This is a genomic window from Paenibacillus sedimenti (assembly GCF_014534655.1).
Taxonomy (GTDB): domain Bacteria; phylum Bacillota; class Bacilli; order Paenibacillales; family NBRC-103111; genus Paenibacillus_E; species Paenibacillus_E sedimenti.
On sequence record NZ_JACVVD010000002.1, the window covers coordinates 1 to 115343 of the forward strand.

A 115343-nucleotide genomic window follows, 5' to 3' on the forward strand; every position below is an offset into this window, starting at 1 on the left:
CCGCTGGTGTACCAGTTGTCTCGCCAGAGGCATCGCTGGGTAGCTATGTACGGAGGGGATAAGCGCTGAAAGCATCTAAGCGTGAAGCCCCCCTCAAGATGAGATTTCCCAATTAGTAAGACCCCTTGTAGACGACGAGGTTGATAGGTTCGAGGTGGAAGTGCAGCAATGCATGCAGCTGACGAATACTAATCGGTCGAGGGCTTAACCAAAGTACCCAAGAAAGTGAAGAGAAGCTCTGTAGCTGATTCCGAATACTTTCTTGGGGCCCGGAACAAAACCGGTTAACAAATATTCACACTTTACGCAAGTTTCGTATCTAGTTTTCAAGGAATAAATCCTTGATCGTTTGGTGATGATGGCGGAGGGGACCCACGCGTTCCCATCTCGAACACGACCGTTAAGCCCTCCAGCGTCGATGGTACTTGAACCGAAGGGTTCTGGGAGAGTAGAACGTTGCCAAGCGAACGCCCACTCGGTGGGTATTTTTTTCGAGTTTCGGGGCCATAGCTCAGCTGGGAGAGCGCCTGCCTTGCAAGCAGGAGGTCAGCGGTTCGATCCCGCTTGGCTCCATCACGTTCCCTGATAGCTCAGTTGGTAGAGCACTCGACTGTTAATCGAGTTGTCACAGGTTCGAGTCCTGTTCGGGGAGCCACTTTCATAATAGGTCAGGCTATATTTGGAGAGGTGTCCGAGCTGGCCGAAGGAGCACGATTGGAAATCGTGTAGGCGTCACAAGCGTCTCGAGGGTTCGAATCCCTCTCTCTCCGCCACTTTACCCCAAAAAGTGAAGTGATGCGTTGTAGTGTATTCCCAATTACTTTCCGGGGACTCACAACAAAATATCAAGGCCCGTTGGTCAAGGGGTTAAGACACCTCCCTTTCACGGAGGTAACAGGGGTTCGAATCCCCTACGGGTCATTTACACATGGAGGCTTAGCTCAGCTGGGAGAGCATCTGCCTTACAAGCAGAGGGTCGGCGGTTCGATCCCGTCAGCCTCCACCATAGATCCCAAAAAAGTGAAGCAAAGCTTTGTAGCAACGCCGATTACTTTTTCGGGGGCCCATAGAACAATTTTTCAATGACGCGGGGTGGAGCAGCCCGGTAGCTCGTCGGGCTCATAACCCGAAGGCCGCAGGTTCAAATCCTGCCCCCGCAACCAACCTCCTAAAGAGGAAGATGTAATTCTAGTGTGGAGCCGTGGTGTAGAGGCCTAACATGCCTGCCTGTCACGCAGGAGACCGCGGGTTCGAATCCCGTCGGCTCCGCCATTATACCCCCAAAAGTGAAGCTAAGCTTTGCAGTCATTTCCGATTACTTTTCGGGGAACCCGTATTTAGCAATTTTTTAAGGCTCGGTAGCTCAGTCGGTAGAGCAGAGGACTGAAAATCCTCGTGTCGGCGGTTCGATTCCGTCCCGAGCCATCACTTCACACTAAAAAGTGAAGAAGATTAACCAAATACGCCGTTGTAGCTCAACTGGTAGAGCAACTGACTTGTAATCAGTAGGTTGGGGGTTCAAGTCCTCTCGACGGCACCACTTCCCAAATCGGGGATTCCGGTAAGGGTTCATTTGGAGGCTTAGTGAAGTGGCTAAACACGGCAGACTGTAAATCTGCTCTCTCAGAGTTCGGTGGTTCGAATCCATCAGCCTCCACCACTTTCCAAAACGATGTTCATGAATTATGGCGGTCGTGGCGAAGGGGTTAACGCACTGGTCTGTGGCTCCAGCATTCGTGGGTTCAAGTCCCATCGATCGCCCCACTATTTTCTCAGATGTTGGGGATTAGCCAAGCGGTAAGGCAACGGACTTTGACTCCGTCATGCCAAGGTTCGAATCCTTGATCCCCAGTTTTATAACCCCACAAAGTGAAGATAAGCTCTGAAGCGAATTCCTATTACTTTGCGGGGACCCCATCATAATAGCATGAGCCATTAGCTCAGTTGGTAGAGCACCTGACTTTTAATCAGGGTGTCGTAGGTTCGAGTCCTACATGGCTCACCATTTGCCTTATTTACAGTGTGCGCGTATGGCGGAATTGGCAGACGCACTAGACTTAGGATCTAGCGGGAGACCGTGGGGGTTCAAGTCCCTCTACGCGCATCACACCCCCATAAAGTAATTCGTTGATTTATGGGGACCCTATTATGCGGAAGTGGCTCAGGGGTAGAGCATCGCCTTGCCAAGGCGAGGGTCGCGGGTTCGAATCCCGTCTTCCGCTTTGCTTTTTTTTGGCGCTATAGCCAAGTGGTAAGGCAGAGCTCTGCAAAAGCTTTATCCCCAGTTCGAATCTGGGTAGTGCCTTAGTACCCTAAGCAAGCCGGAGTGGCGGAATCGGCAGACGCACAGGACTTAAAATCCTGCGGTAGGTGACTACCGTACCGGTTCAAGTCCGGTCTTCGGCATCAACCAACTTTATAATGTGTGCCCTTAGCTCAGCCGGATAGAGCGTTTGACTACGAATCAAAAGGTCGGGAGTTCGAATCTCTCAGGGCACGCCACCTAAGCCGGCGTGGCGGAATGGCAGACGCGCTCGACTCAAAATCGAGTGGGAAACCGTGGAGGTTCGAGTCCTCTCGCCGGTATTAACGGGACGTAGCTCAGCTTGGTAGAGCACCTGCTTTGGGAGCAGGGGGTCGCATGTTCAAATCGTGTCGTCCCGATCCAATGAAGATCGTTTTTGAAACAAGTATCATCCATACAGCGAATAGCTGTTTGGATAATACTTGTTTTTTAGTTTTTACGGATAATACTTGACGCTCGTAAAAAAGACCCCGGAAAATGCAAAAAAGATCGCCAACCACCTAGCCGATTTGGCTTGAGGGGGCAATCTTTTGTAATTAAGAACTAGTTTGCACGCACATCTTGTCCGCTTTGCGCAACGCTGCGTGAAACGGATCCGGTAAGTCTTTGTGGCGGGAACACTTGGCGAACCGGAGCGATGATAAGAGCCGCAACGGCTGCTTTAATCGCATCGCCTGGGAGGTATGGATAGCAGCCGGCGATCATGGCTTTGGAGAAAGTAAGGGTAGGTACTTTGTACATGAGCCAAGGTACTCCTGATACATAAAGAAGTAGAGAGCCAAAAATTTCGAGAACGACGAATGCTGCGATATAACCCATAATGCCATTCATGCGAATACGGGGTAGAATAAGTCCGATAAGCAGCGCTGAAAAAGGAAACATCAGAATAAACCCGCCTGTTGGCCCTAAAACGACGGTTAGTCCTCCTGTCCCGTGAAGCAGCGGGAAGCCGATCGCTGTCAAGATAACGACAAGGGCCATACTAAGGAATCCGTATCGAGCGCCAAGTAAGCCCCCCGCGAGCATGACAGCAAGCGTTTGTAAGGTGATTGGAACATGACCCATAGGTATACTAACAAAGCTGAATAAAACTAAAATGGCTGCAAATAAGGCACTAAATACAATCCCCCGAAGAGTTAGTTTCATGTTGTTCATCTCTCCTGTTTCTGTTATTGTTAATTTATTGTCAACTTAATAACGAGCTTCAGGTTGACAATTGAGATCATAGCATATCTTTTGAGAAAGTGAAAGGAAATTTTACATATGCACCAAAAAACATTATTGGCAGCTTTGCGGCAAGCGTCAGTTGTTTATAGAACGGATGCGGAGCAAGGAAGGCAAGTTTGGTCCGACATTACAATCGACATATTTGAAGGGGAATGGATCGTCGTTACCGGTCCTAATGGCAGTGGTAAAAGCACGCTGGCCAGCGTGTTGCTGGGCTTATGTCCGCTGTCCGGAGGGCAGCTTGTCCGTGAGCAAAGAAAGCGTATGCTAACCCGCGGCGTTCTGCAAATACCGGAGGCTCAGTTCGTCGGGGATACGGTGGAGGAAGAGCTGCAACATGTGCCGGGTACACAGTATCTAACACATGACGAGCGAGCTGCGTTTTATCAAGAGGCGCTTCAGAGTGTGGGTCTGTCGATCCCGCTGAACCGTACACTAAATACGTTGTCGGGGGGGCAAAAGCAGCTGGTGAATATTGCCGCTGCGCTTGCAGCCAAACCAGCCATGCTCGTATTGGACGAGCCAACGGCGATGCTGGATCCCGCCGCAAGGCAAGAGGTGATTCGTACGGTGCGCCAGGCACATAAGCAGGGGATGACGATTGTATGGATCACGCACCGATTGGAGGAAGCGGCTGAAGCGAGCCGCGTTATTGCTTTTGGTGGCGGACGGATTGCTTTTGACGGGGCGCCGGTGACGTTTTTTTACGGGGAAGGGGATGATAGGGCAGAAGGTTCAACACCTTGTTCAAGGTTAGGACTAGAACCACCGTTTGTTGTACAGACCGCTTGGGCCCTGATGGCAAAAGGTCTCCAGCTTCACCGTCTGCCGTTAAATGCAGATGAATTGGCAGAGGCGGTGTCTAGCTTATGACGATCGAACTGGAACATTTAAGCGTATGCGCCTCTGATGACCAACATCATGAATTACTTAAGGACATTAATCTTAAATTGCATAATGGAACGGTAACACTATTAATTGGACATACAGGTTCGGGGAAATCTACGCTGCTGCAGGTGTTGGCGGGTATTTTGCAGCCCTCGTCGGGTAAAATAATGTTAGATGAGCAGCCACTGTGGCTGAAGGGGAAAGTGGACCGAGCCCACTTGCTACGCCTAGGGCTGACCTTCCAATTCCCCGAGCAGCAGCTATTCGCAGGTAGCATCCGCCGCGAATTCGCCTATTCGCTACGCCCCTATGGGCTAGGGGCGCAGGAGCGCGAGCGGCGCATACAGGCCGCTCGCGAAGACTTCGATCCACATGGCGTTTTCGCCATGGATCGATCGCCTTTTGCGCTTAGCGGCGGCGAGCAGCGCCGCCTCGCGCTTGCAACAACGTTCGCCGCTGCGCCGGATTGGCTCCTCATGGATGAGCCGACTGCCGGCTTAGAGGCGGCAGCCGTCCGCGAATTGCTGCGCCTCATTCGCGGGCGCGAGCGTGGCGGCTTCGTGATCGCCACGCATGATTTGGACACGTTCTTCCCGCTGGCGGACCGTGTCATCGTGATGGACCACGGCGCGATTGTCGCCGACGGCGCGCCGGCAGATCTTTGCCGCGAGCCGGAGCTGCTCGCGCGCGCGGGCGTCGGGCTCCCGAGCTGCGCTGAGGTTGCGCAGTCGCTCGCCGGGCGCGGTATCGCTATCGCGCCTGACCGGCTCACGCCGCAGCTCGCCGCGGAAGCGATCGAGGAAGCGCTGCTCGTACGCGCGGCAAGCGCCGGACGTGGCTTAGAGCGGTCCGCACCGCCGCTTGCGGGCGCGGGCTCGCACGTCGGCGGGCGCGCAGCTGAGCCGGCACCGGCGCCCGCGGCTGTAGAGGCCTCCGCCCAGCAGGCACAGCGCAAGCAGGCCGCTTGGCTGCGGCTGGACCCGCGGGCGAAGTGGCTGCTCTACCTGCTGCTCGTCATCGGGACGATGCTGCAGCAGCAGTGGGTCGGCCTCGCCGCGGCGGCCGTGCCCGTCGCGCTTGGCTTTATCGGGATCCCGCGATCCGTCCTGCGCGGTGGGGTGAAGATCGTGTGGCCATTTCTCATTTTCATGGCCATGTCAGTCTTTCTAGCCGGTATTCAATATACAGCGACAAGTGCCCATCTCCCGATTGGCTTTTCGGTAGAGCGAGCTTGGAGTACGATGTTAAATGTGACGCGCCTTTTTGTAGTCGTCATAGCCGGCTATTGGCTGGCTGCAACCACGCCTTATGGCCAATTGGTCCAGGGACTCAACTGGGCGCTGCAATATTTCAAAAAAGCTAAGTTGCCTGTCGATTCCTTCGCCCTGGCTGTCTCTTTGATTTTTCGGTTTATTCCGCTCATTTTAAGTGAATGGCAGCGGTTCTCCACGATTGTAAGGGCACGCGGCAAAGCTGCGCTGCGCCCCGGCACGGTACGCGCTCGCGATATACCGGCCTTGGTCGTTCCGCTTTTGCTCTCTATGTTTTATAAGGCTGAAGAAATGACAGTAGCGATGGAGATGAAGAAGGTAGACGGAAAGCTGCTCTCGCTTAAGAGCAATTTGTTAAGATGGCAGCGCGCGGATACGGTCCTCGTTATCGGGGGCGTTGTTTGTTTTGTCCTATTAGTAGTTATTCGAAAATAACGGGAGTAATGGGTGGGAGTCCTCCTGAGTAATATATTTGCTACTTTTTGAGAGCAGTCCTTAACCGGACTGCTCTTTCATTTCACCTGCCCAATCGACAAGCTGACCCTGTAATTGCCATACTGCAGGACTTGATCAAGAAGGCTGCTGAGCTCCAGCGAAGAATCGACGCGGACACGCATCCAATAGCAGCCTTCGCCGCTAACGCGGTGCGTCTCAACGATCTGCCGGTTCTGCAGAACAAAAGTTTGAAACGGCTGGAAAGCCGTGTTCGATTTCATGAAAACGGTCACGAACGCCTGCACGGTTAGTCCGATTTTATCGGGATTCCAGCGCAGTGTGTAACCTTCAATGAGTCCAATATCCTGCATTTTTCTAATGCGTGCTCCGACCGCCTGTCCTGTTAGATGGACGAGTTCCCCGATCTGTTTGTGGGGACGGGTGGCATCCTCCAGCAAGTTCTCCAAAATACGCAGGTCGATCTCGTCGATTGCCGTAGTGCTCATAGTTGTTAATTTCCTTTCATGATGAAAATGAAAGCCAATATTTCGTTTCAGCAAGTTGTATACGTGCCGGTCAGCTTTTTTTACAATTGTAGCAGATCGATAACTTACCGTTAAGAGGTGCTTTGAATATGAAAATTCAACTCATTCGTCACGCTACTCTTTGGCTGGAATACGCAGGTACAACTTTCTTGATTGACCCTATGTTTAGCGAAGCTGGGGCAAATCCACCGATTCCAGGCTCGTCAAATGAACGGCGTAATCCGCTTGTTCCTATGCCGGGATCCATGCATGGTTGGCTGCAGCCTGACGCCATAGTGGTGACCCACCTGCATCGCGATCATTGGGATGATGCGGCGGCAGCTGCATTGCCTAAAGCGACCCCGATCTTTTGCCAGCCCGGAGATGAGAACACTTTCTCCTCACAAGGATTTACGAGTGTATCGGCAATCACAACGATGATCCAAACAAAAAATATTCGAATCAGCCGCACAAGCGGACAGCATGGGACAGGGGACATCGGCGAGAAGATGGGGCGCGTATCCGGCTTCGTGTTTCAAGCGGATGGCGAGCCGACTCTTTATCTCGCGGGAGATACGATTTGGTGCAACGATGTAGAGCAGGCGCTTGACATCTATCGCCCTGACGTAAGTATCGTAAACGCTGGCGGCGCACGATTTGCGGTCGGCGATCCGATCACGATGGAGGCGGATGATATCATTCAGGTGTGTAAATACGCGCCTTATACGCAAATCGTGGCAGTCCACATGGACTCGATCAATCATTGTCTTTTGACCAGAGAAGATTTAAAAATCCGATTAGCCGAAGCAGGACTTCTGGATCAAGTCGCTATTCCAAAGGATGGCGAACGGGTTTAAGGATTCGTTTGTACTAGCAACATTTTGAGAACAAGCTCCGCGTATACTATACTGTTGTTAAGACCAATGTTGGCGGTGGTGAACCGATGGAACCTGAGTATACGGTGTATGAGCAGCAAACGATAAAGCAGTTGAAGCGATGGGAGATCAAGCTTCATAAAGCGCCAGGGATGATTGAGAAAGCGTCAAAATCCGTTCAAACGCGCATCAATAACCTCATTCCGGACAAAGTCCACAAGACGATAACGGCAACGGTCAAAGGCATCGTGCAGACCACTCTGTTCGGGATGGATTACATGCCGAAGAATGAGCCGCTTCGAGATGCAACACTTGCTGAAAGTGATACAAGAGCAGAGGAACTACTCTCTCTATATAAAAAAATTGCGGCAGCCGAAGGCGCAGGCACTGGTGCGGGCGGTATTTTGCTCGGCTTGGCGGACTTTCCGATTTTAATTGGTATCAAGATGAAATTTCTGTTTGAATTGGCGCACGCGTACGGCTATTCCACCAGAGATTACCGCGAGCGCCTGTTCATACTCTATGTTTTTCAGCTTGCCTTCTCCAGCCCGAACAAAAAGCCAAGTCTCTTTGACACGATTCGCAATTGGAACAAAGTTGCTAGCGCCCTACCTCCTGCGGCGTCCTACATGGATCAGGTCGATTGGCAGCAGCTTCAGCAGGAATACCGCGATACGATCGATTTTCGTAAAATGCTCCAGCTCATTCCCGGCATCGGGGCGGTAGTAGGCGCTTGGGCGAACTACGGCCTGCTGGAGGAGCTTGGCGCAACTGGCATGAACTGCTTCCGCATGCGCAGGCTAAGCGATAAGTCGGATCAACGTTTGAAAGAGCTTTAATTGAAAATTCCGCTTTTTTTTCATCATTTGGACATGAATTCGTCATATTTATAGTGATTTCTTGTGAAAAAAAGAATATGATAGAAGTGAGTCGTTGTCGATCAACAACTCGTTTCACCCTAGTAAGTGATTTTTTTCACAATCATGTTAGAAAGAGAAAAAATCGGAGGAGAGGATTTTCATGAGTAAACCGAAAGTGGTTATTCTAGGCGCAGGTTATGGCGGGCTTGTCACTACGATCAGGCTTCAGAAGCAAATCAGGTCCGGCGAGCTGGATGTGATACTTGTGAACAAGCATGATTATCATTACATCACCACGCATCTGCATATGCCGGCGGCGGGTACCGACCATCATGATAATGCCCGCGTCGAGATTTCAGAGCTGATCGACGAGCGCAAAGTGCGCTTCGTGAAATCGACTGTAAAGCAGATTTTACCTCAAGAAAAGAAGGTTGTTTTGAGTGATGAAATCCTCTCCTACGATTACTTGGTTGTAGGGTTGGGAAGCGAGACCGAGACGTTCGGTATCCCGGGTATGAAAGAATATGCAATGTCGATTAAGAGCATTAATAGCGTCCGATTCATCCGTCAACACATTGAATATATGTTTGCGAAATATAAAATGCAGCCGCACCGCAAGGATTATCTTACGTTCGTGGTCGGAGGCGCAGGATTCACAGGCACGGAGTTTGTCGGAGAACTGGCGGACCGCATTCCTGTACTGAGCAGAACCTATGATGTCGATCCGGCGATGGTCAAAATCTTTAATGTCGAAGCATCCCCATCGGCACTGCCTCCAGGTTTACCGAGCGACCTCGTCGAATATGGGATGGACGTAATGCGCCGCAAAGGCGTACAGTACAAATTAGCGGCACCCATTAAGGAATGCACATCGGAGGGCGTAATTCTAGGCAACGGAGAGTTCATTCGTTCGGCGACGGTTATTTGGTCGGGCGGCATACGCGGCAACTCGCTTTTGGAACAAGCCGGGTTTGATGTACAGCGCGGACGTGTGAAAGTCGACACTTACCTGCGCTCGTTCCAGTATCCCGAAGTATTCATCACAGGGGACTGTTCCATCGTCATGGACCGGGACGGCTCTCCATATCCGGCTAATGCCCAGATTGCTGTGCAGCAAGGCTACAATGCCGCAAGGAACCTCATTTCTGCAGTTCGTAACAAGCCACTCAAGCCATTTGTATATGATTACAAAGGGACAGTAGCCTCTTTAGGAAGAGGGGAAGCGGTCGGCTTGCTAAAGGTGAAAAAAGTCAAAGGCAAGTTCGCTGCGTTATTGAAAAAAGTGATCGATGCCCGTTATCTGTTCCTGATCGGCGGCATACCGCTTGTTTGGAAAAAGATGATTTTCAAACAAAAAGCAACGACGCGGAATCATCACGTTTCGGGTTGAATTAACAAAGGCTGCCGATCTGGCAGCCTTTACCTTTTACCTTAACTTTCGCAGGCACTTCACCATACGGGACGAAGCCGGGGAGGGAGTTCTCCCTCGTTCGTGCTGCGAATCATTTGATCCAAATCCGATTTCAACTGCACTAAACGCTCAGCGCCGATGAGAGCTGCCCATCGTTGTTCGATTACCGCGTAGATGGCTTCTCTGGCTCGAATGAGCGCCCACCCTCGTTCTGTAAGCACGACGATCTTTCCTCTGCCGTCTTGCGGATGGGGGTGGCGGGCGACGTAACCGTGTTTTTCCAAGTAGTCGATCATTTGGCTGACGGCTTGTTTGGTGATGCCCATATGCTCAACGATTTCCATGCCGGTAGCGCCATCGGGATTGATACGTTGGAATAGGAAGCCGTGCGCAGGGCGAATATCTTCGAACCCAAGCTTGTCCAATTGTTCATGAAGCTCTTGAATAATACCGCTGAAAGCAAGCGATAGAAGGGCAGGCAGATCATGGTTATATGGAGATGATTTAGACATTAAACATGCTCCTTCCGGAGATGAAAGTAGCTTCATTATACGATTGATGAATGAATAAAATCAATAAATATAGTCAATTGAATTGACTACAACCGGAAAATTGCTTATCATTAAATGGTCAATTGAATTGACTATAATAATATTTGGGAGGCAACGAGGAGATGAAGTCTATAGAAACCAATGTTGGAATTGTACATTCTTTTATTGAGAGCTTTTGGAATGCGGGAAATATGGAGATGGTTGAGCACATGCTCACCGAAGACTATGTGGATCATGCTTACATCCCTGGCAATCGAGAAGGCCTTTTGAATACGGCACAAGTTTTACATACCGCATTCCCTGACCAACGTTCCGACGTGAAGCAAATGATCGCACAAGATGACCGAGTCGTCGTCAGATTGACGATGCGTGGGACTCACCAGGGGACTTTCCGTGGAACGGAAGCGACGCATAATCCCATTGAGGTGAATCTATACCGTGAATATCGGCTCGTCGATGGGAAAATTGCGGAACATTGGGCGCTATTCGATACGGCTGCGCTGTTACGACAAATAGGTGCTGAGTTGAATGAGCACAATGCTTGTAAGATCAAAAAGGATTAATGAGAAGGCCAATCGGACAAAGATAGCGTCGTCGCAAAAGCCGCAGGTTGACTTTTTATATAACCTCTTTAATAATGTGGGGAGAAACCGAGGTGATTAGTGATGGCAAAGAAAAAATGGTCGGCCGCAGCTCCGGAAGCCAACGCTCAAGATAAACCGGCAACACTTAAAGATCTGCTGAGCCCGGAAGTCTTGAATAAGCTCAAATCACAGTCCGATGCGATGAAAGCCGAGGAGCAAGCGCGTAAGGAAGCCGCCAGAGAGCAGGCGGAGGCCGCGCGCAAAGCGGAAGAGAAGCGGTTGGAAAATGATTTCGGACATTTGCTGAGCAAGAGCAACCTTGATTGGCGCAAGCATAAATAAAAGAACGAACAGGATGGAGCGTCCTGTTCGTTCTTTTATTTTCGCTGAGCGGCTGCATTGGATTTCGTCCAACCATTCGATCGTGATCTTATTAGCGCTTTTTCATTTCAAAAAACTCACACGCGCTGCGATCATAATAGGTCAGATCACTGACATGGGTCTGGACGACAACAGTCGTCTCGCTAAAGCGTAATATGACGGCATTCGAATCCACGATATGATCGTCCTTAAAGATACGGACGCTTGCGTGCCGGTCAATTGCTTCCTGAAAATCAACGTCGGTTATTAATCGGTGGTTTCGAGCCATGATTCCAATCCCCTTACTTGTATGAAATGCTCCTCTCATTGTACCACACGTTGCGTTTAGGGATTAACAAGCTGCTTTTCGAATCCGGATAGACCTTCTTTGGTAAGCCGATATAGACGAATCATGGATATATCGCCTAGTTGGAATGTGGCTTCTACTAAGCCTGCTTTCGTGATGTTAACCGAAGGGGCATTAAGTAAATGATTTAAATCTATGGACTCAGCGCGATCCTCGGCCCATCTGTATAAAGTGGTCTGGGGTACGGTGCCTACGCTGTTCACGATTTCATTCAATCCATCGTGATCCACATCCTGCTCGTAAGGATAGCCTGATTCAACATGCAGAAGAGGCTGTGGAATGTCGTTCTCCATGTCGATATACATGGTCATGTATCCTGCGGATGCGCCGATAGCCCCTGATATTTTAATCGTCTGTTTCTGAAAAATCATCATGCTCTGAACTTGAAGGGCGTCATTCCCTTGATAATTGTAGCCAGCGACGGGACCAAGGTCGTAAGAGATCTTTTTCCAAACCAGTGCGCCATGTAAAAATTCCGTATCTTTCTTTTGTTTGTAGACAATGACTTTCGTATCTATTGCGCCAAGAATGGCCGGTAGAGCTGCTTCTTTGATAATTTGATCCAGATCAGGCAACCCATTAATGAGAACTTGGAAAGGTCTTACATCAGGGACTGTTTGCCAATAAAGAGGCAATAAGCCTTCATGAATAGGAGGTGCGGTAGGCCCGGAGGTCGATAGATGTTCGGCAAGTGCAACTGTTTGGGGACTTGAGCTTGGTTTCGAACTGATATCGGAAGTTGGGGGTATTGATTCAGTACGTTGGCATCCTGCTGTCAGGAGCAAGATTCCTATAGCCAAACGTATATTATTGGGTTTCATGGCGTTCACTCCGCGTCTTGTTTGATCTACTTTTATTGACGTAAATGGATTGGAATCCGTTTAAAATAATCAGAATATTTACGCGAACCGGCGCCCAGACCTCCGCATACACTGTAGCACAATCGCTGTATGTGTAGAGAGGATGAGTGATTCCCGATGGACATTCAATTATTGCCGATTCATTGGGTATATCTGGTGTTTATTGGCTTTATTCTCGCGCTGCTGATCAAAAGGCGCGATACGACGATGATCTGTGTTGTCGGTATATTCGCGCTCGGTCTGCTTGCAACGGAGACGCTTAGCGGCTCGGTATCCGGTATTTTTAACAGCTTTATTTATGCAACCAAAGAACTGATGGGCACGATCATGATTATTTCGATAATCGTAGCCATGAGTCGCGTCTTAATTCGAACAGGTATTAACGAAACGATGGTTGCGCCCCTGACCCGCTTTCTGAGAACGCCTTCATTGGCGTTTTGGGGTATCGGTATCATTATGTTGGTAACGTCGTTCTTCTTCTGGCCGTCTCCAGGTGTGGCGCTGATCGGCGCCGTGCTGCTGCCCGTTGCGGTTCGTGTCGGTTTGCCTGCGCTTGGCGCTGCGATGGCCATGAACCTGTTCGGACACGGCATCGCGCTCTCAGGTGACTACATTATTCAAGGGGCGCCAAAGCTCACTGCAGACGCGGCCGGCTTACCAGTCACCGCTGTGATGGAGGCTAGCGTTCCTCTCGTTATTGTGATGGGGCTTGTAACGACAATTACGGCCTTCTGGATGATGCGGAGGGACATGAAGAACGGGAAGTGGCGGGATGGTCTCGTTACAAGCGGCTCAGGCGGGACACTGACATCAGGTATCAACGACAAAGATACAAAAGTCATGCTGGCTCCAAATGTTAGGAAATGGCTCGCCGTAATCATTCCGCTGCTATTCGCTGCCGACGTCATCGCGATGTTCGTTCTTGACCTGCAGGGCGGTGACGCGACTGCACTGGTCGGAGGAACAGCGGTTTTCATTCTGATCGCCGTTACCTTGCTGGCTCACCGTAATAAGGGTCTGGAGCAAACGACATCCTATCTCATCGAAGGCTTCGTATTCGGCTTCAAAGTATTCGGTCCCGTCATTCCGATCGCAGCGTTCTTCTATCTAGGCGACTCCGCCTTTGTGGAGCTGTTCGGCAAAGTGCTGCCGCAAGGTTCGCACGGGATCGTCAACGACCTCGGCGTCGCGCTGGCCGATATCGTGCCGCTGAACGGCGCGGTCGGAGCGGTGACGTTAACCGTCACCGGCGCGATTACGGGGCTCGATGGCTCCGGCTTCTCCGGCATCTCCCTCGCGGGCTCAGTTGCGCAATTATTCGCAACCGCGATCGGTTCCGGCGCGGCCACATTGACCGCGCTCGGGCAAGTTGCCGCCATCTGGGTCGGCGGCGGCACATTGATCCCGTGGGCGCTCATTCCCGCAGCGGCCATTTGCGGCGTGAGTCCGTTCGAGTTGGCGAGACGGAATCTCAAGCCGGTGCTCATCGGCCTCGCCGTCACGACGATCGTGGCGATGTTCTTGGTGTAGTTCGTACGCGAATAACCCGTTACTGCCTGGAAGTTCAGGGCGGTGATGGGCTTTTGCTTTTTATGGAAAACTTTTACAAGGAAATCGCGTCTATTGTATATAGACTTATGCCATAACGAAAGGAGCGAAATCGTTGAAAAAGTATTTCATCGGCGCTTTGTTTTTACGTTAAGTTTGGCCACGGTTGCATTCGAACGCATTCAAGCATTTATTTTCCCCGCTAAAAAGGAGATGCTTCTCTAATGAAATCTCTGCTTCGAATACTGCTTACAACCGTTCTGCTCTCGGTTATAGCTGTTCCATTAGGAGCGGCTGCATCGGTGCAGCCTTTTGTCGACCCGACCAATCCGGACGGGAACCTGATTTTCGACCAAAACGTGACATCCGCCGTTTATCAAGGAGAAGATGGATTCTATTTCCGTACGGCCTATACGTTTGCCGACGGCTCGGTCGGTGTATTTGCGACAAATACACTGGAGCGGCCTCTTCCGCCTGATGATAACGAGGTTGTAACTCCTGAAAAGTTGTGGAAGACGCTTCCTAACGATCAATTATATCGTTTCGATCAAGAGGGGAGATTGCTTGAGCGGATCATGATCCCAGCAGGCATTGAGCATCCTTATCAGCTCAAAGGTCCAAGAAATATCGCCAGAAGCAGCAACGGTACATACTGGGCCATTCGACAAGGGACGTTCTCTGATAAGATTTGCAGCAATAGAGCCGGATGCGGTATAAGAGATTTGCTTTCTCATGAAATCTTTAGTTTTGATGCCAAGGGTACGACGCGAACTATCGATGTTAATGACTTTTTACCTGAAGTAACGACACCGATAATCTCCAATATCACATTAAATAACGATAAGCTCTTGGTCTTTATTGGTGATAAAGTTCTTATCTTCGATGCTCTAAACGGAACCCTCCTTGGTAAGGTTGTTAACGGAATGCCATATGAAAGTCCCGTTCCGCTTCGCGATGGAGGAATTGGTTTCTTTAACGGACAAGAAGGCAAGCTGTATAAGTTTTCCGGGTCTTTTCCAGATACATTGACACCGGAGAAGGCAAACAGCATTTTGGACATTTCTGACATAAATCCGGTGTTAAAGCCCATGAATCATTCAATTCTTTCGATTGTTGGTACAGATCAACTTGCGTATGACAACCAAGGTATTACCACAGTCTTGCAACCGGATAAGGCAGAGCCTGTCATCACTCAAGTCGTGCAGCCTTTCTTGTTCGCCTCTTACTGCGTCAATTGTCCGAAACAGCTATTTTCCAAACTTTTAAGCGGAACGAAGCAGTTGTTAATCAGTGAATCTTCGATTCAAGCGCAGGATTTGCATCCAATTCGTGCTACAATGAATGGAGAGCTTATTGTACTGAATTCCCCCGTTTACTATGATCAAAACGACGGGCATGTATGGCTTCCTCTTAGGGAAACAGCTGAAGCCATAGGTGCTAAAGTTGATTACGATAGGGAGAATCGATCGATTAGCTTGAAACGGGGCGGTCTTGAGGCTATCATTCATCAGGACCGGCCGGAGATTGAAATGAAAACCATGATCAACTACGGCAAAGCCTATGTCAGTATCCGTGCGTTAGCTGAGCTTCTCGGTATTGAGATCACATGGAATCAAACGACATACACGGTAGAGCTGGCAAAGCGATAGAAGGGTTGGATTACGATGGAAGCCAGATTCTGCATGTCCTGCGGGGCGGCACTAGAGACTCGAGATGTGGATGGAACTTTACGGAGAGCTTGCACCGTGTGCAGCTTTGTGCACTGGGGCAATTATAGCGTCGGTGTGGGCGCCCTTGTCATGCGCGAAGGCAAAATGCTGCTCGTACGCAGGGCGCAGGAGCCGGGCAAAGGCAGATGGACGAATCCCGGCGGGTATATCGAGCAGCACGAGCTGATCCACAATACGATTCAGCGGGAAGTGATGGAGGAAACCGGAGTCGAAGCTGTCGTGAAAAGGGTTGTGGCTTTACGCGATTTGCCAAGGAATATACATAATCTATACGTTGCTTTTGAGATGGATTATGTGAGCGGCGAGCCTGTGCCAGATGGCGTAGAGGTCGATGCGGCCGGATTCTACAGCCTTGAAGAGATACAGTCGATGAATGTCGCCGATTTCACGCGTTGGCTCATTGATGTAGCCATGCACGCGGATGACGCTGGATTGGTCACGGACGAAAACCCCATCGTTCCGATGGAAGGGTACGGATTATACCGTGTGCCTGACTCCCGGGCCGTTGCGAAATGAGATGAAGTCCCCTAGCGCCTCATGAAGAGGCTAGGGGACTTTCATTCTCCTATTGCTTCATATTCTTTATAAAATCCCACCCGCCGGTAATGGAAGTTCCTTTCGTTCCTTTGGCGGTGGTCGGCGTGTAGCTCATTTTGATGCCGCCAACACTTAACGTGATCGTTTCGTAGGCATCACTAAATTCATAGGAGGAGATTTGAACCGAACTTAGATCAATGGTCAGTAAAGCTGTCGGCTGCTGCGTGCCGCTTACGAAGACAATCTGGCCTTTGCTAATATTTTTCCCAGCCGCCGTATTTAAAAATAAAGGAATGGATGCTGAGTCTAACGACTTGGTAACCGTAAAGCTCTCCAGAATGGCTTTGCCGGCGCCTGCCCCGCTGCCAGAAGATGAGCTCCCCTTATTAGCTGCGTTGAATTGAACACTGGAAAGCTGTATCCATTTTTCGTAGTTTTTAACTGTAGAATCGCCTTGAATCCCATCCAAATTCAAATAAACATCAAATGTATGCTCTGGTGCGGAGTTCGTTGCTGCAGAAGCGGGAACTATAGAAAACGTAAGCGCTAACAAAAAGGCGGCAAGCGTGATAATGAAACGATTTTTCAATGCTTTCATGGTATTCACTCCTTATCTGAATTGATACAATTCGTATCACGGAATCAGTATAGCTGGAATCCAATGCTTTGTATATATACTCACCTCCGAAATTCAAGAAATTATTATATATTGATTTACTGCGCCATAATCCTCTACAGTAAGTAAATACATAATGACTTTATACAAAAGGGGAAATGACTATGACGATCGGACTTCGCGGCCATCATCTGTTTTGTTTGTTAGGCTATCGGGGGATGGGATATTCCAAAGAATTTTGTGAAAATATGACCTCCGTCTACGAAACACTGCGTAGTAAACCGGATACGATAATCCGAATCGTGTTGGGACCCGATGATCTTTGTGCGGCCTATCCGGCTGATCAGGTGTCGCATTGCGAAGGGAGAACGGTGTATCAGAGGGATGCCGAGATTGTAGAGAAGCTTGGTCTGCAAGTAGGGATGGAGCTTAGCTGGGCTGATATATGCAATCAAGTTGCGGAGCGCGTTGCGCCTGGTGACATCGGCCATCTTTGTGCAACTTGCCGCTGGCAGCCTTACGGCGTTTGCGAGGAAGGGGTTCGTATCATTGTCGACGGAGGGTCGCTGCCGCCGGTTCCAAGTAAACAAAAAGACCCGCGCTTAAACACAAACGCGGATCCTCTTTAATCATATCAGCACACCAACATCCGAACCGGACTCCATCTTTTCTTCCGGCGAAGTCAGCACATTTGCCACCATCAGCCATTCATCCATTGGCTGTAGCAGCGAGCGGAGCGCATAGGGATCTTTCATCTCCGGCTGCAACCAGAGGTCGGCTTGTTCTTGGTCCAGAATTGCCGGCATTCTGCCGTGATAAGGCAAGACGAGCGGGTTCGCTTCCGTCATCAACATCATGCAGGTGCGCAGCTCCTCGTCGCCGGACGGGGAACGCCACACATCATATAGACCGGCAATGCCGAACGTGCCGCTGCGCATTTTGAATTTAATCCACTTCGTTTCTTTGCCCTCTGTGCGGCTAACATAAAACCCGCTGCAAGGAATGATACAGCGCTGCTTGCTCACAATACGCCTAAAGACTTCATTCCTGAAAATCGAATCGCGGTCACCGCATACGGCTTCTTTCGCCCAGAAGGGCATCAGACCCCAACGAAATTCATCAAGGAGCCGTTCTCCCTTTTTATTCACAACTACAGCGGAAAGGGATTCTGTCGGACGAACCTCGTAACGGTTGGAGCTATAGGACAACAGACGATCAATTTGAAATTGTTTGACCAGCTCGGATACATCGGCAAGTATCGAAATCGAAGTACACATGGGCTACCACCTCTTTTGATTTTGGCTATTATTTGCCTAATCCGCCAAAATCATGTATGAGGTGGCAAGGTCGTCTGGCTAGCAGGTCAAATGACCAGCAGCTTGGTCATAGTTTCCATCATTTCTTGCTCGTGAAACGGTTTGGGGATGAAGTCTTTGGCCCCCGCATGGATCGCTTCGATAATCAATGACTGCTGCTCCAAAGCGGAGCACATAACGACTTTGGCTCCAGGATCGAATTCTTTGATTTTTCTCAGCACGTCAATGCCATTCATGTCCGGCATATTTAAATCCATCGTAGTAAGAACAGGTTTGTTATCCCGATATTTATGAATGGCCTCGGCTCCATTGGAAGCTTCAAGCACATCGTAGCCCATTTTGTTAATAATTTGTCGCAAAATCCCTCTAAGACTTTTGACGTGATCCACAACGAGAATCTTCGGTGTCATAGTGCTCCCTCCTGTTCTACTATATGATTTCGGAGAGAAGTGAAGATTTTTTTAGTGTTTTATTCTGGAAGTTCATTCCGCCGTATAAGAATGAATTCTATTTTTGCCATTTCGTTTGGCCATAGAGAATTGCATCAGATTGTCAGATTGACGATAAAGGCTGTCGTCGTTATAATTAAAGACAAAATCAGTCTATGATTGCAGGTGAACAACTTGAAATACACAAAAGCTACCAATTACGCCTTGCATACAATGGTCTATTTGGCTGCAGTACCTACAGGAAAGGTAATCGGAGTTCGATCTCTGGCCGAATTACAAAGCTTATCCCCGACGTTTTTATCCAAGATTTTAACCAAGCTGGTGAAAGCGGGTCTTATTGAATCAGCTCCCGGCGTCAATGGAGGCTACAAGCTCTCCAAAAGCAAATATGAGATATCGTTTCTTGATATCATTGATGCGATTGAAGGGGCGGCCTCTTTGTTCTCCTGTACTTCCGAACATCAAGATTGTTTGATCCAAGGTGTCATGTGCGATGCGGAACATGCTTTGGAGCAATATTTAAAGGGGCGTACAATTGCAGAACTTGCTGAACGGGTTGGTGAACAATTAACTGCATTTATGAAAAAGGAGACGATGTAGCATGATGTTAGATTGCGCCATTATTGGCGGAGGACCGGCCGGTTTAAATGCAGCACTTGTTTTAGGAAGAGCTAGACGTAACGTGATTTTGTTCGATGATAATAAGCCCAGGAATGCAGTGACGCAGGAGTCACATGGGTTTATTACGAGAGATGGCGTGAAACCAAGCGAATTCCGGGCCATTGCCCATCAAGATATTGCCAAATATCCTTCGGTGCAGTTTCGTGGCGGGAGAGTCGCTCAAGTGATCAAGCAAGGTGAGGATGGGAGGGCGTTTCAACTTGTAACGGATTCCGGAGAGATTTATCATGCCAAGAACCTCCTTCTCGCAACAGGCTTGAAAGAGATTTTACCTGAAGTGCCAGGGATACGAGACTATTACGGCAAAAGTGTATTCAACTGTCCGTATTGCGACGGTTGGGAATTGAGAGACAAGCCGCTGGTTATTTTCTCTGAGAATCAACATACCATTCATTTGGCTAAAACCTTGTATAACTGGACTAAGGACGTTGTCATTTGCACGAATGGCAAGAGTGATGTCCTGACGCCGGAGCACAAAGCAGTTCTTGCTGCCAAGCAGTTCCGTTTCTATGAACAGAAAATCGCCTCCTTGCATGGAACGAACGGAATGTTAGAGAAGGTGGTCTTCGAGGATGGTTCCGAAGTGTTAAGGGAAGGCGGTTTTACTACGGTCGGATGGACCCAGGCAACTGCATTTGCCGAGACATTGGGGCTTGAGCTTAACCCTCTTCAAGGCATAGTGATAGACGTACTAGGCAGAACGAATGTTAAGGGCGTATACGCTGCAGGCGATATGTCCGTTAGCGGACCGGCACAGCTTATTAACGCTGCAGCGGAAGGAAGCCGGGCTGCCGCAGGCGTCAACACGGATTTGACCGAAGCGGACTTTAGTTAACCTTGTCGTATAAATATGAAAGAGCTGGTTCTCAGGTATAACTGGATCCAGCTCTTTTTTAACCACATAAGAAAGTATAAGTTTTCGGTTCCCGAAAACCGCTTTCTTATTGGCGATAAAAACTTCCACTAAACGCTGTCGCACATCTTTGAATGTACGTCGATAGACGTTTTTCTCACATTGTAGAATTCATGTTGCGCAAAAAGAGAACAAGGCCAACTATTCGTTAACAACGCCACGCTGGACGCCATATCGAGGGGGTAACGCGTAAATGAGGCCATAGCGCAGGATCGGTACAGCGCTGTGAGTGGGGTAGGTCATCATCATCAAACTCAAACCGCCAAAACCTTTGAAAAATTGCTTGTCCTTAAAATTATCTAAATATTTTTTCTGAACAAATGTCGGATTGCGTAAGATTTCCTAGTTAGGTAGGGATATTTAAAACATCAAGTGTTAGTTTATATAACAAGTAATTCACATTTTTTTAAATGGTTAAAGATCCAAAGAAGAGGGGGGTTCCATTGATCTCGTTTCAACAAGTAGAGAAGCATTACGGCGACTTTCATGTGCTCAAAGGAATCAATCTTCAAATCAAACAAGGTGAGGTCGTCGTCGTTGTCGGACCGTCCGGATCTGGGAAAAGCACGATGTTAAGGTGCATTAATCGATTGGAAGCGATTACAAGTGGAGAGCTTATCGTGGGGGATTATAAAGTACATGATAAGAAAACTGACATTAACGAGATGCGCCGGGATATCGGGATGGTGTTCCAGCATTTCAACCTGTATCCCCACAAAAAAGTCATCGACAACATTACGCTGGCACCGATCAAGGTGCGCGGTATGGCGAAGAAAGAAGCCGAAGAGATCGCGATGTACTACCTTGAGAAAGTTGGCATCCAGGATAAGGCACAGAGCTTTCCATCCCAATTGTCGGGGGGACAGCAGCAGCGTGTGGCGATTGCAAGGGGACTTGCGATGAAGCCGAAAATTATGCTGTTTGACGAGCCTACCTCCGCACTGGATCCGGAAATGGTAGGTGAAGTGCTCGATGTCATGAAGACGCTGGCACACGAAGGCATGACGATGGTCGTCGTCACGCACGAGATGGGTTTCGCCAGAGAAGTGGCCGATCGCGTCGTGTTTATGGACAAAGGCCAAATCGTAGAAGAGGCGCCTCCAGGCGAATTCTTCTCTAACCCTCGCGAGGAAAGAGCGAGACTGTTTTTGAATCGGGTTTTAAATCATTAAACATATAGAGGGGAGCAAGATCAATGATGACAAGAAAATGGATGATGAGCTGTTTCACGTTTATGTTGGCTATGGTTTTCGTAATATCGGGGTGTGGAAACAACGCCAAAACTTCGGGGGGGGCGTCGAGCACGCCAGCGGGCAGTCCAGCTGCAAGCACCGCTCCAAGCACAGCTAAGCCGGCAGGCGGCGCTTCCGTGCTGGATGAAATCAAAAGCAGAGGCAAGTTGGTTGTAGGCGTGAAGTACGATACGAAGCTGTTCGGTTTGAAAAACCCAACCGGCGGTGAAGTGGAAGGCTTCGACGTTGATATTGCTAAAGCGTTAGCGAAAGAAATTCTCGGTGACGAGAAAAAAATCGAGCTGAAAGAAGTAACGTCCAAGACGCGGATTCCGATGCTCGATAACAAAGAGATCGATATGATTGTCGCTACGATGACAATTACCGAAGAGCGTAAGAAACAAGTTGAATTCTCCGATGTTTACTTTAAAGCAGGTCAATCTCTGCTCGTGAAAAAAGGAAGCCCGATTAAGAGCATAGCTGATATCAAAAAAGGCACGAAAGTATTGGCTGTTAAAGGCTCCACTTCCGTTAAGAATATTAAAGAGAAAGCGCCAGATGCAACGGTGCTGGAATTTGATAACTACCAGGATGCATTCAGTGCATTGAAAGCGGGTCAAGGCGAGACGCTGACGACTGACAATGCTATTCTGTACGGCATGATGGCGCAAGATAAGAACTTCGAAGTGGTAGGCGAGCCGTTCACGGATGAGCCATACGGCATCGCGATGAAAAAAGGCGAAACGACATTGCAGACAGCTGTGAACGATGCGCTGAAAAAGCTGCAGTCGAACGGCGAGTACAAAAAGATCTATGAAAAATGGATTGGCCAGGCGCCATCCAAATAAAAGTTCATGATGGGTGGCTGCCGCCACCCATCTTCTGTATATGAGGGGGGAGCACATGCCGGATATCTCGATATTTACCGACTATTTCAATCTCTACATGAAGGGCTTCGGCAACACGATCTTGTCAAGCGTTATCGCGCTGATCGGAAGCTTCGTATTGGGTACCGTCATTGCGGTTTTCCGTATCACATCGGTAAAGCCGCTGAATTGGATCGGTACGGCCTATGTAGAGTTTATACGTAACATTCCGCTGTTGCTTGTTGTGTTTGTATTTTTCTACGGATTGCCCTCGGTAGGCATTACGATGAGCGGGTTCGTCTGTGGTACCGTAGGCCTTACCGTCTATACGGCTTCATTTATCGCCGAAGCCATCCGTGCAGGCATTATGTCGGTACCCAAAGGCCAATCGGAGGCGGCGCAGGCATCGGGCTTGACCTACATCCAAACAATGTGGCACGTCGTGCTGCCGCAAGCGGTCAAAATCGTCATTCCGCCGCTGAGCAACCAGTTTATTAACCTCGTTAAAAATTCATCGGTGCTCGGCGTATTTGCCGGTTTTGATCTGATGTACTTCGGCGACCAGGTCGCAAGTGAGACGTACGTGACGTTCGATACTTACATCTTTGTCGCTTTGCTTTATTTGGTGCTGACGCTTCCGCTCAGCTATGCAGCGCTGCGTTTGGAGCGCAAGCTGGCCCGGACAGGCTGAAACCGTGAATCTGCGCCATACTTGGGGGGGAACGAATGGACTTTATACAAGCTTTTTCGCTGGATAACGTAAGGTTTATTTTGGAAGGCTTTTACATGACGCTGAAGGTAGCTTTTATCTCCATTGTGTTAAGCTTTGTGGTAGGATGTATCGTAGGCACGATTCGTTACACGAAGATGCCTGTCATTTCGCCGATTTTGGGTATACTTGTAGAACTTATCCGAAATTTGCCGCTCTTATTGATTATATTTTTTACGCGATTCGCTTTACCGGACATTGGGTTAAAGCTCGATGCCATGAACTCGGCCATCGTGGCGTTGACGCTGTTCGAAGGGGCGATGATTGCGGAGATTGTGCGAAGCGGACTCAACTCCATCGACAAAGGCCAGATTGAAGCGGCTCGTTCTTCAGGTCTTAGCTATGTGCAAACACTATGGCACATCGTGCTCCCGCAAGGGCTGCGCCGCATGGTGCCGCCGCTTGTGAGCCAATTCATTTCGCTGCTCAAAGATACGTCCCTGGCGGTTGTGATCGCATTGCCGGAGCTGATGAATCATGCGAAAATTGTGATCGGGCAAAGTTTTAGCTATACAATTCCGGTTTTGCTGCTGGTGGCAATACTATACTTCGCAGTCAATTATGCGCTATCCCTGGCAGCACGCAGATTAGAAACAAGACTGGTTTAAATCCAAAAGAGAACTCGGAGGAGATAAGAGTCTTTTGAGACTGCTCGTCCTGAATTTCCTTCGGTTTTGAGGATTTAGTAAAGGAGTCAGAAATGGAGCAGTTAAGTGTAGAAATGATGATCTTCGTCATCGTCGGCGGTTTCCTGGCGGCCTATGTGGATTCTGTCGTTGGGGGAGGGGGGCTGATTGCGGTTCCCGTTCTGCTGGCGACAGGAATGCCTCCGGCGGTTGCGCTTGGTACCAATAAACTGGCGAGCACGATGTCTTCTCTGACGAGCACGATATCTTTCATGCGGTCAGGACACGTGGATGTGAAGGCGGTGCGAGGCTTATTCGTCCTGTCGCTGCTGGGAGCCGTGAGCGGCACCATGGTGCTGCGCCAAATCCCTTCGGACTTTTTGAAGCCGCTTGTCGTCGTCATGCTCGTCGTGATTACCATCTACACGATCATGCGCAAAAGTTGGGGCGAAAGATCGACATTTAACCAATTCTCCACGAAGACGGCTTGGCTCATGGGGATTGCCGCATTCGGACTCGGCTTTTATGACGGATTCTTTGGACCGGGAACCGGTTCTTTTCTTATTTTTACCTTTCTCATGCTTGGATTCGATTTCGTCAAAGCGGCGGGAAACGCCAAGGTGTTGAACTTCGGCAGCAACGTTGCGAGCTTGGCCACCTTCATGGCGCTAGGCTCGATTCATTATGGGATCGGCATTCCGATGGGGCTCGCGATGATTGGCGGCTCTTGGCTCGGATCACGCATGGCGATTCGCAAAGGCGCCGCTTATGTCAGGCCGTTGTTCCTGAGCGTTTGTGTGCTGCTGATCGGTAAGCAAATCTGGGATTTGCTGTAACCTGATGAAATTAGACCCTACTTGATTTACAATAGATGTACAATAAGGGGGTGAGGTGCTGGGACGCTTCAAGCATGAAGGCTTTCAAATGATGCTCGTCGCGATCATAACCGCCATTGCAGGCGAATTCAAATATACTCCTTTTAGCGGCGAAGTATTCCGTATCGCACTGGGCGCCAGTGCCTTCCTCCTCTGTCTGCTTTTGATGAGGCACCTGCCTTATGTGTACACAGGTATTATTACAGGAATTACGGTGCTTCTGTTCCGAACGGCAGAGGATAGCATTTTCTCGGCAGGCATGTTTTCGCTCAGCGGAAGTTTGAAAATCCATTTGTCAGCTGCCTTATATTACATCACTTATGGAATAGCCATGAGTCGGATTCAGGAAAAATGGCACGAGTTTCATCCTTTTCTGCTGGGGGCATGCTTCTCAGCCATAGACATTGCATCAAATGCAGTGGAGCTGTTCGCAAGAACTTTGATTTTCGACACTCCCTTCAAGTATTTGGAGCATTGGATGATCCTAACGGTGTCAGCCGTCGTCCGGAGCTATTTTGTGGTCGGCATCTACAGCAGCGTCACGATCAGTCAGATGCGGGTCCTTCACAGCGAGCAGCAGAAGCGTATTGAGCAGATGCTGAATACGAACAGCGGCTTGTATGGGGAAGTCTTTTACCTGCAAAAATCAATGGACACGATCGAGCAGATCACAGCCAAAAGCCATAATCTGTATGAAAAAGTGAACGGCTCGGGGCTCAAAAGCTACTCACGCACCATCTTGGAAATTACACAGCAAATTCACGAAGTGAAAAAAGATTCTCAGCGCATTCTCGCCGGACTGCTGAAGCTATTCGATCGCGATATCGCCTCCGAGATGAGGCTGGCTGAGGTGATCGAATTCGCCGTCAAATCGAATCGGGGCTACAGCGCCATGCTGGGCAAAGAGATCGAATTTCATTGTGAATTACGAACAGATTATATGACGAATCATTATATTCCGCTTTTAACTGTGCTCAATAATCTTGTAGCCAATGCCGTAGAAGCGATTGAGGTGCAAGGCAAGATTCTTATCCGCGCCTATGAACAGGGCGATATGACCGTTCTGATTGTATCGGACACGGGGACGGGTATCGCCGAGCAGGCCAGGGGGATGATTTTCGAGCCTGGCTTTACGACCAAATTCAATCAGGAGGGCTTCGCCGCCACAGGGATAGGCCTCTCCCATGTTCGTGATATTGTCCACGCTTTGGGCGGAGACATACATTTGCAGTCTGGCGAGCAGACTTCTCAGACTACCTTTATCATTACGTTGCCCACCGATACGTTGAAAAAAGGAGCGTAGAGATCATGCTGTCATTCGGAATTGTCGACGATGACGCGGTGAGCAGACTGATGCTCCAGACGATCATCGAAAAAGCCGGGCTTGGCGAAGTCGTAGGGACGGCCGGAAGCGGAACCGAAGGGGAAAAAGTGCTTTTGGAAACGTCTCCGGATGTCGTGGTTATCGATCTGTTGATGCCGGACCAGGATGGGATCGAAACGATCATCCGTCTGAAAGAACGCGGTTTCCAGGGGAAATATGTGATGATTTCCCAAATCGAGAATAAAGAAATGATCGGCAAGGCATACCAGGCCGGCGTTGAATTTTATATCCAAAAGCCAATCAATAAGATCGAAGTCGAAGCGGTGCTCTCCAAGGTCAACGAGCAGTGGAAAATCAGCCGTTCCTTGAATGAAATCAAGGAATCGTTAACGAAGCTGAGTCTCCTAGGGGGTACAGGGCTTGAAACCGCCCGGAAAAAGCGCACCACCCGTGAGATCATGCAGCCCATTCTCATGGATATGGGGATCGTTGGCGATAGCGGCAGCAGAGATTTGATGGAGATCATCGAGCACTTGATTCGCTATCATAAAGCGGACGGGATCCCGCCGCTCAAGGAGTTGTATGAAATAGCCGCGCGAGCGACAAAGGTTCATGAAGCCGAAGTGGAGAAGGAAGGCAAGGCGGTCGAGCAACGCATTCGCCGTACCGTTATGGTCGCGCTGACGAATATCGCAAGCATCGGGCTGACCGACTACAGCAACCCCAAGTTTGAGCACTATGCGCCGCTTTATTTTGAATTCCAGGATGTAAGGTTGAAAATGAAAGAAATCGATGAGAACGAGAAGCCTGAGAAAGGCAAGGTTAACATTAAAAAGTTCCTTCAGGTGCTCTATCTCGAAGTGATGGATAAAATGCGAAGCGAGCAATAGCGCGTAGGCTAGACTGAACGCCGGTTGCAGAGGCGCAGCTTGCTGTGATATATTGGTAATTAACATTTAATGAGAGTTTAAAAAGTCCGCTTTCAGAACCGAGAAGGTTGGACGATATTCGGAGAAGGAGGAACGGAGCGTAGTGATGTGCTACGTGAGTACCGGACTTCCCGAATTCGTTCAAGATTCGATGTCGAATCATCTTCCTGAGCACCATCGTTATCAAAGTGGGCTTTTTAAACATCATCTAAAGGGAGGTGAAGGTAGGATGAATTTTGAGTTGGTAAACAACCGTGTGAGCCAGTTACCTATTGCGATGGCTGGCATCGTTCATGCTTTTGGCAAATACGCGAGAAGTCTGTCCATTTTTGCTCATACGGTATTACCACTCGAGAAAAGACGCCTACCTTAACCTCAGACGGATGCATCCGAAAGGTCGTAGGGAATTTTCCTGCGGCCTTTTTGCGTTGTTAGTTTCGTTTTCGAATCCGGGTAAAATTAGGGATAGGTTCTTCGATTAATAGGAGGATCCTAAACGATGTTAATTATTAATAGCCAAAACGTTAAAAAATACCACGGTGCCCAGCTTGTCTTAGAAGATGTTACTTTTGAAATTCATCAAGGCGAGCGAGTGGGGCTCGTCGGCCGCAACGGAAGCGGCAAATCGACGCTGCTGCGCTTGATTTCGAAGATGGAGAAGCCTGATGAGGGCCTGCTTACCGTCCGCAAAGATACGCGGATCGGGTATTTGGCCCAAATTCCCGAGGAGTGGGAAGCGGGCACGGTCTACGATGTGCTTGCCGCGAGCTTTCGCGATGTGCGGGAATGCCGCGCCAAAATGGCGGAGCTGGAGCAGCGGATGTCCGATCCCGATGCGGCAAGCCAGCGAACGCAGCTGGATCTGCTGCTGCGGCAGTATGCGCAGCTGCAGGAGCGCTTCGAACGCGAAGGCGGCTACGAGCTGGACGCGAGAATCGACCAGGTGACGACGGGGCTGCGTATCGCCCGGGAGTTCTACGACCGGCCTTTCGCCTCGCTGTCGGGCGGCGAGAAGACGAAGATTGCCCTTGCGTCTCAGCTGATCGGCAAGCCCGATTTACTGCTGCTGGATGAGCCGACGAATCATCTGGATTTGTTCGGGGTCGAATGGCTGGAAGAATTCCTCGGCAAGTATGAGGGAGCTTGTTTGATCGTTTCACATGACCGTTACTTTCTGGATCGTGTCGTTACGAAGGTCGTGGAGCTGGAAGACGGCGAGTCATCAACGTATCATGCCCATTACACCGGCTATATGAAGGAAAAAGAAGAAAGACTGCTTCAACAATTCGCTGATTATCAAGAGCAGCAGAAGAAGATCAAGAAGATGAAAGAAACGATCAAGCAGTTAACCGAATGGGGCCGCATCGGGGGGAATGAGAAGTTCTTTCGCCGGGCGGCATCGATGCAGAAAGCGCTGGATCGGATGGAGAAGCTTAAGCGGCCTGTTCTGGATCCGAAGGCGGCTGATTTTGATCTAAGGCCGGACGACCGCTCCGGCAAGAGAGTGATCCGCTTCGAAGACGTGAGCAAACGTTACGGCTCGAAGACCGTGCTTCACCAAGCGAGCGGTCTGCTGGAATATGGCGAGAAGGTGATGCTCGTCGGACACAACGGCTCCGGGAAAACCACACTGCTGAAGCTCATTCTTGGGGAGGAGCAGGCAGATGCAGGCGCTATGGAGCTGGGCGCTCGGGTAGACGTTGGTTACCTGGCGCAAGAGGAGTATCCGGCCGACCAGAAGCAGACGGTGCTGGATTATTTCCGCGAGGAAGCGCGAATGGAAGAGGGAGAGGCTAGAGGACGTTTGGCATCCTATCTGTTCTATGGCGCCGATGTGTTCAAGCCGGTCAGTCAGCTATCGGGCGGTGAATGGACGCGGCTTCGACTAGCGCTGCTCGTGCTGCGGAAGCCAAATCTGCTCATCCTTGACGAGCCGACGAACCATATGGACATCGTATCCCGGGAGGCGCTGGAGGAAGCGCTCGAAGAGTTTCCCGGCACTATTCTGGCAGTGACGCACGATCGTTATTTCATGAATCGGCTTTCCCGCAAAATATGGGAGCTCGACGGCGGGCGAATCACGGTCTTCTTAGGCAACTTCGACGACTACAAGGAGAAGAGCAAGCAGCTTCGCGGCATGGAGGCGAAGAAACCTGCCGCTGGCGTTCCAACGAAGCGAGTGGCCGAAGCTGCTCCGGAAGTGAAGCGTGCTAAGCCGCAAGCGGAACCGGCGCGCGAGAAGCTGGAGAGGCAAATCGCTAAGGAGGAAGAAAGGTTAGCCGGTTTGGACCGGCAGCTTCAAGCGCTGGGAGATGGCGCAGAAGCTCAAGAGCTAAGCCAACTATGGATTGAGCGCGAAACGGTTCAGGCTCAGCTTAATTCGCTTTATGAGCATTGGATGCAAGTTGAGGAACATTTGGACGAATAGTTACGTTCTGCCTGATGATTCGGAATTGGTAGGGCTGCATATAATGTGAATCGAAATGTAAATAATTACTACAAGACAATAGCCCTCAAATTAGATACCCTAATCTATACTATTCAACAACAAGGAGTGCATCATGAATTCGCAACAAGCCAAGAAACAAGCTCCACCAATCAATGAGCGTTTTAGCAAGTCCGGCTTCATTTTAGCCGCTATCGGCAGTTCCGTAGGTTTAGGGAATATGTGGAAATTTCCTTACATTACAGGAAAGTACGGCGGTGCCGCGTTTTTCTTATTATTCATCATCTGTCTCATCATTGTCGGTTTACCGATTTTATTGGCTGAGATGACTATTGGCAGAGGCGGTCGGGGCAATGCTTCGGTCTCGCTGGTGAATTTGACGGGCAAAAAATATTGGGGTGCCTTCGGTCTGCTTTCGATTCTAACCGCTTTTATGATTATGTCCTATTATGCGGTAGTAGCGGGATGGACACTGCACTATACGCTGGAGTCATTTACAGGAGTCTTATTTCAATCAGGTTCGGATTATAAGGATAAATTTCTGTCCTTCGCTTCCGGATATTGGCCATTATTCTGGCAGGCAGTCGTGATGCTCGTTAGCGGCTGGATCATTGCCAGAGGGGTTTCCGGCGGGATTGAGAAGTTTAATAAAATATTAATTCCCGGCTTTTTGATCATTTTGTTGATATTGATGTTCCGTTCGTTGACACTCCCTGGTGCTGCGGAAGGCGTCTCCTTCTTCTTAAAACCGGATTTTTCTAAGCTGGGCGCGGAGTCAGCGCTTATTGCATTAGGACATGCGTTCTTCTCTTTATCATTGGGTATGGGATGCATGCTGACTTATGGGGCCTATGTGGATAAAAAGCAGTCTTTAGGCGGTGCGACGCTGGCCATCGGATTCGGCGATTTGGTTTATGCCTTTATTGCAGGATTGGTCATTTTCCCGACTGTGTTCTCTTACGGCCTTAAGCCGGGAGAGGGCGTAGGCCTTGCCTTCATGGCCTTGCCGGCTGCGTTCTCTCAGATGCCGTTCGGCGCCTTCTTTGGCGGATTGTTCTTCCTGCTGCTTGCGATTGCGGCGCTGACCTCCGCGATTTCGATCCTAGAAGTTCCTGTCGCCTACGCGATGAGCAAATGGAACTGGAGCCGCCCCAAAGCGGCCATTTACGTCTCCGTACTCTGCTATCTGGTCGGCGTTCCGGCGGCTTTGTCGGTCGGAGGCGTGCTGAGTCCCCTGCAATTGGGAGGCAAAGGGATTTTCGACTGGATGGATTTTATCACCTCGTACATTCTGATGCCGCTTGGCGGACTTATTGTCACTCTATTTACAGGGTATGCTTGGAAGCGCGCAGGAGAAGAGGCGGGTCTTACCGGCTTTTGGTACCGGGCGTGGATGGTTCTGCTGCGTTTCATCGCACCGGTCCTCATCGTTCTTGTGTTCTTATATTCGGTAGGAATCATTAAGGTGTAAGTTTATTTATAGAAAAAATGGAAAACCACTCTCTTTAGGGCGGTTTTTTTCAATTCTTGCGAATCAACTTGCCATAGTTCCGACATAGTACTTGGCAGTGCGCTGTGATAAGCTATAGGTAATTTAGAAGGAGGCGATGTGAGTGATACAAGTATTTCCGGCTGAAACGCGCAGTACGATGGATCTGGGATGGCTGACAAGCCGCCGGAGCTTTTCGTTTGGCGATTATTTTGATCCTGAGAATACGAGTTTCGGGGTTATGCGTGTATGTAATGATGATGACATTACGGCAGGTCGAGGGTTTGGGCCGCATCCGCATAGCGATATGGAAATCGTTAGCATCGTGCTCAGCGGGCAAATCAAGCATGAAGACAGTCTTGGCCATGTTGCCATTACGGCGGCCGACGGCGTACAGCGAATGACTGCAGGCACAGGAGTTGTACACGGGGAGTACAATGCTTCTGACACGGAACCGTTAAGTCTGCTGCAGTTGTGGTTCATGCCGGCCAAGCGGGGATTAGAGCCGTCTTTTGAAAATGTAACCTATATTCCTGAAGCGATGCATAATGCGCTGCTGCCTGTCGTGACACCGGAAGGATCTGAGCATGCAGCCAAAATTCATCAGGATATGAGCATTTACTTGAGCCGTTTGGAAGCTGGAAATGAGCTGACGTTCCGTCAGGGCGAGAACCGTCGAATATTCCTTTTTGTGATTAGCGGCAAATTGTCGGTAAATAATACCGTTCTTGGTGCGAAGGATACGGTCCGGATGGAAGCAGAGGCGAATGTCTCTTTTGCAGCCATAGAGAACGCTCACTTTATGTTAATCGATCTGCCATGAGGAAAGGGGCTTGGAGATGAAAGAAACATTTCTGGTCAAACATGCCGTCGGGGGCCGATCCTTTATTGATACGGCAAAGCAGCCGCTCCCTTATGCGTTTAAGCAGGACGGAGACAACTGGGTTTTCAAGGTTCAAACGGCGAAAAGTGAAATTATTGATGAGTTGTTGAAATGGAAAGATGAGCTGAATGTCTTCGTTTTTCAGGTGTTTGAGAATGAACCTACGCGAAAAGTATGGTTCTATGTTAATGAAGGGCCTGTTTATTACGATGAAGCAAGCAGTCATTTGGTCATTGTAGCACAGTCCCGAATCGAATATATACCGGACCAATTTAGCGATCAAGTTAGCCAACTATAGGGGAGTCGTGAGCTGATGAAGGCGATTCTAGTTACGGCGTTCGGCGGGCCGGAATTCATGGCCTATCGGGATATCGAGATCCCGCAGGTCCAATCGGGCCAGGTGTTGATCCGTGTCGAGAAGACAAGCGTCAATTTTGCCGATATTAAATCCAGATATGGGAAAAAGGGAGCCTCGCTCCCTTTTATTCCAGGGCTCGATGCCGCAGGCGTCATTGAAAAAGTTGGCGCTGAAGTCGGGCATCTGAGCGTGGGGCAGCGGGTCATCGCTTTCCCGAGCAAGGGGACTTATGCGGAATACGTCGTGGCTGATGCCAATCTGACCTTCGCGCTGCCGGAAAGCATCGATTTCGATACAGCCGCGGCTTGCCCTGTGGTGTCTTTTACTTCTTATAAACTGCTGGCCGATGTTGCCAGGCTCGAACCCGGCGAGACCGTACTGATTCATGCTTCTGCTGGCGGCATCGGTACGACGGCGATCCAACTGGCGAAACTATTAGGCGCGGGCAGTGTCATCGGTACCGTAGGCAATGCGAATAAAGCTGCCGCTGCGCTTAAAGCAGGTGCCGATCATGTCATTTGTCTGGATCAGGAGGATTTTGCTGCAAAAGTCAATCAATTGACCCATGGCGCGGGAGCCAATGTCATTCTTGATTCCATCGCAGGGGCGATTTCTGAAAGAAGCCTGCTGTGCCTGGCTCCATACGGCCGACTGGTTCATTTTGGCAATTCCAGCGGCGAAGCGGGCCATTTCAAGACGCAGGATTTGCACGCCAGCTGCCGCTCGGTACTTGGATTCAGTTTCGGTACGACGCGTGCGCAGCGTCCGCACCTCTTGCAGAACACCGCGGAGCGCGTGCTGAACTACATCAGTGATGGCCGGTTGCAAATGAACATTGGCAAGCAGTTCGAACTGAAAGATGCAGCTCGGGCGCATGAATGGGTGGAAAGCAGGCGAAGCACAGGCAAAGTGCTGTTAAATGTCCAATCATAAAGGTATCTATGATGACATTAAGTATCCGCCGTTGACGTGCAGAGTCTGTCCCGTAACATACCGGGAATCATCACTCGCTAGGTAAACGAAGGTCGGAGCAACCTCGAAGGGCTGGCCTGCACGCTTCATCGGCGTATCTATGCCTAATGTGATAAGAAACTCTACGGGGAATGTAGAAGCAACCAATGGTGTCCAGATTGGACCGGGGGCCACGGCGTTAACCCGGATTCCTTGTTCGGTAAGGGATTGGGCTATGGAACGAGTGAATGTAACGACGGCTCCCTTGGTTGACGAATAGTCTATCAAAAACTTTTGACCTTGGTATGCCAGAATGGAAGCGGTGTTGATGATCGAGCTGCCATCCTTCAAATAAGGCAGAGCCGCCTGTACCATAAAGAATATAGAGAAAATATTCGTCCGAAAGGTTTGCTCCAGCTGTTCCTCCGAGATATCGAGAATACTCGATTGCGGGAACTGGATCGAAATATTGTTAACGACAATGTCCAACCTCCCGAACTGCTGCAAGGTTTGTTCAACAACAGCAAGGTTGGCGGCTTTAGAGCGAAGGTCCATAGGCAGAGCCAGGCAGCGGCGACCTAGCTGCTCGATTCTGGCCCGGGTTTCGTCCGCATCCCGGTGCTCATTTAGATAAGCGATCACCACATCCGCGCCTTCTTTGGCAAAGGCTACTGAGACAGCGCGACCTATGCCGCTGTCCCCCCCGGTAACGATGGCGACACGGTCTTGCAACTTTCGGCTTCCTATATAGCCGGGATTCTCAAAGATAGGTCTTGGTGTCATCAGATATTCCAAGCCAGGTTGCTGTGGTTGCTGTTGGGGAGGAAAGGAGAGGGGTTCTTCCTGGCACTTCAATTGCTTGCCGAAATAGGGGTACATAGGATAGTTATCCATTTGCCGCCTCCGAATGGAAATTTATGGTCATTATAACTGTATTCAGCGTGAGCCCAGTTGGTTCGCAGGAGCCAACGATTACATCGATTGGAGTACACATATGAAAGATCCGGATCGACTACTTGAGGAAGCGGTATCCTTCATCGAGGAGTGCTATAGAGAGTTAGGCAAGGGTAGGGGTGAAATAGAGACCCGCCTTGATGAAATTAACCGGCATATACGCGATAAAGGATATTATGAACACACCGTCCAGGAGCTCCAGCATGGCGCGAAAATGGCGTGGCGCAACAGCAACCGCTGCATCGGAAGATTATTTTGGGAAACGCTGAAGATTCACGATGCGAGGCATATTGAAACCGAAGAGCAGATAGCGGAGGCGCTATTTCAACATATTGAAACAGCTACGAATGGCGGAAAAATTCGTCCCGTCGTTACGATTTTCCCGCCTGCTCATGAGCCTGGGCTTGGAGTTCGCATTTGGAACGATCAACTCATTCGCTATGCAGGCTATGAGACGGAAAATGGCAGGATTGGCGACCCTGCGTCACTCCAGGTGACGAAGCTTTGCCAATCGCTTGGCTGGAGAGGAGCGGGCACTCATTTTGATGTGCTGCCGCTTGTCGTGCAGCTAAGGGATCGGGTGCCGCGATTATTCGAAATCCCGGAGCATTTGGTCATGGAAGTTGATATTTCACATCCGGACATGACGGCTTTTGAAGATTTGCACCTGAAGTGGTACGCAGTACCGATCGTGTCGGGCATGCGTCTCGAAATCGGCGGTATCGATTACCCGGCGGCTCCTTTTAACGGGTGGTACATGGGGACGGAGATTGGAGCGAGGAACTTTGCGGATACAGCGCGATACGACATGCTGCCGCGCGTTGCTTCCATCATGGGTCTGGACACCCGGAGAGCAGCATCGCTTTGGAAGGATAAAGCACTTGTGGAGCTGAATGTTGCGGTGCTGCACTCCTATCAAAAGCAGGGAGTGACGATTGTGGATCATCATACTGCGGCCCAGCAATTTATGCGATTTGAGGAGAGGGAACACAAGAGCGGTCGCGCCGTGACGGGCGATTGGTCCTGGTTAATCCCGCCGCTTTCTCCCGCGACGACGCATATTTTTCACAATACTTATCAGAATGAAGTGAAGACGCCGAATTTTTTTTACCACGATTCCTGAGATATGAATGGGGGCATGCCGTTTAATTCCCCTAGCCTTCGATATAGTGGACTTATAAATGCAAAAGAAAGTAGGGAACGGTCATATGTTGCAAGATCATGTACACAAGCGTCATATGGAGCAGCTTAAGCTGTTGAAGGATATTTTGGATGAGACGGGCTTGCCGACGAATCTGCTGGAGAAATCTGAGGCGATTCCGCTTCATGTGCTTATGGCCGGATTTCAAGAGGATAAAAAAGGGCGGGACCGGTTTTTGCATTTCAGCTTCCTGCCCCTGGATGAAGAAGAAACAGCAGCAATCCACCTGCTGCAAATTTACAGCACACTGCCTTTCCATTTGAAAGAGGAGCGGCGTGATGCAGCGGCAGCCGTGCTGCTTGAGATCAACACAAGGCTGCCTATCGGTCACTTCGGCATCAACGAACAAAATGAATTGCATTACCGCTACGTATACAGTGTGTCAGCTGCGAATTTGTTCGACAGTGAAGAAATACTGGATATTCTCAGCCTCTTCGTCTACATGTGCGATATGTTCGCTGAACCTGTTGAGCTTGTTGCCAGCGGGGAAGCGGATGCGGGTGAAGTGCTGCAATCAATCAGATAAAGTGTGAAAAAATCCCGATTTCAGCGGAAAGATGATCGGGATTTTTTGTCACCTGAGATAAGGATTATTTTGGAAAAAATGATTATTATTCACTTTTTGTTTCATCGCAAACGAATGTGATGAAATGATTATTGTTGTTATTAATTCCATATTTTAGAATAAATCAGAGCGCTGCTGATGCGCTTAGAATCCTGCTAGCAAAGAGTCTGCAGCAATGGTCATATTCATTTTCGGAGGAGGTTGAATAATTCGGTTGTTTGCAAACGCAACAAAATTTATTGAAAAGGATGATCATTTTGATGAAAAAACGAGCAGGTTACGTTTTATCCTTGGCATTAGTTTTATCCGTATTCGCTTCTCTTCCTGCACAAGCGGCAACTACTGTAAGCACTACCATCGTAGTGCCGGCTGGTACGGAATACGACGGTAAAGGCCAAACTTTTGTAGCGAATGCAAGCACATTGGGCGACGGCAGTCAAGCTGAAGGGCAAAAACCGGTTTTCAGATTGGAGGCCGGTGCGACATTGAAAAACGTTATACTCGGCGCTCCTGCCGCTGATGGCGTACACTGCTACGGTAACTGCACGATTTCGAACGTAACTTGGCAAGACGTGGGAGAGGATGCATTGACTCTCAAATCTTCTGGAACCGTTAACATTACGGGCGGCGGCGCATATAAGGCATACGACAAAGTGTTCCAAATCAACGCGGCCGGCACGATTAATATTAAGAACTTTAAAGCTAACGATATCGGAAAATTGGTACGCCAAAGCGGCGGTACGACTTATCAAGTAAATATGACTTTGGATAGCTCCGATATTTCTAATGTGAAAGATTCCATCTTCAGAACGGACAGCAGCATCAGTCAAGGCAAAATAACAAACACCAGATACTCCAATGTTCCGACGTTGTTCAAAGGCTTCGCGCCTGGCAAAACCAGCGCATCCGGTAATACGCAATATTAATATAAAATCATTCAAACGAACCTGTTGAGTTTAACCCAACAGGTTCGTTTGTTCGATCGACGAGCGTGCCGGCTCAAGCTTTAATGCTGCGCATCGGCTTCAGGAAGAACCATATCGGTTCTTCCTATATGCTCCATATAATCGATCCCCCAATCTCCGAGCATCTGCAAGACGGGAATCAGTTTTTGACCGATGGGAGTGAGCGAATATTCCACTTTCGGCGGAACCTGACGGTAAATCTCGCGATGGATTAATCCATCGCTTTCGAGATCCCTTAGCGTATTGGTAAGCATGGACTGGGTCACGTCAGGTATCGCTCTATGAATCTCGCTGAATCGCCTTGCGCTGTCATGCAGCAGCCATAAAATAATCACCTTCCATTTTCCCCCGATTAAACTTTGTGCAGTAAACATGGGACATTTTAAAAAATTATCGCCGTACTTCGCCACGAATATTCCTCCAATACTATGGTTTTTGATAGTATCTATTAAAAATAACAGTACTTGTGCATTTTTTGAGTATCAATTATTCTACTATTGTAGCAAATTAACAACCGCAGCGCATAGGGTGGCGCGGAGTAAGTAAGCTTTTTTTTTAATAATCTTGTAATCGATTTGATTACATGATACTTCGAGGAGGGATTCTATGAAAAAACGTATTGCTTCCAGCATGTTAGCCGGATTTCTTGTAACTTCTTCAATTCCCGCATTCGCATCCGATGCAGCGACGGGAATCAACATTGTGATCGACGGGCAAAAGGATATCTATGCAGATACTCCAATTTTGCAAAATAATCAGGTTCTGCTGCCGTTAAGAGCCATTGTAACGAAACTGGGTTTTCAAGATGATAACGAACATATTGTCTGGAATGCAGATGAACAAAGCGTCACCCTCACTAAAGACAAAAAGAAAATTTATATCCGTCTGGGCAGTCAGGAAGCAACTGTAGGCGATAAAGCGGTCCAACTGCCGGCGGCTCCAATTTTATCTGAAAGCGGAAAAACGTATGTTCCTGCGGAGTTTATCAAGCAAATCACGGGCAAGCAGGTAACATGGGACGCTTCAACCCAATCAGTACTCATTGCAACCAGCAATAAGGAAAAGGCGACCGCGGTTTTGAAAAGCTTTGAAACCGGAGATCCGGCAGCCATGGAGCAATGGATCAGCCCAGACAAATACATTCAGCATAATCTTGCCTTTCCAAGCGGAAGAGAAACGGTGATCGGAGCAATCAAACAATTAAAAGGTGCAGGCGTGACGTATGACATCAAAAGAGTAATCGAAGACGGCGATTACGTTGCCGCTCATGCTGAGGTTAACCTTTTCGGTTCCAAAAAAGCGGTGTTCGATATTTTCAGATTTGAAAACGGAAAGATCGTCGAGCATTGGGACAACCTTCAAGATATAGGCGTACCTAATCCTAGCGGTCATACGTTAGTTGACGGAACGACAGAGATTTCGGAAACGGATAAAACAGAAGCGAATAAGGCGCTTGTCGAAAAATTTGCCGAGGATGTTTTCTTAGGCAAGAATCCCGCAGCATTTGCCACCTACTTTGACGGAGATAACTATATCCAGCATAACCCTATGATAGCTGACGGCGTTTCGTCCGTGATGAAGGCATTTCAAGAATTGGCTAAGTCGGATGTTAAGTTCAGTTACGATAAGATTCACAAAGTCATCGGAGAGGGCAATTTTGTTCTGGTTGTTGGGGAAGCAAGTTCAAACGGTACTTCAACTGCAGTTTACGACCTTTTCCGGGTGGAGAACGGAAAGATCGCCGAGCATTGGGATATCATAGAGACGATCCCGCCGAAGGATCAGTGGAAAAATGCAAACGGAAAGTTTTAAATCATGCCTGACAAATCCATATATAAAGCGAAGGGAAGGAATTTATCATGTCTATTGTAATCACAGGTGCAACAGGTCAACTTGGAGGTCTTGTTATTCAAAATCTTTTGGGTAAAAAAGTGCCCGCGAATCAAATCGTTGCGGTTGTTCGCAATGTGGAAAAAGCTTCGGCGCTTGCCGAACTCGGAGTTGAATTGCGTCAAGGAGATTATAATGACCAGGCATCGCTCGAAAAAGCGTTTGCCGGAGCTGCCAAGCTGCTCTTTATCCCGAGCCCGGACGCTCACGACGAAACGCTTCGTATGGCTCAACATACGAATGTAGTCCAAGCAGCCAAATCAGCCAAGGTTGGACATATTTTATATTACGGCTTTGCCTTTGGAGAAGAGTCCAAATTGGTTCTTGCTCCGACGCATGTGTCTACGGAAAATCTTATTCGGAACGTAAATATTCCTTATACGTTCCTGCGCAACTCCCTGTATACGGATGTGTTTGTTAATCCTCAGTCGGTAGGGGCAGCCGTGCAGTTTGGGGCGCTTATCACAAACGCGGGAGACGGAAGAGTCAATACGGCGTCACGCAGCGATCTTGCTTTGGCCGGCGCCGTAGTTCTTACACAGGACGGACATGAGAACAAGTCCTATAACCTGGTTGCCAGTGAAACGTGGAGCTTCGGGGAACTTGCGCGAGTGATCTCGGAGGTATCCGGCAAGCAGGTCGTCTATCAGTCCGTTTCGTTCGACGAGCAAAAGGGAATTCTTCTTCAAGCAGGACTTCCTGAGCCTGTGGCAGCCCTGTTTGCAGGTATTTATCAAGAAATTTCCCAAGGCGAGACATCAAAAACATCGGATGATCTGAAAAATCTCATCGGAACGCTGACTCCTCTTAATGAGATTGTTAAGCAAGCTTTGCAAGGTTAATAAATTTCAAAGGGCTGCCCCTAAAGCAGGTAATACCTGCTAGGGGCAGCCCTATTTTTTTGAGCGCCCCGACTTACGCCTTCCCGGCACCCAAGCCGGATGCTTCTCTCAAAGCGTAGCGCCTGTTCAGCATATAGCCGAACAGTGAGGCGAGAGATTGCTGAAACAGCATGCCCAGCACGACAGGAATGGCAACGGGAGCAGGGAAGTAGGCGATTGCCAGAACGGCGCCGGCACTGATGTTGCGCATGCCTCCGTTAAACGTCAAAGCAATGACGATGTCATCCCGCCAGCGCATCAGCTTGGCGATGAGCCAGCCAAGGATGTAGCCAAGTGAGGCCAAGATAAGCACGAAAAAGGCTAGACCGAGCAGCTTGCCGTTGATGTCGCGCAAAAAAGGGGCGATCACGGAGCCGTTAATGGCGACAACTATGCCCATCGCGATTTTCGAAAAAGGTCCTAAACGTCCACTCCATTGCTCCTTGATTTTGCCGCGCGTCCATTGATTGAGCAGCATGCCGATCAGGGAGGGCAGCACGATCATGAAGAACAAGCCTTTCATCATAGCCAGCGTGTCCATTTGTACTTTGGCACCGACTAGTACGGACATCGTATACGGGACAACGAATGGCGAAAGAACCGTATCCACCAAGATGATTGATAGTGTCAATGCAATGTGTCCGCGATAAATGGCGACCCAGACGAAGCTGCTAATGCCCGTGGGGATAGCAGCAGCCAAAATCAGGCCGGTCATTGTAAATGAATCGTCGCTATAAACGACATGCCCGAGCCCCATGGCCAGAAGCGGCATCATGACATGCAGAATGAACAAAGTCGTGATCAAAGGGAGCGGCTGAACGACGACCTGCACGAATTCTTTGAAGCTGGAGCTGATGCTTCCCGAGAAGGTCATAAAGGCGAAGAGCCAGGGCGATAAGTACGTATATCCAGATAAATGACTGCCCAGCAAAACACCGATAAGCACGCTGACAGGCGTAATGAGGGGCATGATTTTTTCCATTTTTTTGTTAAGTTGCGGCAGCATATCGAAGGACTTCCTTCCCTGAAATTCATTTGATCTCCTATGTTAACGTGTGCAAAGTCAAAAAAAAAGGTGACTCTAATATCTGTTTCGGCCCGTCGGCCAAGAGCGTTATTCAAGTTTTCAGCATAATGTTATTATAGCCTTAATTTGCTTGCTGTTCATAGGTTTATTTGGCGGTGTCTTCCTCATCTCTACAGATGACCGATTAAATTCCCTATTTTCACCGAAACATAATCGTGCTATGATGATTAACAATTGAATGGAAATGAATCCCTAGGGGCGCCGAAAGGCTGAGACAGAGTGATCTGAACCCTTTGAACCTGAACTGGGTCATACCAGCGGAGGAAAGTGGAATTTCGAAATTGTCAGGACATCTACGCATATGAAGCATATTCATCATGCTTAGTATGGGCGGACCTACAACCACTTTTCTTCGGAAAAGTGGTTTTTTTGCGTTCAAATACAAGCGCTGTGCAAAGAGAGGGTGGCAGAGTATGGCGGGTTATGAGCTGCATGTGATCTCAAACGGCAAGCAGAACTGGAAGGCGATGGCGGCGATCTCCAGTAAGATTCAACTTTACGTCACTGCCATACATATTCGGGAGAAAACAATGCGCGCGGAAGAGATTCGGCAAGGATTGAAAATATTGCTGGAAGCGGGTGTTTCACCCGGGAGCATTTATATAAACGGACACCCTGGCATAGCAACAGCGGCCAAGGTGGGAGGAACGCATCTGCCGGGCAGCAGCCCGCCGCTTACGGACGTTGAAGAGTTTTTGCAGGGCGATATGCGGGCAGGGGTCTCGGTTCACAGCGCTGAGGAAGCGCTGGTGCGGGAACAGGAAGGGGCGGACTACCTGATGTTCGGGCATGTGTTTGCTACTGGTTCAAAGCATGGTTTACCTCCTAGGGGGCTGGAGCAGCTGCGGGAAGTGACAGCTAAGGCGGCAATTCCTGTCATCGCCATCGGAGGGATAACAACGAAACGAGTAAGGTCAGTGCTGGAGGCAGGAGCGTCTGGCGTGGCTGTCATGAGCGGCATATGGGAAGCGCAGGATCCTCTGCTAGCGGTGAGAGCTTATGCGGATGAGCTGAAAGGATGGCGGTGAGGTAGGTGGATCAAATGAATTTAAATCGAGGGAATCAAGGGAGTCTTATGAGACCTGGCGGGCGTTCGCATGAGGTCGTCATTGTAGGCGGCGGCGTCATTGGCTGCTCCATCGCATACCACCTGGCGAGACGTGGCCAGGCGGTCACGGTCTTGGAACGAGGCAAAGCCTGCGCAGAAGCCTCTGCAGCCGCAGCCGGCATGCTCGGCGCGCAGTCCGAGATGGAGGATACGGGGCCGCTGTTCCAGTGGGCCCGGCGCAGCAGGGCCATGTTCCCGCAGCTGGCCGAGGAACTGAAGGCGATCACGGGCATCGACATCGGCCTCGTCCGTGAAGGGCTTTTGAACGTCGCGTTCAGCGACGTTCAAGAAGCGGAGCTGCGCGCTCGCGAGAAGCTCCAGCGCGCAGCGGGCGAGCAGGCCGACTGGCTGAGCGCAGCCGCAGCCGCTCGGCTAGAGCCGGCCTTGAGCCAGGCCGTGCGCGGAGCACTCTACCTGCCGGACGACGGGCAGGTAGAAGCGCCGCTTCTGGCGCAGGCGTTCGTGCAGGCAGCCCGTCAGCTTGGGGCGAATGTGCAGGAATTCGCCCAAGTGCAGGGGCTGCTCACAGAGCAAGGCAGGGCCATCGGCGTAATGACAAGCGATGGTCCGTTATACAGCGATTGCGTGATCGTCGCTTCGGGTGCTTGGAGCGGCCAGCTACTGGCCGGTATCGGCGTGAAGCTGCCGGTGTACCCCGTGAAGGGCGAATGCTTCTCCGTCCTGACGCCGAAGCCTGTGCTGCGCAAGACCCTGTTTACCCCAGGGTGCTACATCGTGCCCAAAGCAGGAGGCAGACTGCTGGTCGGGGCGACAGTAGTGCCCGGCAGCTACGATCGTAAGGTGTCGCTGGCCGGATTGGCCGAGCTGTTGGATCGGGCGAAGCAGCTCATGCCCGCCATCGGCGAGGCGGAATGGGAGAAAGCCTGGTCGGGCCTGCGTCCGCAGACACCGGACGGTCTGCCGTACATCGGCAAGGTGCCGGCGGTCGAGGGGTTGTATGCAGCTTGCGGGCATTATCGCAATGGAATCTTGCTCAGTCCGATCACCGGTAAGGTAATGGCGGAACTGGTATTGGGAGGAGCCGGAGAGCAAGGGGCGGTTTCTCAGTTGGAGTTAATCTTTGAACCGAGCAGAAAGGAGCTGCACATCATTGAGGCTGCACATTAACGGTCAAATCGTTGAAGTACCGGATACCGTCATGACCGTGACGGAGCTGCTGGAGCATTTTGAGCTGGCCGGGAAAATGCTGGTCGTCGAACTCAATCAGACGATTCTGCAAAAAGAAGATCACGCGCAAGCAGCGTTATCCGAAGGAAATAAAATCGAAATCGTTCATTTTGTAGGAGGGGGCTAAGGTATGTTAAAAATCGGTTCTTACGAGTTTGGCTCACGTCTTTTGCTCGGTACGGGGAAGTTCCCGAATTTTGAGATTCAAAAGCAAGCCGTAGATGTCAGTGAATCGCAGATTCTGACTTTCGCCGTGCGAAGAATGAATATTTTTGAGGCGAGCCAGCCGAATTTTTTGTCCATGCTGGACGTGTCGAAGTTTACGCTGCTGCCGAATACGGCGGGGGCGAAGACAGCGGAAGAGGCTGTGCGCATTGCAAAGCTGGCGAAAGCGTCCGGACTTTGCGACATGATCAAAGTCGAAGTCATCGGAGATGATAAGACGCTGTTGCCCGATCCGATCGAGACGCTGAAGGCGTCGGAAATGCTTTTGAAAGAAGGCTTCATCGTGCTTCCGTACACGTCGGACGACGTGCTGCTGGCCAAACGGCTGCAGGAGCTGGGCGTACACGCCATCATGCCGGGCGCATCGCCGATCGGTACGGGTCAAGGCATTATCAATCCGTTGAATTTGAGCTTCATCATTGAGCAAGCGACTGTGCCCGTGATCGTAGATGCAGGCATCGGGGCTCCCTCGGACGCAGCTTTGGCGATGGAGATGGGGGCCGACGGCGTGCTGTTGAACACAGCGGTTTCTGGGGCGAAGGATCCGGTGAAAATGGCGCTCGCGATGAAGCTTGCCATCGAAGCGGGACGCGCCGGCTTCGAGGCGGGGCGTATTCCTAAGAAGCGGTACGCTTCGGCTAGCAGCCCGGTTGAGGGATTGAGCCGGTTGTGAAGGCAGGTGGGCACCTAACCGCTGCTCCCACCGCCCCACCACGCGCAATTAACGGGAAAAGCTCCAGCTATTTTCAACGATTTTCTCTGAAATCACCGTCAGGCGTCAATTTAGCTGGAGGATTTCCATCTAATTGTTCACCTTGCTTGGCGGGAGCGAAATTAGAGGGAGGATTTCCAGTTCATTGAGACGGACGGCGCCGAAGAGACTCAGGAAGTCTAAGAAGGAGGAAATATGCCTATTCCCAAAGCATTAACGATCGCCGGCTCCGACAGCGGAGGCGGGGCGGGCATTCAAGCGGATTTGAAGACGTTCCAGGAGCTGGGCGTTTACGGCATGTCGGCGATAACGGCAGTGACTGCCCAGAATACGCTCGGTGTACAGGGCGTTTACCCGATGAGTACGGAAGCGATCGAGCGCCAATTAGCGTCGATCGGTGAGGACCTGACACCGGATGCGCTAAAAACAGGCATGCTGTTCAGCGGTGAAATCATCCGGATGGTTGCCGCCTCCATTACCAAATTCGCATGGGAGCGCGTTGTCGTCGATCCGGTGATGATCGCCAAAGGAGGAGCCTCCCTGCTGCAGCAGGAGGCTATCGATACGATGGTTGGCGTCCTGCTTCCGCTTGCGACCGTCGTGACGCCTAACATACCCGAAGCGGAAGCGCTAAGCGGAATGCGAATCACAGACACCGCCTCGCGTCAACAGGCGGCGAAGCGCATCCATCAATATGGTTGCAAGCATGTGATGATCAAAGGGGGTCACGATGAGGCGGATATCGATCACGCAAAAGACTTGCTTTACGACGGCGAGACGTTCATCGAATTCACATCGCGGCGCTTGGTGACCAGGCATACCCACGGAACAGGATGCACCTTCGCTGCTGTTATCACCTCGGGCCTCGCGCAGGGACTGTCGATTGGGGATGCGGTCCAACTAGCGAAGCGCTTTATCCATGCGGCGATTGCGGAGCCGCTTCATATCGGCGGCGGGCATGGGCCGACGAATCATTGGGCGTATGGGCATCGGCTGAGGGAGCGGGACGAACGATTAAACGGTGGCGGAGATAGGGAGCAAGAGTATGTTGTGAGGCGGGAATTTGAAATCGACACGCTCTTTGGTAACATCCACGTCCAGACGCGAGGTGATCTATGAATAGCGAGCAGTTGCGGCAAGCGCTGCGCTTGTATCTGGTCATGGGCAGCTCGAACTGTGCCGGGGCTGACCCGTATGCGGTGCTCGAGGCCGCCATCGAGGGCGGCATCACGATGTTTCAGTTCCGCGAGAAAGGCGCCGGCGCCCTGCAGGGGCAGGCGCGGCTCGAGCTGGGCGCCCGGCTGCGCCGCTTGTGCGCGCAGCGGGGAGTGCCGTTCATCGTGAACGACGATGAACGGCTCGCTCTAGAGCTTGAGGCCGATGGCATCCACATCGGCCAAGAGGATGCCCCGGCCGCCGCCATGCGCAGGCGGCTTCCGGGCATGATCGTGGGCGTATCGGCCCACGATCTGCTCGAGGCGGAGTCGGCGCTGGCCGCAGGCGCCGACTACTTGGGCGTCGGGCCCCAATACGCCACGCGCACGAAGCTTGATGCGCGTGAGGTCCAGGGGCCCGCAGTCATCGCGCGGATGCGCGCAGGCGGCATCCGCTTGCCGCTCGTCGGCATCGGAGGCATCGATGCCGCGAACGCCCCCGCCGTCATCCGCGCAGGCGCGGACGGCGTCGCCGTAGTGAGCGCGATCTCGCAGGCGCGCTCACCCAAACAAGCAGCCGCCGAGCTGCTAAACACCATCAAATCCATTGGGAGGAATTCATAATGACAACGAATTCGCAGGTTAACAAACAGGTTAATGACGTTAAAATTTCAACATTTCCCGGCAGCCGCAAAGTATATGTACAGGGCTCCAGACCCGATATTCAAGTACCGATGAGGGAAATCGCATTAAGTCCGACGACAAATATGTTCGGCCAAGAAGAAGCGAATGAACCGGTAAGGGTCTATGATACTAGCGGACAGTATACGGATGTCGAGCAGCAAACCGATATCCGGCGAGGCCTGCCGGCCAATCGCTTGCCATGGATCGAGGAGCGCGGAGATGTCGAATCGTACGTTGGTCGCCAAGTGAAGCCGGAAGACAATGGACTTTCTTCACCCGATGCCAAAGGTGCCGCAGAAGTGTTCCCAGGCCTCCATCGTAGACCGCTTCGGGCCAAACCTGGTCATAACGTGACCCAAATGCACTACGCCCGCCAGGGCATCATCACGCCGGAGATGGAGTACATCGCCATTCGCGAAAGTGTAAAGCCGGAATTCGTTCGTGACGAGGTCGCCAGAGGCCGTGCCATTATCCCTTCTAATATTAATCATCCCGAAAGCGAGCCGATGATTATCGGACGCAACTTCCTCGTGAAAATCAATGCGAACATCGGAAACTCTGCAGTCGCTTCTTCCATAGAAGAGGAAGTCGAGAAAATGACGTGGGCGACCCGCTGGGGCGCCGATACGATCATGGACCTCTCGACCGGCAAAAACATACATACCACGCGCGAATGGATCATCCGCAACTCGCCGGTTCCTGTCGGCACCGTGCCGCTCTACCAAGCGCTGGAAAAAGTGAACGGCAAAGCCGAGGATCTCACTTGGGAAGTGTATCGCGACACGCTCATCGAGCAGGCTGAGCAAGGGGTAAGCTACTTCACGATCCACGCAGGGGTGCTGCTGCGCTACATCCCGATGACGGCGAAGCGGGTGACGGGCATCGTCTCCCGTGGCGGTTCGATCATGGCGGCGTGGTGCCTGGCGCACCATAAAGAGAACTTCCTTTATACGCATTTCGAAGAAATCTGCGAAATCATGAAAGCTTACGATGTCGCCTTTTCCCTTGGCGACGGCCTGCGCCCCGGCTCGATCGCCGATGCGAACGACGAAGCCCAGTTCGCCGAACTCGAAACGCTCGGCGAATTAACAGAGATCGCTTGGCGTCATGACGTCCAAGTGATGGTTGAAGGACCGGGTCATGTGCCGATGCACATGATCAAGGAAAACATGGACCGTCAGCTTGATGTCTGCAAAGAGGCTCCGTTCTACACGCTGGGTCCGCTGACGACGGACATTGCGCCGGGTTACGACCACATCACCTCCGCCATCGGAGCGGCGATGATCGGATGGTTCGGAACGGCGATGCTGTGCTACGTGACGCCGAAGGAGCATCTCGGCCTCCCGAACAAAAACGACGTCCGCGAAGGCGTCGTCACGTACAAGATCGCGGCGCACGCCGCCGATCTGGCCAAAGGCCATCCGGGTGCGCAGATTCGCGATAACGCGCTTTCGAAGGCGCGCTTCGAGTTCCGCTGGCGCGACCAGTTCAATCTCTCGCTCGATCCGGAACGCGCGATCGAGTACCACGATGAGACGCTGCCGGCCGAAGGGGCGAAGACGGCGCATTTTTGCTCGATGTGCGGGCCGAAGTTCTGTTCCATGCGCATTACGCAGGACATCAGGCAGTACGCGCATGCGCAGGGGCTGGAGGAGGAAGCGGCGCTGAACAGCGGTATGGAAGAGAAGGCAAAGGAATTCCGCGAAGCCGGAAGCAAAATCTATAGTTGATTTATCCGGGGGCGATTCTGTCGAAAATGGTGACAGAAACGCCCCTTTTTGCTACCATAGAGAAAAGCTGTCTTTCGTTTAATCCTTTAACGCGTTGAATGGAGAATGTGATTAATCGAATTTTTCATATAAAATGCGCAATTGACATGTGTTCCATTTCGCATTATGATACGGTTAAAAAGATTTGACCGTTGTCTAATTAATCTCTTTTTGAGAGAGCAAGAGCAGACCGATAGCCGCGGCGTGATGCGGATCTATGGGCAATTAGAGGGAGGTCGGGTCCAAGATGAAGCTGTTGCCGATTTATATCATTGAAGATCTTGAGCAATTGAAAACCGTGAGCGATCCGCTTCGCGCCAAAGTCCTGCAATATTTAATAGAGAAAGCGTATACTGGACAGCAGTTGGCTAAACTATTAGGTATGGCGCGGGCAAAGGTGCATTATCATTTGAATGAATTGGAAAAGCACGGCTTCATTTCAGTCGTTCGTACGGAGCTTAAAAACGGTATCGTGCAAAAATTTTACCGAGCTATCGCCCGTGGTTTCATACCTGGTGAAAAGCTGCTTCCTTACGTCTCCGAGGTGGAAAACTATTACCGTGAAAGAACGTTAAGCGTACTTGCCAATGCCAGACGCAGAGCGATCACCGCACCCGAAGAGGCATTCCAGATTCCGTCTCCAGACCGTACGCAATGGCCGATCATTATGACGCAGGTCGAGGTCAAGATGAGCAAGGAAAAATATGCGGCATGGCTCAGAAAGTTCCGCGATCTGATCTATGAGCTTGATGCGCAGCAGGAAGAGCATGGGGACTGGTATTATTTGACGACGGTCGGCTTCCGGACGAACGAGCCGTCTTTTGACCCCGTTGATGAAGAAGAGGAGAGATAAACATGCTGGACCCAAGACTAACGAAGCTGGCTGATGTGCTTGTTAACTATTCCGTTCAAGCGCGGCCGGGCGAAAATATTTTGATCGAAGCCTATGGCATCGATAACGCTTTGGTGAAAGAGCTTGTGAAAAAAGTTCACGAAGCCGGCGCCCATCCTTTTGTCAACCTGCGCGACCATGCGGTGATGCGCCAGCTCATTATGGACAGTACTGAAGCGCAGATGCAAACCTGGGCGGATTTTGACGCTTTTCAAATGAAACAAATGCAAGGCTACATAGGCGTGCGCGGCGGCCTCAACAGCTATGAGATGTCCGATATCCCTGCGGACCGCATGAAGCTCTATAATTCCATTTATTATCAACAGGTTCATTTTGATGTCCGGATTAAGGATACGAGATGGGTTGTTCTTCGTTATCCGACGCCTTCCATGGCGCAGCTCGCCAGCATGAGCACGGAGGCGTTCGAAGATTTCTACTTCAATGTATGTACGATGGATTACGGCAAAATGTCCAAAGCGATGGATTCGCTCAAAGCGCTGATGGACCGTACGGATAAAGTGCGCCTGGTCGGTCCGGGCACCGACTTGACGTTCTCGATCAAAGGCATCGGCAGCATCAAATGCGGCGGTGAAATGAACATCCCGGACGGCGAAGTGTATACGGCGCCAGTGCGTGATTCCGTTAACGGCGTCATCAGCTTCAATACGCCGACTCCGCATGACGGCTTTATCTACGAGAATATCGTTCTTGAATTCGAAAACGGTAAAATCGTGAATGCGACTGCGAACGATACGGCACGCATTAACGAAGTCTTCGATATGGATGAAGGCGCACGTTACGTGGGTGAATTCGCGATTGGCGTGAATCCGTTCATTCAGCACCCGATGAAGGATACGCTGTTCGACGAGAAGATCGACGGCAGCTTCCATTTTACGCCGGGCAACTGCTATGACGATGCGTACAACGGCAACAAATCTTCGCTGCACTGGGATATCGTCAATATCCAGCGCCCAGAGTACGGCGGCGGCGAAATTTGGTTCGACGATGTGCTGATTCGTAAAGACGGTCTCTTCGTCCTGCCTGAGCTTCTGCAGCTCAATCCTGAGAATTTGAAATAGTGCTTCTTGTAAAAATCAAAGGTAATCCCAATGGCCTGTAACAGGCCGACAGGGATTGCCTTTTCGGCTTTGCGGGGATAAAACCTGAGCTGGAGGTTTTCACATGCTGCATTGGATTTCGTCCAATGAAAAGAAGTAGATCCAGAAGAAAATAGAGCTTTGATTGGAAATAATCCAATCAAATGGATCGATCTGTCCTTACCGCTCCCTATTTCAAGCAAAACATTGGATAGAATCCAATGTTTTGCTTGTTTTCGTCCAGTATCACTAAAATCCACTGCACAAATTCCAATAGAACGATCGAGATACGCGCGCGGTCCCGGGTGTCCGATGCCTAAGTCATGGCTGGGAACCCGTATATCCTTCTTGGCGCGAAGGTTTCGGAGACAAACGCTTCATTGACAATATAGAGCGGTCAGCATACCATTGTAAGTAAGTAAATTTTCAATTATTGGCATGATATTTTGACTAACTAACGTTTTGTTAGGGGGCAAGAGCATGAAGGAAGAGCTATCAGGTTCTAACAATTACGCGGAAACCGGGAAATCCAACATCTGCGAAGTGCTGCAAATCCTCGGAGCTAAATGGTCTTTTCTGGTCCTTGAAGAGCTGCTGAAAGGTCCACAGCGCTTTAGACAGCTTCAGCGGAATGCCGCTGTCATAAAGACACAGTCGCTAACGGATACGCTCCGCCACTTGGAGCACAACGGGCTGGTACGCCGTGAAGTCTTTCCTACTGTGCCGGTTACCGTAGAGTACTCGTTGACAGAGAAGGGCAGCGATTTCCAGGCGGCTTTGAAAGAAATGGAAAAATGGGTCCAAAAGTGGGGCGCTCAACCGCAGGCATCTGTGGAAGCCACCGTATCTTCCTAAATCAAATAGCGGCGGTCCAAACGATATGTTATCGTATATGGACTGCCGTTTTTTTATATAGGAAAATATGCAAAGCACATTTTCTATGGATAAGCGGGGGCTCACCCATACCCATCAAGTTAAGAAATACCTTCACCCCCAAAACGAAATAAATGCTCACGAAATATGCTAGGACGCTTTTTTCCTGTTTGGGCTCTTTTAACGTGGTACCGCGGAGAAGTTGATTCCCTTCCACTTGGAAAGGTCAAGTACAAATACGCATGGTAATTAACCCCTTTGAAGGGGCGCCAGCATGAATGATTCATGCCAGGGTGACGATACGATCTGCCGTTCGAATCGCAAGCGCAACTGTAGTCAACGTTGGATTTCCGGACCCAATGAATGGCAAAACGCTGTTGTCGGCCACATAAAGTCCGGAGATGCCGTGAACTTGACCGTACCTGTCCGTGACTGAGGTCGAAGGATCGTCACCCATACGGCACGTACCCGAAGTGTGATGCAAATCTCCGGTAGGTACAAGGCAGATTTCACCCAAGGTGATATCGGCAACGGAAGAAATCCGCTTTACAGACTCTACCATCTTAAGAATTTCGGCTTGTTCCGCTTCACTAAATGAAAAGTGCACTTCAATTTCCGGTACTCCGTATTCATCTTTTCTGTCAGGGTTTAGTACGACCCTGTTTTCATACCGAGGATCAATCTTGCCAAAACATTGGAGAAGAATCTCCAGATCCTCCAAGAATGGTTTTTCTTGAGATGATGGATACCAATCAAAACCGCTCGGTCCCATCAGACGGATCTGATACGGCTTATCCGGAGTCGCAGTAATTAAAACCCCGAGAGTTCCCGGAATATCCGTGAAATCTCTCCGGTTTACTTTTCCGGGAGCAAGCATAAAAACTTGATTTGTCATATAATGGCCGACCGCTCCTCCCTGGATGCCAGAATGAAGCAGCAACCGCGGAGTTTCATACGTACTCGCCGACAATACGATCGTTTTTGCTTTAAGAATATAAGAACGCATATCCGGAGACATAACCTTAACGCCGGTTGCTTTCCCCTGATCGAACAGCACTTGAACGGCACGGGCGTTTATAGCCAAATCGAAAGGTCTAAGAAATAAAGCTTTAGCAAGGAGAGAAAAAGAACTAAAAAAAACATCCGCATGAACTTCCCCGAACTTTGTCGGATGAATATCGGCGGCTATCGGCATATATCTCGATTCGGGAAAACCGCCTTGCTGCAGACGATCCAGCAATATCTCCGTTAACGTTGACCCTCTGGCATATTCGTCGGTGACATTCATGACCCGCTCGGCAATGTCATAATAGGTTTCCATTTCACGAATCGGGACCGGCCAACCCGGAAGCAGAGACAAAATCAAGCGAGAAGCAACTACATCCCAGAATACGGTCCTTCCCCCAAGACAAATAACCTCTCTTGCCCCTATAAACTCCGGATAGGATCCTTGCAATGGTTTTGCTATGTACCGGTAATATTGCTCAAGACGTGTACGATTCATCATTGGAAGGTTGCGGCCATGCGTTGGCATTACAATGTCTCCTCTTTCAATAATGCCAATCCGCTTACCATTGTTCCGCCACTGTTCGCACAGTCTCCAGAGCATGGTTCCTCCTCCGGCACCTGTACCAACAATCAGAACATCGTATTCGTTTTCCGCCATCGTTTCCAATGAAGTCAAAGGAATCCAATTTTCGATATATTCCGGTGGTGTGTGACAAGTCGGAGGAATCGCAACTGGCCCTATGTCCGAATCGATGAAGAAAGGAAGATTCACCGTTTTTTCGGCAATGTTCTGATCTGGGCTTTCGATGGATGGATTAAGTGTTATGAGATCATCAATCGATACACGCTTTTGAGCCGCGATGATTCGAAGTGTATCGTTGTTTCGAGCAACCCATATTTTCAATGCCATGACTCCTTTTTCACTCCTTTACATCTGAAGGCTACGCCAAATTTAGTTTATGTAAGGGATACACGGAATAAGTCCGACAATACTTACTTATCATGTTAAAGCGGCGGGACTGTTCCTATCATCTGGCATGCAACCTTATAGAACTTTCTATGGACATTCCGCCAGGTTCTTCTTCAGATCCTACAAATGATGGAGAAAAATGGGCAAAAATCTCATCGATACCGATAGAAAACCGTGTTACGTCCAGTTGCCTTATTAACTTGATGCGTAGGGGGGACTACTTAGTTCCCCCAAACACCTTAGATCTCTCCGGTACGACTCTTAGCATTGTCCGGTTTTGGCTGCTTTCTTTCCCCCTTATACTGAAGAGGCAACAATCAAAGGGAGGTATTGAATTGAAAAAAAGAAAAGCGCTTACAACGTTAACGGCTGTTTCTTTATCGATCGCCATGCTCGCGCTCAGTGCTTGCGGTACAGATACAGCGCCTGCGGCAACGCAAACCGATCAGCCGAAATCGACGGACACCAAAGCCACCGGGCAACCTGCGACGAAAAAAGATCCGGTAACCTTCACTTACTTTCTGAATGCGCCCGGAGATAACGTGCCTGAGCATACCAAGTTGGGCGATATCATCACGGAAAAGACAGGCGTCACCATCAAATATGAGCGTCTTGTCGGCGAAATCGAGCAGAAGCTCGGGGTTATGATCGCCGGCGGCGATTACCCGGACCTCATATATGGCGGGGATAAAATGTTTAAGCTGGTCGATGCGAAAGCGCTGATCCCGCTCGAGGATTTGATCGAGAAGCATGCGCCGAACCTTAAGAAGATTTACGGTCCTTATTGGGATCGCATCAAAGCGGCGGACGGACATATCTACGCGCTGCCTTACGCGGCCCCGACCGGCAAGCCGAATAAATGGGTAAATGCGGCGTTCTGGGTACAGAAGCAGGTGCTGAAGGAAGCCGGTTATCCGAAAATTACTACATTCGACCAGTATACGGCGCTGCTTCGGGATTATGCGAAAAAGCATCCGAAGATTGATGGTGCGGATACGATTCCTTTTGAGATTTTGACTTACGACTGGCGCAACTTTACGCTAACAACGGCTATGCAGTTCCTGGCTGGAGGACCGAACGATTCCCGGGCTATGGTCAATCCGGAGACGAATCAATTGACGTTCTACCAGACGGACGAGAACATAACGAAGAAGTACTATTCCAAACTGAACGACATGTATAACGAAGGCATGATCGATAAAGAGGCATTCGTCATGAACTATGACCAATACCTGGCGAAGCTGTCCAGCGGCCGCGTACTTGGCATGTTCGACCAATCCTGGCAGTTCCAAGACGCTACAGCCGCGCTGAAGCAGCAGGGCAAGCTCGATCAAATGTACGCTCCGCTGCAATTGACGTTTGACGAAAGCATTAAAGGCGACTACCTGGATACGCCCATGATGAATTACGGTTTCGGCTTCGGTATTTCCGTTACATGTAAAGATCCTGTTCGCGCGATTCAATTCGCAGATTTTATGGCTAGCGACGAAATGCAGATACTGAAAAATTGGGGCGTGAAGGACCAAGACTACAAAGTGGACGACAAAGGCCGTTTCTACCGCACGCAAGAACAACGTGATTTCTTTAAAGTGAAGGAAAATTCCAAAAACTGGAGCGGTGAAGTCCTGTACTTCTGGCCGGGTTCTGCAGGCACCTTACCTGACGGCAACAACTACGATCCGGGCTTTCAGCCTGAGGAAATCGCAGCCGGTTACACCGAAACAGATAAAGCGATTTTGAAGTCGTACGGTGCTATGACGTATGAGGATTTGTTTAATCCGCCGAACCTGAAGCGGAAGTACTTCCCGATCTGGAGTATTGAGCTTTCGGATAAAGCGAAGGTTTTCGACCAAAAGCTTAACGACATTAATAAAAAATACCCGCCGCAAATGGTCGTAGCCAAGTCCAAAGCTGACTTCGACAAGAGCTGGAACGATTACGTCGGAGCAGTCAATAAGTTGGATGTGGCAGGCTGGATGGATGAGCTCACTACAAAGGTGAAAGAGCGTCAGGAGAAATGGAAGTAGCCATACACTAAACATAACGGTGCAGGGCCATGCCGCTCGGGTAGCCCCTGCACCGTTTCATTGTTCGTAAGCCAAGGAGGATTGAGGAACATGGATCTTGTCACTGAAAAGGCTGCCGCAGAGCCCAAGCGCAGATCGAATAGCGGGTCGGCCTTCAGACGGCTGAAGCATCAGAAACTGCTGCTGCTCATGTCGGTACCTTTTGTCATCTACGTCATCGTGTTTAACTATGTTCCGATTTGGGGCTGGCTGATGGCTTTCCAGAATTATAAGTTGGGCAGCAGCATTATGCATAATGAATGGGTAGGTCTGGACCATTTCAAAGAGCTGTTCCAGGACGATGCGTTTATCCGCATTATGCGTAATACGCTGGCGATGAGCTTGATCAACCTTGTGTTCGGTTTCGTCAGTTCGATCGCTCTTGCTTTAATGCTGAACGAAGTGAGGCGGATGTTTTTCAAACGTCTCGTCCAGACGATCAGCTATTTGCCGCATTTTATCTCATGGGTCGTTGCTGCGAATCTGATCATGACGATGCTCTCCTTGGATGGCGTGGTGAATCGTGTATTGCTTAAGCTGCATCTGATTCAAGAGCCGATTCTGCTGCTGTCCAATCCGCACGCGTTCTGGTGGGTCATTGGGGCTTCTAACGTATGGAAGGAAGTCGGTTGGAGCGCCATTATTTATTTGGCCGCGATGTCGATGATCGATCCTGCGCTTTATGAAGCGGCCAGTATGGACGGTGCGGGAAGATTCCGCAAAATGTGGAGTATCACGCTCCCGGGCATCCGTCCTATAATTATGATTCTGCTCATCATGAGCATCGGGCATATTCTTGACGCCGGTTTTGAGCAGCAGTACTTGCTTCAGAACAGCATGGTGACCGACTTCGCGGAAACGATCGATATTTTCGTCTTGAAATACGGAATTAATTTATCGCGCTATTCCTTTGCGACCGCTGCGGGAATTTTTAAATCCGTCATCAGTATTGTGCTGCTGATGCTGGCGAATCAAGCGGCCAAGCGGCTGGGACAAGAAAGACTTTATTAGAAGCAGGGGGCGGCTGTTATGGGACTTGTGAAGATGAGATTAAAAAAGAATGGCATCGGCGATACGGTCTTCGATTCCATTAATGCGGTGCTGCTTCTCTGCCTGATGATCGTTACGCTATATCCATTCATCAATACGGCGGCGGTTTCGCTCAATCAAGCGACGGATACGACGCTGGGCAGCACGTTTTTATGGCCTCGCAAACCGACCTGGTATAACTATCAGACGATTTTTAAAGATCATACGATATATCACGCTTTTCTGATATCTGTACTGCGTACGGTGATTGGCACCGTGACCAGCGTGTTTTGTACGGCGATGCTGGCGTATACGATCAGCCGCAAGGATTTTGTGCTGCGGAAGCCGATCTCGATGATTTTTGTGTTTACGATGTATTTTAGCGGCGGATTGATTCCGGTCTACATGCTGATCAAAAACGTTCATCTGACGAATTCGTTCTGGGTGTACATCATTCCCGGGCTTGTCGGCGCATTTAACCTGATTGTCATCCGTTCCTCCATTGAAGGCTTGCCGGAAAGCCTGGTGGAATCGGCCAAAATGGACGGTGCGAACGATTTTACGGTGTTTATCCGGATCATCTTGCCGCTCAGCATGCCGGCGATCGCGACAGTCGCTCTGTTCGTTGCCGTCGGGCAGTGGAACAGCTGGTTCGATACCTTTTTATACAACTCTTCGAAAATCAATCTGTCCACGCTGCAGTATGAACTGATGAAAAAGCTGCAGTCCGCCAATCTCAGCATTGGGGGATCGGCCACATCCGCATTCGTGAACAGCAAAAATATGAGCTCTAACATCGTCACGCCAACTTCGATACGCGCTGCGATAACGATGCTTGCAACAGTGCCGATTCTTGTCGTGTATCCGTTTCTGCAAAAGTATTTTGTGAAGGGCTTGACGCTGGGCGGCGTAAAAGAATAAGGATGCGGCGGTAAAAGTATGCTAAAATTAACATAAATTCATGAAAACGGATTCAACTTATCTTCACCCCGCAGGAGGTCTCCTCTTGAACTTACGAACGCTCATCATGCGCTGGAACAATTTGCGGCTTAGGAATAAGCTGCTCTTTCTTTACTTTGTCGCTGTATTTTTACCCGTCATGATCACCAACGCAGTCTTTTATCAAATAACGGCAGAAAATGTGAAATCGCAAAAAATTTCCGACCTGAATCATGCTCTGGAGACGAACAAAGATAATTTTCGCAAGGTGATTGACGGTATTATCGGAATCTCCGCCGTTCTGTATACGGATAGCGTGCTCAGCGATGCGTTGGATAAGCGGTATTCGAGCACAAATGAGATGCTGACCGCCTATAATGAAATTCTGAACAGCTCCGTCAACCAGTTCGTGCCGATCAACAAGCAATTCTATAACGCCTACCTCTATACAAATAACGATTCGTTGATTTCTTCAGGTGTACTGCGGTTTATCGACAGAAAGACGGAGAATGAAGAATGGTACAGGCGTTTACAGGCGAGTCCGACAATCGGAGAACTGCATTTGTATACGAACAAACCGGGTGGCAGCGGTAATATGGGTACTCCTGCGGGCAAGCAAGATCAGGCTTTTCTCAGCGTAATCAGGAAACTGGATTTTTTCCGCAAGAGCGAGTCCTATACGAAGCTACTAAAGATCGATATTTTGCCGCAGTTCGTCAAAGAGACGCTTGAGGACAGCGCTTTTGAGGGGAAGATTTACCTCGTTAACGAGGAAGGCACGGTGGTATACGCATCCAGCCAAAGCGATGTGCCGCTAAAGGAGCAGATGCAAGATGAACGCAGCCTGGTTCTCTCCAGCCGTTTCGATCGCGTGAATTACTTGAAGGGCTGGCAGATGATCGGCATTTATCCGAAAGGGCAACTCATCGGGGCATTGACCAAATCCCGGCTGTCCTTTGTATACCTGACCTGCGCTAACTTAATCGTGCCCAGCCTGATCATTATGGTGCTGTCCCGTTCTCTGAATTCACGGATCGTTCTGCTGTGGAAGCAGATGAAGCTGGTGAAGAACCAGCATTTTACCCCGCTGCGCGTGGAACAGGCGAATGACGAGATCGGGCAGCTGACCGAGGAATTCAACCGGATGACGATTCAAATCAGTGAGCTGATCCGCGACGTGTATGTGGCCGAGCTCGATCGCAGGCAAGCGCAGTTGAATGCTTTGCAAAGTCAGATCAATCCTCATTTTCTCTTTAATACGTTAGAAACCATTCGCATGAATAGTCTGGTCAAAAACGAGCCGGAAACGGCTGCCGTTATTAAAAGACTCGCCCGCAGCTTCCGCCGTTCATTAACATGGGGCAACGACTGGATTCCGATTCGTGAGGAGATGGAATTTATCCACGACTTTCTGGAAATTCAGAAGTTCCGTTTCGAGCACCGGCTTACTTACGAGATGAAGATCGACGAGGAAGTTCTCGATGTTTATGTACCCAAGATGAGCCTGCTGCCGATTGTTGAAAACGCATGCATTCATGGCATAGAGGGGCTTGAAAAAGCTGGTTTCATTCACATTCGAGGCTTTAGCTCAGACACAAGCGTAAGGTTCGAGGTCAGTGACAATGGCGTCGGGATGAGTGCGGAGAAGTTGGAAGCGCTGCTTGACTCACTTCAAAGCGACGGGGGGAATCACGGTGACCATGTTGGATTGCGAAATGTACATAACCGGCTGAAGCTCAGTTTTGATCGGGAATTTAAGATCGTGTTTACTTCCGGGCCGGGAGAAGGAACGACGGTTCAGGTTAGCATTCCGAAGAGTTCAGGCAGGGACCAAACAACGTTAAGCGATGGGAGGAACACGCATGTATCGCACACTTCTGGTCGAGGATGAAAGGAAAATGAGGGAAGGCTTGAAACGTATCGTTCCCTGGAATGAGCATGGCTTTCACTTATGCGGCGATGTGGAGAACGGCCGTGAAGCACTATCTTTTATCGAACAGGAAAAGCCCGATCTCGTGATTACGGATGTGCGGATGCCCGTGCTGAACGGACTGGAGCTTATGATGGAGGTATCCGGCCGAATTGACTGCCAATTTATTTTCATCTCCGGCTTCAGCGAGTTTGAATACGTGAAAGTAGCGCTTCGTTACGGGGCCATCGATTATTTGTTGAAGCCGCTTGATGAGGATCAACTGGTGGAGGCTTTGACCAGAGCGAAGCAGCGATTGGACAGGGAGGCCGCCTTGTATACGCAGCCGCAGTCTTCGAGCTCTGTGAACGACGCAGTCAATGAGGTGATTGCGTATATTAGGGACAAATATAACGATCATCTTACGATCAAAGAAATCGCCGGCAGGCTGTACATGCATCCGATCTATCTAGGCCAGTTGTTCAAGAAAAAGACGGGCGTTTATTTCAATGATTACGTCCATCAAACCCGGGCCCAGGAAGCGCAGCGGCTGCTGCAGGCCACGTCCAAAAAGGTGTTTGAAATCGCTATGGAAGTGGGCTACAGCGACTGCGACTACTTCGTTCAGCAGTTCAAAAAAGCGACCGGCTACACGCCTTCCCAATACCGGACTCATGCATGCAGGATAACCTGATAGATAGGAGGAAAATCTGCTGCAGATAGGAGGGTACATGATGGTAGTAAAACGCATATGCGCTGCGCTGGCGGCCCTTGTCGCGGTGTTCATGCTGCTCAGCTCTTGTGACGGGGCATCACGATCGCCTGAAGCAAGCAAGAAAGAACCCATCACGTTTACCTATTTTCTTAATGCTCCCGGCGACATTGTTCCTGAACATACGGAGATTGGCGATAAGATAACGGAGAAGACAGGCGTCACGATTCAATATGAACGTGTAGTGGGAGAAATTGAGCAAAAGCTTGGCGTCATGATCGCCGGCGGCAATTATCCGGATCTCATTTATGGCGGGGACAAAATGTTCCTGCTGGCTGATGCGAAAGCGCTCATTCCGCTCGAGAATCTGATTGAACAACATGCTCCTACGCTCAAAAAAATGTACGGTCCCTATTGGGAGCGGATCAAAGCGTCGGATGGGCATATATATGCCCTGCCTTATGGGGTTCCGACCGGACAATCCCCCGGTTGGATCAATGCAGCCTTTTGGGTGCAAAAAAAGGTGTTAAAGGAAGCGGGCTACCCCCAAATAAAAACGTTCGACCAGTATGCGGAGCTGCTGGAGGGCTATTACCGCCGGCATCCGAAACATGATGGCCAGGATACGATTCCTTTTGAAATACTGACTTACGATTTACGTAATTTCACACTGACGACAGCGATGCAATTTCTGGCTGGAGGTCCGAATGATTCCCGGGCTCTGGTTGATCCGGATACGCACGAACTCAAGTTCTATCAGACGGATGAAATGATCACGAAGCGATACTACGCAAAGCTCAACGAGATGTTTGGCAAAGGTTTGATCGATAAGGAAGCCTTCGTTATGAACTACAGCCAGTACTTGGATAAGTTGTCCAGCGGGCGGGTACTGGGGATGTTCGATCAATCGTGGCAGTTCCTGGAGGCGCAGATGGTGCTTAAGCAGCAAGGCAAGCTGGATGACATGTACGCACCGCTTCAATTGACGTTCGATGAAGGCATGAACGCGGAATATTTGGAGCCTGCGACGATGAACTATGGCTTCGGTTTTGGCATTACGATTAATTGCAAAGATCCGGTGCGTGCGATTGAATTTGCGGATTATATGGCCAGTGATGAAGCGCAGCTTCTCCGGAATTGGGGCATTCGGGATAAGGATTACAAGGTGAGTGATCAAGGCCGTTTTTACCGGACGGAAGAACAGCGCGCTTTTTTTAAGGATAAAGAAAATAGACGTCGTTGGAATGGCGATATTATGTATTATTGGCCTGGTTATACGGGGACGCTGGAGGGTGGAAACAACTACGACCCGCAATCCCAACCGGAGGAAAAAGAGGCGGGATATTCGCAGACGGATAAGGAGCTGCTCAAGGCGTATGGGGTTCGTACTTATGAGGATTTGTTCAATTCGCCGAACCTGAAGCGCAAATATTTTCCTGCATGGAGCATCGAGCTTTCGGATAAAGCCAAAGTATTCGATCAGAAAATGAATGACATTAATAAAAAATACCCGCCGCAGATGGTCGTCGCCGCCTCGAAGGAGGAGTTCAACCGATACTGGAACGAGTATGTGAGCGCAGTTCATAACCTGGATGTGGCAAGCTGGCTTGACGAACTGACGGTGAAAATAAGAGAGCGCCAGATGAAGTGGTGAACAGCTTGGCCGCGTTCTCATTCATACCCTCCGCTGCTGCGCCTGATACTGTCTCGGCGGGAGACCTACGGCTTTTTTGAATGTACGAATGAAGTTGGAGTAGTCATTAAAACCGGCCAGCTGACATGCATCAGTGACGGTATTGCCTTCCCGCAACAGCAGCTTCGCTTTCGCGATCCGCTTGAATAGAATGTGCTCGTGGATGGTGCTTCCCGTATGCTTTTTGAACAGTCGGCATAGGTATGAGCGGTTCATATATACAACCTGTTCGAGCGTGTCGAGCGACAGGTCCTGATCGAGATTCTCATCGATATAAGTGAGGAGCGAAGTAAGCTTGTCTGGAATGATGCCTTGCTCTTCCTGGTTGCCTTGACTTTGAAATATCCGGTTGATAAAGACGAGCAGCTCAATAAAAGCAGAAACGTACAGCACTTCGGAGCCTGCGCGGGACCCGGGACTGCTATGAATATCCAAGCGCTCGTAAAGCTTCATAATGTCATCGATCTGCTGAGGCGTAAGTCTCATCCGGTTCTGCTCGCCCATAACCCGGTTGTTGAAGCAGTCGAGCAAGTCAAACTGCGGCGAGCTGAAAGCTTTGATAAGCTTGGGATTAAAGTGAATGACAATATTTTCGTATCGCTGTTTTTTGGATTGAAAATTAGGCCTATGCAGTTCATTGCTGTGCATAATGAGAAGATCCCCATATTGAAGCGGGTATACTTGCTTTTCAATAAAATAATGGACATCGCCGGTCAGGAAGAAGTAGATTTCGTATAAGTCGTGGTGCTGGTGAAAATCCAGATGGACCGGATCGTAGGTGACTCCATGCCTGAAATTGATGGCTTGTTGCAAGTTTTGGTATAGTTCCTGCATGCGTGATATTCTCCTTGTTTGGAGTGAGAATGCGGTCAATATAAGCAAACTTTTGCCCAATTATTGCAATGAATACGTTTTTATTATACTGCAAAATAAAGGAGAGATAAACTATTGACGAGGTGAAGTGATGATGAAACTATCCGTATTTACCGTAGCTACACCAGACCTGACACCGGAAGAGCTGACTAAGGCTGCGCAAGACGCAGGTATTGACGGTATTGAATGGCGATATAAAGAAATTCCCGCAGATGCATTGAATGAGCAACCTTCTTTTTGGAGAAATAACCTTTGCTCCATTAATCCATCCGCATCCGATGAGGAGCTGGAACGATTCAGATTGGCAGCAGTTGAGCGGAATTTGGTGAACCTGAGTGTGACGCCGTACTTGTCCTGCGGCGATGTTGCCGGTACAGAGCGCGTTATGCAGGCGGCGAAAAAATTGGGAGCGCGATTCATCCGCATAGGCGTTCCGGGCTATGATGGACGCAAAAACTACAACGATTTGTACGCTGAAGCGGTGGATTACATTCATCATGTGCAGGAGCTTTCGCAGCAGTACGGCGTTAAAGGGTTGCTGGAAATCCATCACAAAACCATCGCGCCTAGCGCAGGTCTGGTGCATCGGATCGTATCCGGCTTCAATCCGGAGCATATCGGCGTCCTGCACGATGCGGGCAATATGGTGCACGAGGGCTTTGAGAATTTCCGCATGGGCCTCGAGCTGCTCGGGCCATACCTCGCTCACGTTCACGTCAAGAACGCCCAGTGGGTGCCGACTGGCGAGCGCCAAGACGGAATCGCGCTTTGGAAAAGCGAGTGGTCGCCGCTGGACGAGGGCATCGTGAACTGGAAGCAGCTGCTCGGCGAACTGAAAGCAGTCGGTTACGACGGTTATCTCGGCATCGAGGATTTCAGCGGGCAGTATGGTTCACGAGAGATGCTGCACAATTTTTCGGCAAAAGTGAAGCAGTGGCTGGTTTAAGTCAGGTATACGTTTATGAGAAAGTCCCGGCGTTCTTCTTGAACGAGCGGGACTTTTTGTTGTTTGGCTCTGTTATCATTGATTGGATTCGCTCCTTCGGCAACCTCATCGTGATGATTGGAACGTAAGCGTAAAATAGTCCACTCCTGAAGATGGGAACTCGGTTTGGTAACCGTTTATCTCAATCATGTACCAACGCCGCCCGTAATGTCGTAATACCATGTTCGAGGTAACCCTTGAGACAAGTCAACATATACACCCAGCCTTCTTTATTGCCTACAAGCAACGGAATCAATCCCTCGTTTTCGACAAATCCTTCCTCGTTCACTTCCACAATGGTGCTTTTCTCGTCCGTTTGCGTGAATGTTATGGTAACAAGGTGTATATTGCCATAATCCCATTCGAAGGCGATTTTTTTGTCTTTCACGATTTCCTTAACCTTGATTTCGCCTTCCGCGTTGTATTCTTTATAGAGTAACTTGATCGTCTTGCCCGATTCCCATCGTTCGGAAATGGAGGAGAACCAGAAGTTGCCGATTTTCGCGGGATCAACAAATGCCTCAAATACATCATTAGCGGGCTTGAGTATTTTCATTTTAGTTAAGTTGTTCATGTATAGTTCTCCTTCAATTTATTTATTATTATGTGTTTTATAACTTTATGTTAGGTAGATTATAGCATACATAAATTGTTGATTCCCCACAGCCAATTTGTGTAAGATAGAATTCAAGAATCTGCATGAGGGGGAAAGCCATGACGCGCTCGAAATCGCTCTGGTTGCTGCTGATCTGGTTTCTGGCTGCTGCATCTTGCCTGCTTGTGCTTAAAGAAACCGGTGTTTGGTCCCGATTAGATATGGATTTTCTCAGCGATTGGCTAAGAGATCTAGGCTTCGCGGGTGGTTTGCTGTATATGATCGCCTACACGCTGCGTCCGTTGGTGCTGTTTCCGGCCACACCTTTGACGATCTTTGGAGGATTCGTATTTGGCGCCTTCTGGGGAACGGTGTACGACATCATTGGAGCCGGCGCAGGAGCAATGCTTTCTTTTTATATTACTCGAAAATGGGGCAGGACCGGCTTCCAGCGAATTCTGCGGAATAAGAAGCTTCAGACCTTTGACCGGAAAGCGGAAGAGAACGGCTTCATGGTCGTCTTGTACATGCGGCTTATGCCTTTTTTTCCGTTTGATGGCGTCAGTTATGGGGCCGGACTTTCCAAAATCCGGTTTTGGGACTATACGTGGGCCACGCTGATTGGTATAATTCCAGGTGCGATTGTGTATAACGTATTCGGCGCATCGCTGCAGGAGATCGGATCTGAGGATTTCTATTGGGCTATAGCCCTTTATGTTGTCTTTGCGCTTTTGCCGTTTGCGTTTAAAAAGCGAGAGAAGAATCTGTCTTCCGATGAGGGCTAGCGGGGCCTAGGATCATGAGAATGTAGGGGGAATATGGGGATGCAAGGAAAACGGTTGTACAAGGATTTGCTCTGGGGGTTTGCGGCAGCATTCATCTTGCTTGTTGGTTTTGTCGTACTTTCACAATCCTTAGCCTCAGGCTGGTTGGAAAGCTTCGACGTCATCGTCACAGATGCGATACAATCGACAAGAAGTGACGGGTTGACGCCAATTGCCAAGTTTTTTACGACACTGGGCAAAGGAAGCACAGAATTTATTCTTTTCTTTATGGTTGCGGCTCTATTTTTATTTAAATTTAAGCATAGATGGGAGACGCTCATCCTTTTCCTTGGCGTATTGGGTACCTGGGGACTGAACACGCTGCTCAAAGGCATATTTGAAAGGGCGCGCCCAGTCGGACAACGGTTGATCGAGGAGGATGGCTTCAGCTTCCCGAGCGGCCATGCGATGGTATCCAGCTTGTTTTACGGGCTGATCGGGTATTTGCTATGGATCAATTTGCGGCGCACGTGGAAGGGAGCTTGGCTCATTCCAGTCATTACGGTTCTTGTTATTATTTGCATCGGGTTAAGCCGCGTTTATCTGGGCGTGCATTATCCAAGTGACGTGCTGGCAGGATTTGCTGCCGGCGTTGCCTGTCTGATAGGCTGCATTTTGGCTATACAGGTTATTAGAAACCGTCGATCAATCAAAAAGTAATTTCTTATAGGATGGTTGATCTTCCAACCCCTTCTACCGCTTGGGCGTGCAGAAGGGGTTTTTGGGCAAAGATGGATAGGCTGGGAGCCAACCTGATGGAGGGCAGAGTTTACTTGCGGAAGGCTCATCGAAAGCGGTTATTCTACCATTTAATTTCTTTGCTTTTTATCAATCTCCTGACGGCATGTAAGATGAAGCGGACAGACATAAATTCTCCCCGTATCCATAAACTGTCAGTATTGAGTATAATTGCTTAACGGCAGCGTACAAACGCCAGATCGCAGGCTGATGAAGTCCACCATATACCTTTCTTTCTAAGCAATCTCGGACAATGCCACGTGGCTTGTCCTTTTTCTTTTGGCGGCGAGCGAGGTATAATCTATGAAATGATCACCCCGTGAGAATGGACAGAAAGAAGGGATGAATGTGCTGAAGCTCAGTATTCTCGACCAGTCGCCGGTATCATCCGGCTTCACGCATAGCGAGGCGCTGCAGCAAACGATCCAGTTGGCTCAGGCTGCAGACCGCCTCGGCTACACCCGTTTCTGGGTGTCGGAGCACCATAATTCGGCCGGCCTTGCCGGGTCATCGCCCGAGGTGCTACTCTCCACGCTCGCGGCCCGCACGAGCCGCATCCGGCTCGGCTCCGGCGGCGTGCTGCTGCCCCACTACAGCGCCTATAAGGTCGCTGAGAATTTTCGCATGCTCGAGGCGCTCTACCCGGGGCGCATCGACTTAGGCATCGGGCGTGCGCCAGGAGGCACGCCGCATACGGCCAAGGCGCTGCGGGGCGTCAGCGCCGATCTGTTCGAGGGACTTGAGCGGTTCCCGGCTCAAGTCTCGGATCTGCTGCGGTTCCTCACCGATTCGGTGGAACCGGGGCATGTGTTCGAGGGCATCCGCGCCACACCTTTGGTGGACGGGGTGCCCCAGGTTTGGCTGCTCGGCTCAACCGGGCAGAGCGGGGTGTATGCTTCGCAGGCGGGCGCGGCGTTCTGCTTCGCGCACTTCATCAACGGCGCAGGCGGCCAGCAGGCGGTGCGCAGCTACCGCAAGTCGTTCCGGCCGTCCGCGCTGAATGTCGTCCCGCAGGCGACGGTCTGCATCTATGTGCTCTGCGCGGAAACGGACGAAGAGGCGGAGCGCCAAGCTGCTTCGTTTGATTTAAGGATTTTGCAGGTCGAAAAAGGGGAGTTCGCCGGCGTGCTGCCGCCTGAAGAGGCGCTGGCCTACCCGTATTCCGAGTGGGATCGAACCCGAGTTCGCGACAATCGGTCGCGGATGATTATTGGCGGTCCGAAGCGGGTAAAAGAACAATTGCTGGAGCTAGCGGAAAGCTACGAAGTGGACGAAGTGATGGTGGTAGCAGGCGGCTATCACATGGAGACCAGAGTCCGTACCTGTGAGCTGCTGGCTGAAGCTTTTGGGCTGGGGATCGGGATCAGGTTGTAAGCGTACAAAAAGGCCGTGCAGACTGAAATCCCCGCACGGCCTTCTATTTAGCGGCTGCGTCTCGGCCGCTTGGCAATCTCTTCGGTGACGATGAAAGCCAGCTCCTCGTTGCCGAACAACGACAGTACGCCAAGCAGCGTATCGTCAGGTACTTCGCCTGCTTCTTCTTTAGATACGGTTAGATCCAGTGCCTGCTGAAGGGCAATATTGTCCGTTTGATCCGGATAAGCGCGACGGTATAGTTCAGCCGGATCCAGATCGTTATTGATGCACCATTGGGCGAAAACGAGAATCATCATCTGCTCGTCCCGCTGGTAGTTGCGAATAATTTGCTCTTCCATTTCTTTTCTGCTCATAATAGGATATAACTCCTTATAGTTACTGGGTTCATTATAGCGAAAGCGAAAGCGAAAGTATAGGTGCAATCACAATGATTAAGAATGAGAAAATCAAAGCCTCCGAAGTGCAATTAACCGGATTAAACGGGGAAGACCTCGGCATTATCGCAACTCGAGAGGCACTCGCGATGGCGAAACGTCTTAAGGTGGATTTGGTCTGCACATCACTGATGAGCAGTCCCCCGCCTTGCAAGCTCATCGGCGCCGGACAAGCCAAGCAGGAAGCGCTGCAGGAGAAGCAGCAAGCACGTAAGCTTGAGCAAGGGCCGAAGGTTAAGGAGATCAGGCTGACGCCGCAGATCGAAGATCATGACCTGGAGACGAAGCGGCAGCAGGCTGAGCGCATCCTGCAATCCGGCGACGCCGTCATGCTGGTCGTGAAGATCAGCGGCAAGGAAGGCGCGAAAGCGAAGGAGCTGCTGGAGATGCTGCTCCGGGATTTAAGTCCGCTTGGCCGCAAGCGGACAGGCATTCAGCTTAGCGGCAAACAGGCTGCCGTTCAGCTGGATCCTTTGTAAGAGTAGGTGTCGCCGATAGCGATTGGATCCGACATGACGGCAAGTGCATTCCGGCTTCAGCTAGTTGTCAATGAAGGTATCGGATGACGTTTATACGATGTTAAAACAACCCGGAGCTTGAAGCTCCGGGTTGTTTCGCGTCGTTTCATTAACGCCATTTATTTTTTAATCAGGTTCCATTTTTGCGCGAAATTCCCGGTATCGTCCCATATCCATACGTTCGATCCATTTGCGGTTCCGCCCCCCTGGATATCAAGCGCTTTTTTGCTGTTCGGGTTGATCAGCTTGTAGGTGCCATCGCCGTTAACAATAATCATCCACTCTTGAGCGATCGAGCCGATATCATCCCAGATTTGTACATTGGTGCCGCTTGCCGTACCTGCGCCGGAGATATCCAGTGCCTTGTTGCTGTTCGTATTAATGAGCTTGTAATTTCCGCCGGAGAGCTTGGTAATCCGCCATTCCTGCGCAGTCGAGTTGTTATCGGACCAAATCTGTACATTGGTACCGTTCGCCGTGCCGCCGCCGTTGACATCCAGCGCTTTGTTGCTATTGGGATTCATCAATTTATAGATGGCCCCGGAAACGATATTGGCGTCCGAACTGGCGGCATCCGAGAAAATATCGATGCAGTCGACCTCGGCATAATTGCTGCCATGTGTAAAGCGTAACGTGTTGTTGCCCCTGTTCAGGAATACCCGTGCCGAAGCGTTCGTCCAATGATCCCAGCCGGAGTAGGTGATATGAAAGTCTGAAGCGGCTCCTCCGTTGACGGACAGCTTTAAAGTCGCCCACGGCTTACCGCTGGTTCCGTTATCCGTTCGAGCTATCAGGTTGTACCATCCGTCGGAACCGACATTGACCGTGAATTGGACATAATCATTGACGGTATCGATATAGCCGGCTTTGACGCCGCCAGAGGCGTTGGGATGGTTAATGAGTCGGGCGTTGCCGCCGAGCAAAGCCTTTTCGGCTTCATACCGGTCATGCCCGGGCTCTCCTGAAGGCAGGGGGATCGGCGTATTCGGTGCCTTAGGGGTACCGAGATTGGGCGTATTATCGGCGTTCCATGTGAATTTCTGTGCGCGGATCGACCTTTCCCAGCCGGAACCTTGCCATCTGGCGGAATGGTAAACGATCCAATCCTCGGTACCGTCTTTCGATTTGGTAAAGCTGTGGTGTCCAGGCCCGTAGATCCCATTGCCGCTTTGGAAGACCGGCGTGTTTTTTTTCGTCCAGGCACTCGCACTTAGCAGGTTGCTCGTCGTACTGGCCGTTATGAGACCGAGACAATAGCTGTCCGTCCAGCTGCCGCTTGCCGAATAGACGAGATTGATCGTGCTGCCTCGTATGATGACCTCGGGACCTTCATTTACGCGCGGAGTCGTGTTCGTTTCCCAAGCATAGACGGGGGAGGCAATTTTCACTCTGCTGCCGCTGATGTGAGTCGGGCTGTCCATGGGGGCGATATAAAGATTTTGATCGGTATTATTCGGACTATCCCAACCGGACCAAATAAAATACAACGATCCGTTATTGTTCAGCACGGTGCCGTCAATAGCCCATTGGTCGCTTGAATCATACACTTTGATCGGGCTCGACCATGTGCCGGAGAACGGGTCCGGATTCGTGTTATAGACGACGTACATCCGATGGGTGGCGTTGTTACCGTCATCTTTGGCGAAATAGATGTACCAGCCTCCATTGTACTGCACGATTTCGGGAGCCCATACGCCGCAACAGCCGGACCAAAGCGTAATCACGTCCCCGGCATCCATGCCTGTCAAGGTTTTGGACCGCCATAGTCTGACGTCGCCGCCGGTTGTGTAGGTTGAGTAATAGTAGCCGTCAGAAGCTTTAATGACAGATGGATCGGCGCCGTTTTGCACCAAAACATTGTAAAAACTGCCCGTTGATGCGGAAGCAAAACCCGCAGGCAATGTAAACGTTAACACAAATAACAAAACGAATGCCTTTAAAAGCAGCTTCCTCCATTGAACCTTCATTTTCACGAACTCCTTTCTGAGAAAACGATTGAGTAGTTCCAAACCCTTATAGCGATTGTTCCTTTCACCGCCTCTCATCCAAGGTCCTTTATGAACGGCATCAGCGGACTTGACTTGAGCGCCCACACACCCAACATATGCTTTCGTTATAAGGAAAATATGACGCGTTTTCGCGGAAAGCAAGTTTGGATAAATAATAACAAGGTGCAACAAGGAAACAATGGCTTGTTTTTGATACGATCGTTATGATAAGCGTTTTCATAAACAAATGGAGAGGAAGGAAATAATGAATCGACAAAATGTCAGATCCAGGATATCTTCTATGCTAATCATGTTGAGTATGATATCGCTGGCAACACCATCATTTGCTGATACGCCGCAAGCGGCAGCAGCAACCCCCTTCGAACTTACGGCAAGTAAAGCGGTCAAGATCGCCAGAGTGACTGGCGCCACGAAGGCTGGCGAGACGGTTCCGAATCCGAATCAGACGCATACCAACTACGCTCTGAATGCCACCGATTTGGGCATCATGTGGGATGCCAGTACGGATCCAAGTTCCACGAAAATCATGGTCGCTTTTGGCGATTCTTATGACAGTGGATGGGGAGGCTTCGGCGGAGGCGGGAATGCCGCAGGCTGGAGAAGCAATTTGCTCGCCATATCTAATGATACCGACCTTTCAGACGGTTTGACCTTCTCTTCTATGATTACCGATGAAAATAGAATGAATTATGCCAAAGAGATCATCTCCTCAGCTCATGACACATCGGGAAGCGGCGATTTTACAGCTATTCCTACAGCAGGTATATCCGTTGGGACAAGGCATTACATCCATTATATGCAGATTAAAAACTGGGGCGCTAACGGCCGTTGGAATACCAATTTCTCCGAAATCGCATATTCCGATGACGAAGGGAAGAATTGGACGAAGTCAGGCGTAAAATGGGGCAGCACAAGTAAATTTGCACAGGCTGCTTATATAAAAGAAAGCGGATATGTCTACATGTTCGGGACACCCGCTGGAAGATTCGATTCTGCATATCTGGCGAGAGCTGCGGAAGCGGACATGCTGAATAGAGCGAATTACGAATATTGGGACGGTTCCGGATGGGCCAAAGAGAACGAAGCAGCAGCTGTCGCGGTCGTGGATGTGCCAATCAGTGAATTATCGGTTGCCTACAACTCCTATTACAAGAAGTGGATCATGACCTACTTGAACGAAAACCGTGCAGCGATCGTCATGAGAAGCTCCTCCAGCTTAACGGGTCCATGGTCTGCTGAAACTGAAATTGTAACAGGCGCCGAATTTCCAGGCTTATATGGCGGATTCATCCATCCATGGACAAATGATGGCAAGGACTTGTACTTTCTCATGTCGGAGTGGGGGCCATATAACGTATTCTTGATGCATTCCACGTTGGAAGTCGGCACTCCGACTCATAATCTTATAGCCGACCCTTCCTTTGAAAAGCAGACGACAGGCATCATCTCCATGCCATGGGTGCTTGAGGCAGGCAATGGCGGGATAGACCAAACATTTTTATCCAGGTCCGGAAGCAACAATGTATGGTTAAGGAATGCGACAGGTTGGAACGCGATCAAACAGACGATTGCGGTTACAGCGAATACCGAATATAAGCTAACGGCATTTGTAAAGACCTCCCAAAACAACAATGCCGGCTATTTCGGGGTAAGAGGTTCGGCAGGAGATATATTGAAAGAAACAAAGTTTGAAAGACATGACAATTACTCGCCTCTTTCAGTCCGGTTCAACTCAGGAAACAACACAAACATAACTGTATTCACAGGCATGCATGCCAATGGCGATACATGGGTGCAAGCGGATGACTATTTGCTATTACCTGTTGATACGACTCCGCCTGTTATTACTTTACAAGGCGACGCAATGATTGAAGTGCCGTTAGGCGGCACATTCACAGATGCAGGCGCAACGGCAACTGATAATGAGGATGGCGATCTTTCGCATAAAATCGTCGTAACCGGCACGGTAAATACCAGTATTATTGGAACCTATCCATTGACGTATAATGTGTCGGATGCGGACGGAAATGCGGCCATTCCTGTCACGAGAACCGTCAACGTTAAGGGACAAGCGTATACGGTTAGCCATGCAGCCTTCAAGGGGATTGATGGAAGCACTCTGCATACAATGCCTAAGAAAGGATTTGTAACGGCGAGTGCGGATATTAGGAACAATACCGACACAGCAAACTCTGTAACTCTTGTCGTTGCGTTGTATAACAAGAAAGGCGAAATCGAAAACGTTTCCGGCTTATCTAAAGCCATTACCCCAGGTACTACTGAAACGTTTTCAGGAGGATTTATGTTGCCCGGCGACAATTCCGGTTATTATGTGGACGTATTCGTGGCGGATTCGCTAACGGATATGCAGCCAATTTCCAATGTGGGCAGATTGAAATAGAACATACCAAAGAAGACTTTACTCCCGGAACTTGGAGTGAAGTCTTTTTCTTTTGCCGATAGATAAAATATATCGAAAGGTAATATTATTGTTAGATATATATTGACTCGATATATAGATTTTGTTAAATTATGTATATTGGAGCGAGCTTAATCGAAGCAGGAGGCATACAGCATGACGAGTCAGGACGTTATTTTAGGGATATTAATGAAACGAAGTCTTTCAGGCTATGATATCAAGCATTTGCTGGAGTCGGTTTTTTCTTACTTCTATAATGCCAGTTACGGCACGATATATCCGACACTAAGCAAGATGGAAAAGGATGGCTTGATTACAAAGGAGAGTGTTCTGCAAGAGGGTAGACCAAATAAGAATATTTATACCATTACCGAAGAGGGACGTAAGCAATTTAGGGCGTATATGTACAGCCCTATGCAAGCGAACGAGTTTAAGTCCGATGGGATGACCCGTTTGTTTTTTGGGGAGTTCGTCGATCCGGAGGTCATCGCGAGATATTTGGAGCACGGCATTGCCGGCACGAAAGAAACGCTAGCCCGACTTCAAAAGATGTACGAAGATTGTAAAGATACCATGTCTCCAACGCAGGAAATTTGCATTCTCATCGGCATCGAGAACAATGAGAGCACCTTGCGGACGCTGGGGAACGGCTTAGATAGATTAAACAAATTAAAGTTAGAAAAGAGGTTGGATGACCATGAATAACAAACGGGCAGGATTCATCATTCTGGCCATGGCGTTGGGGCTCTTGATGTCTGCACTCGATAATACCATCACGTCGGCAGCTATCAGTCATATAATTAGCGACATTAATGGCTTCGACAAGATCAGTTGGGTGTTCACAGCTTATATGCTGGCCTCCACAAGTACGATGCTTGTTTTCGGGAAGCTGTCGGACATGTTTGGCAGAAAGTTGTTCTACTTAATCGGAATATCCATTTTTCTGATCGGTTCGGCTCTGTGCGGAACGGCGCAAGATATGACGCAGCTCATTGTTTATCGGGCGATTCAAGGAATTGGCTCCGGTGCGATATTTCCGATCAGTTTTACGATTATTTTCACGATTTTCGGTGATCCGAAACAGGCGGCCAAACTTTCCGGCGTTTTTGCTGCAATTTTCGGTTTATCGTCTGTTGCTGGCCCACAGATCGGGACTTTTCTTGCGGAGAGCTGGGGATGGCGCTGGTGCTTCTATGTCAATTTGCCGCTAGGCTTGCTATCGTTCGTCGTTCTGCTGTTTTCCCTGCAGGAATCCCGTTCGGATCGACGCCCGAAAATCGATTACTTAGGTACGCTGTTCCTCATCATTAGTACGGTCTCACTGATGCTCGCTCTGGAGTGGGGAGGCAAAGATTATGCATGGGGATCGTGGCAAATTATCGGCATGCTGGTTATCGCCGTTGTCGTGGGCACTCTTTTCATTGCCGTAGAACGCCGTGCTCAAGAACCGGTGCTGCCGCTGCCGTTGTTTAAGAACCGCATGGTACTAGGCATGGTCTTGGCCTGTCTTTGTCAGGGAGCCATTATGTTCTCGGCGATCGCTTACTTGCCTATTTTCTCAACAGCTGTTCTCGGGCAGCCGAATTCTAACGGACTTTTGACCCCGATGATGTTCTCCTTAATGGTTGGAGCTGTATCTTTTGGCTTCATCCAGCGTTTCTTCAGCTTCCGCGCGGTCATCGCATTCAGTATGCTAGCCGGTATCGTTGTCGGTTATTTACTAAGCATCGTTAGTCATGACGCCGCTAATTGGTACATGATGCTGCTCATGGTTATTCTTGGCGTAGGAGCCATCGGCCCGCTGATGGGTGTCGCGCAAAATGCGGTTGCGCTTAGTGTGGACCGCAAATACATCGGCGTAAGCTCCTCCATTGTCGGCTTTTGGCGCAGTATCGGCGGGGTGCTCGGGGCCTCTATTATGGCAACCGTCGTGAACAGCAACTATAAGAACCTGATTCAATCCGGTGCTGAAGCCCACCATATGCCGCTTGATCAGCTCTCGACCTTAGCGAATCCGGATCAATTAATCCGCACTGGCGCACAGCTGCCCAAGGAAACTCTGGATTTTATGCGCGAGTCACTTGGGACGGCGATTAACCATGGCTTCATCCTTTGTATCGTATTCGGAGTGATCGGACTCTCGGCCGCATTCGTGGCGGGTCCGCTCCGGTTCGCCGTACCTGTCCAAGCAGAGCAATCGAAGGAAGAGAACGCTGCGCCTCATACGGCCTAATCTTTCCAAGGTGAAATATTGACTTTAGGTCTATGAAGAAACCTTAAAGCAAGGTTTCTTTTTTTTCTGCTTTTGGATGTCTAACCATCATTTGAGGTGCATCATCATGATAATCTTGGCAATTTCCATACTGCTTTATGAAGCAAAAGCTGCCCGGTGCAGGACCTCATGACGCATAAGCTCATATAATAGGTTAAAATGGATAGAACAGACCCGTTATGATGGATTTGAGGGAGAGTCATGAACAGACACGAAACCGAGAAAAAGGCGTTGGAGCAAACGGCGATTGACATCTTTATGGAGTTGTACAATTTAAACCATGAGCAACCGCTTAAACTTGTCAGACAGCAAGAAAAGCCGGATGCTTTGCTTGAAGATGCGGAGCAAAACAGAGTAGGGCTGGAAGTGACGCACCTGTTCTATGATGAGGAGGAAGCGAGGCTCATGATGGCGCGTTCCGAGCTGCCTAAGCCTGGGACAGAAGTGCTCGATCGATTTATTCATGTTATTAATGATCGTGTACGAAGCAAGGAAGAGAAGTTTAAGGACTACTCGCATGAGCAGCCTTGCATGCTGCTAATCCGCAATGTGTCTTTGCTGTTCGGTATGTCCGATGTGCTGGGCAGAAAGCATAAGCTGGCGCTGCCGCGCGGGCAATTCACACAGGTATGGCTGCTATCCAGAGACTTCACGCCCGATTGGCTGCTGATTAATTTAAATGAGATTGAGGGGAAATGACCGGGTGTTAGAACATATAAGGCGGGTAACGAAGGCATTGAAACAGGCACAAATTCCGTACGCGATTGGCGGAAGCGGCTTGTTATTCAGCCTACAGCTGGCAGAAAGCATGAACGATTGGGACATGACCACGGAGGCTCCTCTGGATTTACTCAAGGAAGGCTTGCTTCAAGAGGAAGTACGGCTGCAGCATAGCGGCGATTTCCCATTTTTTAGCGATTATCGGGTTCGCGTTCTGACAGAAGGGAAGCCGATCGAAATCATTGGGGGCTTCAAAATACATGCGGATACCGGTATTGTTCGTATACCAAGCGTTTCCGTGTCTGAATGGAATGGACTGGCTATGGGTAGTAGCGAAGCCTGGGCGGTAGCCTATGAGCTGATGAACCGGCCTGCCAAAGCGGGGCTGCTATGGAACTATCTGCAGAAGTGCAGCCATGCAGCGGTTGTCGATCAACTTTTAAAGGAACCTATCCCTGATCGGATTAGACTTAAGCTCTTGGAGTTGTAGGCGGTAAAGAGTAACATTTCCCATTTATCGTATAAAGCTTGTAAGTATGGCATACATATAAGTTTGTCCAAAGCATAAGGCGAGGGGGAATCTTGTGAAACGTTTGTACGTCTGGCTGATGATCGGATTTGGTTTGTATGTTGTCGCGATAAGTTTATTTTTGCTGCAGGGAGACTTGTACAGCATTCCCAAAACGCTCAGCGGGACTGACGCTGATCCGCATACGTTCATGACGACTCAAGAAATCGAACGATCCGAGTCCTTATCCCGCATTCGTTCGTTGACTTTTTTCATCACTTCACCGATGCAGATGGGATTGCTGCTGGTACTCCTGGGTATAGCAGTAAGGTTTCGCAACGCGGTTGAGGCGTGGTTCCGGCGACCTTTTCTGCAAATGGTTGTCTTCGTACTGTTATTCACGCTGCTGCTCAACGTGCTTTTCCTGCCGGTCGACTATTTCTTGCTTCGAGTGGATCAAGCCTACGGACTGTCGAATGAAACGATGGCCATGTTCTGGGGCGACCATGCCAAAGATTTCGTCGTTAATGGGGTAGGGACGATCATTATCGTATGGATTTTTAGATGGATCCTGAAGCGCAGTCCCGACCGATGGTGGTTATGGTTCTGGACGGCTTCGATTCCGCTTATTCTTTTTGTGACCTTTATTCAACCAGTCGTGTTGGACCCGCTATATAACGACTTTAGGCCGCTCCAGAATCAGGAGTTGAAAGCGCAGATTCTGAATCTGGCAGCTAGGTCGCACATCCCGGCGGAACAAGTCTACGAGGTCATTATGTCGGAACGCACGAATGCCATCAACGCATATGTGAGTGGAATCGGAGGCAATGCGCGCATTGTGCTTTGGGATACGATTCTGAAGAAGCTGCAGCCCGAAGAAATTTTGACGGTGATGGCCCACGAAATGGGGCACTATGTCGAAAAGCACATTTATCTGGGAATCGCATATGGAATCGCGCTTAGCTTTCTTGGTTTCTGGCTTGCTTTTCATGCTTATCGTTTTTTCATTACACGCTGGAGTTCTATCTGGGGGATTAACGGGGAAAATGATTTAGCCGCTCTGCCTGTCCTCCTGCTCATCGTGACACTTATGGGGTTTGTATCTGCGCCGGCGCAAAATGCGTTCTCACGCGTAATCGAGCATCGGGCTGATGTCTTTTCCATGAAAATGACTGGGGACGGTACTTCAGCAATTCGTGCGTTTCAAAAAATTGCCAAAGAAAATCTGAGTCCGGTAACACAGCCCAAGCTTGTACAATGGTTTCGCGGTTCTCATCCGACGATTTTGGAGCGGATTGAGTACTTCAAGCAGTTCTCGCATTAGAGAAAAAGCACGAATCTTATCCAAGTAATTGGATTGGATTCATGCTTTTTTGTGCAGCGCTTGTTTTAGTCGTTTCTGCGGGTCATTTGCTGCCAGACAGAGCCTTCTGCGGCATGACCGCCTTCGATACGCTCCAGCGCAATCTTCACCTGCATGCGTACCTCAAATTCGGGGTCGTCCACGGCCTCGCGCAGCGCATCGATAACCGAATCGTCGCCGACCTCGTATAGAAAGCGCGCTGCCCGCCAGCGCACGAGCTTGTTGCGATCCTTCAGCGCCTTTGCCATGGCCGGCATGGCAGCGGGATCACCGATATCGGATAGCGTATCGCCCGCTGTCCGGCGAACCGCCGGCGTATCGTCCTCGAGGGCACGATACAGGTAAGGCAGTACCTCGGGTTCTTTGATGTCCCCGAGGTATACTGTCGCCAGTCGCCGGATTGACGTGTTCTCGTCCTGCAGGGCATGGACGAGGAGCGGCAGCGTCTCAAGCGACGGCTGGATCTTCTGAAGCGCGGCGTAGCGCAGCTTCCAGTCGCTGTGGCGCAGCTGCCTAGCTGCTGCGCCGGTGTCCAGCGCCCCCGCGTCTTCGCCGGCGGGGGCGGTATCGGCAGTCTCCCGCATCGCGAGGGAGACCAGGCTTTCGACGCGGGCGTCGTCGTAGGAAGCGTCCAGCTCCTGGACGACTTCGCCCGCGATGTCTTTGAGCTCGCCGTAGCGAACGCCGAGCTCTTCGAGCTTCCGCTCCTTGATCAGGTTCGGCGATGCCGTACCTGCGCGGACCGCGGCCTCAGTGAAGCGCTCCGGCATCGCCGCGCGCACTTCTTCGGCGCCGGCGCGCACCCGCACCTGGAGCGGGATGCCCCGGAACGTCTGCAGCAGCACCTGCGCCTCGCCGAATGCCGCCTCTGGGGCGGCTTGCTCAGGCGGCAGGCCGCCGCCGGCAGACGGCTGCGCTTCGCCGAAAAGCTCACGGGCTTTGGCGAGGATAAACTGCCAGTCGCCTTTCGGGTTACGATCTACTGCAACGAAATCCGCGGTATGAAAAATACTCATAACTCCTTGTACAGCCAGCAGCTCGCGAATCTCAGCCGATGCATCTGCGCTGTTGTCCTTCGTATAAGTCATCCGTATACCCGGTGGGAGGGATTCGTCCATGTTCAGCTTCATAGAATTAGGGCTGGGTGTTGGTTCTATCGATACAATTTTCATAAGTAAGGTATCTCCTTTCTTTCATCGGGTAAGAGGGGGTTATACGTGAAAAGACCCGGACGCCGCTGTCGTCCAGGCCTGATAAAGGCAGTTGCTGCCGCTTAATCCAGATCTAATAAATTACGATTCAAGTTTTGGTCCAGCGTTTTGGTCAGATCGAATACGGTATGAGCCAAGTCCACATTTTCAAAGACATGGTCACATTGATCCCGATAAGCCATTTCATCCTCGTAATGAGAGAGGTATTTCGCGATAAGCTCTTCGGAATCGCCGCTTTCCCTCATTCTTTCTTCGAGAGTGGCTCTATCTGCGTAAATAAAGATTTGGACCACATGTTCGCCGTAAAGCTTTTTAAGCGTTTGTGCACCGAAGCGGTTCAAGATCAAGTAAATGCTCCCGCTTTGCTGAAACATAAGTTCAATATCCGCACTCTTAATGCCATACAAATGTTCATTAACGGTGCTGACCTCGATAAATTCGTTGTCCGCTTGTGCGGCCACGAACTGAGCAGGGGAGATAAAGTGATAGTCTTGACCGTCTACTTCGGTTGCTTTGGGAGGCCTTGTCGTGTACGAGATGACTTGTTTCATGCCGAGGGTTGAACCTGACATTTCCGCTACCGTTTTGCGACCGGCTCCGTGGGGACCCGTAAATACAAAAATCATTTCTCTTTCCTTTAATGCGTACATGGAACATACCTCCTTATTTGGTGAAATAGTGGGGGGTAAATCCTACGTGCGAGCTCCGGTATGAAACGATTTTTGCTTAAGTAGGATCACTTTTCTGATTCAGCTTTCTTTTCGTATTGGAAGAAAGACATCTGGTCGAAATGGATCATACGCGATCGTTATATCCTAACCCCGAAGATGAGGGTACTTATATTTTACAACTTTCACAGTGAACGGTAAAGCTTTGGAATGGAAACGCTTTTTTGTGCATGCTATTTTTCGGATGATGATCTCTTGCCAGGATTACGCGATTATGCCATTCGTTCGCATATAACAAACCGAGTCCGGACAACGAACGAAGGGCGCTATTAGCGCACATGATAACTCAATTTTTCACTGCGAACGGTTAAAATAGGGCTCGAGAGAACAAAATTCGCAAATTTACGAACGATGTTCGTTGTTTAGGGAATTTGTTCTCTATGCCATCCAATTCGTACTTCTCTCAAACTTGTAGCGTCTCAAAGGTCCTTATTTGCGACGTTTGGCGCTATTGGGTTTTTATGGTAACTCTAATTTGCAACTAGCGTTTTCCGCCACGGCCGCCGCGTCCTCGAGCTTGCCCACGCTCAGTACCGGCATATTTGCCATAGGGTGAGCCGGCATTTTCCCCGCGGGTCGCGCCGCCTCTAGGGCCGCGCGGTGCGGCGTTTCCACGGCCGAAAGCCTGGCCGCCTCGCTCCGAATTGCCTTGTGTATCGCGTGCTCTGCTTAGGCTTTCCCCGCGTGCTGCGCCTCTAGCACCGCGTTCAGCTGCTTCACCGCGTCCCCAGGAATTCGTAACGCGAGCTTTTGCGGCACTCATATTATCGTTGCGCGCAGAGTTGCCTCTCTCGCCGCCGCGAGTCGCCGCGCCTCTGGCTCCGCGCTCCGATCCAACGCCTCTCTCGCCGCCCCGAGTCGCTCCGCCTCTGGCTCCGCGCTCCGCGCCGAAGGCTCTCTCGCCGCCGCGGGTCGCCCCGCCTCTGGCTCCGCGCTCCGCGCCAGCGCCTCTCTCGCCGCCGCGAGTCGCTCCGCCTTTAGCTCCGCGTTCCGCGCCAGCGCCTCTCTCGCCGCCCCGAGTCGCTCCGCCTCTGGCTCCGCGCTCCGCGCCGAAGGCTCTCTCGCCGCCGCGAATCGCTCCGCCTCTAGCTCCGCGCTCCGTACCAGCTCTTTCACTTCCACGTCCGCCGGATCGTCCGCCACGACCCCGCTGCTCTTGTGAGCCTCGTCCGCCGCGGCCTTGCTGCCCGCCGCCCTTGCGTGCAGAGCCTCTACCTTCGCTTAAGTAATCTTCTTCGGTCATTGCCCGCACACGACGTGGCTGTTCCTTGCGGCGGAGCGACATCTTGATGCCTTTTTCAATAAGCTCAATATTGAACATATCTCTTTGCGTTGCAAAGGTAACAGCTACCCCCGTTTGTCCGGCACGGCCCGTTCTGCCGATTCGGTGGATGTAGCTCTCTGCGTCTTGAGGCACATCATAATTGAATACATGGGTGACACCTTCGACGTCAAGTCCGCGCGCTGCAATGTCTGTTGCAACCAACAGTTCGATTCGTCCTTCTCTGAACCGCTTCATAACTTGTTCACGCTTGGCTTGCGACAAGTCGCCGTGCAGCTCATCCGACATCAAGCCCATATCTTGCAAAGCTTCATTTAATGCGGAAGCTCTTCGCTTCGTACGACAAAAAATCATAGCCAAATACGGCTTGTATTGTTTTATCGATTCGATTAAAGCATCCTGCTTACCGCGATCCGTCGTTTGAATCAGCACTTGCTCAATCTCCGTTAAAGTCACCTGTTTGCTGGCAATCTGAATTTCTTTTGCTTCCTTCATATACGCTTTGGACAGGTTGCGCACCTGCTGCGGCATCGTCGCAGAGAAGAGCAGGGTCTGGCGGTGAGAGGAGGTTTGAGCGATAATATCCTGCACTTCATTCAAAAAGCCCATATGCAGCATTTGGTCCGCTTCATCTAATACAAGCATCTTCAACTTATAGAAGTTAATTGAGCCGCGGCGAAGGTGATCCAGCAGTCTTCCTGGTGTTCCTACTACTATATGTATGTTTCCTTGCAGCTTTCTAAGCTGCCTTTCCACATCTTGCCCGCCGTATGCTGCCAAGACCTTGGCACCTGTAACGGGAGCGAGCTTTTGCAGTTCGCTGCTGATTTGAATGGCAAGCTCACGGGTAGGCGTAAGAATCAACCCTTGAACATCCGGATTTTCTACATTAATCATTTCGAGCATCGGCAGGACGAATGCGAGTGTTTTACCCGTTCCTGTCTGTGCTTGAGCGATGACATCCGAACCGGTTAGCAAGACCGGAATCGCTTCTTTTTGAATTGGCGTCGGTTGAGTGACACCGCTAGCTTGTAATACTTGGACAAGACGATCTCTAATGCCTAATGAGGCAAAACCATTCGACATGGTAATTGGCCAGCTCCCTTTTTAAGGATGTTTAACAAATCGACTTTGATAACGAAGCTATACAAGTGTGTATCTCGACATCGAATCTTGAACGAATTCGGGCAGTCCGGTACTCACGTAGCCAATCTCTACGCTCCGTTCCTCCTTCTCCGAATATCGTCCAACCTTCTCGGTTCTGAAAGCCGACTTCTTAAACTCTTATTTTTATTTTATAGCAGACGATCCCCTCATTCTACAGGAATGCCCGACAAATGAAAACAGGAGCTGGCCGTAAGCATCGAAGACGACACTATTTATATAGAAGAAAAGCCGTGTAAACCACATCAAGATTAACGTTCCGGAAGCACTTGGGCTGTACCGAAGACACGCTCCACCGTTTGGTTGAAATCCGTCAGCAGCGGCATTAAGGAGTTGCCTTTCCAGCTTTCCTGCGCATAGTTATTCATTTTATTAAGGAATTCTCTATTGGCGGAAATATACACATCCATCAGGTTTGGCTGAAGACTGCGAATCTTTTCTGCGATGGTTTGTTTGAATCTGTGTGACAGCATGTCATGATGAACAGCCGTTTCGTAATTGTTATACCCGTTATTCAAATCGTTCGAGGACATATTGTCGTCGAAAGGAGCGTTATCGTTATAAAATCCCTTCACTGTTCCTTGATTATTCGTTTCCAGGGTTGTACCTTTCGTACCGGTTGCGCTGCGGTCCATCATTACCGCAACATAGGCATTCTGATCCGTCGTCATCACGATAGCCGTGTTTACTCCATTTAAAGCATTAAGCTGATTGGAAAGGAACTGGTTATACTCCAGCTTCTTATTATTATGGGTGACGGGACCGGATAGTTGTTGTGTCTGGTAGGCTCTTTCGGAATCTGTCGTATCCTGCGGGGAGCCGTAGTTGGTGATATCCGGGTTCCTTCCATATTGCCTTCCATTCTCCATACAGCCGGACAAAATCAACAGTAGGAATAGCATTCCACAAAACGGAAAACATAACTTCCTAAGCATAATAAACAGACCTCCCATTTATGTTGTAATATCTATAGGATGGGATGTTTTTGCTCTTTTATTCGCATGCTCAAACATACGTATTTATGCATAAAAACGCGGTTGTATGGAAATTCCCATGGAGGGAAAATATATGGCTGGAGAGCGGTTTAAGAACAATTTGTGAACTTCTCTACAGCGATTGACAAAAACTTTTCACGAATTTATAGTTAATAAAGTGTGATTTTGGTTAATTGACATGTGCATGGCCTTTGTGGTAAAAATATTGGTTTAAAAAGTGGGGTTGATACAATGAGTCGATGGAAAAAGATGTGGCGTCTAATACCCCTTTTTGCGGTGATGACGTACTTGCTAACGGGGTGTGGAGACCCAACCCTGTCTGCTTTGAAGCCGCAAGGACCCGTAGCGGATGAGCAGCTTTTCTTGATGAAATTAAGTCTCTTTATCATGATTTTTGTCGTAATTGTCGTATTTGCTATTTATTTGTATGTGTTAGTGCGCTTTCGCAAACGTAAAGGCGACGACAGCATTCCTAAGCAAGTCGAAGGTAACCATGTGCTTGAGATTATCTGGACAGTCGTTCCGATTCTTTTGCTTCTGGTGCTTGCGGTACCTACAGTGAAATACACATTTGACCATTCAGCTAACTATACAAAGGACAAAGATGCCGTTCATGTGAAAGTTACTGCGCATCAGTTCTGGTGGCAGTTTGAATATCCGGATCTAGGTATTGCAACGGCTCAAGAACTTGTTATTCCTGAAGATAAAAAGATCGCCTTCGAATTAGTTTCAGCAGACGTGAGCCATGCGTTCTGGGTACCATCCTTAGGCGGTAAAATCGACACGAATCCAGGCATTACGAATACGTTGTATTTGCAAGCCGATGAAATTGCTACATTCCAAGGCAGATGTACGGAGCTATGCGGAGCTTCTCACGCCTTGATGAACTTTACGGTAACATCCAAGAGCGAAGCTGATTTCAATGCTTGGGTGGCCAAAATGAAAACGCCAACTACCGTGCCGGCTACTGCACAAAAAGGCGAAGAGCTTTTCAAAGAAAATTGCTTGAGTTGTCACGCTGTGAATGCTAACGGTCCTGGTATTGCACCGAACCTCAAAGGTTTCGCAGATCGCGATACGCTTGCAGGTATTCTGGAGCATACTCCTGAGAAGATGGAATTGTGGATTGCCAATCCGCAAGATCAAAAACCGGGCAACAAAATGCCGGCCTTCGGTAAAGAAGCTGGCGGCAAGCTGGATGATGCCCAAATCAAAGACATTGTTAATTACTTACAAACTTTGAAATAATTAACTTCTCGGGAAAAAGGAGGTAAATACGTTGGCTCACTCTCATACGGCTAAAAGATACAGCGGACTGATGGATTGGCTCACAACCGTTGACCATAAGAAAATCGGAATTCTGTATTTAGTAGCGGGCGGCTTCTTCTTCCTTCTTGGAGGATTGGAAGCGATTCTGATTCGGATTCAGCTCGCGTATCCTGATGCGCACATTTTCATCGGGGATACATTCAACCAATTAACAACCATGCATGGAACGACGATGATCTTCTTTGCGGCAATGCCTGTCATCTTCGCTTTCATGAATGCTATCGTTCCTTTACAAATCGGTGCACGGGACGTTGCGTTCCCATTCGTTAACGCACTCGGTTTCTGGCTGTTCTTCTTGGGCGGCGTACTTATGAATACAAGTTGGTTCTTGGGTGGCGCACCGAATGCCGGTTGGACTGGATACGCTCCGTTGTCCTCCCTCACTGACACAGCTTGGGGAGCTACCGTTGAAAACAACTTGATGGGTACGGATTTCTATGTACTCGGTTTGCAGATTGCGGGTATCGGTACATTAATCGGGGGTATTAACTTCCTCGTAACGATTATCAACATGCGTGCTCCAGGTATGACGTATATGCGTCTGCCAATGTTCACTTGGACGGCTTTCATTACATCAGGTCTGATCGTACTTGCGTTCCCTGCAATTACGGTAGCGCTTGTATTGCTTATGTTTGACCGTATTTTCGGCGGTGCGATCTTCGATGCAGCCAGAGGCGGTAACAATGTATTATGGGAGCATTTGTTCTGGATCTTCGGGCATCCTGAAGTTTACATTTTGATTCTGCCGGCTTTCGGTATTATTTCTGAGATTGTATCCACTTTCTCGAAAAAACGTCTTTTCGGTTACAGCTCCATGGTATTTGCAACCGTATTAATCGGTTTCTTAGGATTCATGGTTTGGGTTCACCATATGTTTACGACAGGTTTAGGTCCTGTAGCGAACTCCATCTTTGCGATTGCAACAATGGCGATTGCCGTACCGACAGGCGTGAAAATCTTCAACTGGTTGTTCACGCTATGGGGCGGGCAAATTCGTTTCACAACAGCTAATATTTTTGCAACAGCGTTCATCCCTACATTCGTTATGGGGGGAACAACAGGGGTTATGCTCGCGATTCCTGCGGCTGACTTCCAATATCACGATACGTACTTCGTCGTAGCTCACTTCCATTACGTAATCGTTGGTGGTCTGGTACTCGGTTTGTTCTCAGGGCTATACTACTGGTGGCCGAAAATGTTTGGCCGCATGTTGAATGAAACGCTTGGTAAGATTCATTTCTGGGTATTCTTTATCGGTTTCCATTTGACATTCTTCCCGCAGCACTTCCTAGGATTGATGGGGATGCCGCGGCGTGTCTTTACTTACCAGCCGGGTCATGACCTCGAAATGGGTAACTTAATTAGTACCGTGGGTGCCTTCTTGATGGGTATCGGTACACTGGTTTTCTTGATCAATATCATTGCAACGCAAGCAAAACCAAAAACGGCAGTTGCAGATCCTTGGGACGGACGTTCCTTGGAGTGGGCGATTCCTTCACCGGCACCTGAATATAACTTCAAACAAACTCCGCTCGTTCGTGGTTTGGATGCTCTTTGGAAAGAAAAAATGGCAGGTAATAAAGAGATGATTCCGGCTGAACCTGTAGGTTCGATTCATATGCCGTCTCCATCCATTCTGCCGTTTACGATGTCACTTGGATTGTTTATCGCAGGCTTCGGCTTTATGTATACGGAATATATCACCGTTGGTATTGGCATGGCGATTACACTTGGCAGCATGTTCTTGCGTTCCGTGTATGACGACCATGGCTGGCACATTGAGCCCGAAGAGCTTGAAGACAAGGGGGGAAAAGCGTGAGTACTCATGATACAGGCGTACTGCCTGCTCATCCGGAAACGGCAACCCTTGAAGGGAAAAATAAGGTACTTGGTTTCTGGCTATTCCTTGGTGCCGAGGTTGTCTTGTTCGGTTGCTTATTCGCAACTTATATCGCACTTCGCAACTCCGTTCCAGATGGTCCGACAGCTCAGGAAATTTTCAAGCTTAATGTTGTAGGCTGGTCGACTTTCATTCTCTTAACGAGCAGCTTGACAAGTGTATTCGCGATTATGGCGATGCATAAGCATAAACTTGGTCAATTGCTTTTCTGGCTTGCAGTTACCGTAGCATTTGGTTTAGTGTTTCTAGGCATGGAGATTTACGAGTTCTATGAGTATGTACATGAAGGTCACAAATTCGTGACGAGTGCATTCTCCACTTCTTTCTATACACTTGTTGGGTTCCACGGAGCTCACGTAGCATTCGGTATCCTTTGGATTACGCTGCTAATCCTGCAAGGATTGAAAAAAGGTTTGACTGTCGTTACAGCGCCTAAGTTTTATGTAGCTGCACTGTACTGGCACTTTATCGACTTGGTTTGGGTATTTATCTTCACAGTCGTATATTTGATGGGGAAGGTGGGGTAATAAAATGAGCAATAATTCTCATGAAGCATCCGCACCTAGCAAGCGCCACAAACCGGAATCGCCATTAAATCACTATCTGTCTTACATTGTCTCGATTCTGCTCACGATGTTGGCATTTGCTGTCGTACTTTACGGAGACTTGGATCGTTCGTTTATCTTGATTTTTATCGTTAGTTTGGCCCTTGTGCAGGCAATGATTCAACTCTTGTTCTGGATGCATGCCAAAGAAAGAGGTCACTTGTTCCCGCTTATTTTTCTGGCGGGAGGCGCCTTTGTTGCTTTAACTGGAGTAGTTACGGCAGTATATTGGATGTGGTGGTAAAAAGCAGGAAGAGGCATCTTTGTCTAGACAAAGTGCCTCCTCTTTTTTTAGGTATATGAAAGGAGATAGAAGCTATGAACCAAATTGGCGGATTTTTTGATCTGTGGAGTCCTGTTTTGCTGCTGGTGGTCATTATTATCGGGTATGTATACAGTCGCTTAGTCGCTAATGGAAATGGAATATCTATAGATAATGAGCCGGTTTCAGTTCAGCAGAAACTATCTTTCTATACGGGACTTGTCTTATTCTATATTGGACAGGGTAGCCCGATTAATTACCTTGGACATCACTATCTCTTTAGTGTTCACATGCTGCAGCAAACGCTTCTGTATTTAACTGTTCCTATCTTCATATGGATCGGGACGCCGGCTTGGATAATTCGTAAAATACTGAAAAACCGAGTGATTCATGCCTTATTTTCCTTTTTGACGAGACCGCTTATCGCTTTGTTCTTGTTTAACATGCTCTTTTCGATCTATCATATGCCGTTGATTATGGATGGCTTGATGCAAAATGAGTTGTTGCAGTTAGGCTATCATACAGTGCTGCTCATATCGGCTTTTACAATGTGGTTTCCTGTATTTTGTCCGCTTCCTGAGCTGAATCGCTTGAGTGAGTTAAAGAAATTGGGGTACATTTTCGGCAATGGTGTACTGCTTACACCAGCTTGTGCACTTATTATTTTCGCGGATACGGTCATTTATGATATGTATGCGAATGTAACAATTCCCTTTGCTCATTTATCACCTCTTGACGATCAGCAGTTGGGCGGCGTCATTATGAAAATCCTGCAAGAAATCATATACGGAGCAACACTCGCTTATATTTTCTTCAAATGGTACCGCAAAGAGCGCAAAGAGGAAAATTACCCAGACAGCTTTGAAGTTCAGGATAACTTGACCCCTCATGGCGGTAACTGGAATCGCGCCTAGAGAAAGGAATTAGGAATATGCACATTTTGCCAACGATTTCTACGACGTTTATCGTGATAAGTGCTATATTGGTCGGCTTCGGATGGTATCATATTGTCAAAGGAAACAGGGAAACTCACCAAAAACTAATGGTATCCGGTGCGATCTTTGCACTTGCCTTTTTCATCATTTACATGTCGCGGACATTGTTCGAAGGGAATACGGCATTCGGCGGACCGGAAAGCTTGAAGTTGCCCTATCATTTGTTCTTGTTCTTCCACATTACGCTGGCAACATTAGGCGGTGTATTAGGTTTGATTACCCTCTGGCTGGCGTATAAAAAGAGATTCTTGAAGCATAAAAAAATTGGCCGTATCGCTGCTATTGTTTGGTTGTTGACAGCGCCAACGGGCGTTGCTGTGTATGTACTTCTTTACATCCTATTCCCGGGGGGCACGTCTAAGCCGATGCTTGACGCAATTTTCGGATTGTAATAATGAAAGGCTGAATGTGTGATTAACTCACATCGTTCAGCCTTTCTTATTGGCGATATAACCTACCTCTAAACGCGGTCGCTCATCATTGAATGGCCTCGATAGAGGTTTTTTTCATTTTTCCCTTGATTTTCCAAAAAGGTTGTGTATATACTGTTAATATAAATATACACAGTAGACGGTGAGGTGTGTAATGACTAATATAAGCGTATTACGAGACGCATGGTGGTTAGCGAGGAGGGATTTCGGCAATCATTGGCTCTCATTGATTTGGAATACCATGTTTAATTTATATGTGGTTTTCATGCTGATATCGTTGACATATTCACAGCAGCAAGACGACATGCCGGGTGGAGCTTTCATGATAAACGGGGTGGCAATGAATTTTTTTGTGCTCGCGATCGTACCGATATGGGGATTTCCGATTTCGAAGGCTTTTATCAATTACAAGAAGACCGACTTATATACAAAAAGGATCGCTTATTTAAAAACAATGCCCATAGCCAATCAAGTCATCATATGGAGCCGATTCATTCAGACTGCGATGTTGGTGTTCGCCATGGCGTTAGTGGTCTTTATCCCGTACTTCACTATCCTTGATTACTTAGGAAAGCTGCCGTTAAGTTTCTTGGAATGCGTATCGTTCGCATTAGTTTGGGTAGGGTTTTCTTTATTAGTAGGCAGCCTCTATATTAGTTGGGAGCTAGGGGTGCCCGGTAAGGTGTATTTCGTCAGGTGTTTGTTGATTATGCCATTCTTCGCAATAGGAGCTTTCTTGTTTTGGTGGTGGCTCGGCCAATCCCTTTGGTTGGTCATGATGGAGTGGGTGCAGGATTTCTTAATCTTGCTGCCGATAGGTGTGCTTCTGATTAGCCTGCTAGCTATAGTGACAGCCGCAGCATGGTTGGATAGAAAACTTGTAAAGCGTGATCTCTATGGATAAACCGCTAAAAATTCCGATTCAGGTATCCGCAGATCGTGCAGAACCTATGTATCACCAGATCGAAGTGCAGCTTCGAGGGCTTATTTTAAGCGGACAGCTTGCAGAAGGTACCTTGCTTCCTTCCATTCGCGAATTCGCCTCTGATCTATCGTGCAGTGTGATTACGATTCGCCGGGTCTATCAAGACCTTGAGAATGAGGGAATTCTCCGCACAAGGCAAGGGACGGGGACGTTTGTCGCTCAAGTCGGAGAGGTGCGGCGAGAACGTTATCGGAAAGAAGCGGTTGTCGAAGCTTTGCGAGCTGCTGTACGCACAGGACTTGACGTCCAATGTACGCCCGAGGAGCTGCGCAATTTATTTGAGGAAGCGCTCGAACAATTGCTAGCCGAAGAGAGCGGCGCGAAAGGAGAAGAGCAAACATGATGGAACAGGGGCAATCATCTAAAGCCATTTCTATAAAAGGATTGCGTAAATCGCTGGATAAAGTCGAGATCGGCCCAATAGACATGGAGATCGAGCCGGGCTATGTCATTGCGATTGTCGGTCTTAACGGAGCCGGTAAAAGTTCTATTTTCCGCTTGATGATGGATATGATTAAACCTGATGCAGGTGAGATCCGGATGCTGGGTCAGACCAATGGTCAGAATGAGGTTGCGGTTAAACAAAAGATTGGATATGTGCCGGAGGCGGAAGCGTGGAATGATATCGGGTTCAGTACGGTCAAAGAGCTAACGCAATTCGTAGCTCACTGGTACCCGAGCTGGAGTGAATCCAAAGCCCAAGAGCTGCTCAAACGTTTTGGATTGGACGGTAAACAAAAGCTGGCGCATCTCTCTAAAGGGATGAAACGCAAGTTATCGTTCATCCATGCGATCTCTCATGATCCCGATATTCTGCTGATGGATGAGCCCACATCGGGGCTGGATCCTTTTGCTTGGCGCATGATGATGGACGAATTGATGGCCTTCATGGAGCATGGGGACAAGACAGTGCTGTTTGCTACGCATATCGTTGAAGAAGTGAAGCGGATAGCTGATCATATAGCCTTCATCCATGAAGGGAAGCTGAGAGGGTTTTACGAAAAAGACGTGCTGTTCGATGAGTGGAAAACGCTCTGGGTAGAACACCAAGGTCGACCGCTGGATCAGCTGTCAGGCGTTGTAGCTGTTGAGAAGCACAGCGGCGCGGTTTCTGCGAAGTTAATCAGCCGTTCATCCCGGCAAACAGAAGCGGAATTGCATCGGCTTGGCGTGAAAGTGATTCAAACGCAGGCGGTTGAGCTGGATGAGATTCTAGGTCATCTCATTCAAATTGATATAGAGGAGGCAGGCTGAAACATGACTTATCCTTTGCAAGTTGAGAATGTGACGAAGAGATATGGCGAGAAAACAGCTGTAAACGGGATCCAACTTCGCGTGAAGCAAGGTGAAATATACGGTTTGTTAGGTGCTAACGGAGCCGGCAAAACGACGACGATGCGTATGGTGCTCGGTCTGATCTATCCGGATCAAGGGCAAATCTTATGGAACGGTCAGGGCTACAAGGAAGAACTCCGTACGCTGATGGGCTATTTGCCGGAGGAGCGCGGTCTATACCCCAAAGTTAAGGTAAGCGAACAGATCTTGTATTTGGCCGAGCTGCGCGGGCTTACCCGCAAGCAAGCGGATGCAGGCCTTAAGCAATGGTTGGAGCGATTTGGCGTTCCGGAATACTATAATAAAAAGGTGGAGGAACTCTCTAAAGGGAACCAGCAGAAAATCCAGTTCATAGCGGCTGTCATTCATAATCCGGACATTTTAATTCTGGATGAAGCATTCAGCGGCCTCGACCCAGTCAATGTAGAGCTGTTGAAAACGACGGTGAAGCAGTTAAGAGACGAAGGAAAAACAATTCTATTTTCCAGCCATCGCATGGATCATGTGGAGGAGCTTTGCGAAAACATCTGCATTTTGCATCAATCGAATACCGTGCTTCAAGGCAGTTTGAAGGAGATCAAAGCCGCGTTTCCGAAGGAGCGAATTATGTTGGAGACGGAGCAAGCCGTTGAAGGTTTAACAGATATTCCGGGAGTAACTTCAGTGGAAAAGCATTTGACCGGATATGAAATCCGAATCAAGGATGCAGGGGCCGCACAGCATATTTTGCTGCATGCAATTGGCCAGTCGTCTGTGAAGAGGTTTCAAATCATGGAACCGACGTTAAATGAAATTTTTATCCAAAAGGTGGGAGGAGCGCATGAATAGCATGGGAACGGTCATCAAGTTTACGTTTATGACACGCTTTCGTTCGAAATCTTTTCGCGTGATGAGTATTATCCTAATCTTGCTCTTATCCGTCATGATTCATTTGCCTTCTTTAATCGATAGGCTCAAGTCCGATGAAGCTACTAAGATTGGGGTGTTCGGGGGAAAACATGCGGAACTGGCCGGCAAGTTAACCGAGTTCTACAATAAGCAGCAGAATTCAGATATTGTTATCGTACCCCTCCAGGACGGCGGCAGTCAGGCAGCGAATGATGCTGCGGGCAAGAAGCAGATTGCCGACAAGGATATCAAAGGGTATGTGGAGTTTACGGATGCGGTAGAGGCAGGATTCCCGAAAGTCGTATATAAATCCGAAAGCACGATGGAATTTAGTTTCAAAAACAAGCTGCAGACAACGCTGCAGCTCATTAAGACAGATGTAGCCCTGCAGGGAGCAGGCCTCGCTGCCGAGCAGAAAGCGAACATTCAAGCGCCTGTAAACCTGGAAACGGTGCAGATTTCAACGAATGAAAACGCAGCAGCAGGAAAAACGGAGTCGCAAATGGTGATGTCCTACGCATTGGTGTATGCAATGTTGTTTATGCTGTACATGGGCGTCATCGGCTTTGGCAACATGGTAGCGATGGAAATTACCGCCGAAAAGAGCTCGCGGGTCATGGAAATTCTGATCACCAGCGTATCGCCTCTCAAGCAGATGTTCGGTAAGATCATCGGCATTTGTTTGCTGGCTTTGTCGCAAATCGCGCTAACCATTGCGGTTGCTGCAGTCAACTTGAGCTTATCCAGCAGCAGCAAACTTATTAAGGAGCTTCACTTAAACTGGTCCGACCTGCAAATATCGCTGATCGTCTATTTCTTGATTTTCTACCTCCTGGGCTTCTTCATCTACGCAACGGTATTCGCTGCCGTAGGTTCTCTGGTAAGCCGAACAGAAGAAGTCGGGCAAGCGATTATGCCTGTCACTCTCCTCATCGTGGCGGCCTTTATGATCGCGATGTTCGGACTGAGCAATCCGACTGCGGGCTTCGTCGTCACGATGTCGTATGTACCATTCTTCTCTCCGCTCATCATGTTCCTTCGCATCGGGATGAGCAGCCCGGCTGTATGGGAGATTTGGCTTTCTATCCTCATTCAGTTCGCCGCGATCCTTGGAATGGCCTGGGTGGCGGCCAAAATCTACCGCACAGGCGTGTTAATGTATGGCAAACGCCCATCGTGGCGGGAACTGCGTAAAGCAATGCGGGCTTATAAGATATAGAGGGAGTTTCCGGCACGGGTGTATTAAATACCATATGTTGAAAACGAACGAAACGGATCTCTGATGAAATATTACCGGTCTCTATAACTTTTAGATCACGATTGGGGTTTCTCAAACCATAGACGTGTTTTAACCGATCTAGTAATGTATATGCGACCCATGTCAGCGAATGAGTTGATGGTTGAGTAAGCTTACCCCGAATCAGTGTCGGGGTTTGTGTTTCGTTGTTCCATTTAACTTCAATCGATTCTCCATTCTTTTGGGAAAGGTCTTGAAGAACTTCCTGAGCGGTTTGTGGAATCTCATTTGCCCAAGATAAAGGTAAATAGCTACTGGACAATAGCATGAAGAAAAGAATCAACGTAAATTCGTAATAAAATGTTGTTAGGCATGTTAGAATCCCCCCAGTATTTACATATTCATATTATTGGAATATTTAGAGGGGATATTCATTGGCACTATTCATTTTTCTTTGAAGTAACCAATTCTGTTCAAATAATGATTTTTCTTTACTTCAGTTTTGGAAACATGTATATTTATTTTATAAATATGGATTTTCGGAGGAGCCTGTCACCAACGGGCTCTTTTTGTGTTTTTTTCATAGTAAATGTTAATTATGGTTATCACTAAGAAAAGTCACTAGGGAGGACTTATGGAACATCAAGCAATCTGGGCAATAGGTATCTTTTTAATTATTTATGGAGTTATTATTTCCGAAAAAATTCACCGTACAATAATTGCAATGATTGGTGCTGTCTTAATGGTAATTCTAGGCATAGTAGACCAAGAAACAGCACTTCATCACATTGATTTCAACACGCTCGGTCTACTCGTTGGAATGATGATTATTGTTGGTGTTACGGCTGAAACCGGGCTTTTCAAGTATGTAGCTTTGAAGGCTGCCAAAATGGCAAAAGGACAACCAAAAAGGATTATGGTGGCTTTGGTGATTATCACAGCTGTTGGCTCGGCATTTTTGGATAATGTTACGACCGTACTCCTTATGGTTCCCGTTACATTGAGTATTACAAGACAACTGCGTGTAAACCCATTACCTTTCCTCATTACTCAAATTATTGCATCAAATGTAGGAGGTACAGCCACTTTGATAGGTGATCCTCCGAACATTATGATCGGCAGCTCAGTTAAAGAACTTACGTTCATGGCATTTATCAATAACTTAGCTCCAATTGCGATTATCATTATGTTGGTATATATTCCTTTGTTTATCCTCCTATTTGGGAAACAGATCAAGTCTACGCCTGAACTGCAGCGAAGTATTATGGATATGGATGAGAGAGCGATGATTACAGATCATAAGCTCCTAAGGAAATGTCTTATTGTTTTGGGCATCACAATAATAGGTTTCTTCCTACATCAGAGCTTACATTTAGAATCAGCTACAGTCGCATTATCGGGAGCGTTTTTGCTTCTTATTTTGACGGGTGAGTATATGCTGGAACAAGCATTTCATAGCGTGGAGTGGCCAACGCTATTCTTCTTTGTCGGTTTGTTTGTTCTTGTATCCGGACTGGTAGAAACCGGAGTAATAGCTAAATTAGCTGCGCAAGCAATTGAATTAACGGGAGGCAATTTATTTGCAACCTCGATGCTGATCCTATGGCTAAGTGCAATTGCTTCTGCATTTCTTGATAATATTCCTTTCGTTGCAACGATGATTCCAATGATTCATGAGATGGGAAATATGGGAGTCAGCAACTTGGAACCGTTGTGGTGGAGTCTTGCCTTAGGTGCTTGTCTTGGTGGCAATGGTACACTGATTGGCGCGAGCGCTAATTTAATCGTTGCTGGGTTGGCGAGTAAAGAAGGGTATCCGATCAGCTTTGTTAAGTTTATGAAGTATGGGTTTCCGTTAATGATTCTTTCGATCATTTTTTCAAGTTTTTATATCTACTTTAGATATTTGATGTAGGAGAGAGGATGAGAGTAACTCATGTTAATCTATACGTATAATGATAAAGAAGTTGAAATAAGTGAAACGGCAAATGGGCAAGATGTTGAATTTCGTATTCGCGTTATTGGGGAAGGATCTATGGACAAAAGGATCAAGGAAGTCCAACAGGATTTTGAACATAATAGCGTTCTTACGGATGTTCTGTTCTATGCGTATTTGAATCATGAATATCAGTTCATTGTCCGACAAGATTACTACTCGGAGTTTATCCTTTCTCTCATGAAACACCGAATATTAATAAGTGTAACATGGACCGGTTAGAAAATAGGTTAGGATTTATTCATGTAACAGGACTTGTTAATCAAGTATCGTTACCCGGAAAAGATTCTAATAGGTTAAAATTGAATAGTTCTAAAATTGGAGGAGCCTGTCACCAGAGCTTTGCTGTGTCCAGCAACTGTGGTATACGGGCTCTCTTTGCGTTTTTTACCTAAAATTGCACATGATAAAACAAAACTGAAAGGCGGGAAAAAGCATGCTTGTTTTCCAATTGGCAATCATTTTACTGGCATCTAAAATCGCTGGTGACCTAAGTGTTAAACTAGGCCAACCTTCTGTATTGGGGAAGTTACTTATTGGTATCGTACTGGGACCAACAGTTCTAGGAGTTGTTTCTAATACAGAAATTCTTAAAGAAATTAGTCAGATTGGTGTTATTTTATTGATGTTTATCGCCGGGTTGGAGACAGATACCGAAGAGTTTAAACGAACTGGTAAGGCTTCAACTTATGTAGGAGTGACAGGAATCATCGTACCTTTTTCGTTGGGTTATTTAGCTGGCATATTCTTGAACCTTCCACAGCTGGAATCCATATTTCTTGGGTTGTTGTTATCGGCAACAAGCGTAAGCATATCCGTTCAAGCGCTTAAAGAAATGGGAAGTCTCAAGTCAAGGGAGGGTACTACAATTCTAGGTGCTGCTGTGATCGATGACATTCTGGTCATTGTTGCATTAGCATTTGTGATGAGCTTCGCCGGCGGAGATGTAAACTTAGGAATGGTGGTATTAAAGAAAGTTATTTTCTTTGCCGTAGCGATACTTCTGGCTTGGAAGGTAATCCCCAGCCTCTTAAATAAATTTGCCCCTCTACGGGTTACAGAAGCTGTTGTGTCTGCAGGATTGATTTTATGTTTTATGTATGCCTACTTAGCAGAGTTTGCAGGCGTTGCAGCTATCATTGGAGCCTATATTGCAGGTGTTGCGATTAGCCTCACTAAATACAAACATGAAGTGTTTGAGAAGGTGGAAACCATTAGTTATTCCATTTTTGTTCCTGTATTTTTTACATCAATCGGAGTGACTGCCGAATTCATTGGAATAGGTACACATATCGGTTTGATCGTTGGATTAAGTATACTCGCGATACTCACCAAGCTCATAGGATCTGCAATTGGAGCCAAGTTATCCGGATTTACATGGAGGAACTCTTTAGGGATAGGCGCTGCCATGGTCTCCCGCGGGGAAGTTGCTTTAATCATTGCAGCGATGGGACTAGAAGCAAATCTATTAAGTCAAGATATGTTTGCCGTTGTTGTTGTCGTTGTATTGATAACTACCCTTGTAACACCGCCAATGATGAAGTTGTTTTTTGGTAAGCAAAAAGCTTTGGATGAAAATACTGGAAAATCCCATCATTAATTAGATACAATAACGATATTTGATTAATCATAAACTTGGAGGAGTCTCTCAAATGAATGACTCCTTTTTATTTATGAATTGTATCTCCATAATTAGGAAAAATTATATGAGTACTAATGTAATGGAGAGGATGAGCGGCATGGTTTTATTCGCTTCAATAAGTATAATATTGATTTTCGTTTTATGGGGGGCTTTCGCTCCTAATCAACTCGCGGCATCTGCAAATATGTTATTTGACTGGTCAATACGTAATTTTGGCTGGTTTTTTTTAATCTCTACGTTCGGGTTTTTGATCTTTTCATTTTTTCTTGCCTTCAGTAAGTATGGAAGAATCAAACTGGGTAAGGACGATGACGAACCGGAATATTCGACTGCATCATGGTTTGCTATGCTTTTTAGTGCAGGCATGGGCATTGGACTAGTTTTTTGGGGAGTCGCGGAACCGTTGTCGCATTTTCTTGCTCCTCCAGAAGGGGCAGGAGGAGGCACTGTTGACGCCGCACGTCTTGCTATGAGGTATTCCTTTTTCCACTGGGGGCTGCATCCGTGGGCCATCTATACGACTATCGCTCTTGCCTTGGCTTACTTTCAATTTCGTAAAGGCGAGAAGGGATTAATTAGTGCCGCATTTTCACCATTGCTGGGTGACAGATCGAATGGGATTATCGGGAAAATTATAGATATCCTTGCTATCATCGCAACGGCTTTTGGCGTTGCGACTTCGCTAGGGTTAGGCGCACTGCAGATAAATGGAGGGTTGAACCACTTATTCGGCTTATCTGTTAGCCCATTTATACAAGTGGTTATCATTGGGATTGTAACCATCATGTTTTTGCTCTCGGCAACAACAGGGTTAGATAGGGGGATACGAATATTGAGCAACACAAATTTGCTGATAGCCGTGTTGCTAATGGTATTTGTGCTTATCGTTGGACCTACATCCTTTATTTTGGATATTTTTACAACAACATTAGGTGGTTACCTGCAAAATATCATTAATATGAGTTTGCGTCTAACCCCTTTTACTCAGGGTAAATGGGTTGGCGCTTGGACGTTATTTTATTGGGCTTGGTGGATTGCCTGGGGTCCTTTTGTAGGCACTTTTATCGCTCGCGTGTCCAAAGGCAGGACGATCAAAGAATTTGTTTTAGGGGTTCTCTTGGTACCCAGCCTTTTCGGATTCATCTGGTTTGCGGTGTTCGGAGGAACCGGTTTGCATTTAGAGTTATTTGATCACTTTCCGATTGCAGACGCGGCGAAACAAGATGTGACTTCAGCTTTATTTTTGACCTTAGAGCAACTGCCGCTTGGTGTATTTATAGCAGCCATAGCTACGGCGCTTATTATCACCTTTTTTATTACTTCAGCAGATTCGGCCACTTTTGTGTTAGGGATGCTTTCTACGAAAGGAAACCCGAACCCGGCCAATAAAGTGAAAGTTGTATGGGGAGTTCTCCAGTCGTCTATTGCAATCGTATTGCTTATCAGCGGCGGACTAAGCGGATTACAAACGGCCTCGATCGTCGCGGCTGTGCCTTTTGCAATAATCATCATAGGCATGTGTGTTTCCTTGATGCTTGCACTAAGGCAAGATGAGAAGACCTTAAGGGCTAAAGAACTGAAGCGAATGAAGAAGCTGGATGAGCTTCTGAGCAATCAAAGTGAAGCTTAATCTTTTGTTCCGGGCGAATCTTTGGGGACCAGGTTGAAAATCTCTCCGCTCTCAAATGAGTCAATGAGTCTGCCCAGCCATATATAATACCTAATCGCCTCATCGATTTTTTCAATATCAGTGCTAAGGATTTCCTGTAGTGAAGTATCATCCGGATATTGATTGTTTAAATTTATCAGGTCCGTTTTAGATTTACGAAGAGAGCTTAAATTGATTTCTATCGCTTTACGCCACTTTAACCCAAAGAAATCAGCAAAGGTTTGAAACCAGTCCATTTCTACCTCGTATAGGTCTTTTCGCGAACCCTTCTCCCAAACTTTATTCACCATCTTCAAATCAACCAGCGTACGCACGCCTGTGCTCATACTGGTTTTGCTCATCTCCATGGCTTCTCCCATTTCATCCAGTGTCATAGGCTTGTTCTGGAAGAAGAGGAGTCCGTATAAATGGCCGATGGACTGGGTGATGCCGTAGAGATCCATGTTATTGCCGATGGATTCAATGACGCGTTTTCGCGCTTTTTGTATGATGAGTTCTTGTTCTGAGCTTTTGCCTCTTAATTGATCCATTGCATCTTTTCACCCTGTCCTTTTGTTTACATCGCTATTGTAAGAAAGAATTTAAATAATGTAAAGAAAGTCATGTAACAGGATTATTAAGCCTTTAGGAGATATGCAATATTATTGTGCAGTTTTTTCTGTATAAACAGTATAAACGGATATTTTTGTTGACATAACCGGAATTTTTTCTTTACACTAAAGGAGGTAACAAAGATTAACTTATACAGAAAGGAGTGAGCGTATGGCAATTATTGATGTGCGTCAGGTTACAAAGGTATTTGGACCTGATCCCGATTCTGTTCTTCCTCTGCTAGCCCAAAAACAGTCGAAAGAGCAGATTTACAGGGAAACCAAGCATACAGTGGGGGTCAACGAGGTCAGCTTTTCGGTACAACCAGGTGAAATATTTGTCATCATGGGGCTGTCAGGCAGCGGGAAATCAACTCTGGTTCGACTGCTGAACAGGTTAATTGAACCTACCCGAGGAAGCATAACCATTCACGGCAAGGATATTGTCGGTATGAATGATGAAGGGCTTCGTCGTGTCAGAAGAGAAAGCATTAGTATGGTGTTCCAGAAATTCGCATTGTTTCCGCATAGAACGGTTGCTCAAAATGTGGAATACGGGCTGGAAATTCAAGGAATGGAGAAGAAGGAAAGACGCTCCAAGGCGATAGAAGCTTTGCGCTTAGTGGGACTGCAGGATTGGACCGACAGTATGCCGGCGCAATTAAGCGGCGGTATGCAGCAAAGAGTAGGACTTGCCAGAGCATTAGCGAATGATCCGGACATTCTTTTGATGGATGAAGCCTTTAGCGCACTCGATCCGCTTATACGCAAAGATATGCAGGATGAGCTCCTGGAACTTCAGGATAAGATGAAAAAAACGATTATTTTCATCACGCATGATTTGGATGAAGCGCTTCGCATTGGCGATCGTATCGCGTTGATGAAAGACGGCAGCGTCGTCCAGATCGGAAAGCCTGAAGAGATTATGATGAATCCGGCAAATGAATATGTAGAAAGATTTGTCGAAGATGTGGACCTATCCAAAGTATTGACAGCTTCATCTGTCATGCGAAGGCCGGAAACTGTGGGACTTGACCGTGGACCGAGGGTTGCATTGCAGCTCATGCGTGAAAACGGCATTTCTAATTTATTCGTCGTTGATCGCGGGAAAAAATTAATCGGAGTTATCACAGCGGAAGATGCTTCGGGAGCCGTTCGATATGCTAAGAATCTCGAGGATATTGTTATCCGCAATGTGCCGACAGTCACACCTGATCAATTGTTATATGAATTGTTTGAGATCTGTGGAACCTCCAAATATCCGGTAGGTGTTGTTGATGAGAACAGACGCATCTTAGGCGTTATTGTTCGCGGTGCTGTTCTCGGGGCGCTTGCCGGCCAGCCGAATGCTAAAGAGGAGGTAGAGACAGATGATCCCAAAGATACCGTTGGATGAATGGGTTGAAAAAGGAGTGGATGGCCTAGAATCTAATTTAACCGTCCTATTTCAAATGATCTCAACAAGCATAGAAGGCAGTGTGAATGCGCTTTCTTATGTTTTTCATTTCATTCCGCCCCTTCTCTTTATTGCATGGATTACTATTTTAGCTTATTACTTGGGGAGGTGGCCCTTTGCCGTATTTTCTGCGGCAGGTCTAATATTGATCGAAAACTTAGGCTATTGGAACCATACAATGGATACACTTGCATTAGTTATGACCTCCGCTCTGATTTCTATTATAGTTGGTATCCCCCTTGGAGTCTGGTGTGCACAAAGTGACAAGGTTCGAAAGTTCGTAACTCCTTTACTGGACTTCATGCAGACAATGCCAGCATTTGTGTATCTGATCCCGGCAGTCACCTTCTTCGGTTTAGGAGTTGTACCGGGCGTGATTGCATCCGTTATATTTGCTGTACCCCCTACGATTCGTCTGACTAACTTAGGGATTAGGCAGGTCGCTGAGGATTTAGTGGAAGCTGCTGATGCGTTCGGGTCAACGCCAACACAGAAACTGTTCAAGCTTCAATTCCCGCTGGCCATGCCTTCAATTATGGCTGGAATTAATCAAACCATCATGCTTGCACTTTCAATGGTTGTTATTGCTTCAATGATTGGTGCCCAGGGCATCGGGGCGGACGTATACCGGGCTGTGACGCAAATTAAAACTGGTCAGGGCTTTGAAGCAGGCTTGTCTATTGTCGTATTGGCCATACTGCTGGATCGCATGATGCAATACTTACTAAAGAAAAAAGGAGTGCATAAAAATGTTTAAATATGCTGCTAAAACTATGGTGTTGGTGAGTTTGACCACTTTACTGATCGTTACGGGATGTTCTAAAGAAACATCCTCATCGGATTCAAGTATCGGGAAGCAGGTTAATCATGAGATCATTGGTATTGATCCGGGAGCAGGTTTAATGAAGCAAACTGCTCAAGTATTGAAGGACTATGACCTCAAGGACTGGAAGCTTATAGAGGGATCAAGCGCAGCAATGGCCGCAGCTCTGGACAAGGCTTACAAGGACAAGAAACCTATTATTGTGACCGGATGGACACCGCATTGGATGTTTGCTAAGTATGAATTGAAATATTTGAATGATCCCAAAGGTGTATTCGGGAAAGACGAGCAGATACATACGATTGTTCGAAATGGATTTAAAAAGGATGCTTTGTCCGCTTATACCATGCTGGATCGATTTGAGTGGAAAGCGGAAGAGATGGCGGTCGTCATGTCGGATATCGTTGAAGGGAAGAAGCCGGAAGAAGCAGCTGCAGAGTGGGTGAAGAAAAACGGCACTAAAGTTGATAATTGGGTGAAGGATCTCACGAAAGAGAAAGGAAAGAAGCTGAAACTGGCATACGTCGCTTGGGACTCAGAAATCGCAAGCACCAATGTTGTGAAGATTGTACTTGAAGAGAAACTCGGTTACAAAGTGGAGATGCTGCAAGTGGAAGCCGGACCGATGTGGGCAGGGATTTCCGATGGAAGCGCAGATGCTATGGTAGCAGCTTGGCTTCCTACCACACATAAGGATTATTTCGATAAATATGCCGGAAAATTTGAAGATCTGGGGGCTAACTTGAACGGAACCAAGTTGGGGTTAGTTGTTCCGAAATATATGAATGTTGATTCGATTGAAGATTTGAAAACAAAATAAACTGGGTAAAAGTGAAGAGCATGTCCGAAAGGATAGGCTCTTTATTTACCACATAAGAAAGTATAAGTTTTCGGCTCCCGAAAACCGCTTTCTTATTGGCGATAAAACCTACCTCTAAACGCGGTCGTACTTCATTGAATGGCCTCGATAGAGGTTTTCTCATTGTAATTTAGGATCGATTGGGATTGTATGGCGGTTAATGCTAACTTCTTGGAAAAGAGAGCTCTGATCCATGATGGCGCCGGATTTCAGGTTAAGCATACGCTCTATTTCACCAATGGTAACTGGTTTTGCATGCCGCATTAATTCGTAACCGACTTGACCGTTGGGTTCTAACGTAGCGAATTTGACGTCGCTAATATTAGTAATTCCTTTTTGCCGCAGCCGCATTTCCAGCTGATCGACGGTCATCCGCATTGCACGCAAGTTTCCTTGATTAATTTGTCCGTTTTCAATGACGATTTTGGAACGTCCGCTCATGAAAATCGCTGCAGAACCGACTGCTTTCCATAGCTGATTGTTAGCAATCGGCTGTACAATGGTCGTTCCGATCGAGATCATAATGACGGTAGTGGCTATGCTCATTTGGGAGATGGATTTTCTCCCTGCAGTGCATTCCTGCAAAAAATAATAAAGCGGATTTCCACATCCAAGCCATGTCCATCGTTGGGCCTCCATGAATTGAGAATTCTGGCTATAGATTAGGCAAACCTTCTATATATTATTCACTTCCTGGGCTGCATTACTTAATATGTTCAAAGGTCTTTCTTATACATAAATAATGTGAATCATAATTTTCGCGGAATAATTGAAGGAATCTCAGAGGATAATATTGTAGAGACAAAATCCTTATACAAAGGAGAACAGAGTATGATCTATCTCTATATAATTAGTTCAGCTATATTAATTATCGGTTTGATCCTATCCTTTATCTACGCAAGAAGACAACAAAATCATGAGTTAGATAAAAGCATGAGTACTGTAACATATAAACATCGATTGTTAGCCAATCCTGGACTCATTGCTTACGTATCATTTATTTTGATCGGAATCATAGTTATTGGCTTTTTCTTGTTTAGAAATATCTAATAAGGGTGAGGTTGACTATGGATAAAAAGAGATATTACGTTTCTGTTCAATCGGGTACGATCATGGAGAATCAAGGCGATGCTTCATATGAGCTGGAGATTGAAGCTACACCTGATCAATTAGACAAGCTAGGGGAGCTTTTTGAAGAGATGGATAATTTCGATCAGAGCTCAGCTATTCAAGTAGCCTCAGCTTTATCCATCGCCTACCATCATGATGAATCCAATGACGGTTATGATTATTATCTTAAAGAAGCTTATGCAATGATTCATGAATTAGGTACAGAAGAAACGAGAGAACATATTCGTAAAATGAATATATTATCTTAAAAGATCATAGAATGAGCTTTTGCGCCCAATCGGGTGCTTTTTAGTCTCATTTATAACCGTTACTCATACATAAACTTCGCATATTTGGGAAGAATATTTTCTATGCACATGTTACTCTCCCCTTAAGATAGATGTGCGTAAAAGAGGCTCCGCGAAAAAGGAGCCTCTTTTTTTATTTTCTAGTTCGAGACTATTTTTTCAGATATCGTCAACAGCATATCCCTTTGAAGGATCAAAATACTAATTCTGCTAATTAAACCATGAAAAATTGGGGATAATTTGACTGTTCCGGAATCTATAGTCGTACCGGACGCCAGTACCGATATCTTACAACTGATCTCTGGAGGGGCCAATGGCTTATAATACCGAAATGCTTTGCCAAAAAGCACGTGAACTTGCATTGCAGCACACTCCAATTATCGTGCAAACCCATCCAAAGTACGTTTGGAATCAATTTGAAGAAAACATACAGAGTCTAAGGGAATTTGTAATGTCTTTGCAAAACAGTCCCGCAAGCTGTGCTCAACCAGCGGAGGAATGGCTGCTCGATAACGCTGAATTTATTGAGGAACAGGCGTTAGAGGTTAAAACTTTTTTATCCGAACGTGCTCTTGGTCGTTTACCGCGCCTTAAAAAGAAAGGCGTATTGCGTATTCAATCGGTATGCGAAGATTATTTGGAGCAGGTCGACGGCGTACTGAATGAGGATTCCTTTGTTTCTTATATTAACGCTTATCAGGAAGTATCCGCTTTATTGCTTGCCGAAACCTGGTCCATCCCGGTCATACTTCGGCTGAGTTTGATCGGAAGGCTGTCTGAAACGATGGCACTCGTGCGTGATCGCCGGGAGGTTTGCATGGAAGTCGAACGGTTGCTTACGCGGATAGGTCCGTCCGGGTTAAACACAGAAGCCATCGATGCTGAATTGGAAGCGGCAGGCCAGACTGTTCCGCTATCCGGTCCATGGATCGTCCATTTGATAAGTCATTTGCGGGAGTGGGCAGACGATTCGGCATCCGTGCGCGATTGGTTGGTATGCAAATTTGAGAACGGCTCTGACGACCTTGACCGCATCATATCCTATGAGCATCAGCTTCAAGCCAGATATCAGGTAAAGGCAGGCAATTTGATCAGCAGTTTGCGCAAGAACGAACGGCGGGATTGGCATGAGCTGTTCGAACGAATAAGCTTGCTTGACCGAACGCTTCGTCAAGAAAGCACGAGCGTTTATCCGCTGCTTGATTCTAGTAGCAGGAATGAGATTCTAAAACGCGTCGAAGGTTTGGCCCGCCGTTTACGTGTGCCCGAAAACTTGATCGCAAGTCAGGCGGTTGCTCTTGCGAAGGCAGAGTCAGAACGGGTAAGTGAGGAAGCTTCGGTATCTCAGTCGAAGGCAGATGACCTCCCTCGTCGTGCGTTTGCGGCTTATTATTTATACGAGCCGGCCGGAATCAAGAAGTTAGTACAATCACTGCGAAAATGCAGTAAGCCCCGACAGTTGCCGGAAACCGGTATTTTGCACCGGGCAACCGGTGCTTATTTTACTTTATTGATAGGTTGGTTCGTGATTGCTCTTATGGCTTTGGCTGCCTGGATCGGCGTTGGACGCGGATTTACGCCGGTACAGTGGATCGTGGTCGTTCTTGTGCTTTCTATTCCAGCAAGCGAATGGGTCATTACATGGCTTCATTTCGGAATTGAGCGCTTTTTCCGCCCCCGGCCTTTGCTGCGTTATGATTTTTCAAACGGTGTGCCTTCGGATGCAATGACAATGGTCGTCATTCCTGCCATTTGGTCTACACCTGAGGAAGTCGGGGAGCTTGCTGATCGTTTGGAAATCCATTATTTAGCCAACCGGGATCCGAATATTCATTACGCTCTCTTAGGGGATTTTACAGATGCCCCGGAGGAAAAACTTTCGGAAGATGAAGCGATTGTTACCTTCGCCAAAGAAAGGATCGAGGCGCTTAACCGGATGTATGCCAAACCGGGAGGGACGACCTTTCATTTGTATCAGCGACGCAGACAGTGGAACCCGTGTGAGGGAGTATACATGGGTTGGGAGCGAAAACGCGGAAAACTGGTGGAATTTATCGAGCTGATGAAAGGAAGCAATGAGTCGAGTTACGACTTCATGACTGGTGATACGGCTATCCTTCAGCACATTCGTTATATGATAACGCTGGACGCGGATACGCAGCTCCCTATGGGAAGCGCGCAGCGCATGATTGGTACGATGCATCTTCCTTACAATCGTCCCCGTTTAAATCAGGCGCGAACCCGGGTCGTTGAAGGATATGGCGTGCTGCAGCCCCGAATCGGAATCAGCCACGAGTCGGCTATGCGGTCCAGGCTTGCTTACTTTTGGTCGGAGCCGGGGCTGGATCCATATGCGTTTGCCGCCTCCGATCCTTATCAGGATGCAATGGAGCAGGGCATTTTTACGGGAAAAGGCATTTTCGATGTGCATGTTTTTGCTGAATTATTATGCGAACGCATTCCTGAAAATACGGTGCTTAGCCACGATTTGCTCGAAGGAGGTTTTTTGCGGGCAGCCTTGTTATCGGACATTGAACTGATCGATGACCACCCTTCCAAGTTTCTCGCTTACCAGAAGCGAATGCATAGATGGGTACGCGGCGATTGGCAGCTGCTCTGTTGGCTGTTTCCCCGTGTTTGCGATCGTCGGGGAACGCTAAAGCCGGTCGATCTGTCCGCGATAACACGTTGGCAAATGATCGACAACTTGCGGCGCAGCCTGCTTCCGATCGCTTATCTCGTGATCTTGGCACTTGGTTTGACCCTTCTTCCCGGCTCGCCGTGGAGGTGGATTGCCATCGCTTTCGCAACGATGTTTTTGCCGGTTATCCGGCAGCTCTTTCTCATTCAGCAGGCCATGTGGCATCCCCGGAGGGTATTATCTACGGCTATACACGTCTTGATGAGCATCTGGACACTGCCGTTTCAAAGCGCTGTTTTGCTCGATGCGATCGGTAAAACGCTTTACCGGTTGTTGATCAGTAAACGCCGTTTGCTGGAATGGACAAGTTCTTCTCATATTGAACGAAGCAACAGGGGAAGTCATCATGCGGGGCTGCTCGGTACGCGCGGCGGTTATGCCTTGATTCTTCTCTTCGTACTTGCCGCAGCGATGCAGCAGCAGCCGGGACCGAGATGGATGGGCCTAACACTTAGTTTGTTTTGGGCTCTGGCTCCGCTCGCTGTCCGCTGGCTGGACCAGCCTTTGCCACGGGACGAACAACCGCTCACCCCGGAGGAGGAAGGACAATTGCGCACGTTGGCCAAACAGATTTGGACGTTTTATGAGGATTTTGCCGGACCGAAAGACCACTTTTTACCACCTGACAACGTGCAAATTGACCCTCCAAACGGAGTTGCGCATCGTACGTCGCCGACCAATATCGGATTTTTGCTAACTGCTGCCCTGGCAGCGAGGGATTTTGGGTTTATCGATACACCCGAGCTTGTTGAGCGCGTAGAGCGTACGATCCGTACCGTCGAACGGTTAGACAAATGGAACGGCCATCTTTATAACTGGTACGATACCCTTTCACTCGGGGTACTGCCGCCGGCGTATGTTTCTACAGTTGACTCGGGTAATTTTGTAGCTAGTTTGATGACGGTAAAACAAGGGTTATCGCATTGGCTGAAGACCGATTTCACATTGAGCAGGAAGCCAAGCCTGGCGGTTGCCGGATACGGCGATGGCTTGCATGTTGAGTTTGCCGTAGAACTCGATAAAACGAGACCTGGAGAAACAGTTTCCACCGGGATGAAGGAGCAACTCTCCGGCAAGGGGACGGAAGAAGGGTTCACTTCGGAGCCTGCAGCACCTATAGATTGGTTGGAGCGCGGCCATATTCTGATCGAGCGTCTCGAGGCATTGATTACAGAGACCGATTTCAGGCCGCTTTATGATCATAAAGCCAAATTATTCGTTTTAGGCTACCACGCCGCATCCGGTGAACGGGATAACATCCTCTACGACCTGCTGGCTTCCGAGGCACGACAGACGAGCTTTGTTGCGATCGCTCTTGGTCAAGTATCCGTATCTCACTGGCTGGCGCTCGGCCGGACGGTAAAACGGCATGGGAAACATACCACGCTGGTTTCTTGGTCCGGGACGATGTTTGAATATTTGATGCCCTGGCTTATCATGCGTACCTATCGGAACACAATCTGGGATAGTACATATCGTGGTGTTGTAAAACGGCAAATCGAATACGCTCGTCAGCGAGATGTTCCTTTCGGTATTTCGGAATCCGGCTATTACGCTTATGATTACCAGATGAATTATCAATACCGGGCTTTCGGTGTTCCAGGCCTCGGTTTCAAACGCGGACTCGAGCAAGATTTGGTTCTGGCGCCGTATGCGACGGTCATGGCCCTTCCTTTTGCTGTTCGTGAAAGTTTGAAGGATTTACTCCGGATGGAGAAACTCGGGGCGCGCGGACAATATGGTTTTTATGAGGCCATTGATTACACCCCGGGAAGAATGCCGGAAGGCGAGACTTACAAGATTATCCGCAGTTTTATGGCGCATCACCAAGGCATGAGCTTGCTGACGCTTGCCAATGTGCTGCTGCCGGGTACAATGGTGGATCACTTTCATCGCGATAAACGCGTGCAGGCGGCAGAACTGCTGTTGCAAGAGCGGATTCCATCCCGGGACTTCATGTTGAAACGGGAATTATCGGGACAGACGCGAATGGAAAAACCGAAACCTGCACAAATGGCCCCGCTGCGAGAATATGCCTCGGCCGATACTCCGGTACCTGAAGTGAATGTACATTCGAACGGGATTTTTACGACGGTGGTCACTAATAGCGGCAGCGGATTTATCCGGTACGAAGGTATGGATGTCTCTCGCTGGCGGGAAGACCCGGTCGCAGACCATTGGGGAAGCTATATGTATATCCGGGATGTGACAAGGGATAAGGTATGGTCGCCGGCCTTTCAGCCTTGCTGCATACCGTCCTACAAGCAGCGGGTACAGTTCTCGCAAGAGCGATCCACTTTCCTGCGTGAGGATGAGGATATGCACACCGCGCTTGAAATAAGCGTGTCGCCCGAATTGAACGCGGAAGTTCGCCGGTTGACGCTTTCCAACATGTCGAGCGAAGCTCGGATCATCGAGGTGACGACGTTTCTCGAAATTGCGCTAGCACCGCATGAGGCGGATAAAGCACATCCGGCTTTTACCAAATTATTCGTTGAAACGCAATATGAGCCTGATGCGGAATGTTTGCTGGCCCGCAAGCGTCCCCGTGACGGCGGAGAGAAATCCGTGTGGGCGTTTCATACATTAACGACCGGTGACCGGTCTCTTGGGCCTGTCGAATTTGAAACCGACCGGGTCCGTTTTATTGGCAGGGGCTGCACATTATCCAAACCCAGGGGCATCGATACCCGACTCGGCAGTACGGTGGGTTCTGTCGCCGATCCTGCGTTTATTATGCGGAGGCGTTTAAGCATTGCGCCTGGTGAACGCGTCCAGTTGACCGCAGTTACAGGTATGGCAGAGACGAAGGAACAAGCTATAGATATGGTTCAGCAACTATCCCAAGAACAACAAGTCGAGAGGGTTTTTCAACTTGCCTGGACAAGAAGTCAAATCGAACTGCAGCATTTACACATCACATCCGCCGATTTGGCCGTAATTCAATTATTTGCGGGCCGTGCGCTGTATACGGCACCTCTGTGGCCGGAGCGTGAGAGCAGCATTGCCGCAAATCAAAAAGGACAGCAGGGACTTTGGGCGCATGGCGTCTCCGGTGATCGGCCGATTATCACGGTACGGATTGAGAATACGAGCAATGTGGCTTTTATTAAAAAGCTGCTCATTGGATATGAGTATTTGCGTCATAACCAGTTGTTCATCGATCTTGTCATTTTGAACGAATCGGCTGGGGGGTATCAGCAAGATTTGCAGGAAGCCCTCAGGCGGATGAAAGAGCAGATTGCCGGACATAACGGTGCGGGGCAAGGAGGCGTACATATCTTGCCGGCCGCTCAAATATCGGATGAAGATAAGTCGTTGTTGTTCGCAGTATCCCGCATTGTGCTGCGCGCAGACGGCCCAAGTCTGAGAGCGCAGCTCAGAGTCAATGTCCCGAGCCGCCCGTCGGATGAACCGCTCCCGGTGACGGCCCAGCCGAACCGTTTCCCGCCTGCAAAGGAATTCGAGACAAGCGATCTCCTTTTCTTCAACGGTTGGGGAGGCTTCTCGCCGGACGGCAGGGAGTACCATATCAGTCTAAAAAACGGTAATAACCTGCCGGCACCATGGATTAACGTGATGGCGAATCCCAAATTCGGCTGCTTGACTTCGGAGCTTTACACTGGGTATACCTGGTGGCGCAACAGCCGCGAATGCAAATTAACCCCGTGGTCGAATGATCCCGCACTCGACCAGCCCGGAGAAGTATGCTACTTACGGGACGAAGAAAGCGGAGAATATTGGCCGGTGGCGCCGACCCGTACGCATGCGGCCTTCCCTTTTAAGGTGACGCACGGCCGGGGGTATACGCGTTATCTGCAGGAAAATCATGGACTTCTGCAGGAAATGACCGTATTTGTTCCGCTGGATGATCCAATCAAAGTGATCAAATTACGGCTGCAAAACACGACGTCCGAGCAGCGGAGACTGTCTGTCACTTATTATGCCGAATGGGTGCTGGGCGTGCATCGTGAAGGGAATGCTTCGTTCATCGTCACGGAATGGGATCCATTGAATGCGGTATTGATAGCACGTAACTCGTATCAGGAAATATTCCGGGATGCCACCGCCTTTTTGGCCGTTTATCCAAAAACAGCTGCGATGATTCCTAATATGGAATGGACAGGGGATCGCCTGGAATTTTTAGGCCGAAACGGCAACTTAGAAAATCCTGCAGCGATGAGCCGGCTGCATCTGTCGGGGGCAACCGGGCCGTCGTACGACGGGTGTGGAGTTGTACAAACCAAATTCGCGATAGAACCTGATGCGGAACAAACCCTGTACATCCTGCTCGGCTGCGAAAATTCCAGCGAATCCGCCGCTAAGCTTACTCAAAAATACCGTGAGACCCATGTTTGCGAGCAGGCACTTGTGGATGTTCAAAAGTTTTGGGATAGTGTGCTTGGGACAATTACCGTTTCGACACCTTGTGCTGAAATGGACATCATGCTGAACAACTGGCTGCTCTATCAGACGCTTTCTTGCCGCATGTGGGCACGTTCCGCCTTTTATCAAGCGGGAGGTGCTTATGGTTTTCGCGATCAATTGCAGGATTCGCTGGCCTTGCTTCATAGCCGTCCCGATCTTACGCGGGCGCAAATCCTGCTTCATGCTGCGCACCAATATGAAGAAGGGGATGTACAGCATTGGTGGCATGAAGAGACGCACCGCGGTATCCGTACCCGTTTTTCCGATGATTTGTTATGGCTGCCCTATGCCGTAGCCAGGTATCTCGAACATACCGAAGATGAAAGCCTGCTTGATGAAACTGTACCGTTTCTTCATAGCGAGCCTCTTGGTGAAGACGAGCATGAACGTTATGAGCCGACTGTATTATCCGAGCAGAGCGGCACGGTATTTGAGCACTGCTTACGCGCTATCGACCGCGGTTTACGTTTTGGGGAACATGGGCTGCCGCTGATTGGAATCGGAGACTGGAACGACGGGATGAGCCGGGTTGGAGCCGAAGGACGCGGCGAAAGCGTGTGGCTCGGCTGGTTTCTGGGGGATGTTTTACGGAGGATTGCTCATTTATGTGAAACCCGAGGTGATCATGAGCGGGCAGCGCATTATCGGTTTGTGCACGAGAAGCTTGCGGATTCGCTCAATGAAAAGGGATGGGACGGACAGTGGTACCGGCGGGCATCCACCGATGCCGGACAATGGCTTGGTTCCATCCACAATACGGAATGCCGCATTGATTCCATTGCCCAGTCGTGGTCCGTCATTTCCGCGATGGCGCCGCAAGACAAAGCTCTGCAGGCGATGCATTCATTCGATAGAGAGCTTGTGGACAGAAACTTATCCGTTGCGCATATTCTGTACCCGCCTTTTGACCGAACGGATCCAAGTCCGGGATACATTCAGGGTTATCCCCCCGGCATTCGCGAGAACGGAGGCCAATACACGCACGGCGTCATCTGGAGCATCATTGCTTGGTGCGGGCTTGAGGATGGGGAGAAGGCATTTGAGTTGTTCCACATGCTCAACCCGATCATGCATACTAAATCTCCCGCAGAAGTGCGTAAGTATGTCGGCGAACCTTATGTCATGGCTGCGGACGTGTATACGGAGGAGCCGCATAAAGGCCATGCCGGTTGGACTTGGTATACAGGCGCTTCAGGTTGGATGTATCAGGCGGGCGTCGAATGGATCATCGGCTTGCGTCGACGAGGAGAACGGTTGTTCATTCGCCCATGTATTCCAAGCGAATGGCCGGAGTTCTCCGCCAGCTACCGTTTCGGGAGCACAGAGTACCGCATCACCGTCAAAAATCCGTCACGCAAGTCCGGCGGACAAACCATGCTATCGATCGACGGACAAGAAGTCGACATTGCCCAATATTCCAATGAAGACGGTCCTTTCGTTCGCTTAAACGACGATAGTCAAACCCACCATGTGGTACTGACGTTATAGGATAGCCGTACCAAGTATTGAATGACTTTCATGGTATCGAAAAAGCGCATGTTGCTACGGCAACATGCGCTTTTTAACTTGTCATTTGAATGTGTAAATACAGCCCATGCGTTGCAGCTCCTATTAATAAAATTGGAGTAAATTAATGGTTACTGGGGATACTTTTGTCATACAGGATTCATTTTACAGGAGGATTTGGCATATCAACAAAATTATTAGATACCTATTTAAATCCGGTTCGCGTAATCAATCTAATAAGCAACCGGAACTAAATCGCCCGCAGCAGAATCTGCTTTTGATGAGTATAGATGAAAATTCGCAAATGTTACGATCCATTTATTCGAACTGTCCTGATGTCGTTTTTCGTTCTTTTACGATTGGCGGAAAGAAAAAAGCGATGCTTTTGTATATCGAAGGTTTGTCTAACATCGAATCGATTGATCAAAATGTGCTTGCTCCGCTAATGCAGGAAAACGTTCAAGAACCTGAGAACATAGATCGAATTATTGAACAGAAGATACACGTCTCCAGTACGAAGGAAGTAAAAACGTTTGAGGATTGTATCGAACAGATCTCAGCTGGAAATCCGGTATTGTTGATCGATCATGCGATGAATGGCCGATCATTCAATTTGGCAAAATGGGAGAAGCGGGGGGTCGAAGAGCCTACCGCCGAAGCGGTTGTACGGGGGCCTCGTGAAGGATTTACTGAATCGATCGGGGTAAATACCTCCTTACTACGAAGAAGGCTTCGCACTCCTAAACTGAAATTTCTGCAGAGAAAAATAGGACGATACACCCAAACAGAGGTAGTCGTTGCTTACGTGGAGGGGCTTGCCGATCAAACGCTGATCGAGGAAGTACTTAACCGTCTAGGCCGAATCGATATCGATGGTGTGCTGGAGAGTGCGTATATCGAGGAAATGATGGAAGATTATCCGTTATCCTTCTTTCCTCAAATCATGAATACGGAACGACCCGACGTCGCGGCTGCAGGTCTTCTCGAAGGACGCGTAGCTATAGTGATAGACGGTACTCCTTTTGTACTCATAGCTCCCATCACTTTTTATTCGCTTATCCAGTCTGCAGAGGATTATTACCAACGGTTCACATTTAGTACAGCAATCCGTTGGCTGCGATATGCGGCTTTAGTCATTTCGCTGCTTCTTCCATCACTCTATGTTGCAGTCCTTACCTATCATCAGGAGATGGTCCCGACCTCATTATTCTTCAGCATAGCGAAATCCCGTGAAGAGATTCCATTTCCTGTCGTTGTTGAGGCACTAATTATGGAAATCACGTTTGAAGCGCTTCGTGAGGCGGGCGTTCGGCTTCCCAAACAGATTGGTGCAGCAGTCAGCATCGTCGGCGCGCTTGTCATTGGACAAGCAGCCGTCTCGGCTGGCATCGTTTCCGCACCGATGGTCATGGTCGTAGCTATTACCGGAATTGCTTCCTTTATGATTCCCCGCTATTCGGCTGGAATCGCGTTGCGGCTGCTTCGCCTCCCGATCATATTGATGGCAAGCATGCTTGGTTTGCTTGGCATTATGCTCGCTGTTATTACTACGGTTGTACACTTATGTACAATTCGTTCTTTTGGAGTTCCTTATATGTCGCCAATGGGACCGATGAAAGGAAGAGATATGAAGGACGTGCTAATGCGTGCACCTTGGTGGATGTTGAATACGCGTCCGCATCTAACAGGGGAAGGCGACAAGTACCGTCAAGCCCCTGGACAGAAACCAGATCCTGCCAATGGAACGGACTAGAGGTTGATAACATGATCGAAAAAGGGAAAATTTCCGCCATACAAATGGGATATATTATGTACCCGACGATCTTGGCAACGGCGATTTTGTTAGTGCCTGCCATTACTGCCAAAACGGCGGGACGCGATTTATGGTTGTCGCCAATTTGGGCTTCTTTTATCGGTTTATTTACGGTATACATTGCATGCAAGTTGAACAAGCGGTTTCCCGAGAAAACGATTATCGAATACAGCGAACATATTCTGGGTCGGATAATCGGGAAAGTACTCGGGTTAATCTACCTGCTTTTTTTTCTGCATATCACAGGAATCATCGTTCGGGAATACGGAGAGTTTATAGTAGGAACTTTTCTTAGAAACACCCCTATCAGCGTGGTCATGGGATCGATGGTTTTGGTCTGTGCGCTTAATGTACGCGGCGGTGTAGAGGTTATAGGGAGAACTGCCCAGATGTTCGTTCCTATCGTTATGTTTCTTTTCATATGTCTAGTTGCTCTGCTCATTCCAGATCTCAAGCCGACTAATATGCTGCCGATCATGGAACATGGACTTTCGCCCTCTTTAAAGGGTTCGCTCGTACCCCAAGGCTGGTTCAGTGAATTCATTCTCATCTCTTTTTTGTTACCCTACTTGACGGACCGGAAAAAAGGAATGAAATGGGGGATGATATCGGTAGTAGGCGTTATGCTCACTGTTGTGATCACTAACTTAGCTACTTATTTAATATTTGGAGAATTGACAGCTACCCTCGTTTATCCGGTGATGGTCGCGGCCCGGTTCATCAGCTTTGCTGACTTTTTCGAGCATCTTGAAGCGTTTGTCATGGCGATTTGGGTTGGGGGTACGTTTGTGAAAATCTCGATGTTCTATTATGCGATAGTGTCGGGTACTGCCCAGTGGCTGAAACTTTCCGACTATCGTCCGGTTACGTTGCCGATCGGTTTTCTGCTGGTGCTGGTTAGTATATGGTTAGCTCCGAGCTTGCAGGAACTGGTTCATTTTCTCGGTACGGCATCGCCTTTTTATTTTCTAACCGTGCAAACCTTGATTCCAACTCTTTTGCTGCTTATTGCCTGGGTTAAATACAAATTGTCGGGAAGTTGGAGGACTTGAATAGATGAATGCCTCTTTGTTACAGAGGATGGCCGGAATTTTCTTCACTATTTCCCTTATTTCCTGCATTCTTTTATTGTCAGGTTGCTGGGATCGAACTGAAGTTAATGATTTGGCGTTGGTTACGGCAGCAGGTATTGATAGAAAAACCGAAAAAAGGATCGAATTATCCGTACAAGTGTTTATTCCCAGAGCGGCAGGTGGCGGTCAACAAGCGATGGGGGGCGGCGGAAGCGGAAGTGCGCAAACCTTCATCCGATCTGCGGAGGGTGTAACGATTGTGGATGCGATGACGAAACTTCAGGAAAAGCTTCCGCGCCGCATCTTTTGGGGGCATACCGAGGTCTTCATTATCGGTCGAAAGCTGGCTGAAGAAGGGATCCGCAGTCATATGGACTTCATGATGCGTGATCCGCAAGTACGCGAAGGAGCCTATGTTTTTATAAGTGAAAAGGAGGCTAAGCCTATATTGGAACTACTGCCGCCATTGGAACGCAGTTCGTCGGAAGTGCTGCGGGAGCTGGCTAAATCCAAGATCGCGATGGAAGTGACCTTAAAAGATCTCAATGCAAGAATGATCGGCGATTCAGAAGCAGTCGGCCTTCCCTGGATTGGAAAACTACAGGCACAGCCGGGGCAACCCGAAGAGAGAACGATTCCGTATATCACCGGAACCGCAGTATTTAAGAAGGATAAACTGGTCGGACACATTAGTGACAGGACAACAAGAGGCGTACTGTGGTTAAGAAACGAAATCCATGCGGCCGTAGTTACGGATACTCCGAAGGAGGCGGAAGGGTTCGTTTCGATGAAGCTGCTGCGGGCAGAGTCGCAACTGGTTCCAAAAATCGAAAACGGTAAATGGACAATTACGCTCAGGGCAATCACAGAGGACGATATCATACAGAACGCAACGAATCTGGATCTCATGAATCCAATATTTTTGCGACAATTGGAAGTTCATTTGGAAGAAGATATTCAAAATCGTGTGCAAATGGCGCTAGATCAGGTACAGAAAAAGATGAATGCAGACATCTTCGATTTCGCAGAGGCTTTTCATCGCGGGTATCCGAATGAATGGAATAAAGCGAAGGAACGCTGGGACGAGATATTCCCGGAGGTTGAGGTGAACTTTGAGGTTAAGGCAAAAGTGCGCAGACCCGGAAAGTCCACCGTACCGGCGGGTTTACCGCAAGAAGAGGTGAAACTCAAGTGAAATGGGGAGAAATTGCAAGTGTAGGAGCGGTCATCATACTTATGTTTCTATATGAGTGGCCTAAAATTGACCGTATACAAAAAAAAGAGAAGATGGCCTTCGTCGCTTTAACGGCGATGGGCTGTTTGCTCGCCATCCTGGTTATTTATTATCCTGAGATGTCGAGTCCCACCCAATGGGTTGAAAGGATCTATAGGCCGCTTGGGAAGCTTCTTGAGCAATAATTAGGGGAAATCCTAAATATCATATTGCCTACCCGTGCGAGAACCGCTGTCGATACTTGCGAGGTGAAATGCCTTCCAACCTCGTGAAGCAGGTGGCAAAGTAGGCGGGCTGCTCGAAGCCGACCTCTTCGGCAATGCGCGCGACCGGCAGGTCCGTTTGCAGAAGCAGGAGCTTAGCCTGCTGGATGCGGATTTTGGTCAAATATTCGGTAGGCGAGCAGCCGTATTCTTTTTGCATGCAGCGCGCGATATAGACGGGATGAAAATTGATGCTGTCGCCGAGCTCTTTGGCGGAGACGGCTTCGCGGTAATGCTGCCTCAGATAAGAGGCGGCTTTTTCT

General features: G+C 48.8%; 104 protein-coding genes, 20 tRNA genes, 2 rRNA genes, 1 pseudogene and 1 riboswitch (1 of these 128 running past the window's edge). Of the genes and pseudogenes, 104 read left to right on the forward strand and 23 right to left on the reverse strand.

Annotated features, from left to right (window positions below; translation table 11 throughout):
* From ICC18_RS04570 to ICC18_RS04675, 22 genes are all read left to right on the forward strand, one after another.
* Positions 1–212 (forward strand): 23S ribosomal RNA (locus ICC18_RS04570); the annotation flags it as partial.
* Positions 213–348: 136 nt separating this feature from the next.
* A 5S ribosomal RNA gene (gene rrf / locus ICC18_RS04575) occupies positions 349–465 on the forward strand.
* A 35-nt stretch (positions 466–500) separates the two neighbouring features.
* A tRNA-Ala gene (locus tag ICC18_RS04580) sits at positions 501–573 on the forward strand.
* Between the two features lie 6 nt (positions 574–579).
* Positions 580–655 (forward strand) — tRNA-Asn (locus ICC18_RS04585).
* Between the two features lie 26 nt (positions 656–681).
* Positions 682–773: transfer RNA gene (locus ICC18_RS04590), tRNA-Ser, on the forward strand.
* 76 nt (positions 774–849) lie between these two features.
* A tRNA-Glu gene (locus ICC18_RS04595) sits at positions 850–921 on the forward strand.
* 9 nt (positions 922–930) lie between these two features.
* A tRNA-Val gene (locus ICC18_RS04600) sits at positions 931–1006 on the forward strand.
* Between the two features lie 80 nt (positions 1007–1086).
* Positions 1087–1163, forward strand: a tRNA-Met gene (locus tag ICC18_RS04605).
* A 32-nt stretch (positions 1164–1195) separates the two neighbouring features.
* Positions 1196–1272 (forward strand) — tRNA-Asp (locus ICC18_RS04610).
* An 80-nt stretch (positions 1273–1352) separates the two neighbouring features.
* Positions 1353–1425: transfer RNA gene (locus ICC18_RS04615), tRNA-Phe, on the forward strand.
* A gap of 39 nt (positions 1426–1464) precedes the next feature.
* Positions 1465–1540 (forward strand) — tRNA-Thr (locus tag ICC18_RS04620).
* Between the two features lie 35 nt (positions 1541–1575).
* Positions 1576–1660, forward strand: a tRNA-Tyr gene (locus ICC18_RS04625).
* A 28-nt stretch (positions 1661–1688) separates the two neighbouring features.
* Positions 1689–1764 (forward strand) — tRNA-His (locus tag ICC18_RS04630).
* Positions 1765–1780: 16 nt separating this feature from the next.
* Positions 1781–1852, forward strand: a tRNA-Gln gene (locus ICC18_RS04635).
* 77 nt (positions 1853–1929) lie between these two features.
* Positions 1930–2005 (forward strand) — tRNA-Lys (locus ICC18_RS04640).
* Between the two features lie 19 nt (positions 2006–2024).
* Positions 2025–2104 (forward strand) — tRNA-Leu (locus ICC18_RS04645).
* Between the two features lie 46 nt (positions 2105–2150).
* Positions 2151–2222: transfer RNA gene (locus tag ICC18_RS04650), tRNA-Gly, on the forward strand.
* A gap of 12 nt (positions 2223–2234) precedes the next feature.
* Positions 2235–2305, forward strand: a tRNA-Cys gene (locus tag ICC18_RS04655).
* Between the two features lie 15 nt (positions 2306–2320).
* A tRNA-Leu gene (locus ICC18_RS04660) sits at positions 2321–2406 on the forward strand.
* Between the two features lie 19 nt (positions 2407–2425).
* Positions 2426–2502 (forward strand) — tRNA-Arg (locus ICC18_RS04665).
* Positions 2503–2507: 5 nt separating this feature from the next.
* Positions 2508–2586 (forward strand) — tRNA-Leu (locus ICC18_RS04670).
* Positions 2587–2590: 4 nt separating this feature from the next.
* Positions 2591–2664, forward strand: a tRNA-Pro gene (locus ICC18_RS04675).
* Between the two features lie 184 nt (positions 2665–2848).
* On the opposite strand, the gene ICC18_RS04680 is transcribed toward ICC18_RS04675, so the two are convergent.
* Positions 2849–3451, reverse strand: coding sequence for a biotin transporter BioY (locus tag ICC18_RS04680; protein WP_188173233.1), 603 nt, complete (start codon positions 3449–3451; stop codon positions 2849–2851).
* 117 nt (positions 3452–3568) lie between these two features.
* On the opposite strand from ICC18_RS04680, the gene ICC18_RS04685 reads away from it, so the two are divergent.
* Positions 3569–4405 carry an ATP-binding cassette domain-containing protein gene (locus ICC18_RS04685; protein ID WP_188173234.1) on the forward strand — a complete coding sequence of 279 codons (837 nt, stop codon included), beginning with the start codon at positions 3569–3571 and terminating at the stop codon, positions 4403–4405.
* On the forward strand, positions 4402–6126 hold the full coding sequence (locus ICC18_RS04690; RefSeq protein WP_188173235.1) for an ATP-binding cassette domain-containing protein: 1725 nt from the start codon (positions 4402–4404) through the stop codon (positions 6124–6126). Before ICC18_RS04685 ends, ICC18_RS04690 begins: the two co-directional genes overlap by 4 nt.
* A 77-nt stretch (positions 6127–6203) precedes the next feature.
* On the opposite strand, the gene ICC18_RS04695 is transcribed toward ICC18_RS04690, so the two are convergent.
* Positions 6204–6632 (reverse strand): Lrp/AsnC family transcriptional regulator, encoded by a 429-nt coding sequence (locus ICC18_RS04695; RefSeq protein ID WP_188173236.1) that lies wholly within the window; start codon positions 6630–6632, stop codon positions 6204–6206.
* 128 nt (positions 6633–6760) lie between these two features.
* Here ICC18_RS04695 and ICC18_RS04700 point away from each other — a divergent pair, with 128 nt between their 5' ends.
* The 3 genes from ICC18_RS04700 to ICC18_RS04710 all read left to right on the forward strand — a co-directional run bounded on the left by ICC18_RS04700 (position 6761) and on the right by ICC18_RS04710 (position 9775).
* Positions 6761–7507: an MBL fold metallo-hydrolase gene (locus ICC18_RS04700; protein WP_188173237.1), complete on the forward strand. Its 747-nt coding sequence runs from the start codon at positions 6761–6763 to the stop codon at positions 7505–7507.
* Between the two features lie 86 nt (positions 7508–7593).
* Positions 7594–8364: an EcsC family protein gene (locus ICC18_RS04705; RefSeq protein ID WP_188173238.1), complete on the forward strand. Its 771-nt coding sequence runs from the start codon at positions 7594–7596 to the stop codon at positions 8362–8364.
* Between the two features lie 181 nt (positions 8365–8545).
* Complete coding sequence (locus ICC18_RS04710; protein WP_188173239.1) at positions 8546–9775, forward strand: NAD(P)/FAD-dependent oxidoreductase; 1230 nt, start codon at positions 8546–8548, stop codon at positions 9773–9775.
* 59 nt (positions 9776–9834) lie between these two features.
* Here ICC18_RS04710 and ICC18_RS04715 read toward each other — a convergent pair whose 3' ends face one another.
* Positions 9835–10308, reverse strand: coding sequence for a MarR family winged helix-turn-helix transcriptional regulator (locus tag ICC18_RS04715; RefSeq protein ID WP_188173240.1), 474 nt, complete (start codon positions 10306–10308; stop codon positions 9835–9837).
* A 161-nt stretch (positions 10309–10469) separates the two neighbouring features.
* Here ICC18_RS04715 and ICC18_RS04720 point away from each other — a divergent pair, with 161 nt between their 5' ends.
* Both ICC18_RS04720 and ICC18_RS04725 read left to right on the forward strand, forming a co-directional pair.
* Complete coding sequence (locus ICC18_RS04720) at positions 10470–10910, forward strand: ester cyclase (RefSeq protein ID WP_188173241.1); 441 nt, start codon at positions 10470–10472, stop codon at positions 10908–10910.
* A 102-nt stretch (positions 10911–11012) separates the two neighbouring features.
* On the forward strand, positions 11013–11273 hold the full coding sequence (locus ICC18_RS04725; RefSeq protein ID WP_188173242.1) for a YqkE family protein: 261 nt from the start codon (positions 11013–11015) through the stop codon (positions 11271–11273).
* Positions 11274–11364: 91 nt separating this feature from the next.
* On the opposite strand, the gene ICC18_RS04730 is transcribed toward ICC18_RS04725, so the two are convergent.
* Together ICC18_RS04730 and ICC18_RS04735 are read right to left on the reverse strand one after the other, a co-directional pair.
* Positions 11365–11580 carry a hypothetical protein gene (locus tag ICC18_RS04730; protein WP_188173243.1) on the reverse strand — a complete coding sequence of 72 codons (216 nt, stop codon included), beginning with the start codon at positions 11578–11580 and terminating at the stop codon, positions 11365–11367.
* A 56-nt stretch (positions 11581–11636) separates the two neighbouring features.
* Positions 11637–12479: a hypothetical protein gene (locus tag ICC18_RS04735; RefSeq protein ID WP_188173244.1), complete on the reverse strand. Its 843-nt coding sequence runs from the start codon at positions 12477–12479 to the stop codon at positions 11637–11639.
* A 156-nt stretch (positions 12480–12635) separates the two neighbouring features.
* Between ICC18_RS04735 and ICC18_RS04740 the strand changes: the two genes are divergently transcribed.
* The 3 genes from ICC18_RS04740 to ICC18_RS04750 all read left to right on the forward strand — a co-directional run bounded on the left by ICC18_RS04740 (position 12636) and on the right by ICC18_RS04750 (position 16312).
* Complete coding sequence (locus ICC18_RS04740; RefSeq protein WP_188173245.1) at positions 12636–14048, forward strand: hypothetical protein; 1413 nt, start codon at positions 12636–12638, stop codon at positions 14046–14048.
* A gap of 242 nt (positions 14049–14290) precedes the next feature.
* Positions 14291–15715 (forward strand): copper amine oxidase N-terminal domain-containing protein, encoded by a 1425-nt coding sequence (locus tag ICC18_RS04745; protein WP_188173936.1) that lies wholly within the window; start codon positions 14291–14293, stop codon positions 15713–15715.
* A 15-nt stretch (positions 15716–15730) separates the two neighbouring features.
* Positions 15731–16312: an NUDIX hydrolase gene (locus ICC18_RS04750; protein ID WP_188173246.1), complete on the forward strand. Its 582-nt coding sequence runs from the start codon at positions 15731–15733 to the stop codon at positions 16310–16312.
* A gap of 49 nt (positions 16313–16361) precedes the next feature.
* Here the strand turns inward: ICC18_RS04750 and ICC18_RS04755 are convergent, their stop codons facing one another.
* Entirely contained in the window at positions 16362–16931 is a 570-nt protein-coding gene (locus tag ICC18_RS04755; RefSeq protein WP_188173247.1) for an Hcp family type VI secretion system effector, read from the reverse strand.
* Between the two features lie 182 nt (positions 16932–17113).
* Between ICC18_RS04755 and ICC18_RS04760 the strand changes: the two genes are divergently transcribed.
* Entirely contained in the window at positions 17114–17578 is a 465-nt protein-coding gene (locus tag ICC18_RS04760) for a DUF1284 domain-containing protein (RefSeq protein WP_188173248.1), read from the forward strand.
* Here ICC18_RS04760 and ICC18_RS04765 read toward each other — a convergent pair whose 3' ends face one another.
* Both ICC18_RS04765 and ICC18_RS04770 read right to left on the reverse strand, forming a co-directional pair.
* Complete coding sequence (locus ICC18_RS04765) at positions 17579–18226, reverse strand: SOS response-associated peptidase (protein ID WP_188173249.1); 648 nt, start codon at positions 18224–18226, stop codon at positions 17579–17581.
* Positions 18227–18312: 86 nt separating this feature from the next.
* Positions 18313–18675 (reverse strand): response regulator, encoded by a 363-nt coding sequence (locus tag ICC18_RS04770; protein ID WP_188173250.1) that lies wholly within the window; start codon positions 18673–18675, stop codon positions 18313–18315.
* 213 nt (positions 18676–18888) lie between these two features.
* Between ICC18_RS04770 and ICC18_RS04775 the strand changes: the two genes are divergently transcribed.
* The 15 genes from ICC18_RS04775 to ICC18_RS04845 all read left to right on the forward strand — a co-directional run bounded on the left by ICC18_RS04775 (position 18889) and on the right by ICC18_RS04845 (position 33038).
* Positions 18889–19314 (forward strand): RrF2 family transcriptional regulator, encoded by a 426-nt coding sequence (locus tag ICC18_RS04775; RefSeq protein ID WP_188173251.1) that lies wholly within the window; start codon positions 18889–18891, stop codon positions 19312–19314.
* 1 nt (position 19315) lies between these two features.
* A complete protein-coding gene (locus ICC18_RS04780) occupies positions 19316–20230 on the forward strand; it encodes an NAD(P)/FAD-dependent oxidoreductase (protein ID WP_188173252.1) in 915 nt (304 codons plus the stop codon).
* 521 nt (positions 20231–20751) lie between these two features.
* Positions 20752–21480 (forward strand): amino acid ABC transporter ATP-binding protein, encoded by a 729-nt coding sequence (locus ICC18_RS04785; protein ID WP_188173253.1) that lies wholly within the window; start codon positions 20752–20754, stop codon positions 21478–21480.
* 23 nt (positions 21481–21503) lie between these two features.
* Positions 21504–22388 carry a glutamate ABC transporter substrate-binding protein gene (locus ICC18_RS04790; protein ID WP_282559196.1) on the forward strand — a complete coding sequence of 295 codons (885 nt, stop codon included), beginning with the start codon at positions 21504–21506 and terminating at the stop codon, positions 22386–22388.
* A gap of 55 nt (positions 22389–22443) precedes the next feature.
* Entirely contained in the window at positions 22444–23097 is a 654-nt protein-coding gene (locus ICC18_RS04795; RefSeq protein ID WP_188173254.1) for an amino acid ABC transporter permease, read from the forward strand.
* Between the two features lie 35 nt (positions 23098–23132).
* A complete protein-coding gene (locus ICC18_RS04800; protein ID WP_188173255.1) occupies positions 23133–23783 on the forward strand; it encodes an amino acid ABC transporter permease in 651 nt (216 codons plus the stop codon).
* A gap of 92 nt (positions 23784–23875) precedes the next feature.
* Positions 23876–24637 (forward strand): TSUP family transporter, encoded by a 762-nt coding sequence (locus ICC18_RS04805; RefSeq protein ID WP_188173256.1) that lies wholly within the window; start codon positions 23876–23878, stop codon positions 24635–24637.
* Positions 24638–24692: 55 nt separating this feature from the next.
* Complete coding sequence (locus ICC18_RS04810) at positions 24693–25979, forward strand: sensor histidine kinase (RefSeq protein WP_312029485.1); 1287 nt, start codon at positions 24693–24695, stop codon at positions 25977–25979.
* Between the two features lie 5 nt (positions 25980–25984).
* Positions 25985–26890, forward strand: a complete 906-nt coding sequence (locus ICC18_RS04815; RefSeq protein WP_188173257.1) for a response regulator — start codon at positions 25985–25987, stop codon at positions 26888–26890.
* Between the two features lie 268 nt (positions 26891–27158).
* Positions 27159–27302 (forward strand): hypothetical protein, encoded by a 144-nt coding sequence (locus ICC18_RS04820; RefSeq protein WP_188173258.1) that lies wholly within the window; start codon positions 27159–27161, stop codon positions 27300–27302.
* A gap of 126 nt (positions 27303–27428) precedes the next feature.
* Complete coding sequence (abc-f, locus tag ICC18_RS04825) at positions 27429–29357, forward strand: ribosomal protection-like ABC-F family protein (protein ID WP_188173259.1); 1929 nt, start codon at positions 27429–27431, stop codon at positions 29355–29357.
* Positions 29358–29490: 133 nt separating this feature from the next.
* Positions 29491–30846 carry a sodium-dependent transporter gene (locus ICC18_RS04830; RefSeq protein ID WP_188173260.1) on the forward strand — a complete coding sequence of 452 codons (1356 nt, stop codon included), beginning with the start codon at positions 29491–29493 and terminating at the stop codon, positions 30844–30846.
* Positions 30847–30988: 142 nt separating this feature from the next.
* Positions 30989–31687: a pirin family protein gene (locus ICC18_RS04835; protein ID WP_188173261.1), complete on the forward strand. Its 699-nt coding sequence runs from the start codon at positions 30989–30991 to the stop codon at positions 31685–31687.
* A 16-nt stretch (positions 31688–31703) separates the two neighbouring features.
* On the forward strand, positions 31704–32045 hold the full coding sequence (locus ICC18_RS04840) for a hypothetical protein (RefSeq protein ID WP_188173262.1): 342 nt from the start codon (positions 31704–31706) through the stop codon (positions 32043–32045).
* 15 nt (positions 32046–32060) lie between these two features.
* Positions 32061–33038 carry a quinone oxidoreductase family protein gene (locus ICC18_RS04845; RefSeq protein ID WP_188173263.1) on the forward strand — a complete coding sequence of 326 codons (978 nt, stop codon included), beginning with the start codon at positions 32061–32063 and terminating at the stop codon, positions 33036–33038.
* A 6-nt stretch (positions 33039–33044) separates the two neighbouring features.
* Here ICC18_RS04845 and ICC18_RS04850 read toward each other — a convergent pair whose 3' ends face one another.
* Positions 33045–33950: an SDR family oxidoreductase gene (locus tag ICC18_RS04850; protein ID WP_188173264.1), complete on the reverse strand. Its 906-nt coding sequence runs from the start codon at positions 33948–33950 to the stop codon at positions 33045–33047.
* Positions 33951–34050: 100 nt separating this feature from the next.
* On the opposite strand from ICC18_RS04850, the gene ICC18_RS04855 reads away from it, so the two are divergent.
* From ICC18_RS04855 to ICC18_RS04865, 3 genes are all read left to right on the forward strand, one after another.
* Complete coding sequence (locus ICC18_RS04855) at positions 34051–35133, forward strand: nitric oxide synthase oxygenase (protein ID WP_188173265.1); 1083 nt, start codon at positions 34051–34053, stop codon at positions 35131–35133.
* 58 nt (positions 35134–35191) lie between these two features.
* Entirely contained in the window at positions 35192–35737 is a 546-nt protein-coding gene (locus tag ICC18_RS04860) for a YbjN domain-containing protein (protein WP_188173266.1), read from the forward strand.
* A 299-nt stretch (positions 35738–36036) separates the two neighbouring features.
* Positions 36037–36702 carry a pectate lyase gene (locus ICC18_RS04865; RefSeq protein WP_188173267.1) on the forward strand — a complete coding sequence of 222 codons (666 nt, stop codon included), beginning with the start codon at positions 36037–36039 and terminating at the stop codon, positions 36700–36702.
* An 80-nt stretch (positions 36703–36782) separates the two neighbouring features.
* Here the strand turns inward: ICC18_RS04865 and ICC18_RS04870 are convergent, their stop codons facing one another.
* Positions 36783–37115, reverse strand: a complete 333-nt coding sequence (locus ICC18_RS04870) for a winged helix-turn-helix transcriptional regulator (RefSeq protein WP_188173939.1) — start codon at positions 37113–37115, stop codon at positions 36783–36785.
* A gap of 232 nt (positions 37116–37347) precedes the next feature.
* Between ICC18_RS04870 and ICC18_RS04875 the strand changes: the two genes are divergently transcribed.
* Both ICC18_RS04875 and ICC18_RS04880 read left to right on the forward strand, forming a co-directional pair.
* Positions 37348–38553 (forward strand): stalk domain-containing protein, encoded by a 1206-nt coding sequence (locus ICC18_RS04875; RefSeq protein ID WP_188173268.1) that lies wholly within the window; start codon positions 37348–37350, stop codon positions 38551–38553.
* Between the two features lie 47 nt (positions 38554–38600).
* Positions 38601–39473: an SDR family oxidoreductase gene (locus tag ICC18_RS04880; RefSeq protein WP_188173269.1), complete on the forward strand. Its 873-nt coding sequence runs from the start codon at positions 38601–38603 to the stop codon at positions 39471–39473.
* 73 nt (positions 39474–39546) lie between these two features.
* Here the strand turns inward: ICC18_RS04880 and ICC18_RS04885 are convergent, their stop codons facing one another.
* Positions 39547–40518, reverse strand: coding sequence for a bile acid:sodium symporter family protein (locus tag ICC18_RS04885; RefSeq protein WP_188173270.1), 972 nt, complete (start codon positions 40516–40518; stop codon positions 39547–39549).
* Between the two features lie 265 nt (positions 40519–40783).
* Positions 40784–40882, forward strand: a riboswitch (TPP riboswitch).
* A gap of 130 nt (positions 40883–41012) precedes the next feature.
* On the opposite strand from ICC18_RS04885, the gene ICC18_RS04890 reads away from it, so the two are divergent.
* The 10 genes and pseudogenes from ICC18_RS04890 (at position 41013) to ICC18_RS04935 (ending at position 50283) form a co-directional block, all read left to right on the forward strand.
* Positions 41013–41627: a thiamine phosphate synthase gene (locus ICC18_RS04890; RefSeq protein WP_188173271.1), complete on the forward strand. Its 615-nt coding sequence runs from the start codon at positions 41013–41015 to the stop codon at positions 41625–41627.
* A gap of 47 nt (positions 41628–41674) precedes the next feature.
* Positions 41675–42835 (forward strand): glycine oxidase ThiO, encoded by a 1161-nt coding sequence (thiO, locus tag ICC18_RS04895; protein WP_188173272.1) that lies wholly within the window; start codon positions 41675–41677, stop codon positions 42833–42835.
* Positions 42819–43022: a sulfur carrier protein ThiS gene (gene thiS, locus ICC18_RS04900; RefSeq protein ID WP_188173273.1), complete on the forward strand. Its 204-nt coding sequence runs from the start codon at positions 42819–42821 to the stop codon at positions 43020–43022. The genes thiO and thiS overlap by 17 nt, the downstream gene beginning before the upstream one ends.
* 3 nt (positions 43023–43025) lie before the next feature.
* Positions 43026–43793 carry a thiazole synthase gene (locus tag ICC18_RS04905; protein WP_188173274.1) on the forward strand — a complete coding sequence of 256 codons (768 nt, stop codon included), beginning with the start codon at positions 43026–43028 and terminating at the stop codon, positions 43791–43793.
* Between the two features lie 234 nt (positions 43794–44027).
* Positions 44028–44816 (forward strand): annotated as a pseudogene (gene thiD / locus ICC18_RS04910) (bifunctional hydroxymethylpyrimidine kinase/phosphomethylpyrimidine kinase); the annotation flags it as partial.
* Between the two features lie 131 nt (positions 44817–44947).
* Complete coding sequence (gene thiE, locus ICC18_RS04915) at positions 44948–45610, forward strand: thiamine phosphate synthase (RefSeq protein ID WP_188173276.1); 663 nt, start codon at positions 44948–44950, stop codon at positions 45608–45610.
* Entirely contained in the window at positions 45610–47400 is a 1791-nt protein-coding gene (thiC, locus tag ICC18_RS04920; protein WP_188173277.1) for a phosphomethylpyrimidine synthase ThiC, read from the forward strand. The genes thiE and thiC overlap by 1 nt, the downstream gene beginning before the upstream one ends.
* A gap of 286 nt (positions 47401–47686) precedes the next feature.
* Positions 47687–48292 carry an ArsR/SmtB family transcription factor gene (locus tag ICC18_RS04925; RefSeq protein ID WP_188173278.1) on the forward strand — a complete coding sequence of 202 codons (606 nt, stop codon included), beginning with the start codon at positions 47687–47689 and terminating at the stop codon, positions 48290–48292.
* A gap of 2 nt (positions 48293–48294) precedes the next feature.
* A complete protein-coding gene (locus tag ICC18_RS04930) occupies positions 48295–49410 on the forward strand; it encodes an aminopeptidase (RefSeq protein ID WP_188173279.1) in 1116 nt (371 codons plus the stop codon).
* Between the two features lie 498 nt (positions 49411–49908).
* Positions 49909–50283 (forward strand): winged helix-turn-helix transcriptional regulator, encoded by a 375-nt coding sequence (locus ICC18_RS04935; protein WP_188173280.1) that lies wholly within the window; start codon positions 49909–49911, stop codon positions 50281–50283.
* Between the two features lie 301 nt (positions 50284–50584).
* Here the strand turns inward: ICC18_RS04935 and ICC18_RS04940 are convergent, their stop codons facing one another.
* Positions 50585–52219: a GMC oxidoreductase gene (locus tag ICC18_RS04940; protein WP_223192346.1), complete on the reverse strand. Its 1635-nt coding sequence runs from the start codon at positions 52217–52219 to the stop codon at positions 50585–50587.
* A 395-nt stretch (positions 52220–52614) separates the two neighbouring features.
* Here ICC18_RS04940 and ICC18_RS04945 point away from each other — a divergent pair, with 395 nt between their 5' ends.
* The 6 genes from ICC18_RS04945 to ICC18_RS04970 all read left to right on the forward strand — a co-directional run bounded on the left by ICC18_RS04945 (position 52615) and on the right by ICC18_RS04970 (position 60588).
* On the forward strand, positions 52615–54306 hold the full coding sequence (locus ICC18_RS04945) for a type 2 periplasmic-binding domain-containing protein (protein WP_188173281.1): 1692 nt from the start codon (positions 52615–52617) through the stop codon (positions 54304–54306).
* Between the two features lie 90 nt (positions 54307–54396).
* Positions 54397–55356, forward strand: a complete 960-nt coding sequence (locus ICC18_RS04950; protein ID WP_188173282.1) for an ABC transporter permease — start codon at positions 54397–54399, stop codon at positions 55354–55356.
* A gap of 18 nt (positions 55357–55374) precedes the next feature.
* Positions 55375–56295, forward strand: coding sequence for a carbohydrate ABC transporter permease (locus ICC18_RS04955; protein WP_188173283.1), 921 nt, complete (start codon positions 55375–55377; stop codon positions 56293–56295).
* Positions 56296–56380: 85 nt separating this feature from the next.
* Positions 56381–58204, forward strand: coding sequence for a sensor histidine kinase (locus tag ICC18_RS04960; RefSeq protein WP_188173284.1), 1824 nt, complete (start codon positions 56381–56383; stop codon positions 58202–58204).
* Complete coding sequence (locus ICC18_RS04965; RefSeq protein WP_188173285.1) at positions 58176–58916, forward strand: response regulator transcription factor; 741 nt, start codon at positions 58176–58178, stop codon at positions 58914–58916. The genes ICC18_RS04960 and ICC18_RS04965 overlap by 29 nt, the downstream gene beginning before the upstream one ends.
* A 37-nt stretch (positions 58917–58953) precedes the next feature.
* The gene (locus ICC18_RS04970; RefSeq protein ID WP_188173286.1) at positions 58954–60588 is read left to right on the forward strand and encodes an extracellular solute-binding protein; all 1635 of its coding nucleotides are present in this window, start codon (positions 58954–58956) and stop codon (positions 60586–60588) included.
* A 21-nt stretch (positions 60589–60609) separates the two neighbouring features.
* Here ICC18_RS04970 and ICC18_RS04975 read toward each other — a convergent pair whose 3' ends face one another.
* Positions 60610–61461, reverse strand: a complete 852-nt coding sequence (locus ICC18_RS04975; RefSeq protein ID WP_188173287.1) for an AraC family transcriptional regulator — start codon at positions 61459–61461, stop codon at positions 60610–60612.
* Positions 61462–61594: 133 nt separating this feature from the next.
* On the opposite strand from ICC18_RS04975, the gene ICC18_RS04980 reads away from it, so the two are divergent.
* Positions 61595–62446, forward strand: coding sequence for a sugar phosphate isomerase/epimerase family protein (locus ICC18_RS04980; protein ID WP_188173940.1), 852 nt, complete (start codon positions 61595–61597; stop codon positions 62444–62446).
* A 181-nt stretch (positions 62447–62627) separates the two neighbouring features.
* Here the strand turns inward: ICC18_RS04980 and ICC18_RS04985 are convergent, their stop codons facing one another.
* On the reverse strand, positions 62628–63059 hold the full coding sequence (locus tag ICC18_RS04985) for an SRPBCC family protein (RefSeq protein ID WP_188173288.1): 432 nt from the start codon (positions 63057–63059) through the stop codon (positions 62628–62630).
* A 140-nt stretch (positions 63060–63199) separates the two neighbouring features.
* On the opposite strand from ICC18_RS04985, the gene ICC18_RS04990 reads away from it, so the two are divergent.
* The 3 genes from ICC18_RS04990 to ICC18_RS05000 all read left to right on the forward strand — a co-directional run bounded on the left by ICC18_RS04990 (position 63200) and on the right by ICC18_RS05000 (position 66016).
* Positions 63200–63865, forward strand: a complete 666-nt coding sequence (locus tag ICC18_RS04990) for a TVP38/TMEM64 family protein (RefSeq protein ID WP_188173289.1) — start codon at positions 63200–63202, stop codon at positions 63863–63865.
* 39 nt (positions 63866–63904) lie between these two features.
* Entirely contained in the window at positions 63905–64564 is a 660-nt protein-coding gene (locus tag ICC18_RS04995; RefSeq protein WP_188173290.1) for a phosphatase PAP2 family protein, read from the forward strand.
* Positions 64565–64990: 426 nt separating this feature from the next.
* Complete coding sequence (locus ICC18_RS05000; protein WP_376745612.1) at positions 64991–66016, forward strand: LLM class flavin-dependent oxidoreductase; 1026 nt, start codon at positions 64991–64993, stop codon at positions 66014–66016.
* A gap of 47 nt (positions 66017–66063) precedes the next feature.
* On the opposite strand, the gene yxiS is transcribed toward ICC18_RS05000, so the two are convergent.
* On the reverse strand, positions 66064–66372 hold the full coding sequence (gene yxiS, locus ICC18_RS05005) for a protein YxiS (RefSeq protein ID WP_188173292.1): 309 nt from the start codon (positions 66370–66372) through the stop codon (positions 66064–66066).
* A 74-nt stretch (positions 66373–66446) separates the two neighbouring features.
* Between yxiS and infC the strand changes: the two genes are divergently transcribed.
* Positions 66447–66932 (forward strand): translation initiation factor IF-3, encoded by a 486-nt coding sequence (gene infC / locus ICC18_RS05010; protein ID WP_188173293.1) that lies wholly within the window; start codon positions 66447–66449, stop codon positions 66930–66932.
* 158 nt (positions 66933–67090) lie between these two features.
* Here the strand turns inward: infC and ICC18_RS05015 are convergent, their stop codons facing one another.
* Positions 67091–68938: a family 43 glycosylhydrolase gene (locus ICC18_RS05015; RefSeq protein ID WP_188173294.1), complete on the reverse strand. Its 1848-nt coding sequence runs from the start codon at positions 68936–68938 to the stop codon at positions 67091–67093.
* 322 nt (positions 68939–69260) lie between these two features.
* Between ICC18_RS05015 and ICC18_RS05020 the strand changes: the two genes are divergently transcribed.
* From ICC18_RS05020 to ICC18_RS05045, 6 genes are all read left to right on the forward strand, one after another.
* The gene (locus ICC18_RS05020; protein ID WP_188173295.1) at positions 69261–71381 is read left to right on the forward strand and encodes a DUF4185 domain-containing protein; all 2121 of its coding nucleotides are present in this window, start codon (positions 69261–69263) and stop codon (positions 71379–71381) included.
* 174 nt (positions 71382–71555) lie between these two features.
* Positions 71556–72104: a helix-turn-helix transcriptional regulator gene (locus ICC18_RS05025; protein ID WP_188173296.1), complete on the forward strand. Its 549-nt coding sequence runs from the start codon at positions 71556–71558 to the stop codon at positions 72102–72104.
* The gene (locus tag ICC18_RS05030; protein ID WP_223192347.1) at positions 72097–73632 is read left to right on the forward strand and encodes an MFS transporter; all 1536 of its coding nucleotides are present in this window, start codon (positions 72097–72099) and stop codon (positions 73630–73632) included. The genes ICC18_RS05025 and ICC18_RS05030 overlap by 8 nt, the downstream gene beginning before the upstream one ends.
* Before the next feature lie 240 nt (positions 73633–73872).
* Positions 73873–74370 (forward strand): hypothetical protein, encoded by a 498-nt coding sequence (locus tag ICC18_RS05035; RefSeq protein WP_188173298.1) that lies wholly within the window; start codon positions 73873–73875, stop codon positions 74368–74370.
* A gap of 4 nt (positions 74371–74374) precedes the next feature.
* Positions 74375–74881, forward strand: coding sequence for a hypothetical protein (locus ICC18_RS05040; protein ID WP_188173299.1), 507 nt, complete (start codon positions 74375–74377; stop codon positions 74879–74881).
* A 94-nt stretch (positions 74882–74975) separates the two neighbouring features.
* Complete coding sequence (locus ICC18_RS05045; RefSeq protein ID WP_188173300.1) at positions 74976–76223, forward strand: M48 family metallopeptidase; 1248 nt, start codon at positions 74976–74978, stop codon at positions 76221–76223.
* Between the two features lie 65 nt (positions 76224–76288).
* Here the strand turns inward: ICC18_RS05045 and ICC18_RS05050 are convergent, their stop codons facing one another.
* From ICC18_RS05050 to ICC18_RS05065, 4 genes are all read right to left on the reverse strand, one after another.
* The gene (locus tag ICC18_RS05050) at positions 76289–77434 is read right to left on the reverse strand and encodes a virulence factor (RefSeq protein ID WP_188173301.1); all 1146 of its coding nucleotides are present in this window, start codon (positions 77432–77434) and stop codon (positions 76289–76291) included.
* A 101-nt stretch (positions 77435–77535) separates the two neighbouring features.
* A complete protein-coding gene (locus tag ICC18_RS05055; protein ID WP_188173302.1) occupies positions 77536–78123 on the reverse strand; it encodes a guanylate kinase in 588 nt (195 codons plus the stop codon).
* A gap of 559 nt (positions 78124–78682) precedes the next feature.
* The gene (locus ICC18_RS05060) at positions 78683–80569 is read right to left on the reverse strand and encodes a DEAD/DEAH box helicase (protein ID WP_188173303.1); all 1887 of its coding nucleotides are present in this window, start codon (positions 80567–80569) and stop codon (positions 78683–78685) included.
* A gap of 329 nt (positions 80570–80898) precedes the next feature.
* Positions 80899–81582, reverse strand: coding sequence for a YhcN/YlaJ family sporulation lipoprotein (locus ICC18_RS05065; RefSeq protein WP_188173304.1), 684 nt, complete (start codon positions 81580–81582; stop codon positions 80899–80901).
* A 291-nt stretch (positions 81583–81873) separates the two neighbouring features.
* Here ICC18_RS05065 and coxB point away from each other — a divergent pair, with 291 nt between their 5' ends.
* The 15 genes from coxB (at position 81874) to ICC18_RS05140 (ending at position 96877) form a co-directional block, all read left to right on the forward strand.
* The gene (coxB, locus tag ICC18_RS05070) at positions 81874–82890 is read left to right on the forward strand and encodes a cytochrome c oxidase subunit II (protein ID WP_188173305.1); all 1017 of its coding nucleotides are present in this window, start codon (positions 81874–81876) and stop codon (positions 82888–82890) included.
* Positions 82891–82960: 70 nt separating this feature from the next.
* Positions 82961–84790: a cytochrome c oxidase subunit I gene (gene ctaD / locus ICC18_RS05075; RefSeq protein ID WP_188173941.1), complete on the forward strand. Its 1830-nt coding sequence runs from the start codon at positions 82961–82963 to the stop codon at positions 84788–84790.
* Positions 84787–85398, forward strand: coding sequence for a cytochrome (ubi)quinol oxidase subunit III (locus tag ICC18_RS05080; RefSeq protein WP_188173306.1), 612 nt, complete (start codon positions 84787–84789; stop codon positions 85396–85398). Before ctaD ends, ICC18_RS05080 begins: the two co-directional genes overlap by 4 nt.
* A gap of 4 nt (positions 85399–85402) precedes the next feature.
* Complete coding sequence (locus ICC18_RS05085) at positions 85403–85720, forward strand: cytochrome C oxidase subunit IV family protein (RefSeq protein ID WP_188173307.1); 318 nt, start codon at positions 85403–85405, stop codon at positions 85718–85720.
* Between the two features lie 74 nt (positions 85721–85794).
* A complete protein-coding gene (locus ICC18_RS05090; RefSeq protein WP_188173308.1) occupies positions 85795–86652 on the forward strand; it encodes a cytochrome c oxidase assembly protein in 858 nt (285 codons plus the stop codon).
* A gap of 17 nt (positions 86653–86669) precedes the next feature.
* Complete coding sequence (locus tag ICC18_RS05095; RefSeq protein ID WP_188173309.1) at positions 86670–87125, forward strand: DUF420 domain-containing protein; 456 nt, start codon at positions 86670–86672, stop codon at positions 87123–87125.
* Positions 87126–87486: 361 nt separating this feature from the next.
* On the forward strand, positions 87487–88068 hold the full coding sequence (locus ICC18_RS05100) for a hypothetical protein (protein ID WP_188173310.1): 582 nt from the start codon (positions 87487–87489) through the stop codon (positions 88066–88068).
* Positions 88061–88492: a GntR family transcriptional regulator gene (locus tag ICC18_RS05105; protein ID WP_188173311.1), complete on the forward strand. Its 432-nt coding sequence runs from the start codon at positions 88061–88063 to the stop codon at positions 88490–88492. Before ICC18_RS05100 ends, ICC18_RS05105 begins: the two co-directional genes overlap by 8 nt.
* A complete protein-coding gene (locus tag ICC18_RS05110) occupies positions 88489–89403 on the forward strand; it encodes an ABC transporter ATP-binding protein (protein ID WP_188173312.1) in 915 nt (304 codons plus the stop codon). Before ICC18_RS05105 ends, ICC18_RS05110 begins: the two co-directional genes overlap by 4 nt.
* Before the next feature lie 3 nt (positions 89404–89406).
* Complete coding sequence (locus ICC18_RS05115) at positions 89407–90312, forward strand: ABC transporter ATP-binding protein (RefSeq protein WP_188173313.1); 906 nt, start codon at positions 89407–89409, stop codon at positions 90310–90312.
* The gene (locus ICC18_RS05120) at positions 90305–91591 is read left to right on the forward strand and encodes an ABC transporter permease (RefSeq protein ID WP_188173314.1); all 1287 of its coding nucleotides are present in this window, start codon (positions 90305–90307) and stop codon (positions 91589–91591) included. The genes ICC18_RS05115 and ICC18_RS05120 overlap by 8 nt, the downstream gene beginning before the upstream one ends.
* 652 nt (positions 91592–92243) lie before the next feature.
* Complete coding sequence (locus ICC18_RS05125) at positions 92244–93524, forward strand: ArsB/NhaD family transporter (RefSeq protein WP_188173315.1); 1281 nt, start codon at positions 92244–92246, stop codon at positions 93522–93524.
* A 21-nt stretch (positions 93525–93545) separates the two neighbouring features.
* On the forward strand, positions 93546–93827 hold the full coding sequence (locus tag ICC18_RS05130) for a hypothetical protein (protein ID WP_188173316.1): 282 nt from the start codon (positions 93546–93548) through the stop codon (positions 93825–93827).
* 214 nt (positions 93828–94041) lie between these two features.
* A complete protein-coding gene (locus ICC18_RS05135; protein WP_188173317.1) occupies positions 94042–95205 on the forward strand; it encodes a cation:proton antiporter in 1164 nt (387 codons plus the stop codon).
* A 139-nt stretch (positions 95206–95344) separates the two neighbouring features.
* The gene (locus ICC18_RS05140; protein WP_282559199.1) at positions 95345–96877 is read left to right on the forward strand and encodes a glycine betaine uptake BCCT transporter; all 1533 of its coding nucleotides are present in this window, start codon (positions 95345–95347) and stop codon (positions 96875–96877) included.
* Here the strand turns inward: ICC18_RS05140 and ICC18_RS05145 are convergent.
* The gene (locus ICC18_RS05145) at positions 96874–97446 is read right to left on the reverse strand and encodes a GbsR/MarR family transcriptional regulator (protein ID WP_188173318.1); all 573 of its coding nucleotides are present in this window, start codon (positions 97444–97446) and stop codon (positions 96874–96876) included. The genes ICC18_RS05140 and ICC18_RS05145 overlap by 4 nt on opposite strands.
* 232 nt (positions 97447–97678) lie before the next feature.
* Here ICC18_RS05145 and ICC18_RS05150 point away from each other — a divergent pair, with 232 nt between their 5' ends.
* The 3 genes from ICC18_RS05150 to ICC18_RS05160 are packed head-to-tail and all read left to right on the forward strand — an operon-like array spanning position 97679 to position 100605.
* Positions 97679–98902, forward strand: coding sequence for a quaternary amine ABC transporter ATP-binding protein (locus ICC18_RS05150; protein ID WP_188173319.1), 1224 nt, complete (start codon positions 97679–97681; stop codon positions 98900–98902).
* Positions 98877–99719 (forward strand): ABC transporter permease, encoded by an 843-nt coding sequence (locus tag ICC18_RS05155; protein ID WP_188173320.1) that lies wholly within the window; start codon positions 98877–98879, stop codon positions 99717–99719. The genes ICC18_RS05150 and ICC18_RS05155 overlap by 26 nt, the downstream gene beginning before the upstream one ends.
* Positions 99712–100605, forward strand: coding sequence for a glycine betaine ABC transporter substrate-binding protein (locus ICC18_RS05160; protein ID WP_188173321.1), 894 nt, complete (start codon positions 99712–99714; stop codon positions 100603–100605). The genes ICC18_RS05155 and ICC18_RS05160 overlap by 8 nt, the downstream gene beginning before the upstream one ends.
* Positions 100606–100764: 159 nt before the next feature.
* Here ICC18_RS05160 and ICC18_RS05165 read toward each other — a convergent pair whose 3' ends face one another.
* Complete coding sequence (locus tag ICC18_RS05165; RefSeq protein ID WP_223192348.1) at positions 100765–101283, reverse strand: DUF421 domain-containing protein; 519 nt, start codon at positions 101281–101283, stop codon at positions 100765–100767.
* Positions 101284–101711: 428 nt separating this feature from the next.
* Here ICC18_RS05165 and ICC18_RS05170 point away from each other — a divergent pair, with 428 nt between their 5' ends.
* From ICC18_RS05170 to ICC18_RS05195, 6 genes are all read left to right on the forward strand, one after another.
* Positions 101712–102023, forward strand: coding sequence for a hypothetical protein (locus tag ICC18_RS05170; protein WP_188173322.1), 312 nt, complete (start codon positions 101712–101714; stop codon positions 102021–102023).
* Between the two features lie 352 nt (positions 102024–102375).
* Positions 102376–110679: a glycoside hydrolase family 94 protein gene (locus ICC18_RS05175; protein ID WP_188173323.1), complete on the forward strand. Its 8304-nt coding sequence runs from the start codon at positions 102376–102378 to the stop codon at positions 110677–110679.
* A gap of 298 nt (positions 110680–110977) precedes the next feature.
* Positions 110978–112450, forward strand: a complete 1473-nt coding sequence (locus tag ICC18_RS05180) for a spore germination protein (protein ID WP_223192349.1) — start codon at positions 110978–110980, stop codon at positions 112448–112450.
* Positions 112451–112461: 11 nt separating this feature from the next.
* Positions 112462–113562, forward strand: a complete 1101-nt coding sequence (locus ICC18_RS05185) for a GerAB/ArcD/ProY family transporter (RefSeq protein WP_188173325.1) — start codon at positions 112462–112464, stop codon at positions 113560–113562.
* A 4-nt stretch (positions 113563–113566) separates the two neighbouring features.
* On the forward strand, positions 113567–114778 hold the full coding sequence (locus ICC18_RS05190; protein WP_188173326.1) for a Ger(x)C family spore germination protein: 1212 nt from the start codon (positions 113567–113569) through the stop codon (positions 114776–114778).
* Positions 114775–115002, forward strand: a complete 228-nt coding sequence (locus ICC18_RS05195; RefSeq protein WP_312029487.1) for a hypothetical protein — start codon at positions 114775–114777, stop codon at positions 115000–115002. The genes ICC18_RS05190 and ICC18_RS05195 overlap by 4 nt, the downstream gene beginning before the upstream one ends.
* A gap of 28 nt (positions 115003–115030) precedes the next feature.
* Here the strand turns inward: ICC18_RS05195 and ICC18_RS05200 are convergent, their stop codons facing one another.
* Positions 115031–115343: the 3' portion of a helix-turn-helix transcriptional regulator gene (locus ICC18_RS05200; RefSeq protein ID WP_188173327.1), read on the reverse strand. It continues 572 nt past the right edge of the window; 313 of the gene's 885 nt are visible here — the last part of the coding sequence; its start codon lies beyond the right edge, outside the window — the gene reads right to left on this strand; its stop codon occupies positions 115031–115033.

Bases quoted from the DNA above. Each gene is read 5' to 3' on its own strand.
- ICC18_RS04680 (WP_188173233.1), bottom strand. From the start codon at position 3,451: ATGAAACTAACTCTTCGGGGGATTGTATTTAGTGCCTTATTTGCAGCC.
- ICC18_RS04685 (WP_188173234.1), top strand. From the start codon at position 3,569: ATGCACCAAAAAACATTATTGGCAGCTTTGCGGCAAGCGTCAGTTGTT.
- ICC18_RS04690 (WP_188173235.1), top strand. From the start codon at position 4,402: ATGACGATCGAACTGGAACATTTAAGCGTATGCGCCTCTGATGACCAA.
- ICC18_RS04695 (WP_188173236.1), bottom strand. From the start codon at position 6,632: ATGAGCACTACGGCAATCGACGAGATCGACCTGCGTATTTTGGAGAAC.
- ICC18_RS04700 (WP_188173237.1), top strand. From the start codon at position 6,761: ATGAAAATTCAACTCATTCGTCACGCTACTCTTTGGCTGGAATACGCA.
- ICC18_RS04705 (WP_188173238.1), top strand. From the start codon at position 7,594: ATGGAACCTGAGTATACGGTGTATGAGCAGCAAACGATAAAGCAGTTG.
- ICC18_RS04710 (WP_188173239.1), top strand. From the start codon at position 8,546: ATGAGTAAACCGAAAGTGGTTATTCTAGGCGCAGGTTATGGCGGGCTT.
- ICC18_RS04715 (WP_188173240.1), bottom strand. From the start codon at position 10,308: ATGTCTAAATCATCTCCATATAACCATGATCTGCCTGCCCTTCTATCG.
- ICC18_RS04720 (WP_188173241.1), top strand. From the start codon at position 10,470: ATGAAGTCTATAGAAACCAATGTTGGAATTGTACATTCTTTTATTGAG.
- ICC18_RS04725 (WP_188173242.1), top strand. From the start codon at position 11,013: ATGGCAAAGAAAAAATGGTCGGCCGCAGCTCCGGAAGCCAACGCTCAA.
- ICC18_RS04730 (WP_188173243.1), bottom strand. From the start codon at position 11,580: ATGGCTCGAAACCACCGATTAATAACCGACGTTGATTTTCAGGAAGCA.
- ICC18_RS04735 (WP_188173244.1), bottom strand. From the start codon at position 12,479: ATGAAACCCAATAATATACGTTTGGCTATAGGAATCTTGCTCCTGACA.
- ICC18_RS04740 (WP_188173245.1), top strand. From the start codon at position 12,636: ATGGACATTCAATTATTGCCGATTCATTGGGTATATCTGGTGTTTATT.
- ICC18_RS04745 (WP_188173936.1), top strand. From the start codon at position 14,291: ATGAAATCTCTGCTTCGAATACTGCTTACAACCGTTCTGCTCTCGGTT.
- ICC18_RS04750 (WP_188173246.1), top strand. From the start codon at position 15,731: ATGGAAGCCAGATTCTGCATGTCCTGCGGGGCGGCACTAGAGACTCGA.
- ICC18_RS04755 (WP_188173247.1), bottom strand. From the start codon at position 16,931: ATGAAAGCATTGAAAAATCGTTTCATTATCACGCTTGCCGCCTTTTTG.
- ICC18_RS04760 (WP_188173248.1), top strand. From the start codon at position 17,114: ATGACGATCGGACTTCGCGGCCATCATCTGTTTTGTTTGTTAGGCTAT.
- ICC18_RS04765 (WP_188173249.1), bottom strand. From the start codon at position 18,226: ATGTGTACTTCGATTTCGATACTTGCCGATGTATCCGAGCTGGTCAAA.
- ICC18_RS04770 (WP_188173250.1), bottom strand. From the start codon at position 18,675: ATGACACCGAAGATTCTCGTTGTGGATCACGTCAAAAGTCTTAGAGGG.
- ICC18_RS04780 (WP_188173252.1), top strand. From the start codon at position 19,316: ATGATGTTAGATTGCGCCATTATTGGCGGAGGACCGGCCGGTTTAAAT.
- ICC18_RS04790 (WP_282559196.1), top strand. From the start codon at position 21,504: ATGATGACAAGAAAATGGATGATGAGCTGTTTCACGTTTATGTTGGCT.
- ICC18_RS04795 (WP_188173254.1), top strand. From the start codon at position 22,444: ATGCCGGATATCTCGATATTTACCGACTATTTCAATCTCTACATGAAG.
- ICC18_RS04800 (WP_188173255.1), top strand. From the start codon at position 23,133: ATGGACTTTATACAAGCTTTTTCGCTGGATAACGTAAGGTTTATTTTG.
- ICC18_RS04805 (WP_188173256.1), top strand. From the start codon at position 23,876: ATGGAGCAGTTAAGTGTAGAAATGATGATCTTCGTCATCGTCGGCGGT.
- ICC18_RS04815 (WP_188173257.1), top strand. From the start codon at position 25,985: ATGCTGTCATTCGGAATTGTCGACGATGACGCGGTGAGCAGACTGATG.
- ICC18_RS04820 (WP_188173258.1), top strand. From the start codon at position 27,159: ATGAATTTTGAGTTGGTAAACAACCGTGTGAGCCAGTTACCTATTGCG.
- abc-f (WP_188173259.1), top strand. From the start codon at position 27,429: ATGTTAATTATTAATAGCCAAAACGTTAAAAAATACCACGGTGCCCAG.
- ICC18_RS04830 (WP_188173260.1), top strand. From the start codon at position 29,491: ATGAATTCGCAACAAGCCAAGAAACAAGCTCCACCAATCAATGAGCGT.
- ICC18_RS04840 (WP_188173262.1), top strand. From the start codon at position 31,704: ATGAAAGAAACATTTCTGGTCAAACATGCCGTCGGGGGCCGATCCTTT.
- ICC18_RS04845 (WP_188173263.1), top strand. From the start codon at position 32,061: ATGAAGGCGATTCTAGTTACGGCGTTCGGCGGGCCGGAATTCATGGCC.
- ICC18_RS04850 (WP_188173264.1), bottom strand. From the start codon at position 33,950: ATGGATAACTATCCTATGTACCCCTATTTCGGCAAGCAATTGAAGTGC.
- ICC18_RS04855 (WP_188173265.1), top strand. From the start codon at position 34,051: ATGAAAGATCCGGATCGACTACTTGAGGAAGCGGTATCCTTCATCGAG.
- ICC18_RS04860 (WP_188173266.1), top strand. From the start codon at position 35,192: ATGCAAAAGAAAGTAGGGAACGGTCATATGTTGCAAGATCATGTACAC.
- ICC18_RS04865 (WP_188173267.1), top strand. From the start codon at position 36,037: ATGAAAAAACGAGCAGGTTACGTTTTATCCTTGGCATTAGTTTTATCC.
- ICC18_RS04870 (WP_188173939.1), bottom strand. From the start codon at position 37,115: ATGTTTACTGCACAAAGTTTAATCGGGGGAAAATGGAAGGTGATTATT.
- ICC18_RS04875 (WP_188173268.1), top strand. From the start codon at position 37,348: ATGAAAAAACGTATTGCTTCCAGCATGTTAGCCGGATTTCTTGTAACT.
- ICC18_RS04880 (WP_188173269.1), top strand. From the start codon at position 38,601: ATGTCTATTGTAATCACAGGTGCAACAGGTCAACTTGGAGGTCTTGTT.
- ICC18_RS04885 (WP_188173270.1), bottom strand. From the start codon at position 40,518: ATGCTGCCGCAACTTAACAAAAAAATGGAAAAAATCATGCCCCTCATT.
- ICC18_RS04890 (WP_188173271.1), top strand. From the start codon at position 41,013: ATGGCGGGTTATGAGCTGCATGTGATCTCAAACGGCAAGCAGAACTGG.
- thiO (WP_188173272.1), top strand. From the start codon at position 41,675: ATGAGACCTGGCGGGCGTTCGCATGAGGTCGTCATTGTAGGCGGCGGC.
- ICC18_RS04905 (WP_188173274.1), top strand. From the start codon at position 43,026: ATGTTAAAAATCGGTTCTTACGAGTTTGGCTCACGTCTTTTGCTCGGT.
- thiE (WP_188173276.1), top strand. From the start codon at position 44,948: ATGAATAGCGAGCAGTTGCGGCAAGCGCTGCGCTTGTATCTGGTCATG.
- thiC (WP_188173277.1), top strand. From the start codon at position 45,610: ATGACAACGAATTCGCAGGTTAACAAACAGGTTAATGACGTTAAAATT.
- ICC18_RS04925 (WP_188173278.1), top strand. From the start codon at position 47,687: ATGAAGCTGTTGCCGATTTATATCATTGAAGATCTTGAGCAATTGAAA.
- ICC18_RS04930 (WP_188173279.1), top strand. From the start codon at position 48,295: ATGCTGGACCCAAGACTAACGAAGCTGGCTGATGTGCTTGTTAACTAT.
- ICC18_RS04935 (WP_188173280.1), top strand. From the start codon at position 49,909: ATGAAGGAAGAGCTATCAGGTTCTAACAATTACGCGGAAACCGGGAAA.
- ICC18_RS04940 (WP_223192346.1), bottom strand. From the start codon at position 52,219: ATGGCATTGAAAATATGGGTTGCTCGAAACAACGATACACTTCGAATC.
- ICC18_RS04950 (WP_188173282.1), top strand. From the start codon at position 54,397: ATGGATCTTGTCACTGAAAAGGCTGCCGCAGAGCCCAAGCGCAGATCG.
- ICC18_RS04955 (WP_188173283.1), top strand. From the start codon at position 55,375: ATGGGACTTGTGAAGATGAGATTAAAAAAGAATGGCATCGGCGATACG.
- ICC18_RS04965 (WP_188173285.1), top strand. From the start codon at position 58,176: ATGTATCGCACACTTCTGGTCGAGGATGAAAGGAAAATGAGGGAAGGC.
- ICC18_RS04970 (WP_188173286.1), top strand. From the start codon at position 58,954: ATGATGGTAGTAAAACGCATATGCGCTGCGCTGGCGGCCCTTGTCGCG.
- ICC18_RS04975 (WP_188173287.1), bottom strand. From the start codon at position 61,461: ATGCAGGAACTATACCAAAACTTGCAACAAGCCATCAATTTCAGGCAT.
- ICC18_RS04980 (WP_188173940.1), top strand. From the start codon at position 61,595: ATGAAACTATCCGTATTTACCGTAGCTACACCAGACCTGACACCGGAA.
- ICC18_RS04985 (WP_188173288.1), bottom strand. From the start codon at position 63,059: ATGAACAACTTAACTAAAATGAAAATACTCAAGCCCGCTAATGATGTA.
- ICC18_RS04990 (WP_188173289.1), top strand. From the start codon at position 63,200: ATGACGCGCTCGAAATCGCTCTGGTTGCTGCTGATCTGGTTTCTGGCT.
- ICC18_RS04995 (WP_188173290.1), top strand. From the start codon at position 63,905: ATGCAAGGAAAACGGTTGTACAAGGATTTGCTCTGGGGGTTTGCGGCA.
- yxiS (WP_188173292.1), bottom strand. From the start codon at position 66,372: ATGAGCAGAAAAGAAATGGAAGAGCAAATTATTCGCAACTACCAGCGG.
- infC (WP_188173293.1), top strand. From the start codon at position 66,447: ATGATTAAGAATGAGAAAATCAAAGCCTCCGAAGTGCAATTAACCGGA.
- ICC18_RS05015 (WP_188173294.1), bottom strand. From the start codon at position 68,938: ATGAAGGTTCAATGGAGGAAGCTGCTTTTAAAGGCATTCGTTTTGTTA.
- ICC18_RS05020 (WP_188173295.1), top strand. From the start codon at position 69,261: ATGCTAATCATGTTGAGTATGATATCGCTGGCAACACCATCATTTGCT.
- ICC18_RS05025 (WP_188173296.1), top strand. From the start codon at position 71,556: ATGACGAGTCAGGACGTTATTTTAGGGATATTAATGAAACGAAGTCTT.
- ICC18_RS05030 (WP_223192347.1), top strand. From the start codon at position 72,097: ATGAATAACAAACGGGCAGGATTCATCATTCTGGCCATGGCGTTGGGG.
- ICC18_RS05035 (WP_188173298.1), top strand. From the start codon at position 73,873: ATGAACAGACACGAAACCGAGAAAAAGGCGTTGGAGCAAACGGCGATT.
- ICC18_RS05050 (WP_188173301.1), bottom strand. From the start codon at position 77,434: ATGAAAATTGTATCGATAGAACCAACACCCAGCCCTAATTCTATGAAG.
- ICC18_RS05055 (WP_188173302.1), bottom strand. From the start codon at position 78,123: ATGTACGCATTAAAGGAAAGAGAAATGATTTTTGTATTTACGGGTCCC.
- ICC18_RS05060 (WP_188173303.1), bottom strand. From the start codon at position 80,569: ATGTCGAATGGTTTTGCCTCATTAGGCATTAGAGATCGTCTTGTCCAA.
- ICC18_RS05065 (WP_188173304.1), bottom strand. From the start codon at position 81,582: ATGCTTAGGAAGTTATGTTTTCCGTTTTGTGGAATGCTATTCCTACTG.
- coxB (WP_188173305.1), top strand. From the start codon at position 81,874: ATGAGTCGATGGAAAAAGATGTGGCGTCTAATACCCCTTTTTGCGGTG.
- ctaD (WP_188173941.1), top strand. From the start codon at position 82,961: ATGGATTGGCTCACAACCGTTGACCATAAGAAAATCGGAATTCTGTAT.
- ICC18_RS05085 (WP_188173307.1), top strand. From the start codon at position 85,403: ATGAGCAATAATTCTCATGAAGCATCCGCACCTAGCAAGCGCCACAAA.
- ICC18_RS05090 (WP_188173308.1), top strand. From the start codon at position 85,795: ATGAACCAAATTGGCGGATTTTTTGATCTGTGGAGTCCTGTTTTGCTG.
- ICC18_RS05095 (WP_188173309.1), top strand. From the start codon at position 86,670: ATGCACATTTTGCCAACGATTTCTACGACGTTTATCGTGATAAGTGCT.
- ICC18_RS05100 (WP_188173310.1), top strand. From the start codon at position 87,487: ATGATAAACGGGGTGGCAATGAATTTTTTTGTGCTCGCGATCGTACCG.
- ICC18_RS05105 (WP_188173311.1), top strand. From the start codon at position 88,061: ATGGATAAACCGCTAAAAATTCCGATTCAGGTATCCGCAGATCGTGCA.
- ICC18_RS05110 (WP_188173312.1), top strand. From the start codon at position 88,489: ATGATGGAACAGGGGCAATCATCTAAAGCCATTTCTATAAAAGGATTG.
- ICC18_RS05115 (WP_188173313.1), top strand. From the start codon at position 89,407: ATGACTTATCCTTTGCAAGTTGAGAATGTGACGAAGAGATATGGCGAG.
- ICC18_RS05120 (WP_188173314.1), top strand. From the start codon at position 90,305: ATGAATAGCATGGGAACGGTCATCAAGTTTACGTTTATGACACGCTTT.
- ICC18_RS05125 (WP_188173315.1), top strand. From the start codon at position 92,244: ATGGAACATCAAGCAATCTGGGCAATAGGTATCTTTTTAATTATTTAT.
- ICC18_RS05130 (WP_188173316.1), top strand. From the start codon at position 93,546: ATGTTAATCTATACGTATAATGATAAAGAAGTTGAAATAAGTGAAACG.
- ICC18_RS05135 (WP_188173317.1), top strand. From the start codon at position 94,042: ATGCTTGTTTTCCAATTGGCAATCATTTTACTGGCATCTAAAATCGCT.
- ICC18_RS05140 (WP_282559199.1), top strand. From the start codon at position 95,345: ATGGTTTTATTCGCTTCAATAAGTATAATATTGATTTTCGTTTTATGG.
- ICC18_RS05145 (WP_188173318.1), bottom strand. From the start codon at position 97,446: ATGGATCAATTAAGAGGCAAAAGCTCAGAACAAGAACTCATCATACAA.
- ICC18_RS05150 (WP_188173319.1), top strand. From the start codon at position 97,679: ATGGCAATTATTGATGTGCGTCAGGTTACAAAGGTATTTGGACCTGAT.
- ICC18_RS05155 (WP_188173320.1), top strand. From the start codon at position 98,877: ATGATCCCAAAGATACCGTTGGATGAATGGGTTGAAAAAGGAGTGGAT.
- ICC18_RS05160 (WP_188173321.1), top strand. From the start codon at position 99,712: ATGTTTAAATATGCTGCTAAAACTATGGTGTTGGTGAGTTTGACCACT.
- ICC18_RS05165 (WP_223192348.1), bottom strand. From the start codon at position 101,283: ATGGAGGCCCAACGATGGACATGGCTTGGATGTGGAAATCCGCTTTAT.
- ICC18_RS05170 (WP_188173322.1), top strand. From the start codon at position 101,712: ATGGATAAAAAGAGATATTACGTTTCTGTTCAATCGGGTACGATCATG.
- ICC18_RS05175 (WP_188173323.1), top strand. From the start codon at position 102,376: ATGGCTTATAATACCGAAATGCTTTGCCAAAAAGCACGTGAACTTGCA.
- ICC18_RS05180 (WP_223192349.1), top strand. From the start codon at position 110,978: ATGAGTATAGATGAAAATTCGCAAATGTTACGATCCATTTATTCGAAC.
- ICC18_RS05185 (WP_188173325.1), top strand. From the start codon at position 112,462: ATGATCGAAAAAGGGAAAATTTCCGCCATACAAATGGGATATATTATG.
- ICC18_RS05190 (WP_188173326.1), top strand. From the start codon at position 113,567: ATGAATGCCTCTTTGTTACAGAGGATGGCCGGAATTTTCTTCACTATT.